Origin of the sequence: Mixta sp. BE291 (assembly GCF_031457955.1) — a bacterium.
Taxonomy (GTDB): Bacteria; Pseudomonadota; Gammaproteobacteria; order Enterobacterales; family Enterobacteriaceae; genus Mixta.
This window is the reverse complement of the sequence record NZ_JAVDXN010000003.1, coordinates 115,344-230,686: the sequence shown is the minus strand read 5'-3', so window position 1 is coordinate 230,686 and position 115,343 is coordinate 115,344. Positions and strand designations below refer to the sequence as shown.

At 54.9% G+C, this 115,343-nt stretch carries 98 protein-coding genes, 1 riboswitch and 1 other annotated feature (2 of these 100 cut by a window edge); of the genes, 62 read left to right on the top strand and 36 right to left on the bottom strand.

Annotated features, from left to right (window positions below):
- Positions 1–420, bottom strand: the 5' portion of a protein-coding gene (locus tag J2X14_RS08625; protein WP_352410811.1) for a YtjB family periplasmic protein. It extends 246 nt beyond the left edge of the window; 420 of the gene's 666 nt are visible here — the first part of the coding sequence; the start codon lies at positions 418–420; the stop codon falls past the left edge of the window.
- 180 nt (positions 421–600) lie between these two features.
- On the opposite strand from J2X14_RS08625, the gene serB reads away from it, so the two are divergent.
- The 4 genes from serB (at position 601) to J2X14_RS08605 (ending at position 5,794) form a co-directional block, all read left to right on the top strand.
- Entirely contained in the window at positions 601–1,578 is a 978-nt protein-coding gene (gene serB / locus J2X14_RS08620) for a phosphoserine phosphatase (protein ID WP_352410810.1), read from the top strand.
- 13 nt (positions 1,579–1,591) lie between these two features.
- A complete protein-coding gene (gene radA, locus J2X14_RS08615; protein WP_352410809.1) occupies positions 1,592–2,974 on the top strand; it encodes a DNA repair protein RadA in 1,383 nt (460 codons plus the stop codon).
- Between the two features lie 64 nt (positions 2,975–3,038).
- Entirely contained in the window at positions 3,039–4,271 is a 1,233-nt protein-coding gene (gene nadR, locus J2X14_RS08610; protein WP_352410808.1) for a multifunctional transcriptional regulator/nicotinamide-nucleotide adenylyltransferase/ribosylnicotinamide kinase NadR, read from the top strand.
- Positions 4,272–4,885: 614 nt separating this feature from the next.
- Complete coding sequence (locus J2X14_RS08605; RefSeq protein ID WP_352410807.1) at positions 4,886–5,794, top strand: LysR family transcriptional regulator; 909 nt, start codon at positions 4,886–4,888, stop codon at positions 5,792–5,794.
- A 297-nt stretch (positions 5,795–6,091) separates the two neighbouring features.
- Here the strand turns inward: J2X14_RS08605 and J2X14_RS08600 are convergent, their stop codons facing one another.
- Positions 6,092–7,093 (bottom strand): zinc-binding alcohol dehydrogenase family protein, encoded by a 1,002-nt coding sequence (locus tag J2X14_RS08600; RefSeq protein ID WP_352410806.1) that lies wholly within the window; start codon positions 7,091–7,093, stop codon positions 6,092–6,094.
- Between the two features lie 95 nt (positions 7,094–7,188).
- Here J2X14_RS08600 and J2X14_RS08595 point away from each other — a divergent pair, with 95 nt between their 5' ends.
- Entirely contained in the window at positions 7,189–8,085 is an 897-nt protein-coding gene (locus tag J2X14_RS08595; RefSeq protein ID WP_352410805.1) for a LysR family transcriptional regulator, read from the top strand.
- 32 nt (positions 8,086–8,117) lie between these two features.
- On the opposite strand, the gene ettA is transcribed toward J2X14_RS08595, so the two are convergent.
- Together ettA and deoR are read right to left on the bottom strand one after the other, a co-directional pair.
- Positions 8,118–9,785, bottom strand: coding sequence for an energy-dependent translational throttle protein EttA (gene ettA / locus J2X14_RS08590; protein ID WP_352410804.1), 1,668 nt, complete (start codon positions 9,783–9,785; stop codon positions 8,118–8,120).
- A gap of 135 nt (positions 9,786–9,920) precedes the next feature.
- Positions 9,921–10,685 carry a DNA-binding transcriptional repressor DeoR gene (gene deoR / locus J2X14_RS08585; RefSeq protein ID WP_352411079.1) on the bottom strand — a complete coding sequence of 255 codons (765 nt, stop codon included), beginning with the start codon at positions 10,683–10,685 and terminating at the stop codon, positions 9,921–9,923.
- A 201-nt stretch (positions 10,686–10,886) separates the two neighbouring features.
- On the opposite strand from deoR, the gene sltY reads away from it, so the two are divergent.
- Together sltY and trpR are read left to right on the top strand one after the other, a co-directional pair.
- Positions 10,887–12,818 (top strand): murein transglycosylase, encoded by a 1,932-nt coding sequence (gene sltY, locus J2X14_RS08580; RefSeq protein ID WP_352410803.1) that lies wholly within the window; start codon positions 10,887–10,889, stop codon positions 12,816–12,818.
- A gap of 44 nt (positions 12,819–12,862) precedes the next feature.
- Positions 12,863–13,183: a trp operon repressor gene (gene trpR / locus J2X14_RS08575; protein ID WP_352410802.1), complete on the top strand. Its 321-nt coding sequence runs from the start codon at positions 12,863–12,865 to the stop codon at positions 13,181–13,183.
- 6 nt (positions 13,184–13,189) lie between these two features.
- Here trpR and yjjX read toward each other — a convergent pair whose 3' ends face one another.
- The gene (yjjX, locus tag J2X14_RS08570; protein WP_352410801.1) at positions 13,190–13,723 is read right to left on the bottom strand and encodes an inosine/xanthosine triphosphatase; all 534 of its coding nucleotides are present in this window, start codon (positions 13,721–13,723) and stop codon (positions 13,190–13,192) included.
- A 51-nt stretch (positions 13,724–13,774) separates the two neighbouring features.
- Between yjjX and gpmB the strand changes: the two genes are divergently transcribed.
- On the top strand, positions 13,775–14,422 hold the full coding sequence (gene gpmB, locus J2X14_RS08565; protein ID WP_352410800.1) for a 2,3-diphosphoglycerate-dependent phosphoglycerate mutase GpmB: 648 nt from the start codon (positions 13,775–13,777) through the stop codon (positions 14,420–14,422).
- 33 nt (positions 14,423–14,455) lie between these two features.
- Here the strand turns inward: gpmB and robA are convergent, their stop codons facing one another.
- Entirely contained in the window at positions 14,456–15,334 is an 879-nt protein-coding gene (robA, locus tag J2X14_RS08560) for an MDR efflux pump AcrAB transcriptional activator RobA (RefSeq protein WP_352410799.1), read from the bottom strand.
- A gap of 198 nt (positions 15,335–15,532) precedes the next feature.
- Between robA and creA the strand changes: the two genes are divergently transcribed.
- A complete protein-coding gene (gene creA / locus J2X14_RS08555; RefSeq protein ID WP_352411078.1) occupies positions 15,533–16,006 on the top strand; it encodes a protein CreA in 474 nt (157 codons plus the stop codon).
- Positions 16,007–16,043: 37 nt separating this feature from the next.
- Here creA and arcA read toward each other — a convergent pair whose 3' ends face one another.
- Positions 16,044–16,760 (bottom strand): two-component system response regulator ArcA, encoded by a 717-nt coding sequence (arcA, locus tag J2X14_RS08550; RefSeq protein ID WP_352410798.1) that lies wholly within the window; start codon positions 16,758–16,760, stop codon positions 16,044–16,046.
- A 614-nt stretch (positions 16,761–17,374) separates the two neighbouring features.
- On the opposite strand from arcA, the gene J2X14_RS08545 reads away from it, so the two are divergent.
- From J2X14_RS08545 to thrC, 5 genes are all read left to right on the top strand, one after another.
- Complete coding sequence (locus tag J2X14_RS08545) at positions 17,375–18,055, top strand: tRNA/rRNA methyltransferase (RefSeq protein ID WP_352410797.1); 681 nt, start codon at positions 17,375–17,377, stop codon at positions 18,053–18,055.
- A gap of 207 nt (positions 18,056–18,262) precedes the next feature.
- Complete coding sequence (gene thrL, locus J2X14_RS08540; RefSeq protein WP_103059984.1) at positions 18,263–18,331, top strand: thr operon leader peptide; 69 nt, start codon at positions 18,263–18,265, stop codon at positions 18,329–18,331.
- Positions 18,270–18,386: a sequence feature (Thr leader region), on the top strand. (Overlaps the previous gene by 62 nt.)
- A gap of 26 nt (positions 18,387–18,412) precedes the next feature.
- Positions 18,413–20,875, top strand: a complete 2,463-nt coding sequence (gene thrA / locus J2X14_RS08535; protein WP_352410796.1) for a bifunctional aspartate kinase/homoserine dehydrogenase I — start codon at positions 18,413–18,415, stop codon at positions 20,873–20,875.
- A 2-nt stretch (positions 20,876–20,877) separates the two neighbouring features.
- On the top strand, positions 20,878–21,807 hold the full coding sequence (thrB, locus tag J2X14_RS08530; RefSeq protein WP_352410795.1) for a homoserine kinase: 930 nt from the start codon (positions 20,878–20,880) through the stop codon (positions 21,805–21,807).
- A 3-nt stretch (positions 21,808–21,810) separates the two neighbouring features.
- Complete coding sequence (thrC, locus tag J2X14_RS08525; protein ID WP_352410794.1) at positions 21,811–23,097, top strand: threonine synthase; 1,287 nt, start codon at positions 21,811–21,813, stop codon at positions 23,095–23,097.
- Positions 23,098–23,202: 105 nt separating this feature from the next.
- On the opposite strand, the gene yaaA is transcribed toward thrC, so the two are convergent.
- Positions 23,203–23,979: a peroxide stress protein YaaA gene (yaaA, locus tag J2X14_RS08520; protein WP_352410793.1), complete on the bottom strand. Its 777-nt coding sequence runs from the start codon at positions 23,977–23,979 to the stop codon at positions 23,203–23,205.
- Positions 23,980–24,187: 208 nt separating this feature from the next.
- On the opposite strand from yaaA, the gene tal reads away from it, so the two are divergent.
- From tal to J2X14_RS08480, 8 genes are all read left to right on the top strand, one after another.
- Entirely contained in the window at positions 24,188–25,141 is a 954-nt protein-coding gene (gene tal / locus J2X14_RS08515; protein WP_352410792.1) for a transaldolase, read from the top strand.
- Between the two features lie 135 nt (positions 25,142–25,276).
- Positions 25,277–25,864, top strand: coding sequence for a molybdopterin adenylyltransferase (mog, locus tag J2X14_RS08510; RefSeq protein ID WP_352410791.1), 588 nt, complete (start codon positions 25,277–25,279; stop codon positions 25,862–25,864).
- 125 nt (positions 25,865–25,989) lie between these two features.
- Positions 25,990–27,291: an MFS transporter gene (locus J2X14_RS08505; RefSeq protein WP_352410790.1), complete on the top strand. Its 1,302-nt coding sequence runs from the start codon at positions 25,990–25,992 to the stop codon at positions 27,289–27,291.
- 208 nt (positions 27,292–27,499) lie between these two features.
- Entirely contained in the window at positions 27,500–29,404 is a 1,905-nt protein-coding gene (gene dnaK, locus J2X14_RS08500) for a molecular chaperone DnaK (RefSeq protein ID WP_352410789.1), read from the top strand.
- 107 nt (positions 29,405–29,511) lie between these two features.
- The gene (gene dnaJ, locus J2X14_RS08495) at positions 29,512–30,654 is read left to right on the top strand and encodes a molecular chaperone DnaJ (RefSeq protein ID WP_352410788.1); all 1,143 of its coding nucleotides are present in this window, start codon (positions 29,512–29,514) and stop codon (positions 30,652–30,654) included.
- Between the two features lie 304 nt (positions 30,655–30,958).
- A complete protein-coding gene (gene nhaA, locus J2X14_RS08490; protein WP_352410787.1) occupies positions 30,959–32,134 on the top strand; it encodes a Na+/H+ antiporter NhaA in 1,176 nt (391 codons plus the stop codon).
- Positions 32,135–32,136: 2 nt separating this feature from the next.
- Positions 32,137–33,027, top strand: a complete 891-nt coding sequence (gene nhaR, locus J2X14_RS08485) for a transcriptional activator NhaR (protein WP_352410786.1) — start codon at positions 32,137–32,139, stop codon at positions 33,025–33,027.
- Positions 33,028–33,344: 317 nt separating this feature from the next.
- Entirely contained in the window at positions 33,345–34,685 is a 1,341-nt protein-coding gene (locus J2X14_RS08480; protein ID WP_352410785.1) for an FNR domain-containing protein, read from the top strand.
- Between the two features lie 62 nt (positions 34,686–34,747).
- Here the strand turns inward: J2X14_RS08480 and rpsT are convergent, their stop codons facing one another.
- Complete coding sequence (gene rpsT, locus J2X14_RS08475; protein ID WP_352410784.1) at positions 34,748–35,011, bottom strand: 30S ribosomal protein S20; 264 nt, start codon at positions 35,009–35,011, stop codon at positions 34,748–34,750.
- 50 nt (positions 35,012–35,061) lie between these two features.
- On the opposite strand from rpsT, the gene J2X14_RS08470 reads away from it, so the two are divergent.
- From J2X14_RS08470 to dapB, 8 genes are all read left to right on the top strand, one after another.
- Positions 35,062–35,274 (top strand): hypothetical protein, encoded by a 213-nt coding sequence (locus tag J2X14_RS08470; RefSeq protein WP_352410783.1) that lies wholly within the window; start codon positions 35,062–35,064, stop codon positions 35,272–35,274.
- Between the two features lie 54 nt (positions 35,275–35,328).
- Entirely contained in the window at positions 35,329–36,267 is a 939-nt protein-coding gene (gene ribF / locus J2X14_RS08465; protein WP_352410782.1) for a bifunctional riboflavin kinase/FAD synthetase, read from the top strand.
- A 27-nt stretch (positions 36,268–36,294) separates the two neighbouring features.
- Positions 36,295–39,111, top strand: coding sequence for an isoleucine--tRNA ligase (gene ileS / locus J2X14_RS08460; protein ID WP_352410781.1), 2,817 nt, complete (start codon positions 36,295–36,297; stop codon positions 39,109–39,111).
- Positions 39,111–39,623, top strand: coding sequence for a signal peptidase II (gene lspA / locus J2X14_RS08455; RefSeq protein ID WP_352410780.1), 513 nt, complete (start codon positions 39,111–39,113; stop codon positions 39,621–39,623). The genes ileS and lspA overlap by 1 nt, the downstream gene beginning before the upstream one ends.
- Positions 39,620–40,075, top strand: a complete 456-nt coding sequence (gene fkpB, locus J2X14_RS08450; RefSeq protein ID WP_352410779.1) for an FKBP-type peptidyl-prolyl cis-trans isomerase — start codon at positions 39,620–39,622, stop codon at positions 40,073–40,075. The genes lspA and fkpB overlap by 4 nt, the downstream gene beginning before the upstream one ends.
- The gene (gene ispH, locus J2X14_RS08445) at positions 40,072–41,025 is read left to right on the top strand and encodes a 4-hydroxy-3-methylbut-2-enyl diphosphate reductase (protein ID WP_352410778.1); all 954 of its coding nucleotides are present in this window, start codon (positions 40,072–40,074) and stop codon (positions 41,023–41,025) included. Before fkpB ends, ispH begins: the two co-directional genes overlap by 4 nt.
- 242 nt (positions 41,026–41,267) lie before the next feature.
- Complete coding sequence (locus tag J2X14_RS08440; protein ID WP_352410777.1) at positions 41,268–41,528, top strand: hypothetical protein; 261 nt, start codon at positions 41,268–41,270, stop codon at positions 41,526–41,528.
- Positions 41,529–41,753: 225 nt separating this feature from the next.
- Entirely contained in the window at positions 41,754–42,572 is an 819-nt protein-coding gene (dapB, locus tag J2X14_RS08435) for a 4-hydroxy-tetrahydrodipicolinate reductase (RefSeq protein WP_352410776.1), read from the top strand.
- A gap of 132 nt (positions 42,573–42,704) precedes the next feature.
- Here dapB and J2X14_RS08430 read toward each other — a convergent pair whose 3' ends face one another.
- The gene (locus tag J2X14_RS08430; RefSeq protein WP_352410775.1) at positions 42,705–42,878 is read right to left on the bottom strand and encodes a hypothetical protein; all 174 of its coding nucleotides are present in this window, start codon (positions 42,876–42,878) and stop codon (positions 42,705–42,707) included.
- 156 nt (positions 42,879–43,034) lie between these two features.
- Between J2X14_RS08430 and carA the strand changes: the two genes are divergently transcribed.
- Both carA and carB read left to right on the top strand, forming a co-directional pair.
- Positions 43,035–44,183 (top strand): glutamine-hydrolyzing carbamoyl-phosphate synthase small subunit, encoded by a 1,149-nt coding sequence (gene carA / locus J2X14_RS08425; RefSeq protein ID WP_352410774.1) that lies wholly within the window; start codon positions 43,035–43,037, stop codon positions 44,181–44,183.
- Positions 44,184–44,206: 23 nt separating this feature from the next.
- Positions 44,207–47,434 (top strand): carbamoyl-phosphate synthase large subunit, encoded by a 3,228-nt coding sequence (carB, locus tag J2X14_RS08420; protein WP_352410773.1) that lies wholly within the window; start codon positions 44,207–44,209, stop codon positions 47,432–47,434.
- Positions 47,435–47,517: 83 nt separating this feature from the next.
- Here the strand turns inward: carB and J2X14_RS08415 are convergent, their stop codons facing one another.
- A complete protein-coding gene (locus J2X14_RS08415) occupies positions 47,518–48,054 on the bottom strand; it encodes a bactofilin family protein (RefSeq protein ID WP_352410772.1) in 537 nt (178 codons plus the stop codon).
- Between the two features lie 775 nt (positions 48,055–48,829).
- Between J2X14_RS08415 and folA the strand changes: the two genes are divergently transcribed.
- Together folA and J2X14_RS08405 are read left to right on the top strand one after the other, a co-directional pair.
- A complete protein-coding gene (folA, locus tag J2X14_RS08410; RefSeq protein WP_352411077.1) occupies positions 48,830–49,315 on the top strand; it encodes a type 3 dihydrofolate reductase in 486 nt (161 codons plus the stop codon).
- 102 nt (positions 49,316–49,417) lie between these two features.
- Positions 49,418–51,301 carry a PhoX family protein gene (locus tag J2X14_RS08405; RefSeq protein ID WP_352410771.1) on the top strand — a complete coding sequence of 628 codons (1,884 nt, stop codon included), beginning with the start codon at positions 49,418–49,420 and terminating at the stop codon, positions 51,299–51,301.
- A gap of 30 nt (positions 51,302–51,331) precedes the next feature.
- Here the strand turns inward: J2X14_RS08405 and apaH are convergent, their stop codons facing one another.
- Genes apaH through lptD form a run of 6 tightly spaced genes read right to left on the bottom strand, consistent with a single transcriptional unit; the run spans position 51,332 to position 58,136 of the window.
- The gene (apaH, locus tag J2X14_RS08400) at positions 51,332–52,195 is read right to left on the bottom strand and encodes a bis(5'-nucleosyl)-tetraphosphatase (symmetrical) ApaH (protein WP_352410770.1); all 864 of its coding nucleotides are present in this window, start codon (positions 52,193–52,195) and stop codon (positions 51,332–51,334) included.
- 53 nt (positions 52,196–52,248) lie between these two features.
- Complete coding sequence (apaG, locus tag J2X14_RS08395) at positions 52,249–52,626, bottom strand: Co2+/Mg2+ efflux facilitator ApaG/CorD (protein WP_352410769.1); 378 nt, start codon at positions 52,624–52,626, stop codon at positions 52,249–52,251.
- Positions 52,627–52,630: 4 nt separating this feature from the next.
- Positions 52,631–53,452, bottom strand: coding sequence for a 16S rRNA (adenine(1518)-N(6)/adenine(1519)-N(6))-dimethyltransferase RsmA (gene rsmA, locus J2X14_RS08390; protein ID WP_352410768.1), 822 nt, complete (start codon positions 53,450–53,452; stop codon positions 52,631–52,633).
- Positions 53,445–54,437 carry a 4-hydroxythreonine-4-phosphate dehydrogenase PdxA gene (gene pdxA, locus J2X14_RS08385; RefSeq protein WP_352410767.1) on the bottom strand — a complete coding sequence of 331 codons (993 nt, stop codon included), beginning with the start codon at positions 54,435–54,437 and terminating at the stop codon, positions 53,445–53,447. Before pdxA ends, rsmA begins: the two co-directional genes overlap by 8 nt.
- Positions 54,427–55,722, bottom strand: a complete 1,296-nt coding sequence (gene surA / locus J2X14_RS08380) for a peptidylprolyl isomerase SurA (protein WP_352410766.1) — start codon at positions 55,720–55,722, stop codon at positions 54,427–54,429. The genes pdxA and surA overlap by 11 nt, the downstream gene beginning before the upstream one ends.
- Positions 55,723–55,775: 53 nt before the next feature.
- The gene (gene lptD, locus J2X14_RS08375; protein WP_352410765.1) at positions 55,776–58,136 is read right to left on the bottom strand and encodes an LPS assembly protein LptD; all 2,361 of its coding nucleotides are present in this window, start codon (positions 58,134–58,136) and stop codon (positions 55,776–55,778) included.
- A gap of 182 nt (positions 58,137–58,318) precedes the next feature.
- On the opposite strand from lptD, the gene djlA reads away from it, so the two are divergent.
- On the top strand, positions 58,319–59,146 hold the full coding sequence (gene djlA / locus J2X14_RS08370; protein WP_352410764.1) for a co-chaperone DjlA: 828 nt from the start codon (positions 58,319–58,321) through the stop codon (positions 59,144–59,146).
- An 820-nt stretch (positions 59,147–59,966) separates the two neighbouring features.
- On the opposite strand, the gene rluA is transcribed toward djlA, so the two are convergent.
- The 3 genes from rluA to polB form a co-directional block, all read right to left on the bottom strand.
- Positions 59,967–60,620 (bottom strand): bifunctional tRNA pseudouridine(32) synthase/23S rRNA pseudouridine(746) synthase RluA, encoded by a 654-nt coding sequence (gene rluA / locus J2X14_RS08365; protein ID WP_352411076.1) that lies wholly within the window; start codon positions 60,618–60,620, stop codon positions 59,967–59,969.
- A 23-nt stretch (positions 60,621–60,643) separates the two neighbouring features.
- Positions 60,644–63,547 carry an RNA polymerase-associated protein RapA gene (gene rapA / locus J2X14_RS08360; protein ID WP_352410763.1) on the bottom strand — a complete coding sequence of 968 codons (2,904 nt, stop codon included), beginning with the start codon at positions 63,545–63,547 and terminating at the stop codon, positions 60,644–60,646.
- A gap of 153 nt (positions 63,548–63,700) precedes the next feature.
- Positions 63,701–66,061, bottom strand: a complete 2,361-nt coding sequence (gene polB, locus J2X14_RS08355; RefSeq protein ID WP_352410762.1) for a DNA polymerase II — start codon at positions 66,059–66,061, stop codon at positions 63,701–63,703.
- A 200-nt stretch (positions 66,062–66,261) separates the two neighbouring features.
- On the opposite strand from polB, the gene J2X14_RS08350 reads away from it, so the two are divergent.
- The 3 genes from J2X14_RS08350 to J2X14_RS08340 all read left to right on the top strand — a co-directional run bounded on the left by J2X14_RS08350 (position 66,262) and on the right by J2X14_RS08340 (position 68,522).
- On the top strand, positions 66,262–67,104 hold the full coding sequence (locus tag J2X14_RS08350; protein ID WP_352410761.1) for a DUF3289 family protein: 843 nt from the start codon (positions 66,262–66,264) through the stop codon (positions 67,102–67,104).
- Positions 67,101–67,565: a DUF943 family protein gene (locus J2X14_RS08345; protein WP_352410760.1), complete on the top strand. Its 465-nt coding sequence runs from the start codon at positions 67,101–67,103 to the stop codon at positions 67,563–67,565. The genes J2X14_RS08350 and J2X14_RS08345 overlap by 4 nt, the downstream gene beginning before the upstream one ends.
- Before the next feature lie 192 nt (positions 67,566–67,757).
- Positions 67,758–68,522: a DedA family protein gene (locus J2X14_RS08340; protein WP_352410759.1), complete on the top strand. Its 765-nt coding sequence runs from the start codon at positions 67,758–67,760 to the stop codon at positions 68,520–68,522.
- Between the two features lie 76 nt (positions 68,523–68,598).
- Here the strand turns inward: J2X14_RS08340 and thiQ are convergent, their stop codons facing one another.
- From thiQ to sgrR, 4 genes are all read right to left on the bottom strand, one after another.
- Positions 68,599–69,306 (bottom strand): thiamine ABC transporter ATP-binding protein ThiQ, encoded by a 708-nt coding sequence (gene thiQ / locus J2X14_RS08335; protein WP_352410758.1) that lies wholly within the window; start codon positions 69,304–69,306, stop codon positions 68,599–68,601.
- A complete protein-coding gene (thiP, locus tag J2X14_RS08330; RefSeq protein ID WP_352410757.1) occupies positions 69,290–70,900 on the bottom strand; it encodes a thiamine/thiamine pyrophosphate ABC transporter permease ThiP in 1,611 nt (536 codons plus the stop codon). Before thiP ends, thiQ begins: the two co-directional genes overlap by 17 nt.
- Entirely contained in the window at positions 70,876–71,862 is a 987-nt protein-coding gene (gene thiB, locus J2X14_RS08325; protein WP_352410756.1) for a thiamine ABC transporter substrate binding subunit, read from the bottom strand. The genes thiP and thiB overlap by 25 nt, the downstream gene beginning before the upstream one ends.
- A gap of 46 nt (positions 71,863–71,908) precedes the next feature.
- A riboswitch (TPP riboswitch) is annotated at positions 71,909–72,013 on the bottom strand.
- A 37-nt stretch (positions 72,014–72,050) separates the two neighbouring features.
- Positions 72,051–73,712 carry an HTH-type transcriptional regulator SgrR gene (gene sgrR / locus J2X14_RS08320; RefSeq protein ID WP_352410755.1) on the bottom strand — a complete coding sequence of 554 codons (1,662 nt, stop codon included), beginning with the start codon at positions 73,710–73,712 and terminating at the stop codon, positions 72,051–72,053.
- 331 nt (positions 73,713–74,043) lie between these two features.
- Between sgrR and J2X14_RS08315 the strand changes: the two genes are divergently transcribed.
- Positions 74,044–75,222 carry a sugar efflux transporter gene (locus J2X14_RS08315; protein ID WP_352410754.1) on the top strand — a complete coding sequence of 393 codons (1,179 nt, stop codon included), beginning with the start codon at positions 74,044–74,046 and terminating at the stop codon, positions 75,220–75,222.
- A 51-nt stretch (positions 75,223–75,273) separates the two neighbouring features.
- Here the strand turns inward: J2X14_RS08315 and leuD are convergent, their stop codons facing one another.
- From leuD to leuA, 4 genes are read right to left on the bottom strand one after another with little or no spacing between them, the layout of a single operon-like run.
- Entirely contained in the window at positions 75,274–75,879 is a 606-nt protein-coding gene (gene leuD, locus J2X14_RS08310; protein ID WP_352410753.1) for a 3-isopropylmalate dehydratase small subunit, read from the bottom strand.
- Positions 75,880–75,889: 10 nt separating this feature from the next.
- A complete protein-coding gene (gene leuC, locus J2X14_RS08305; protein WP_352410752.1) occupies positions 75,890–77,290 on the bottom strand; it encodes a 3-isopropylmalate dehydratase large subunit in 1,401 nt (466 codons plus the stop codon).
- A 4-nt stretch (positions 77,291–77,294) separates the two neighbouring features.
- Positions 77,295–78,386, bottom strand: coding sequence for a 3-isopropylmalate dehydrogenase (gene leuB / locus J2X14_RS08300; RefSeq protein ID WP_352410751.1), 1,092 nt, complete (start codon positions 78,384–78,386; stop codon positions 77,295–77,297).
- 2 nt (positions 78,387–78,388) lie between these two features.
- Positions 78,389–79,951 carry a 2-isopropylmalate synthase gene (gene leuA / locus J2X14_RS08295; RefSeq protein WP_352410750.1) on the bottom strand — a complete coding sequence of 521 codons (1,563 nt, stop codon included), beginning with the start codon at positions 79,949–79,951 and terminating at the stop codon, positions 78,389–78,391.
- A gap of 936 nt (positions 79,952–80,887) precedes the next feature.
- On the opposite strand from leuA, the gene ilvI reads away from it, so the two are divergent.
- From ilvI to mutT, 22 genes are all read left to right on the top strand, one after another.
- Positions 80,888–82,612, top strand: a complete 1,725-nt coding sequence (gene ilvI, locus J2X14_RS08290; protein WP_352410749.1) for an acetolactate synthase 3 large subunit — start codon at positions 80,888–80,890, stop codon at positions 82,610–82,612.
- Positions 82,613–82,614: 2 nt separating this feature from the next.
- Positions 82,615–83,106, top strand: coding sequence for an acetolactate synthase small subunit (ilvN, locus tag J2X14_RS08285; protein ID WP_352410748.1), 492 nt, complete (start codon positions 82,615–82,617; stop codon positions 83,104–83,106).
- A gap of 194 nt (positions 83,107–83,300) precedes the next feature.
- Positions 83,301–84,305 (top strand): catabolite repressor/activator, encoded by a 1,005-nt coding sequence (gene cra, locus J2X14_RS08280; protein ID WP_352410747.1) that lies wholly within the window; start codon positions 83,301–83,303, stop codon positions 84,303–84,305.
- 547 nt (positions 84,306–84,852) lie between these two features.
- Positions 84,853–85,311, top strand: a complete 459-nt coding sequence (mraZ, locus tag J2X14_RS08275; protein ID WP_352410746.1) for a division/cell wall cluster transcriptional repressor MraZ — start codon at positions 84,853–84,855, stop codon at positions 85,309–85,311.
- Between the two features lie 2 nt (positions 85,312–85,313).
- On the top strand, positions 85,314–86,252 hold the full coding sequence (gene rsmH / locus J2X14_RS08270) for a 16S rRNA (cytosine(1402)-N(4))-methyltransferase RsmH (RefSeq protein ID WP_352410745.1): 939 nt from the start codon (positions 85,314–85,316) through the stop codon (positions 86,250–86,252).
- Positions 86,249–86,569: a cell division protein FtsL gene (ftsL, locus tag J2X14_RS08265; RefSeq protein ID WP_352410744.1), complete on the top strand. Its 321-nt coding sequence runs from the start codon at positions 86,249–86,251 to the stop codon at positions 86,567–86,569. The genes rsmH and ftsL overlap by 4 nt, the downstream gene beginning before the upstream one ends.
- Positions 86,570–86,584: 15 nt before the next feature.
- On the top strand, positions 86,585–88,351 hold the full coding sequence (gene ftsI, locus J2X14_RS08260) for a peptidoglycan DD-transpeptidase PBP3 (protein WP_352410743.1): 1,767 nt from the start codon (positions 86,585–86,587) through the stop codon (positions 88,349–88,351).
- Complete coding sequence (gene murE, locus J2X14_RS08255; protein ID WP_352410742.1) at positions 88,338–89,825, top strand: UDP-N-acetylmuramoyl-L-alanyl-D-glutamate--2,6-diaminopimelate ligase; 1,488 nt, start codon at positions 88,338–88,340, stop codon at positions 89,823–89,825. The genes ftsI and murE overlap by 14 nt, the downstream gene beginning before the upstream one ends.
- Entirely contained in the window at positions 89,822–91,183 is a 1,362-nt protein-coding gene (murF, locus tag J2X14_RS08250) for a UDP-N-acetylmuramoyl-tripeptide--D-alanyl-D-alanine ligase (RefSeq protein ID WP_352410741.1), read from the top strand. Before murE ends, murF begins: the two co-directional genes overlap by 4 nt.
- Complete coding sequence (mraY, locus tag J2X14_RS08245) at positions 91,177–92,259, top strand: phospho-N-acetylmuramoyl-pentapeptide-transferase (protein ID WP_352410740.1); 1,083 nt, start codon at positions 91,177–91,179, stop codon at positions 92,257–92,259. Before murF ends, mraY begins: the two co-directional genes overlap by 7 nt.
- Positions 92,260–92,261: 2 nt before the next feature.
- Positions 92,262–93,578, top strand: a complete 1,317-nt coding sequence (gene murD, locus J2X14_RS08240; RefSeq protein ID WP_352410739.1) for a UDP-N-acetylmuramoyl-L-alanine--D-glutamate ligase — start codon at positions 92,262–92,264, stop codon at positions 93,576–93,578.
- On the top strand, positions 93,578–94,795 hold the full coding sequence (gene ftsW / locus J2X14_RS08235) for a cell division protein FtsW (RefSeq protein WP_352410738.1): 1,218 nt from the start codon (positions 93,578–93,580) through the stop codon (positions 94,793–94,795). Before murD ends, ftsW begins: the two co-directional genes overlap by 1 nt.
- On the top strand, positions 94,792–95,853 hold the full coding sequence (gene murG / locus J2X14_RS08230) for an undecaprenyldiphospho-muramoylpentapeptide beta-N-acetylglucosaminyltransferase (RefSeq protein WP_352410737.1): 1,062 nt from the start codon (positions 94,792–94,794) through the stop codon (positions 95,851–95,853). Before ftsW ends, murG begins: the two co-directional genes overlap by 4 nt.
- 44 nt (positions 95,854–95,897) lie before the next feature.
- Entirely contained in the window at positions 95,898–97,373 is a 1,476-nt protein-coding gene (murC, locus tag J2X14_RS08225) for a UDP-N-acetylmuramate--L-alanine ligase (protein ID WP_352410736.1), read from the top strand.
- A complete protein-coding gene (locus J2X14_RS08220) occupies positions 97,366–98,286 on the top strand; it encodes a D-alanine--D-alanine ligase (RefSeq protein WP_352410735.1) in 921 nt (306 codons plus the stop codon). Before murC ends, J2X14_RS08220 begins: the two co-directional genes overlap by 8 nt.
- Before the next feature lies 1 nt (position 98,287).
- Positions 98,288–99,130, top strand: coding sequence for a cell division protein FtsQ (ftsQ, locus tag J2X14_RS08215; RefSeq protein WP_352410734.1), 843 nt, complete (start codon positions 98,288–98,290; stop codon positions 99,128–99,130).
- A complete protein-coding gene (gene ftsA, locus J2X14_RS08210) occupies positions 99,127–100,383 on the top strand; it encodes a cell division protein FtsA (protein WP_352410733.1) in 1,257 nt (418 codons plus the stop codon). Before ftsQ ends, ftsA begins: the two co-directional genes overlap by 4 nt.
- A gap of 72 nt (positions 100,384–100,455) precedes the next feature.
- On the top strand, positions 100,456–101,613 hold the full coding sequence (gene ftsZ, locus J2X14_RS08205; protein ID WP_352410732.1) for a cell division protein FtsZ: 1,158 nt from the start codon (positions 100,456–100,458) through the stop codon (positions 101,611–101,613).
- 99 nt (positions 101,614–101,712) lie between these two features.
- The gene (lpxC, locus tag J2X14_RS08200) at positions 101,713–102,630 is read left to right on the top strand and encodes a UDP-3-O-acyl-N-acetylglucosamine deacetylase (protein ID WP_249893451.1); all 918 of its coding nucleotides are present in this window, start codon (positions 101,713–101,715) and stop codon (positions 102,628–102,630) included.
- Positions 102,631–102,915: 285 nt separating this feature from the next.
- Positions 102,916–103,422, top strand: a complete 507-nt coding sequence (secM, locus tag J2X14_RS08195) for a secA translation cis-regulator SecM (RefSeq protein ID WP_352410731.1) — start codon at positions 102,916–102,918, stop codon at positions 103,420–103,422.
- Between the two features lie 77 nt (positions 103,423–103,499).
- Entirely contained in the window at positions 103,500–106,205 is a 2,706-nt protein-coding gene (secA, locus tag J2X14_RS08190; RefSeq protein WP_352410730.1) for a preprotein translocase subunit SecA, read from the top strand.
- A 137-nt stretch (positions 106,206–106,342) separates the two neighbouring features.
- Positions 106,343–106,738, top strand: coding sequence for an 8-oxo-dGTP diphosphatase MutT (mutT, locus tag J2X14_RS08185; protein ID WP_352410729.1), 396 nt, complete (start codon positions 106,343–106,345; stop codon positions 106,736–106,738).
- 84 nt (positions 106,739–106,822) lie between these two features.
- Here the strand turns inward: mutT and J2X14_RS08180 are convergent, their stop codons facing one another.
- From J2X14_RS08180 to coaE, 4 genes are all read right to left on the bottom strand, one after another.
- On the bottom strand, positions 106,823–108,595 hold the full coding sequence (locus tag J2X14_RS08180) for a metallophosphoesterase (protein WP_352411075.1): 1,773 nt from the start codon (positions 108,593–108,595) through the stop codon (positions 106,823–106,825).
- Between the two features lie 307 nt (positions 108,596–108,902).
- On the bottom strand, positions 108,903–109,100 hold the full coding sequence (gene yacG / locus J2X14_RS08175) for a DNA gyrase inhibitor YacG (RefSeq protein WP_352410728.1): 198 nt from the start codon (positions 109,098–109,100) through the stop codon (positions 108,903–108,905).
- 10 nt (positions 109,101–109,110) lie between these two features.
- Positions 109,111–109,854 (bottom strand): cell division protein ZapD, encoded by a 744-nt coding sequence (gene zapD / locus J2X14_RS08170; RefSeq protein ID WP_352410727.1) that lies wholly within the window; start codon positions 109,852–109,854, stop codon positions 109,111–109,113.
- A gap of 4 nt (positions 109,855–109,858) precedes the next feature.
- Positions 109,859–110,470: a dephospho-CoA kinase gene (coaE, locus tag J2X14_RS08165; protein ID WP_352410726.1), complete on the bottom strand. Its 612-nt coding sequence runs from the start codon at positions 110,468–110,470 to the stop codon at positions 109,859–109,861.
- Positions 110,471–110,710: 240 nt separating this feature from the next.
- Here coaE and J2X14_RS08160 point away from each other — a divergent pair, with 240 nt between their 5' ends.
- Entirely contained in the window at positions 110,711–111,751 is a 1,041-nt protein-coding gene (locus J2X14_RS08160; protein ID WP_352410725.1) for a GMP reductase, read from the top strand.
- Between the two features lie 37 nt (positions 111,752–111,788).
- On the opposite strand, the gene hofC is transcribed toward J2X14_RS08160, so the two are convergent.
- The 4 genes from hofC to nadC form a co-directional block, all read right to left on the bottom strand.
- Entirely contained in the window at positions 111,789–112,988 is a 1,200-nt protein-coding gene (hofC, locus tag J2X14_RS08155) for a protein transport protein HofC (RefSeq protein ID WP_352410724.1), read from the bottom strand.
- Positions 112,981–114,357 carry a type II secretion system protein GspE gene (gene gspE, locus J2X14_RS08150; RefSeq protein WP_352411074.1) on the bottom strand — a complete coding sequence of 459 codons (1,377 nt, stop codon included), beginning with the start codon at positions 114,355–114,357 and terminating at the stop codon, positions 112,981–112,983. Before gspE ends, hofC begins: the two co-directional genes overlap by 8 nt.
- A gap of 2 nt (positions 114,358–114,359) precedes the next feature.
- Positions 114,360–114,797, bottom strand: a complete 438-nt coding sequence (ppdD, locus tag J2X14_RS08145) for a prepilin peptidase-dependent pilin (protein ID WP_352410723.1) — start codon at positions 114,795–114,797, stop codon at positions 114,360–114,362.
- A 199-nt stretch (positions 114,798–114,996) separates the two neighbouring features.
- On the bottom strand, positions 114,997–115,343 hold the end of the coding sequence (gene nadC / locus J2X14_RS08140) for a carboxylating nicotinate-nucleotide diphosphorylase (RefSeq protein ID WP_352410722.1). It continues 544 nt past the right edge of the window; 347 of the gene's 891 nt are visible here — the last part of the coding sequence; the start codon falls outside the window, past its right edge; the stop codon is at positions 114,997–114,999.

Below are 115,343 nucleotides of genomic sequence, written 5' to 3'. Positions count from 1 at the left end.
CCCCTGCGGACCATCGCTGTTTTCCAGCGGCTGCACCAGCTGATGATTAAAATAGCTGCCTGCGCGTTTGCCATCCAACGCCAGACGATCGCGCACGCTGATGCCTTCGCCGCTGCGTGCAACCAGCGACCCTTCGCTGTCGTAAACCGAGGCGTCAAGGATACGGCTGTTAGCGGTCATCTGTTGCAGAACGGCGGTGATTTGCGTGCGGTTATCGTCCTGGCGGTCCATCAGCGGCGTAAGGGTAAAAGCGACCTGACGCGTCAGCGTGCGCGCCAGCTCTTCAACCTGTTCGGAGCGAGCCATCTGATGGCCCAGACTGAACCATGACGCGCCCTGCATCAGCACCACCAGCAGCGTCAGACAGATCAGCACAATCACCGTGCGGTGCAGACGAAATTTGAGTCTGGATTTAGCCATGAGCAACCTTCAAACGTAATCAACAAACGGTTGTCTGTTTTTGCGACTTTATGTTGCCAGAAGCGCGGCTGACAGGGTAGCCTCTTGCGAGGTTTTCTCTACAGGCTGTGGCCCGGCACGGATGTCAAACAGAACGTCCTTTGATGGTAACAGCCGATCATCTTTCCGACAGGAGCTGTAATGCCTAATCGTTTGACCTGGTGCGACCTGCCTTCCGATGTTTCTCTCTGGCCAGGCTTGCCTCTTTCCCTCAGCGGTGATGAAGTCATGCCGCTGGATTACCGTGCCGGGCGCACCGGCTGGCTGCTGTACGGGCACCAGTTAAATAAAGATTCGCTGACGGCGTATCAGCATCAGTTGGGCGCGGCGATGGTGATCGTCAGCGCCTGGAGCGTGGATGATTATCAGGTGGTGCGCCTGGCGGGCTCGCTGACGCCGCGTGCGACGCGCCTGGCGCACGATCTGGGTCTGGATGTGGCGCCGCTGGGGAAAATCCCCTATCTGAAAGCGCCGGGCCTGCTGGTGATGGATATGGATTCCACCGCGATTCAGATTGAGTGTATTGATGAGATCGCACGCCTGGCGGGCTGCGGCGAGCAGGTGGCTGAAGTGACCGAGCGGGCGATGCGCGGCGAGCTGGATTTTACCGCCAGCCTGCGTCAGCGCGTCGCAACGTTGAAAGGCGCCGACGCCAATATTTTGAAACAGGTGCGCGATACGCTGCCGCTGATGCCGGGTTTAAGCACCCTGGTGCATAAGCTACAGGCGCTAGGCTGGCAGGTGGCTATCGCCTCCGGCGGCTTTACTTACTTTGCGGAATACCTGCGTGACCAGCTGCACCTGGCCGCGGTGGCCGCCAACGAGCTGGAAATCCGTGACGGTAAGTTTACCGGCGAAGTGATCGGCCCGGTGGTGGACGCGCGCTACAAGGCGGATATGCTGCTGAAGCTGGCGCAGCGTTTCGATATTCCTGCTGAACAAACGGTAGCGATTGGCGATGGCGCTAACGACCTGTTAATGATTAAGGCTTCCGGTTTAGGCATCGCTTACCATGCCAAGCCGAAAGTAAATGAAAAATCTGAAGTGACGATTCGGCATGCCGATCTGATGGGCGTATTTTGCATCCTCAGCGGCAGCCTGCATCACGAGACGCGATAATTGAGGAATTGAGTTGGCCAAAGCGGTAAAACGTGCCTTTGTCTGCAACGAATGTGGCGCAGACTATCCGCGTTGGCAGGGGCAATGCAGCGCCTGTCACGCCTGGAATACCATCACTGAAGTGCGTCTGGCGGCTTCACCGGCGGCGGCGCGCAATGAGCGCCTCTCCGGCTACTCCGGCACCGCCGGTGCCAGCCGCGTCCAGAAGCTATCGGAAATCAGTCTGGAAGCGTTGCCGCGCTTCTCAACCGGCTTTAAAGAGTTCGATCGCGTACTGGGCGGCGGCGTGGTTCCCGGCAGCGCCATTCTGATCGGCGGCAATCCCGGCGCCGGGAAGAGTACGCTGCTGCTGCAAACGCTCTGTAAGCTGTCCGTTGAAATGAAAACGCTCTATGTCACCGGCGAAGAATCGCTACAACAGGTGGCCATGCGCGCGCATCGTCTTGGTTTGCCCACCGAGAATCTGAATATGCTGTCGGAAACCAGCATCGAGCAGATCTGCATGATTGCCGAGCAGGAAGAGCCGAAGCTCATGGTGATCGACTCCATTCAGGTGATGCATATGGCGGATATTCAATCTTCGCCGGGCAGCGTATCGCAGGTGCGTGAAACCGCCGCTTATTTAACGCGCTTTGCCAAAATGCGCGGCGTGGCGATTGTCATGGTTGGCCATGTCACCAAAGATGGCTCGCTGGCCGGGCCGAAAGTGCTGGAGCACTGCATCGACTGTTCGGTGTTGTTGGACGGCGACGCCGATTCCCGTTTCCGCACGCTGCGCAGCCACAAAAACCGCTTTGGCGCGGTGAATGAGCTGGGCGTGTTTGCCATGACCGAGCAGGGAATGCGCGAAGTCAGCAACCCGTCGGCAATTTTCCTGTCGCGCGGCGATGAAGTTACCGCAGGCAGCTCGGTGATGGTGGTATGGGAAGGCACGCGCCCGCTGCTGGTGGAGATTCAGGCGCTGGTTGATCATTCGATGATGTCTAACCCGCGCCGCGTTGCGGTGGGGCTGGAGCAGAATCGCCTGGCGATCTTGCTGGCGGTGCTGCACCGTCATGGCGGCTTACAAATGGCGGATCAGGATGTGTTCGTTAACGTGGTAGGAGGGGTAAAAGTCACCGAAACCAGCGCCGATTTGGCGTTAATGCTGGCGATGGTCTCCAGCCTGCGCGACCGCCCGTTGCCCAACGACCTGGTGATTTTCGGCGAGGTTGGGCTGGCGGGAGAGATTCGTCCGGTGCCAAGCGGCCAGGAGCGTATTTCCGAAGCGGCCAAACATGGTTTTCAGCGCGCCATTGTACCGGCGGCTAACGCACCGAAAAAACCGTTGGCGAATATGAAAGTTTACCCGGTGAAAAAGCTGGCTGACGCGCTGGCGATTCTGGATGAGTTATAATTTTAACGCAGGTTAACCTGTCGTTGGGGTGGGCCAGTGCCCACCCCTTTTTGCAGGAGGCATTATGTCATCATTTGAATATCTGAAAACCGCCATTCGTCAGCAGGGACATACGCTGCAGCAGGTTGCGGACGCCAGCGGCATGACAAAAGGTTATTTGAGCCAGCTGCTCAATGCCAAAATTAAAAGCCCCAGCGCGCAAAAGCTGGAGGCGCTGCATCATTTTCTGAAGCTCGATTTCCCTCGTCGTGAGAAAACCATCGGCGTGGTATTCGGCAAGTTCTATCCTCTGCATACCGGCCATATTTATCTGATTCAGCGCGCCTGCAGCCAGGTGGATGAACTGCATATTATTATGGGCCATGATGAGCCGCGCGATCGCCAACTGTTTGAAAACAGTGCGATGTCACAGCAGCCCACCGTGAGCGATCGCCTGCGCTGGCTGCTGCAGACGTTTAAATATCAAAAAAATATTCGCATCCATGCTTTTAATGAAGAAGGCATGGAACCTTACCCGCACGGCTGGGATGTCTGGAGCCGCGGTATCACTGCCTTTATGGCGGAGAAGGGTATTGAGCCTGGCTGTGTCTACACCAGCGAAGAACTGGATGCGCCGCAGTATCGGGAGCATCTGGGCATTGAAACCATCGTTATCGATCCGCAGCGCTCCTTCATGAATATCAGCGGCGCGCAGATTCGCCAAAATCCCTTTCGCTACTGGGAATATATCCCTACCGAAGTGAAACCGTTTTTTGTGCGTACCGTCGCGGTACTGGGCGGCGAATCGAGCGGCAAATCAGTATTAGTTAATAAGCTGGCTAATATTTTCAACACCTCCAGCGCCTGGGAATATGGGCGGGACTATGTCTTTTCGCATCTCGGCGGAGATGAGATGGCACTGCAATATTCTGATTATGACAAAATCGCATTGGGTCAGGCACAATACATTGATTTTGCAGTGAAATATGCTAACAAAGTCGCCTTTATCGATACCGATTTCGTCACCACGCAGGCTTTTTGCAAAAAGTATGAGGGCCGTGAACATCCATTTGTGCAGGCGCTCATTGATGAGTACCGCTTCGACTTAGTGATTCTGCTGGAAAACAATGTGCCCTGGGTTGCTGACGGCCTGCGCAGCCTGGGGAGTTCTGTGGATCGACGTGAGTTTCAGACGTTATTAATAACCATGCTCAATGAAAACCAGATCAAATATGAGCATGTGACTGAAGACAGCTACGATCAACGGTTTCTGCGCTGCGTTGAGCTGGTAAGAAACATGTTGGAGAACGGAAAGTAAAGCAGGCTTACTGGCTGATAGGCATATGATGCTATCAGCCTTTTATTCGGAATGTTCTCATTGTGATTTAATCTACGCTCTTTCAGTCTAGTTGTTTAATAAGATTGCCTAACGTCTGGGTTTTTATTAACTGCGGTTAAAAGAAGCCTTGATTATCATGCTCCCTATAAACCCTTTATTTTTATTGTTTTAAATCATTTGCTTAGTAAATTAGTTTTTTTGGGATAGCCTCAGTGATTTTATTTATGATATTAACTAACATGAAACTTTCCCTGGCGCAGGCGATAAGGATTTATGCGGTTAACTTGAGACATAACTTATATATTGTCAGGGTTCCATTAACTATGGTTGCCTGTATATATTAATTTTCCTTTTTGCTTACATGAAACTGTAGTCAATATATTGTTAACTAAGCATTCGATTTCTCTGCTTTTTAAAAAAAATTATTTCGCTTGTTTTAATGGGAGTGGTTAATAACGTTATAATTTCATGTTTTTTCTGAAGTCCTTTTATGCGAGATGGCATCATGTACATTATCTTCAAGGCAGAATTAGCCTGCAATATTTTGTATTGTAGCGCAGAAATAACCAGGAAGAATCAAGGGAGTGTAAAATATGCATAAAGACATTAATCATTTGGTAAGAATGGATTTAAACCTGCTGCCCATCCTGGATACTTTGCTTAATGAAAAAAGTGTAAGTAAAACGGCGGATAAACTCAATGTGACCCCGCCCGCAATCAGTAAATCATTAAATAAAATCAGGGACACATTTCACGACCAGCTTTTGGTTCGCTCCGGTATGAGTCTGGAGTTAACGCCCTTAGCGGTGCGCCTTAAACCTCAGCTCAGAGAGCTGCTGGATAATATTCAGAACGTCCTGCACCAGAATATCGAGCTTAACGGCAAAGAGTTACCGCGTTCTTTTAACATCGTCACTAACGATATCCTGATGTCTAAGCTGAGCTATAAGCTGATGAAGAAAAGCATCCAGGAAAACACTAACCATATCTTTAATTTCAACTACGATAATGCCGCTTCCTGCGTGTTACGCAGTGAAGATATCGATCTCTATATCGGCGAGGACAAAAGCCTTAGCCCGGAGGTGAAAATACGTACGATCGGCTATAGCGAATGCGTGTTTATCGCCAATCAAGACCATCCGGTGTTTCAGATGGAAAAGTCCTTGAAAAATCTCAAAGAGTTTATTCTTATCGTGCCCAAGAACAAGCTCAAGGAAGAGATGGAAAGTCTTTACCGCGAGCGCGGCTATAAACGTAAAATTCATGGTGTCAGCGCGGGTTATCTACCTATTATTGAAAACATTATTCAGACGCATAGCCTGGGCATTGTCCCCATGTATGTTGTTGATGTTTTACAAAGAATGAATATTGAAGTGGAATTTTTTAAGCCAGATTTTGAGCTGCCTAAGGTGCGCGTTATCCAGGCCTGGCATCCACGTTATCATAATTGTTCTTCTCATAAATGGCTGCGTGATATCTCGAAAGAACTGCTGGATTTTTAAACTGAATTGTTAGAGTAAATTTTATAAGAAAATAAACATACAGAATGGCGCCTTTATTTTTAGCGAAAATTATCTACGTGCGTAACGTTAAGTGAAAATATTAGCGGTTATCTTTAACTAATATTCATTAAGCGATGGGTGAACAACCCTATTAAACTACTGGTCAGGGTAATATGAGCATAATGGATTGAAAACTAATAAGGTGAGGAAAAAAATTTACGGTGCTGCTTAAAAACAAACAATATTTAACAACAGGTAAACGCCCCGATTGCGGGGCGTTTTTATTCTGCTGGCTAATCAGTAAACAATCACAACTTTGCCGCGCATATGGCCTTCCAGCACGCGTGCATGCGCCTGGCTCAGCGTTTCTACACTCAGTCCGTTTAGCGTTTCGTTTAGCGTGCTGTGTATTTGGCCCGCGTCCAGTAGCCCGGCGACGTCGTTAAGGATCTCGCCCTGACGCGCCATATCTGGCGTTTGATACATGCTGCGCGTAAACATAAATTCCCAGTGCAGCGCGGCGCTTTTCAGTTTTAGCTGCTCCATATCCAGCGGATGAGCATTCTCAACGATGGTGCAGATTTGCCCCTGCGGCGCAATCAGCTTGCCGATGGTCTCCCAGTGGCCATCGGTATCGTTGAGACAGAAAATATAATCCACCTGTTTGATACCGTGCTGCTCCAGCTCTTCTGGCATATTTTTATAGTTAATCACGACATCCGCACCGCGATCTTTACACCACTGCACTGAATCAGGACGTGAGGCGGTCGCGATCACCCGTACTTTGCTGTGCAATTTGGTGAAAGGAATCGCCAGCGAGCCGACGCCGCCTGCGCCACCGATTATGAGCAGCGTTTGCTCTTCCGTCGCTTCCTGAATACGCAGACGTTCGAACAGACCTTCCCACGCGGTTAACGCCGTCAGCGGAATCGCTGCCGCCGCGCCCCAGTCAAGGCTGCGTGGTTTGCGGCCAACAATGCGCGCATCCACCAGCTGACAGGTGCTGTTGCTGCCCGGACGCGTGATATCGCCCGCGTAGTAAACTTCATCACCAGGAGCAAATTGCGTAACCTTACTTCCCGCTTCAATCACCACGGCACTGGCGTCCCAGCCCAGTATCCGCGGCTGTTGCAGGCCGCTTTTTTGTACGCCTTTATGTACTTTGGTATCCACCGGGTTAATCGACACGGCTTTCACTTCCACCAATAGATCGTATTCGCCAGGCGTCGGTTTCTCCGGCTGGATTTCAATAAACTGTTGCGGATTTTGTGGGTTAACGGCAATAGCACGCATATTCATCTGTTTCCTCCTCGGTTAGTGGAGTAAGTGTAGTGCGCTGAGCAGGCAGTGATAAGATGGACAATAACTCATACAGTGTTCGTCACAGGTGAACAATGGCCTTGAAACGTTTGCAGGATATGGCGCTGTTTGCGCTGGTTGCCGAAAGCGGCAGCTTTACCGCCGCCGCCCAGCGCGCCGGTCTGCCAAAATCAAGCGTAAGCCAGCGCATTAGCCAGCTGGAACAGGCGGTAGGTCTGCGTCTGCTTAATCGCACCACGCGTCAGCTCAATCTAACCTTTGCTGGCGAGCGTTATTTAATCCACTGTCAGGAGATGATGCAGGCCAGCGAGCGGGCGGATCTGGCGATTGAGCGGCTGCGCGACAAACCCGGCGGTCGCCTGCGCATCACCAGCCCTGCCGGTATCGGCGCGACGCTGCTGGCGCGCTGTAACGCCGAATTCCAGCTGCGTTATCCGGACGTCACGCTGGAGGTGTCGGTATCGGATGATATGCGCGATCTGGTGCAGGAGGGTTTTGATGTGGCGCTGCGCACCGGCAAGCCGCAGGATTCGTCACTCATCGGCCGACGCGTTGGCCTGTGTCAGCGCTTGCTGGTGGCCTCTGCAAGCTATCTGGCGCAGAATCCTGCCATTACCCATCCGCAGCAGCTGGCAACCCATCGCTGCATCGCCCATCGCGCCTGGAAAGAGTGGCTGCTGCGCCGGGGAGAGGAATATCATCGCTGGCTGCTGCCTTCGGTACACTTAACGGATAATCTGCTGTATGCGCGCGAATGCGCCTTAAGCGATGCCGGTATTACGCTGCTGCCGCGTTTTTTAACCGAAGCGCCGATGGCAAAGGGCGAGCTGGTACAGGTTTTGCCGGAGTGGGAAGCGGAAGGGAATGAGCTGTGGCTGGTCTATCCAGGACGCAAACTCAATTCGCCTGCGCTGGCGCGCTTTATCGATTTTGCCCAGCACAGCGCGGTATTTCGTGCGTTTTATCGCTGATAAAAAAAGCGGCCCGGAGGCCGCTTTCAGGGTTACTTCGCCATACGCTTGTATTTGATGCGTTTCGGCTCCAGCGCTTCCGCGCCGAGGGTACGCTTCTTGTACTCTTCGTATTCGGTAAAGTTACCTTCAAAGAACTCCACCTTGCCTTCACCCTGATAATCAAGGATGTGGGTGGCGATACGGTCAAGGAACCAACGGTCATGCGAGATCACCATCGCGCAGCCAGGGAACTCCAGCAGGGCGTTTTCCAGCGCGCGCAGGGTTTCGATATCCAGGTCGTTGGTGGGTTCATCGAGCAGCAGCATGTTGCCGCCAACCTGCAACAGCTTCGCCAGATGCAGACGGCCGCGCTCACCACCGGAAAGTTCGCCAACGCGTTTGCCCTGATCGACGCCTTTAAAGTTAAAGCGGCCTACGTAGGCGCGGCTTGGCATTTCGGTGTTGCCGATCTTCATGATATCCAGCCCGCCGGATACTTCTTCCCAGACGGTTTTTGAATTATCCATGCTGTCACGGAACTGATCGACGGAGGCCAGTTTCACCGTATCGCCGAGCGTGATGCTGCCGCTATCCGGCTGCTCCTGGCCGGACATCATCCGGAACAGCGTGGATTTACCCGCGCCGTTCGGACCGATAATCCCGACAATCGCGCCCTTCGGCACCGAGAAGGAGAGATCGTCAATCAGCAGACGATCGCCGTACGATTTACGCAGACTGTTAACTTCCACCACTTTATCGCCCAGGCGCGGACCCGGTGGAATAAAGAGTTCGTTGGTTTCGTTACGTTTCTGATATTCGGTGCTGTTCAGCTCTTCAAAGCGTGCCAGACGCGCCTTGCCTTTCGACTGACGGCCTTTCGCGCCCTGACGCACCCACTCCAGCTCTTTCTCAATGGATTTACGGCGCGCCGCTTCCTGAGAGGCTTCCTGCGCCAGACGCTGATCTTTCTGCTCCAGCCAGGAAGAGTAGTTGCCTTCCCACGGGATGCCTTCGCCACGGTCCAGCTCCAGAATCCAACCCGCTACGTTATCAAGGAAGTAACGGTCGTGGGTAATCGCCACCACGGTGCCTTCGAAATCGTGCAGGAAGCGTTCCAGCCAGGCGACAGATTCGGCATCCAGGTGGTTGGTTGGTTCGTCGAGCAGCAGCATGTCTGGTTTTTCCAGCAGCAGACGGCACAGCGCGACGCGGCGGCGTTCACCACCGGAAAGCGTAGCGACTTTTGCTTCCCAGTCCGGCAGACGCAGCGCATCAGCGGCGCGCTCCAGCTGCACGTTCAGGTTGTGACCATCATGCGCCTGGATGATCTCTTCCAGCTTGCCCTGTTCCGCAGCCAGCTTGTCGAAATCGGCTTCCGGCTCGGCATAGAGCGCGTAAACTTCATCCAGACGCTTCAGCGCGCCAACCACTTCAGCGACCGCTTCTTCTACCGATTCACGTACGGTATGTTCCGGGTTAAGCTGCGGCTCCTGCGGCAGGTAGCCGATTTTGATGCCAGGCTGCGGACGCGCCTCGCCTTCGATATCTTTATCGATGCCCGCCATGATGCGCAGCAGCGTAGATTTACCCGCGCCGTTTAAACCCAGCACGCCGATTTTTGCGCCCGGGAAAAAGCTCAGGGAGATGTTCTTAAGAATGTGACGCTTCGGCGGAACAACTTTTCCGACGCGATGCATACTGTAGACGAATTGAGCCACGTGAAATGAGCCTCTTATGGTCTGTGTGGTAATCGGGACAGGTTGCCCGCTCAGAACTGCAAGTTTAGCGGTTTTCCCTGCTTAATCACAGCCATCATCCAGGCCAATATAAGCCTGGCGGACGGCAAACATTTTTCAGGGCAGCAGCAGCGTCACGTCCTGTTGCGCTAAGTGCTGAGCCAGCGGCTCCGGTGGCCGGCTGTCGCTTACCAGCAGATCAAAGCGTTCCAGTTCACCAATGCGGGCGGGCAGGACTTTATTAAACTTGCTGCTGTCAGCCAGCAGGACTTTGCGTTGCGCCCGCGCCATAGCGCGCTGCTTCATCGGCAGTTCATTGAAGTTATAGCAGGTAGCGCCCTGGTTTACGTCGATGCCAGCGGCGGAAATAAAGGCCAGCCCAGGGCAAATCTCATCCAGAAGAGAGAGGCTGCCGTGCGGGGAAAATACAGCGTTATCAGGATGAAACTCACCGCCGCTGAGAATAACGCGACAGGCGCTTTTTTCTTTCAGCGCCAGAAACGTATTGATGGCGCAGCAGACGGCGGTAAAGGGCAGGTTCTCATCAATTGCGTCGATCACCCACGGCATGGTGGTACCGCAGTCAAAAAATACCGTATCGTTCGGGGCAATCAGGCCTGCGGCCAACTGCGCCAGCTGGCGTTTTTTATTGACGTTATGCGACTGCTGATCCGAAACAAAATAGTGTCCGTGCGCGCTTTTGGGATCGTTGACGATATAGCCGCCGAGTAAAACCAGGCTGGAGGGCTGTTCGTTAAGATCGCGACGAATGGTCATTTCTGACACGCTCAACAGCCGCGCCGCCTCTTTCAGATGAATTTTATCGATGCGCTTGATCGCCTGCGCCAGTTTATTAATCCGCTCGTCGCGCCGGGTTTCCATCATCGCGTTCCCTGTTTGCCTGTTTTGTCCTTATGTTAACGCTAAAAAAGTGCAGCGTCAGCCGCCGCCGGGCAGCGTCTGTGATCCCTGACCCGAAAGTAAATTTTGTGAAGAACGTGGCACGACGCCGATCGCCTGGTTAGCATGAAGAGAGCCAGGCCATCCGGCCGGATCGGATAAAGAGTAAGAGGAGAGCTTGTGGTGACTCACAGGAAGGAGAGGGGACGTTACTGGTTGGCTGGTTTCTGTCTGCTTGCCGTTAGCGGCAGCGTATTGGCTGATTCGCTGGATGAGCAGCGTAGCCGTTATCAGCAAATTAAACAGGCATGGGATAATAACCAGATGGAAGTCGTGGCGCAGCTGATGCCCACGCTGCAAGATTATCCGCTTTATCCTTATCTGGAATATCGCCAGCTGTCGCAGCATCTCGATCAGGAGACCAGCCTGGCGGTTAACAACTTCATTAAACGCTATCCCACTTTGCCGCCGGTGCGTACGCTCTCTTCACGCTTTGTTAATGAGCTGGCGCGACGCGAAGACTGGCGCGGCCTGTTGACGTTTAGCCCGCAGGAGCCGCAGCCGGTGGCTGCCCGCTGTAACTGGTATTACGCCAAATGGGCAACCGGTGAGCAGCAGGTCGCCTGGGAGGGGGCGAAGTCAATCTGGCTGCGCGGTAGCTCGCTGCCGAGCGGTTGCGACAAGCTCTTTTCGATCTGGCAGGCGGCAGGGGAGCAAACGCCGATCACTACGCTGGAGCGTATTCGCCTGGCGATGGTCGCGGGCAATACCAGCCTGGTTAATTTCCTCGCTAAGCAGTTGCCCGCCAATTATCAAACCATGGCCGATGCCATTGTCGCGCTGCAAAACGATCCCGCTACGGTGGAAACTTTTGCGCGCGGCGTAGGGCCAACCAACTTTACCCGCCAGGCGACCTCGCTAGCGCTGGCGCGTCTGGCGCGTGAAAATACGGAAAATGCGCGCGCGATGATCCCCACGCTGGCACGCTTACAGCAAATGAGCGAGCAAGAAACGCAGGAGATGAAAGAGGCCGTGGCCTGGCAATTGATGAGCGGCGACCTCACCAGCGAACAGGCGCGCTGGCGTGATAGCGTGGTGATGAGCAGCGCCTCGACTTCGCTGCTTGAGCGGCGTATCCGTCTCGCCTTAAGCAATAACCATCGGCGTGGATTAAATACCTGGATTGCGCGGCTGGATCCCGACGCGAAGCAGAAAGATGAGTGGCAGTACTGGCAGGCGGATCTGCTGCTGGAGCGCGGACGCAAAGAGGAAGCGGAAGAGATTCTGCGCAAGCTTATGCAGGAGCGTGGCTTCTATCCGATGGTCGCTGCGCAGCGTCTGGGCGTGGAATATCCGCTGCGGGTGGATAGCGCGCCGCGGCCAGATAGCAGCGTCGATAACGGACCGGAAATTGCTCGCGTGCGTGAGCTAATGTACTGGGGCATGGATAACCTGGCGCGCACCGAGTGGAGCCGACTGGTCGCCAGTAAAACCGCTGCGCAGCAGCAAATGCTGGCGCGTTATGCGTTGAACCATGGCTGGTGGGATCTGAGCGTGCAGGCCACGATAACCGGCAAGCTGTGGAACCATCTTACCGAACGTTTTCCGCTGGCGTGGCAGGAGCAATTTACCCAATACACGCGTGATAAAACTATCCCGTCAAGCTATGCCATGGCGATTGCTCGTCAGGAGAGCGCCTGGAATCCTAAAGCGCGTTCACCCGTGGGCGCGGCCGGATTAATGCAGGTGATGCCCGCTACCGCCAGCCATACGGTGAAGATGTACAGCATACCGGGCTACGTAAACAGCAGCCAGCTGCTGGATCCGCAGACCAATATTCAGATCGGCACGCAGTATCTGGATCATGTTTACCAGCAGTTTGATCAGAACCGGATCTTCTCGTCTGCGGCTTACAATGCCGGGCCGGGGAGGGTACGCACCTGGCAACGCATCAGTAATGGCCAGCTGGATGCGGTGGCCTTCATCGAAACCATTCCTTTTTCAGAAACGCGCGGCTACGTGAAAAACGTGCTGGCTTATGATGCTTATTATCGCCATTTCCTCGGCCAGCCTGAACAGCTGCTGTCTGATGCCGAGTGGCAGCGTCGCTACTGAATATGCTACTCTTCCGTACTCGCCAATGAGTACGGAAGAATTTCATGAATCCACATTCCCCGATCCCGGTAACTGAAGATCCGCAGGATGAAAACTGGCTGCGCTTTGTTAATCTGCTGGAAGAGGCGTTCCGTCAGGGTTTACAACTGCCGCTACTGCAATTGATGATGACCCCGGACGAGCGCGAGGCGTTCGGCACGCGGCTGCGCATTATTGAGGAGTTGCAGCGCGGGGAGATTAGCCAGCGCGAACTGAAAAACGAGCTTGGCGTCGGCATTGCGACGATTACGCGCGGTTCCAACAGCCTGCGCGCCGCGCCGCCAGCGTTAAAGACGTGGCTGGACGCGCAGTTGTCGGTTAAGTGATGCGGATTATTGCGGCGTGGCTGGCTGCTGATAAATAGCGTTATGGAAAGGGCAAAGCGCCAGCACCAACGCCTGATAGTAGACGCTGCTACGCGTGAGCAAACCCTGCGTAAAGACGCCAATCGCGCCGCCTTTGTGTTTGATATTTTCAATGCCGGTAAGGCGCGCCATCTCTTCACCCAGTTCGTGACCGGCATGGAGGCTCGCCATAATGGACGCCGGTAAGGTGAAACTGGCCGAGCGCGATTCGCCGCGCTGTTTGTGATCTTCCACCACCATCCATGCAAAAGCATCATTACCTTCAATGCCCGCTTCAATCGCTACCCAAAAATCAGCTTCAGGCCGAACCTGCCGTGCGTTCATTACCCGATGGCGTGCGCCAGTTCGCGTTTCTGCATTGGTTAGCGGCTGAGCGGCAACGCCGCTGTCGACCGCAACGCCCTCAATGTGGCAGGATCCTTCGCCGAAAACATCATGAAACGCCTGAGAAATAGCACTAATTTTGGCCGGATTGGTGGTAGCAGCGACAACATGGTACATAATTATCTGAACCTTCTACGCAATTTTGACGCAGTATAACGGAAAAAAAGCATGTTACAGGTCTATCTTGTTCGCCACGGAGAAACGGTTTGGAACGCGGCCAGGCGCATTCAGGGACAGTCGGATAGCGCGCTGACTGAAAAAGGAGAACAGCAGGCTCGGCAGGTTGGCGAGCGGGTGAAGTCTCTGGGCATTACGCACGTTATCAGCAGTGATTTAGGACGCACGCGTCGTACCGCTGAAATTATCGCGGACGCCTGCGGCTGTAGCGTGACGCTCGACGCACGGTTACGTGAATTGAATATGGGCGTACTGGAACAGCGTCCGATCGATACGCTGAGCGAAGAGGAAGAAGGCTGGCGACGTACATTAGTCAACGGTACGGAAAACGGTCGTATTCCACAAGGCGAAAGCATGGCGCAGCTGGCGGAACGTATGCATCAGGCGCTGAATGCCTGTCTTGATCTGCCGGCTGGCAGCCGTCCGCTATTGGTCAGTCATGGTATGGCGTTGGGCGTGCTGATTAGCACGTTGCTCGGGCTGCCCGCTCATGCGGAGCGCCGGTTACGGCTGCGTAACTGTTCGCTTTCGCGCGTCGATCATCAGCAAAGCGCCTGGCTGGCGACCGGCTGGGTAGTGGAAACCGCAGGCGATGTTTCGCATCTTGATCTGCCCGCGCTGGATGAACTGCAGCGCTAATTAAACGGGCCCGCGATGCGGGCCCGGTGATCATCAGGTTTCGGTACGGCGGATAGGAATCAAATATTCGCAGCGGATCTCTTTCGGCGGCTCGGGGCGCTTCTTGCCGCCGTGCGTATAGAAACGCTCAATATCTTGTCCCTGACGGCGCGTCAGCTGTAACGTTGGCATGCAGGTACCGTAAAGCAACAGGATAAATTCCTGTAGCTGGTTGCGCGGGCCTTCATAATTAAACTGGACGTAATCGCCGCCTTCCAGCAAAACGGTCTGCGCGGACTGCATGGTTTTGGCCAGCTGATCGGAGGGCACGGCGGTGGTATACAGGATCTCCTGCTCGTCGTCCTTTTCCTGGCTGGCGCGCACCTGATGCAGGCCATACAGCACCGGCGGTACCGTATCCGTTTCCAGCAGGAACTGCTGCCAAAAATGGACGCGCATCTCATCGCGATAGCGCGAAATCTGTTCCAGTGCACAGGTATAGCTTTGCGTTTGTCCTACCAGCAGGGTTTCCGGCAGGGTGACAAAATGCGCTTGCGGCAACGTGGCGTTATCCAGACGAATCGGCGGGCGCAGGCCATAAGCGTTCCACTCTGAGGAGCGACGATAGTATGCTGGCGTTTGGTTAAACTGTTTTTTAAAGGCGCGGGTAAAGGTCTGCTGGGAATCAAAACGGTACTGCAGCGCGATATCCAGAATCGGACGGCTGGTAAGACGCAATGCCACTGCCGCTTTTGACAGACGACGGGCACGAATATAGGCACCAATCGCATGACTGGTGACTTCTTTAAACATTCTTTGCAGATGCCATTTGGAGTAACCTGCTTTTGCCGCCACATTATCCAGTGACAGGGGCTGATCGAGATGGCTCTCCAGCCAAACAAGCAAATCGCGAATGATACCAGCTTGGTCCATAAAACATCCTCTTGTACTTAGATTGGCGCAGGCAACGCAAAGTCGCGGGATCATAGCACTAAATGCGCAAAAAACGCTGAGGCTTTTACCTGGTGGATTGTGCTATCTGCCCGGCAAATAGCGCACAATAAATTAGTCTGGCTTATCCTTAGCGGAAAGCATGAGCAAATAAACTTAATAATAGATGACGGTAATAATATGATAGTAAAGAAATTTTTAATAATAACGATGGCAACTTTGTTCTCTGCTGGCGTGGCCGCGGAAGAGATCGGTTCGGTTGATACGGTGTTCAAAATGTTTGGGCCTGACCATAAAATCGTGGTGGAGGCTTTTGACGATCCTGATGTAACAAATGTGACCTGCTACGTAAGCCGCGCGAAAACCGGAGGGATTAAGGGTGGGCTGGGACTGGCGGAAGATACCTCTGATTCAGCGATTTCCTGTCAGCAGGTAGGGCCGATAACCCTGAACGAACGTATTGCTCAAGGGAAAGCGCAGGGCGAAACGGTTTTCCGCAAGCGCACTTCATTCCTGTTTAAAAAGTTACAGGTCGTGCGCTTCTTTGATCAGAAGCGGAACACGCTTATCTATCTTTCTTATTCAGATAAAGTCGTAGAGGGATCGCCTAAAAATGCGCTAAGCGCCGTCCCCATTATGCCGTGGCAGCGCTAGAGGAAGCAACGGCGAGTGGCCTCGCCGTTTTGCCGAACTATTCCTGCAGTTCGCCGCAGAAACGATAGCCTTCGCCGTGGATAGTCGCGATGATTTCCGGCGTATCCGGCGTTGATTCAAAATGTTTACGGATGCGGCGAATGGTGACATCAACCGTACGGTCGTGCGGTTTTAACTCACGCCCGGTCATTTTTTTCAACAGATCGCCACGGGTTTGAATTTTTCCTGGGTTCTCGCAGAAGTGCAGCATGGCGCGGAATTCACTGCGCGGCAGCTTATACTGTTCGCCATTCGGGCTGATCAGCGAGCGGCTATTGATATCCAGTTCCCAGCCATTGAATTTATAGCTTTCTACCTGCTTACGCTCTTCGCTGGTTGCGGCGAGATTCATCGTACGTGAAAGCAGATTGCGTGCGCGGATAGTTAATTCGCGCGGATTAAACGGCTTGGTGATGTAATCATCAGCGCCAATTTCCAGACCCAGAATTTTATCAACTTCGTTGTCGCGCCCGGTTAAAAACATCAGCGCAACGTTTGCCTGTTCGCGCAGTTCACGCGCCAGTAACAGACCGTTTTTACCCGGTAAGTTGATGTCCATAATCACCAGATTAATATCGTTATCGGTCAGTACCTGATGCATCTCTGCGCCATCCGTCGCTTCAAACACTTCGTAGCCTTCGGCTTCAAAAATGCTTTTTAGCGTGTTACGTGTGACTAGTTCATCTTCAACGATAAGAATATGCGGGATCTGCATGAGTTCGCTACCTAAAATTTGCCAACAAAATCGGAAACAGGATGTACTGCCGTTAGCATGGCAAAGCAAATTGTGTTTGCCTGAATAGCGGAAGTACAGAATTATGTTCTTGATGCACCATCCATCAACGTCAACAACATTGTTAGCGCAGCCACAAGGATGAATCCTGCATGCCCCGGCAGTGCCAAATGGCCGTTATCCTAGCTACATTAACAGCAACATAACAGCAGAGACTACAACCAATAAGCATTAAAACAACGCTTCGTTGACTTATATCAAATCAAGTGTAGCACGTTAACACTTTTGTGAAAAATGCTCACCAGAATGCAAGCTTAGCTCACAATAATTGGGCTTTAAGCTATGTCTTAGCCAACTGATAGTGCGCAAAAGTTTACTCAGTTAATTATTAAAATACAATTTTGATTTATAAGCTCTTATTCATGATCTTTCTTTGTTATTTATGTTTTGATTAATTAAACAGTTTAAACCCGTTAAATCTGAAATTTTACCATGCCAATTTGATTGGTTAGTTATTTGTTATGTAATTGATACTATTATTTAACATATTGTCGTGCCACAGTATGTTTGTTCATAAATTTATCTTTAGGATTTATATGCGTTTCCCGATTGTTCTGGTTTCTCCTGCCCGTCCGGAAAATATTGGCGCGGCCGCTCGCGCTATGAAAACCATGGGTTTTTCCGAGCTGCGTATCGTGCAAAGCGAAGCCTGGCGCGATCCGGCGACGCGCATCGTGGCGCACGGCGCAGGGGATATCATTGATAATATTCAACACTACCCTTCGCTTACCGCTGCGCTGGCGGATATCGATTTTTCCGTCGCGACCACCGCACGCAGCCGGGCGAAATTCCGCTATTACGCGACGCCGCAACAAGTAGAAACGATTTTACGTGAGAAGCAGCAGTGGGTCAGCGGGATGGCGCTGGTTTTCGGCCGTGAAGATAGCGGCTTAACCAATGAAGAATTAGAACAGGTGGATCTGTTGACCGGCATCCCAATGGCTAATGATTATCCTTCGCTGAATTTAGGTCAGGCGGTAATGGTCTATTGCTATCAGTTAGCGTCGTTAAGGGAAGTGGTAGCGCCGACGGCCGTTACGGCAGACGATCGGCAGCTTGATGCGCTGCGTCAGCGCCTGGCTGCGCTACTGGATCGCCTGCATGTCGCCGATGACGAAAAGCTGGCGGACTGGATACAACAGCGGATTGGCCTGCTGGAGCAGCGTGATAGCGCGATGCTGCATCGGCTGTTGCATGACATTGAAAAAAACCTCTAGCGAAAAATTTGGCTTACAGGCGTGAAACTGGTTAATCATTCCAGCTTGCCGGGGAAGGCGTAACAGATTTCGCCAGACATGATGAGGTTTAGCGTTTCCGCTGTGGTGATGGCAGATTGCCAGCGGCGATAAATCCATTGACTTCATCAGGCGATTGCTTTACTTCTGAAAAGCAGACGAACACGGAAACAGACAGATAAAATCAACATGCGTACAAACAGCCTGAACACCACCATTATTACAACCACCATTACCACAGGTAACGGTGCGGGCTGACGCATACAGGAAAAAGAAAAAAAGCCCGCACCTGATAAGTGCGGGCTTTTTTTTCGGCTTAAATTCAGGAGATGCTTAACCATGCGAGTGCTGAAATTCGGCGGGACATCAGTGGCAAATGCAGAACGTTTTCTGCGGGTTGCCGACATACTTGAAAGCAACGCAAAGCAGGGACAGGTTGCAACCGTGCTTTCCGCCCCGGCTAAAATCACTAACCATCTGGTGGCGATGATCGAAAAAACCATCAGCGGTCAGGATGCTTTGCCAAATATCAGCGACGCAGAACAGATTTTTGCTGCGCTGCTACAGGGATTGCAGGCGGCCCAGCCAGGCTTTGCCTGGGATCGACTACAGGCGCTGGTGGATAAAGAGTTTGCTCAGCTGAAGCAGATGCTGCACGGCATCAACCTGCTGGGGCAGTGCCCGGACAGCGTTAACGCCGCCATTATCTGCCGGGGCGAGAAACTTTCTATCGCCATTATGGAGGCGCTATTGCAGGCGCGCGGCCATCGCGTCAGCGTTATCGATCCGGTCAACATGCTGTTAGCGCATGGTCATTACCTTGAGTCCACGGTGGATATTGCCGAGTCCACGCGCCGTATTGCCGCCAGCCATATTCCCGCCGACAGCATGATTTTAATGGCCGGTTTTACCGCCGGAAATGAGCGCGGCGAACTGGTGGTGCTGGGGCGTAACGGTTCCGACTATTCTGCGGCGGTGCTGGCCGCCTGCCTGCGCGCCGACTGCTGTGAGATCTGGACCGATGTCGATGGTGTGTATACCTGCGACCCACGTCAGGTGCCGGATGCCCGCTTGTTGAAATCGATGTCTTATCAGGAAGCGATGGAGCTTTCCTACTTTGGCGCCAAGGTGCTGCATCCACGCACCATCGCCCCTATCGCCCAGTTCCAGATTCCTTGTCTGATTAAAAATACCGCCAATCCTCAGGCTCCCGGCACCTTGATCGGCGGCGACGCCAATGATGACGCCAATCCGGTGAAGGGCATCACCAACCTGAATAATATGGCCATGTTTAACGTCTCCGGGCCAGGCATGAAAGGCATGGTCGGGATGGCGGCGCGCGTGTTTGCTGCCATGTCGCGCGCGGGGATCTCTGTGGTACTGATTACCCAGTCCTCTTCCGAATACAGCATCAGCTTCTGCGTGCCGCAGAACGAGCAGGCACGCGCCCGCCGGGTGCTGCAAGATGAGTTCTATCTGGAATTAAAAGATGGCCTGTTGGAGCCGCTGGATGTGATGGAGCAGCTGGCGATTGTCTCGGTGGTAGGCGATAAGATGCGTACCCAGCGCGGCATTTCAGCAAAATTTTTCGCCGCGCTGGCGCGGGCCAATATCAATATCGTGGCGATTGCTCAGGGCTCGTCAGAGCGCTCCATCTCCGTGGTGGTGAATAATGATGAAGTGACTACCGCGGTGCGCGTGGTTCATCAGATGCTGTTCAACACCGATCAGGTGATTGAAGTGTTTGTGGTGGGCGTCGGCGGCGTCGGCAGCGCGCTGCTGGAGCAGCTACATCGCCAGCAGACCTGGCTGAAGAACAAACACATCGACCTGCGCGTTTGCGGCATCGCTAACTCCAAAGCGTTGTTAACCAATGTGCACGGCATCGATCTCAGCAACTGGAAAAGCGCGCTGGCTGAGGCCAGCGAGCCGTTTAAGCTGGATCGCCTGCTGCGCCTGGTCAAAGAGTATCATCTGCTGAATCCGGTGATTGTTGACTGTACCTCAAGCCAGGCGGTTGCCGATCAGTATGCTGACTTCCTCGCGGACGGCTTCCATGTGGTGACGCCAAACAAAAAGGCCAACACCTCTTCCTGGAACTACTATCAGCAGCTGCGCGCGGCGGCGGCCAAATCGCGCCGCAAATTCCTTTACGATACCAACGTCGGCGCTGGCCTGCCGGTGATTGAAAACCTGCAAAACCTGCTGAACGCGGGCGATGAGCTCATCAGCTTCTCCGGCATTCTTTCCGGGTCGCTCTCCTTTATTTTCGGCAAGCTGGATGAGGGGATGTCGCTTTCCGAAGCCACCAGGCTGGCGCGTGAAATGGGCTTTACCGAGCCGGATCCGCGCGACGATCTTTCCGGTATGGATGTGGCGCGTAAGCTGCTGATCCTGGCGCGTGAGGCGGGCTATCAGCTGGAGCTAAGCGACATTGAGATTGAGGCGGTGCTGCCTGAGGAATTTACGGCGATTGCCGACGTTGAAAACTTTATGCAGCGGCTGCCGGAGCTGGATAAGGCATTTGCCGAGCGGGTTGCCCTGGCGCGTGAGGCGGGCAAGGTGCTGCGCTTTGTCGGCGCGATTGAAGAGGGCGGGCGCTGCCGCGTGAAGATCGACGCGGTAGACGGCAACGATCCGCTGTATAAAGTGAAAAACGGTGAAAATGCGCTGGCGTTCTACAGCCGTTACTACCAGCCGATTCCGCTGGTGCTGCGCGGTTACGGTGCCGGTAATGATGTTACCGCCGCTGGCGTCTTTGCTGATTTGTTGCGCACCCTGTCATGGAAGTTAGGAGTTTAAACATGGTAAAAATTTATGCGCCAGCCTCAATTGGCAACGTCAGCGTTGGCTTTGACGTGCTGGGCGCGGCGGTAACGCCGGTGGACGGTTCGCTATTGGGCGACTGCGTTACCGTTGAGGCAGCTGACAGTTTCAGTCTGGTTAATCAGGGACGCTTTGTCAGCAAACTGCCCGCCGATCCGCAGGAGAATATTGTTTATCAATGCTGGCAACGCTTTTGCGAAGCAATCGGGAAAACCGTGCCGGTGCGCATGACGCTGGAAAAAAACATGCCGATCGGCTCCGGTCTGGGCTCCAGCGCCTGTTCCGTGGTAGCGGGGCTGATGGCGATGAATGAATTCTGCGGCAGGCCGCTGGATGATACGCAGCTGCTGGCCCTGATGGGCGAGCTGGAAGGGCGCATCTCCGGCAGCGTGCATTACGATAATGTCGCGCCCTGTTTTCTGGGCGGCCTGCAGCTGATGCTGGAAGAGAACGGCATTATCAGTCAGGCGGTGCCCTGCTTTGATGAGTGGCTGTGGGTCATGGCCTATCCGGGCATTAAGGTTTCTACCGCCGAAGCGCGGGCGATTTTGCCAGCGCAGTACCGTAAAGAGGATTGCATTAAGCACGGGCGTTATTTGGCGGGCTTTATTCACGCCTGTCATACCGCTCAGCCGCAGCTGGCGGCGAAGCTGATGCGCGATGTTATCGCCGAACCTTACCGTACGAAACTGCTGCCCGGCTTTGCCGCGGCGCGTCAGGCCGCGCAGGATATCGGCGCGCTGGCCTGCGGGATTTCCGGCTCTGGCCCGACGCTGTTTGCCGTTTGTGATAACCAGGAAACGGCGCAGCGCATGGCGGACTGGCTGCAGCAAAACTATCTGCAAAATGATGAAGGCTTCGTCCATATTTGCCGTGCCGACACGGCGGGCGCACGAAAACTGGGATAACGCATGAAACTCTACAATCTTAAGGATCACAACGAACAGGTCAGCTTTGCACAGGCGGTAAAGCAGGGGCTGGGTTCGCAGCAGGGGCTGTTTTTCCCCCTGGAACTGCCCGAATTTGAGCTGACCGATATTGATGCCATGCTGGAGATGGATTTCGTCACCCGCAGCAGCAAAATTCTCTCTGCCTATATTGGCGATGAGATCGAACCGCATCAGCTGGCGGAACGCGTGAAGGCGGCCTTCGCCTTTCCTGCGCCGGTCGCGCCGGTCACGGAAGATATCGCCTGCCTGGAACTGTTTCATGGCCCGACGTTAGCCTTTAAAGACTTCGGCGGTCGCTTTATGGCGCAGATGCTCGCTTATATCAGCGGCGCGGACGAAGAGATCACCATCCTTACCGCCACCTCTGGCGATACCGGCGCGGCGGTGGCTCATGCCTTTTACGGCATGGAAAATGTGCGCGTGGTTATCCTCTATCCGCAGGGCAAAATCAGCCCGTTGCAGGAAAAGCTGTTCTGTACGCTGGGCGGCAATATCCACACCATCGCCATTGATGGCGATTTCGATGCCTGCCAGTCGCTGGTGAAACAGGCGTTTGATGATGAAGCGCTGAAAAAAGCCATTGGCCTTAACTCGGCGAACTCGATCAATATCAGCCGCCTGCTGGCGCAGATCTGTTATTACTTCGAGGCGGTGGCGCAGCTGCCGCAGGAAAAACGCAACCAGCTGGTGATCTCGGTGCCCAGCGGTAACTTCGGTGACCTGACGGCAGGCCTGCTGGCGAAATCGTTGGGGCTGCCGGTAAAACGCTTTATCGCCGCCACTAACCAGAACGATACCGTGCCGCGTTTTCTCTCTAACGGCGCCTGGCAGCCGAACGCGACTGTCGCCACGCTCTCCAATGCGATGGATGTCAGCCAGCCGAATAACTGGCCGCGCGTAGAAGAACTGTTCCGTCGTAAAACCTGGCGTTTAAACGAGCTGGGCTTTGGCGCAGTGGATGATGAAACTACCCGCAGCACGATGCGCGAGCTGGCGCAGCTGGGCTATATCTCTGAGCCGCATGCCGCTATCGCTTACCGTATGCTGCGCGATCAGCTGCAGCCGGGCGAGTTTGGCCTGTTCCTCGGCACCGCGCATCCGGCAAAATTCAAAGAGAGCGTGGAAGAGATTCTGCAACAGACGCTGCCGCTGCCGGACGAGCTGGCGGAACGCGCCGACTTGCCTTTGCTGTCGCATCAGATGAAGCCGGACTTCGCTGAGCTGCGGGTATTCCTGACCCAGTTTTAACCGTTGAGCGATAAAAAAGCCGCCTGGCAGCGAAGAGGCCAATCCCAGTCTGAACGCGTTGATGGGATACGCTTCGCCGCCAGGCGGCTTTTTATCGCCTGTAAATCAGGCCTGTTCGTGGCGTTTAAACACCAGTTCGCTGCCGCGGCTGCTTGCTTCATCAAAGAAATAGCCGTCGAGGTTAAACTGCTTTAGCTGCTCCGCCTCCTGCAAACGGTTTTCAATGATATAGCGGCACATCAGGCCGCGCGCCTTTTTGGCATAGAAGCTGATGATTTTGAATTTGCCGTTTTTCTCATCCAGGAAGACCGGCTTGATCAGGCGCCCGTTCAGCTTTTTCGGCTGTACCGCTTTGAAGTACTCATCCGACGCCAGATTAATCAGCAGGTCGTCGCCCTGCGCCGCCAGCGCCTGATTTAACGCCTCGGTAAGGGTTTCGCCCCAGAAACTGTAGAGATCTTTGCCCGCCGGATTAGCGAGCCGGGTGCCCATTTCCAGACGGTAAGGCTGCATGAGATCCAGCGGCCGTAACAGGCCATACAGGCCAGAAAGCATCCGTAAATGCTGCTGAGCAAAATCGAAATCCGCTTCGCTGAAGGTTTCCGCCTGCAGACCGGTGTAAACATCACCCTTAAACGCCAGGATCGCCTGACGCGCGTTGTCCGGCGTAAAATCGGGCTGCCAGTCGTTAAAGCGCTGGGCGTTCAGCAGCGCCAGCTTATCGCTAATGCTCATCAACGAAGCGATTTGCGCGGGCGAGAGATCGCGCGCCACGTTAATCAGCTGTTGTGATTTTTCCAACAGTGCGGGTTGCGTATAGCGAGTCGTCGCCAGCGGCGTGGTGTAATCCAGCGTTTTGGCTGGCGAGATAACCATTAACATCGATATTTCCTTAGCGTAACCCGCAGGTTTTTCATCTTTTTTTGCTTCTGGCCGCCGATTTTAGCAAAAAAAAGCACGGCTCAGGCAAATCATTACTATTGGCCTGGCCTCTGCTGATTCGCACCATCAGCGCATTGCGTGTCAGAGCGTGCATGATATTATCGCAACAGATTTTACCCCTGAAAGTTACCTATCAAGAGAACCCATCATGACGGACAAACTTACTTCTTTACGTCAGCTGACTACCGTGGTTGCTGATACCGGTGATATCGCCGCGATGAAGCTGTACCAGCCGCAGGACGCTACCACTAACCCTTCTCTGATTCTGAACGCCGCGCAGATCCCTGAATATCGCAAACTGATCGATGAAGCTATCGTTTGGGCGCGTCAGCAGAGCAGCAATAAAGAAGAACAAATCCAGTACGCTTCTGACAAGCTGGCGGTCAATATCGGTCTGGAAATTCTGCAGCTGATCCCAGGCCGCATCTCTACCGAAGTAGACGCACGCCTCTCTTACGATACCGAAGCCAGCATCGCGAAAGCGCGCAGCCTGATTAAGCTGTATAACGATGCCGGTATCAGCAACGATCGTATCCTGATCAAACTCGCTTCCACCTGGCAGGGCATCCGCGCGGCGGAACAGCTGGAAAAAGAGGGCATCAACTGTAACCTGACGCTGCTGTTCTCCTTTGCCCAGGCGCGTGCCTGTGCGGAAGCGGGCGTTTACCTGATTTCTCCGTTTGTTGGCCGTATCCTCGACTGGTACAAAGCCAATACCGATAAGAAGGAGTACGCGCCGCACGAAGATCCGGGCGTGGTTTCCGTTAGCGAAATCTATGAGTACTACAAGCAGCACGGTTACGAAACCGTGGTGATGGGCGCCAGCTTCCGTAACCTGGGCGAGATTCTGGAACTGGCAGGCTGCGACCGTCTGACCATCTCCCCGTCGCTGCTGAAAGAGCTGGCGGAAAGCGAAGGCGCGGTTGAGCGTAAGCTCTCCTTCAGCGGTGAAGTCAAAGCGCGTCCGGCTAAAATGACCGAAGCGGAATTCCTCTGGCAGCATAACCAGGATCCGATGGCGGTAGATAAGCTGGCGCAGGGCATCCGTAACTTTGCGGTTGACCAGGGCAAGCTGGAAAAAATGATTGCCGAACTGCTGTAATCGCCCCACTGCCGCAGCCGAAAATTGGGCTGCGGCAGCTCACGTTAGGCATCTTTTCCCGCCCTGTAGTATTCTTGCCGCTCATCCCAAACCTCAACTGCTCGCGTTGCGACAGTCTCTGCTATGAATATCACTATGAATACGTTACGCATTGGACTCATTTCAGTTTCAGATCGTGCCGCCAACGGCATTTATCAGGATCAGGGCATTCCGGCGCTGGAAGCCTGGCTTTCCTCCGCGCTGGCTACCCCTTTTATTATTGAAACGCGGCTGGTGCCGGACGAGCAGGCGCTGATTGAAGAGACGCTTTGTGAACTGGTCGATGAGCGTTTTTGCCATCTGGTGTTAACCACCGGCGGCACCGGCCCGGCCCGGCGCGACGTCACCCCGGACGCCACGCTGGCGGTGGCCGATCGCGTGATGCCAGGTTTTGGCGAGCAGATGCGTCAAATCAGCCTGCAATTCGTACCAACGGCGATCCTGTCGCGTCAGGTCGGCGTTATTCGCAAGCAATCCTTGATCCTTAATCTGCCGGGCCAGCCGAAATCGATTAAAGAGACGCTGGAAGGGCTAAAAGATGAAAACGGTAAGGTCAGCGTTGCGGGTATTTTCGCCAGCGTACCCTATTGTATTCAACTGCTGGAAGGCCCCTACGTTGAAACGCATACAGAAGTGGTAGCAGCATTTCGGCCAAAAAGCGCACGGCGTGATACAAACGCCTGAAAATCGTCTTTTTCAGGCATAAAATCCAGCGCCGCTGGTATGGCGAGAAAAGTTGACGCTATAGTAACGTGAATTTTACAGCATCACGTGAATAACTTTTTTCACCCTCCGGAAGCGCAAACAAAATGGATCAACCACAGGCTCGCCGACTCAATCGGCAGGATTACAAGACGCTGTCGCTGGCGGCGCTCGGCGGCGCGCTCGAATTCTACGATTTTATTATTTTTGTTTTTTTCGCTGCGGTCATCGGCGAGCTCTTTTTCCCGCCTGATATTCCCGACTGGCTGCGCCAGCTACAAACGTTTGCCATTTTTGCCGCCGGTTATCTGGCGCGTCCGCTGGGCGGCATTGTGATGGCGCATTTCGGCGATCGGGTCGGCCGTAAAAAAATGTTTAGTCTGAGCATTCTGCTGATGGCTTTGCCGACGCTGGCGATGGGCGCGTTACCCGACTACCACGCTATTGGCCTGACCGCGCCGCTGCTGTTGCTGCTGTTACGTATTTTGCAGGGCGCGGCGATTGGCGGCGAAGTACCGGGCGCCTGGGTATTTGTCGCGGAGCATGTGCCGGAAAAACGCGTGGGCTTCGCCTGCGGCACCTTAACCGCGGGCCTGACCGCCGGTATCCTGCTGGGTTCGCTGGTGGCGACGCTGATCAACAGTCTGCTTGCGCCCGCGGCGATCGCCGCAGGCGGCTGGCGCATTCCTTTCTTCCTGGGCGGCGCGTTCGGCCTGCTGGCGATGTATCTGCGGCGCTGGCTGCATGAAACGCCTGTTTTCCAGCAGATGCAGGCACGCAAAACATTGGCAGAGGGCTTGCCGCTGCGTAACGTGCTGCAAAACCACAAGCGCGCGGTAATGGTTTCTATGCTGCTGACCTGGCTGCTCTCCGCCTGCATCGTGGTGGTGATCCTGATGGCGCCGACGCTGCTGCAAAAACAGTATGCGCTTCCGGCTGCGCTCACGTTGCAGGCCAATAGCGTGGCGACTGTGATGCTGCTGGCGGGCTGTATTATTGTCGGACTGCTGGCGGATCGCCTGGGCGCGGCGAAGGTTTTAACCGTTGGCTGCGTGTTGCTGGCCGTTTGCAGCTGGGTTTTCTTTACCCAGGCTGCCGGTTCGGTCAGCGCGCTGTTTATTACCTATGCCCTGGCGGGGCTTTGCGTCGGCGTGGTCGGCGTCGTGCCGTTTGTGATGGTACGCGCTTTTCCGGCGGCGATCCGCTTTACCGGCATCTCTTTCTCCTACAACGTCGCCTACGCCATTTTTGGCGGACTGACGCCAATCTGCGTCACGCTGTTAATGCGCTTTTCACCGCTGGCGCCCGCCTGGTATGTGCTGGCGCTGGCGCTGATCGGCATGCTGACCGGGCTGTGGCTGGGCTGGGCCGAACGGCGTAACGCGATTTTGCAGCGGGTGAATGCCTGATATGGCGAGGAAAAATTGCCGCCGCCGAGGCTGGGCGAAAAATTTTTTTTTACTTAACCCTTGATGCGCTGCGAAGCGGCCCCATTTTGAAGTCATCCAGCGTTGTGAAGCGCAAAGCGCGCAGGCGGACAGTTGAAAATAAACAAATCGTCCGCATTATCTGATTCACAACCCTTATTGAGACCGTTTTTAAGTGGGAGACGTTTAGATGGGTAAGATTATTGGTATTGACCTCGGTACAACCAACTCATGTGTTGCGATTATGGATGGCACCAAAGCACGCGTGCTGGAAAATGCCGAAGGCGATCGCACCACACCGTCAATTATTGCATATACCCAGGATGGTGAAACGCTGGTCGGTCAGCCTGCTAAGCGTCAGGCCGTGACGAACCCGCAGAACACCCTGTTTGCAATCAAACGCCTGATTGGTCGTCGTTTCCAGGACGAAGAAGTACAGCGTGATATCAAAATCATGCCTTACAAAATCACCCAGTCCGACAACGGCGATGCATGGCTGGACGTAAAAGGCCAGAAAATGGCGCCGCCGCAGATCTCTGCGGAAGTGCTGAAAAAAATGAAGAAAACCGCTGAAGATTACCTGGGTGAACCGGTAACTGAAGCTGTTATCACCGTACCGGCCTACTTTAACGATGCGCAGCGTCAGGCAACCAAAGACGCCGGCCGTATCGCAGGTCTGGAAGTAAAACGTATCATCAACGAACCGACCGCAGCCGCGCTGGCTTATGGTCTGGATAAAGGACAGGGCAACCGTACTATCGCGGTTTATGACCTGGGTGGCGGTACGTTCGATATCTCTATCATCGAAATCGATGAAGTTGACGGCGAAAAAACCTTTGAAGTGCTGGCGACCAACGGTGATACCCACCTGGGTGGTGAAGACTTCGATAGCCGCCTGATTAACTATCTGGTTGCTGAATTCAAGAAAGATCAGGGCATCGATCTGCACAACGATCCGCTGGCGATGCAGCGTCTGAAAGAAGCCGCTGAGAAAGCAAAAATTGAGCTTTCTTCCGCTCAGCAGACCGACGTTAACCTGCCGTACATCACGGCTGACGCCACCGGTCCTAAGCACCTGAACATCAAAGTGACCCGTGCGAAACTGGAATCGCTGGTTGAAGACCTGGTTGCCCGCTCTATTGAGCCGCTGAAAGTCGCGCTGCAGGATGCGGGCCTGTCTGTAACCGACATCAATGACGTGATCCTGGTTGGCGGTCAAACGCGTATGCCAATGGTGCAGGCGAAAGTCGCCGAGTTCTTTGGCAAAGAGCCGCGTAAAGACGTGAACCCTGATGAAGCGGTGGCTGTGGGTGCTGCGGTACAGGGCGGCGTGCTGGCCGGTGATGTGAAAGACGTGCTGCTGCTGGACGTAACGCCGCTGTCGCTGGGTATCGAAACCATGGGCGGCGTGATGACGGCGCTGATCAGCAAAAACACCACCATCCCAACCAAGCACAGCCAGGTGTTCTCGACTGCGGAAGACAACCAGTCCGCGGTAACCATTCATGTGCTGCAGGGTGAGCGTAAACGCTCAGCGGACAACAAATCGCTGGGTCAGTTTAACCTGGATGGTATCCAGGCCGCGCCGCGCGGTATGCCGCAGATCGAAGTGACCTTCGATATCGATGCTGACGGTATCCTGCACGTATCGGCGAAAGACAAGAACTCCGGTAAAGAGCAGAAAATCACCATCAAGGCCTCTTCTGGTCTGAATGAAGACGAGATCGCGAAGATGGTACGCGATGCGGAAGCGAACGCAGAAGCTGACCGTAAATTCGAAGAGCTGGTACAGGCGCGTAACCAGGGCGACCAAATTGCCCACAGCACCCGTAAACAGCTGGACGAAGCGGGCGATAAGCTCTCTGCTGATGACAAAGCACCGATCGAATCAGCGCTGAACGATCTGAACACCGCGCTGAAAGGCGAAGACAAAGCTGAGATCGAAGCGAAAATCCAGGCGCTGGCCGAAGTATCCGGCAAGCTGATGGAGTTCGCTCAGCAGCAGGGTCAGCCAGCTGACGCCGCTGATGCTTCTGCGAAGAAAGAAGACGACGTCGTCGACGCTGAGTTCGAAGAAGTTAAAGACAAAAAATAATTGCCCCTGACCGGGCGCGGCGGTTGCCCTGACAACCGCTGGTAACCAGCACGGGCGTAGGAGTTTCTCCACGCCCGTGCACGCATGTTTGGGCAGGAAAGATAACAATGGCGAAAACAGACTATTACGAGATTTTAGGCGTCCCAAAGTCTGCGGATGAGCGTGAAATCAAAAAGGCCTATAAACGCCTGGCAATGAAATACCATCCTGACCGCAATCCGGGCGACCAGGAAGCCGAAGCCAAATTCAAAGAAGTGAAAGAGGCTTACGAAATTTTGACCGATGCGCAGAAGCGCGCTGCTTACGATCAGTACGGACACGCAGCCTTTGAACAGGGCGGCATGGGCGGTGGTTACGGCGGCGGCGGTTTTGGCGGCGGCGGCGCAGACTTCAGCGATATCTTTGGCGACGTGTTCGGCGACATTTTTGGCGGCGGCCGTCGGCAGCGCGCAGCCCGTGGTGCCGATTTACGCTACAACATGGAGCTGACGCTGGAAGAAGCGGTGCGCGGCGTGACCAAAGAGATCCGTATTCCTACGCTGCAGGAATGTGATATCTGCCACGGCAGCGGCGCGAAATCGGGTTCACAACCGCAGACCTGTCCAACCTGTCATGGTGCAGGCCAGGTGCAGATGCGCCAGGGCTTCTTCACCGTACAGCAGGCGTGTCCGACCTGTCACGGTCGCGGCTCGATTATTAAAGATCCCTGCAATGCCTGTCACGGACATGGCCGCGTAGAAAAATCGAAAACGCTGTCGGTGAAAATTCCGGCGGGCGTGGATACCGGCGATCGCATTCGCCTCAGCGGTGAAGGCGAAGCGGGTGAGCATGGCGCACCGGCGGGCGATCTCTACGTTCAGGTTGCGGTGAAAAAACACCCGATCTTTGAGCGTGAAGATAATAACCTTTACTGCGAAGTGCCGATTAACTTTGCGATGGCGGCGCTGGGCGGCGAAATCGAAGTGCCGACGCTGGATGGTCGCGTGAAGCTGAAAGTTCCGGCGGAAACGCAAACCGGCAAGCTGTTCCGTATGCGCGGCAAAGGCGTGAAATCGGTCCGCGGCGGCGTACAGGGCGACCTGCTATGTCGTGTGGTGGTTGAAACGCCGGTAAGCCTGAGCGAAAAGCAAAAATCGCTGCTGCGTGAACTGGAAGAGAGTTTCGGCGGCCCCAGCGGAGAGAAAAACAGCCCGCGCTCGAAAAGCTTCTTCGACGGCGTGAAGAAATTTTTTGATGATCTGACGCGTTAATCGTGCCCCTCCAGACGCCCCTTCCGGGGCGTTTTTTTTATCTTTTTTGCGCTTGCCGCCCTGATCGCCTCATTTCTATCCTTAATGCGCGCTTCGGCTTGTTTTATCAGCTTATTGTTTCGCCTTTCGTTTTTGATTTTAACCCTATAATTAATAAGAAATTTCTTGTTGTGAGTTTAACCGCCTTTGATAATAGCTCGGTTTTTACGAATTATTATTGCCAAATAACCTGCTTTTACCGAAACATCAAAGTCACTATGCTTGGGTTTACGCGCTGTGTTTTGGCAAGAAAGAGGAGGGAAAAATGATTAAACGCTTATTGGCCAATGAGGCGACGGGCGGCATTGTGCTTATCGTGGCGGCAATGATGGCCATGCTGTTAGCGAATATTGATGCGACCCAGCCTGTTTACGCTTCGCTGCTGGCGATGCCGGTCGAGTTCCGTTTTGGCGACCTGCATATCAATAAAAACATGCTGCTGTGGATTAACGATGCGCTGATGGCGGTATTCTTTTTAGCTATCGGTCTGGAAGTAAAGCGCGAGTTAATCGAAGGATCGCTGGCCAGCCGTGATAAAGCCATATTCCCGCTGATTGCCGCTCTGGGCGGCATGCTGGCTCCGGCGCTGATCTTTCTGGTATTTAACGGTGCCGATGACGTCACCCGTAACGGTTGGGCGGTACCGACCGCGACCGACATTGCCTTTGCGCTCGGCGTGCTGGCGCTGCTGGGCAACCGGGTGCCGCCAGCGCTGAAGATATTTCTTATGGCGTTGGCGATCATTGACGATCTGGGTGCGATTGTCATTATTGCACTGTTTTATACCCATGGACTGTCGCTGCTTTCTCTCAGCGTGGCCGCCGGTGCGATTGTCGTGCTGGCGCTGTTAAACCTGTTTAATGTGCGCCGTACCTCGCTTTATATTGTGGTTGGCGTGGTGCTGTGGGTGGCGGTATTAAAATCGGGCGTGCATGCCACGCTGGCAGGTGTAGTGATTGGCTTTATGGTGCCGTTAGCGGAACAAAAGGGAAAATCCCCTGCCAGAGCGCTGGAGCATGGCCTGCATCCCTGGGTCACCTGGCTTATTTTGCCGCTGTTCGCTTTCGCTAACGCAGGCGTGGCGCTGGATGGTGTTTCCGTTAATGCCATGTTCTCGCTGCTGCCGCTGGGTATTGTGCTGGGGCTGTTTGTTGGCAAGCCGTTGGGCATTACGCTGTTTTGCTGGCTCAGCATCAAACTGGGCGTGGCGAAACTGCCGCAGGGCGCCAGCCTGAACAGTATCGCCGCGGTGGGCGTACTGTGTGGGATCGGTTTTACCATGTCGATTTTCATCGCCTCGCTGGCCTACGGCGATTTAAGCCCTGAGCTGATGGTGTTGGCTAAGCTGGCGATTCTAATTGGTTCGCTGCTGTCGGCTGTGGTGGGTTATACGCTGCTGCGCATTAAGCTAAACCCGCAGCCCAGCCTGGAAAAGGCGTGAGCATGAGCCACCTTAACTACAATCATCTCTACTATTTCTGGCACGTCTGTAAACAGGGATCGATAGTTAACGCGGCGGAGAAACTTTTCTTAACGCCGCAAACCATCACCGGGCAGATCAAAGCGCTGGAGGAGCGCCTGCAGGGCAAGCTTTTCCGGCGGCAGGGAAGGGGCCTGGTGCCTACGGAGTTGGGGCAGCTGGTTTTCCGCTATGCCGATCGCATGTTTACGCTCAGCCAGGAGATGATGGATATCGTTAACTACCGCAAGGAGTCGCACCTGCTGTTTGATGTCGGCGTGGCGGATGCTTTATCGAAGCGGCTGGTGAGTAAGGTACTGGAAACGGCAGTGCAGGATGATGAGCGTATCCATCTGCGCTGTTTTGAATCCACGCACGAGATGCTGCTGGAGCAGCTGAGTCAGCACCAGTTGGATATGATTTTATCCGATTGCCCGGTTGATTCTACGCAGCAAGAGGGGCTGTTTTCAGTGAAGCTGGGTGAATGCGGCATCAGCTTCTGGTGTACGCCACCGCTGCCGCAAAAGCCTTTTCCCACTTGTCTGGAGGAGCGGCGTCTGCTTATTCCTGGTCGTCGCTCCATGCTGGGACGTCATTTGCAGCGCTGGCTTAGCAGCCAGGAGCTACAGGTCGAAATCCTCGGCGAATTTGATGACGCCGCGTTGATGAAAGCGTTCGGTGCCGCCAATCACGCTATTTTTGTCGCACCGACGCTTTACGGGCAGGAAATGTATCACGACGGGGCGATTCAGGAGGTGGGGCGGCTGGAAGAGGTGAAAGAAGAGTATTACGTTATCTTTGCGGAACGAATGATTCAGCATCCTGCCGTGCAACGTATCTGTAATCACGATTTTACCGCATTATTTGACGCGTAATAAAAAAGTATAAATAAGCGGATCTGTTTTCAGACGCCGTTTATTTCCTGAGGCCCGCTATTCGTGCGGGTCGAAATAACCGATGTGGTGATTCGAGCCAATAATAATCAGAGCAATTAAGGATTTACTCTGATTATTCCCGGCGCAGCCATTAGGCAAAAGTCTCATTTTTTCATTTCCCATTTACTGGCATTTTACCTTTCTTTACGCTACGCGCTGTTAACTCACCACCTTGAGGACCATATTGCCCCGGCGCGCTGACGGTGGAATATGACGTCCATCCATCGGACGGAATAAGGTCATCTCAGGAGCGAAGTATGCAAAACGAAAAAAATAAAACGGCGTCGGTATTACCTGTTCCCCACCAGGAATTAACACAGCAATTTTCCTCCCCCGTTCTGACGCATTATCAAATGCTGTTCATTACCGTCAGCATGATTAATCTGTCCATCATGAGTTGGGCTTTAGTCGGCGGCAGCTGGTGGGATGAAAGCCATATTGCTTTAGGCAACTTCGGCAATATGGTGATTGCGAATCTCGCGGTGACGGTACTTATCCGTCAGCAATATTTGATCAACGGGCTGTTTCAGCTGGCATGGCGGGTGCCGGTACGCTGGCCGCTGCGGCTACGGCGTCATCTGGCTAACGTCTACCAGTTCGGTGGGCTGCATTCCGGCTGCGCCACGTTTAGCTGTCTGTGGCTGCTGCTTTTCACCCTGGCCGCGTTTTACCAACAGCGGGCGCAAGGCGGGTTATCCAGCCAGCTGCTGACCGTAAACACGCTGCTGGTGCTGATGCTGTGCGCTATCTCTCTGACGGCGCTGCCGCAGGTAAGGCGGCGCTACCATAATCTGTTTGAGCATATGCATCGCTATGTTGGCTGGAGCTCGCTTGCGCTGTCGTGGCTACAGGTTTTATGGTTTATACGCGACAGCCATCACGGCGAATGGCGCTGGCATCATGTTAGCCACGCGTTTGCCTTTTGGGGGCTATTTGCTATTACCTGTAGCGTTATCCTTCCCTGGCTGCGTTTACGGCGCGTTCCCGTGGAGGTTATCCGGCCTTCTTCCCATGCGGTAATTATTCAGTTTGCTTTGCCAAAGGATCCTTTTCCCGGTTCCACGTTGGCTATCAGTCTCGATCCGCTTTCGGAGTGGCACGCTTTCGCCAATATTCCGCTGGTGGGGCAATCGGGTTGTCGCATGCTGATTTCACGTGCTGGCGACTGGACTTCCCGCTTTATCGATAATCCGCCTTCGCATGTCTGGTTTAAGGGCATCCCTACGCCGGGCGTAGGCAGCATGAATAAGATATTTAACTCTGTGGTATACGTGGCGACCGGAAGCGGCATTGGCCCGCTGCTGCCGCATCTGGTGAACAATCCACGGCCCTGTAAACTGATTTGGTCGACGCGTAATCCGCTGGTGACCTATGGCGAGGCGTTTGTTAATGAAATCATTGCGGCGCATCCAGGCGTATTGATTTGGGATACCGACGCGCACGGCAAACCGGATCTGCTGCTGCTGGCCTGTCAAAAAGTCAAAGAGATTGATGCGGAAGCGGTGATCTGTATCGCCAATCGTGCGTTGACCGATTATGTGGTGGAAGGATGTGAAGCGCAGGGTATCGCTGCCTACGGCGCGATTTGGGATTCATAAAACAGAGACGAAAAAAAACCGGCCAATGGCCGGTTCTTCCAAAGCTGATTAACAAGTGGCGATTAAGCCAGTTTGTTGATCTGTGCAGTCAGGTTAGCTTTATGACGTGCAGCTTTGTTTTTGTGGATCAGACCTTTAGCAGCCTGACGGTCCACGATCGGTTGCATTTCATTAAATGCTTTCTGTGCAGCTTCTTTATCGCCAGCTTCAACTGCTGCGTATACTTTCTTGATGAAAGTACGCATCATGGAACGATTGCTAGCGTTATGCTTGCGACGTTTCTCAGATGTTACGGCGCGTTTCTTAGCTGATTTGATATTAGCCAAGGTCCAACTCCCAAATATGTTCTATACGGACAAATCAAAGGCCGAGGACTATGCCTTTTACGCCTTATTTTGTCAATGGATTTGTGCAAATAAGCGCCGTTTTACAAACAACGCTCGGTTACGTAATTGATGGCGCAAGATTCTACCAGTTTCCCCGTGCTGAATACAGTATTTCGCAAGAAAAAAAGCATTCGCCCCGGCGTCTGGCTGTTGCAGCAGGGAAATCGCCATCAGAAAGCGGGAAAGGCGTCCTGACGGGTTAACCTTGGCGGTTGTACAAGGTATAATCCGCCGATTTCCACCAAACTGAGTCAGCCATGAAGTTTATACGCGGCATTCATAATATCCGGACGCAGCCACGCGGTTGTGTGCTGACTATTGGCAATTTCGATGGCGTACATCGAGGCCATCAGGCGCTGCTGGCTCGCCTGTGTGAAGAGGGACGGCAGCGCAACCTGCCGGTCGTGGTCATGCTGTTTGAGCCGCAGCCGCTTGAGCTGTTTGCGGCCGATAAAGCCCCGGCGCGCCTGACGCGTCTGCGGGAAAAACTGAAATATCTGGCGCAGGCGGGCGTTGACGCGGTGCTCTGTGTGCGCTTCGACCGCCGTTTCGCCGCCGTCAGCGCGCAGAGCTTCGTTAACGATCTGTTGGTTGATAAGCTGGGCGTGCGCTTTCTCGCCGTCGGCGATGATTTCCGCTTCGGCGCTGGTCGCGAAGGGGATTTCCTGTTATTACAGAAAGCGGGTGTGGAATATGGCTTCGACGTCATCAGCACCCAAACGTTCAGCGAAGGCGGTAAACGGATCAGCAGCACGGCGATCCGTCAGGCGCTGGCGAATGACGATTTGGCGCTGGCGCAGTCGCTGCTGGGCCGTCCGTTTGCCCTTTCCGGCCGCGTGGTGCATGGTGACGCGCTGGGCCGCACCATCGGTTTTCCCACCGCTAACGTTCTGCTCCGGCGTATGGTCTCGCCGGTGAAAGGCGTTTACGCTGTAGAGGTTTACGGGCTGAGCGAGCAACCGCTGCCGGGCGTGGCTAATATTGGCACGCGCCCCACGGTGGCTGGCCTGCGCCAGCAGCTGGAAGTACATCTGCTGGATATATCCATGAATATGTACGGACGTCATATTGACGTCGTGCTGCGCCAAAAAATACGTAACGAGCAGCGTTTTCCCTCGCTGGATGCGCTTAAAGAGCAAATTGCTAAAGATGTGGTGACTGCCCGCGAATGCTTTGGGCTTAAAACACCGGTGTAACAACCGAAACACGGAATCGAGAATCTGATGAGTGACTATAAATCTACCCTGAATTTGCCGGAAACGGGGTTCCCGATGCGTGGCGATCTCGCCAAACGCGAACCGGGTATGCTGCAACGCTGGACTGATGACAACCTGTACGGCATCATCCGCACCGCCAAAAAAGGGAAAAAAACCTTTATCCTGCACGATGGCCCTCCGTATGCGAACGGCAGCATCCACATTGGTCACTCAGTTAATAAGATTCTGAAAGATATTATTATTAAGTCCAAAGGTCTGTCGGGCTTCGACTCGCCGTATGTGCCGGGCTGGGACTGCCACGGTCTGCCGATTGAACATAAAGTTGAGCAGATGATCGGCAAGCCGGGCGAGAAAGTCAGCGCCGCTGAGTTCCGCGCCGCCTGCCGTAAATATGCGGCGGAGCAGGTTGCCGGTCAGAAAACCGACTTTATCCGTCTCGGCGTGCTGGGCGACTGGGATCGTCCTTATCTGACGATGGATTTCAACACCGAAGCCAATATTATCCGTGCGCTGGGCAAAATCATCGGCAACGGCCACCTGCATAAAGGCGCCAAGCCGGTGCACTGGTGTCTGGATTGCCGCTCTGCGCTGGCGGAAGCGGAAGTGGAATACTATGACAAAACGTCGCCTTCCATCGACGTGATGTTTAACGCCACCGACGCGGCGGCAGTAGCGGCGAAATTTGGCGCCGCTCAGGTCGAAGGGCCGATTGCGCTGGTTATCTGGACCACCACGCCGTGGACCATGCCGGCCAACCGGGCGATCTCTTTGCATCCTGAATTTGAATATCAGCTGGTGCAGATTGAAGGTCGCGCGCTGATTCTGGCAAAAGATCTGGTGGAAAGCGTGATGCAGCGCGCGGGCGTCAGCGCCTGGACCGTGCTGGGCAGCACCACCGGCGCCACGCTGGAGCTGATGCGTTTCCAGCATCCGTTCCTCGGCTTTGATGTGCCGGTGGTGCTGGGCGAGCACGTCACCCTGGATGCCGGTACCGGTGCGGTGCATACTGCGCCAGGCCACGGCCCGGATGACTATGTCATCGGTCAGAAATATGGCCTGGAGACCGCTAATCCGGTCGGCCCGGACGGCTGTTATCTGCCAGGCACTTACCCTGGACTGGACGGCGTTAACGTTTTCAAAGCCAACGATATGATCGTTGAGCTGCTGCGTGAAAAGGGCGCGCTGCTGCATATGGAAAAAATGCATCACAGCTACCCGCACTGCTGGCGTCATAAAACGCCGATCATCTTCCGCGCCACGCCGCAGTGGTTTATCAGCATGGATCAGAAAGGGCTGCGCGCGCAGTCGCTGAAAGAGATCAAAGGCGTGCAGTGGATCCCGGACTGGGGCCAGGCGCGTATTGAATCAATGGTCGCCAACCGCCCTGACTGGTGCATTTCCCGTCAGCGCACCTGGGGCGTGCCGATGGCGCTGTTCGTCCATAAAGAGACCGAGCAGCTGCACCCGGATACCCTGGCGCTGATGGAAAAAGTGGCGCAGCGCGTTGAGCAGGATGGCATTCAGGCGTGGTGGGATCTCGATCCGCGCGATCTGATGGGCGACGACGCCGACAACTATATGAAAGTGCCGGATACGCTGGACGTCTGGTTCGATTCCGGTTCAACGCATGCCTCCGTGGTTGATGTGCGTCCGGAATTCCACGGCCACAGCGCCGATATGTATCTGGAAGGGTCGGATCAGCATCGCGGCTGGTTTATGTCTTCGCTGATGATCTCCACGGCGATGAAAGGCAAAGCGCCTTATCGTCAGGTGCTGACGCACGGCTTCACCGTTGACGGCCAGGGCCGTAAGATGTCCAAATCGTTGGGCAATACCGTTAGCCCGCAGGATGTGATGAACAAGCTGGGCGCTGATATTCTGCGTCTGTGGGTCGCCTCGACCGATTATTCAGGCGAGATGGCGGTGTCCGATGAGATCCTGAAGCGTTCCGCCGATGCCTATCGTCGTATCCGTAACACCGCGCGCTTCCTGTTGGCGAACCTGAACGGCTTCAATCCTGAAACCGATTTAGTAAAACCCGAAGAGATGGTGGTGCTGGATCGCTGGGCGGTAGGACGTGCGCAGGCCGCGCAGGCGGACATCATCGCCTCCTACGATAATTACGACTTCCATGAAGTTGTGCAGCGTCTGATGCAGTTCTGTTCGGTCGAGATGGGCTCGTTCTATCTGGATATCATTAAAGATCGCCAGTACACCACAAAAAGCGACAGCGTGGCGCGTCGCAGTTGCCAGAGCGCGCTCTGGTATATCGTCGAAGCGCTGGTGCGCTGGATGGCACCGATCATGTCTTTCACCGCTGATGAAATCTGGGGCTATCTGCCGGGCAAACGCGCGCAGTATGTCTTTACCGAAGAGTGGTATGACGGCCTGTTCGGTCTGCACGAGGGCGAAGCGCTGAACGACACCTACTGGGCTGAGCTGCTGAAAGTGCGTAGCGAAGTGAACAAGGTGATCGAGCAGGCGCGTAGCGACAAGCGTATCGGCGGTTCGCTGGAAGCCACGGTTACGCTGTACGCCGATGCGGCATTAGCGGAGAAACTCACCGTACTGGGGAATGAGCTGCGTTTTGCGCTGCTGACCTCAGGCGCGCAGGTAGCGGATTATGCGCTGGCACCGGAAGAAGCGCAGCAGAGCGAGATGCTAAAAGGTCTGAAGATCGCGCTGCATAAAGCGGAAGGCGAGAAGTGCCCGCGCTGCTGGCACTACACCACCGATATCGGCCTGGATGCGGCGCACCCGGATATCTGTGGACGCTGTGTGACTAACGTTGCCGGTAACGGCGAAGAGCGTAAGTTTGTCTGATGCGTAAATCTCTTTTTGCAACCGGATTGCGCTGGCTCTGGCTAGTGGTGGTGGTGATCGGTATCGATTTGGCCAGTAAGCTGTGGGTAATGAACAACATGGCGCTGCACGAAACGATACCGGTTATGCCGTATCTTAACCTGTTCTATGCCCACAACTACGGGGCGGCGTTTAGCTTCCTCGCGGATAAAGGCGGCTGGCAGCGCTGGTTCTTTGCGGGTATCGCCATTGCGATTGCGGTGGCGCTACTGGTAATGATGTACCGTACCGCCGCCAGCCAAAAAATTAACAATATTGCCTACGCGCTGATCATTGGCGGCGCGCTGGGCAACCTGTTTGATCGCGCCTGGCACGGCTTTGTGGTCGATTTTATCGACTTCTATATTGGCGGGTGGCATTTTGCCACCTTCAATATTGCCGACTGCGGTATCTGCGTCGGCGCCGCGCTGATCGTGCTGGAAGGCTTTATCACGCCATCCGGCAAACAGGCGAAGCAAAAGGGCAAGGCATGACCGATTCTGTACAGCGCGACAGCGCGGTGCTGCTGCACTTCACCTTAAAACTGGAAGATGGCTCCACGGCGGAGTCAACCCGCGCCAATGGCAAACCGGCGCTGTTTCGTCTCGGCGACGGCAGCCTCTCGGCGCCGCTGGAAGCGGAGCTGCTGGCGCTGCGGACCGGTGATAAGAAAGCATTCACGCTGGAGCCGGAAGCAGCGTTTGGCAACGTGATCCCCGACCTCATTCAATACTTTTCCCGCCGTGATTTTATCCAGACGGGCGAGCCGGAAATCGGGGCCATTATGCTGTTTACCGGCATGGACGGCAGCGAGATGCCGGGCGTGATTCGCGAGATCGCCGGGGATTCGATTACCGTCGATTTCAATCATCCGTTGGCGGGCCATAAGGTTCACTTCGATATTGAAGTACTGGAGATTGATCCGGTTCTGGAGAGCGACGCATGAAAATCCTGTTAGCGAATCCGCGCGGTTTCTGCGCGGGCGTCGATCGTGCTATCAGCATTGTTGAACGCGCGCTGGAAATGTATGGCGCGCCGATCTACGTGCGTCACGAAGTGGTGCATAACCGCTACGTAGTTAACAGCCTGCGTGAGCGCGGCGCGATTTTTATTGAAGAGATCACCGAAGTGCCGGATGGCGCCATCCTGATTTTTTCCGCGCACGGCGTTTCGCAGGCGGTACGCGCCGAAGCGAAAGCGCGTCAGCTTACCATGCTGTTTGATGCCACCTGTCCGCTGGTCACCAAGGTGCATATGGAAGTCGCACGCGCCAGCCGGAAAGGAACCGAAGCGATTTTGATCGGCCATGCGGGTCACCCGGAAGTGGAAGGCACCATGGGGCAATACAGCAATGCGCAGGGCGGCATGTATCTGGTGGAATCACCGGAAGATGTGTTTACGCTGCAGGTGAAGAATGAAAATAACCTGTGTTTTATGACGCAAACCACGCTGTCGGTTGATGATACGTCGGCGGTCATTGATGCGTTGCGTCAGCGTTTTCCGAATATTATTGGCCCGCGTAAAGATGATATTTGCTACGCCACCACCAACCGTCAGGAAGCTGTACGCAGTCTGGCGGCTGAGGCTGATGTAGTGCTGGTCGTGGGTTCGAAAAACTCATCCAACTCAAACCGGTTGGCCGAGCTGGCTCAGCGTGCCGGTAAACGCGCACAGCTGATCGACTCTGCCGCCGATATTCAGGAAAGCTGGCTGCAGGGTATTGGCTGCGTTGGCGTTACCGCAGGGGCTTCCGCGCCGGATATTCTGGTGCAGGAAGTGATTCAGCGGCTGCGCGAGTTTGGTGGCGATGAAGTCACCGAGCTGAGTGGACGTGAAGAAAATATCGTTTTTGAAGTGCCGAAAGAGCTACGCCTCGAAGCCCGCCAGATTAGTTAATCTGCTACGCCCGGAATCACCTCTGTTCCGGGCGTTTTTCTCTCTGCTTTTCCCGCCAAAAATCGGTAACCGTAAGATTTTACACATGTCCTTTCGCTGCATTGAGTTGCTGAGAGCCTTCCAGTAGCATTTTCGCTTATGTGGCTTTCAGTTACGATCCTGACGTTCTCCACCGCTGAGTGAACCAGAACAGTGATTTTCACGCGTCACATCTTAATCATAAATTTAAAAGGAGTTAAAAAATGAGAGAGTTAGCTATTAACGAGATTCAGGCGGTTAGCGGCGGCTTGATGCCTTCCGATGCGATGCTCGGCATGGGCTATATTGGTCTGGGACTTAACATTCCGGTTATCGTTGCTGGCGCGGTTTTGGGTATTCCCACGCTGGGGTTGGGTTTCCTTGTTATGACCGCAGGGATTGTCGGAACAGCCATATCCGGCGGGATGACCATCATGGGGATTATTGCCTCTGCGCGTGAAAGAAAAGAAGCTACCCCAACCTGATAGCTGAATAGCCTTGCCGCCAATCCTCTGGCGTTGGTTTTGGCGCGTCGTAAATCTTTTACGGCGCGTTGCCTGCCTCGCAAAGTCCTGTAAGTTACTTTTCTGATAACAGCCCGTCGCCAGCCTAAAATTCTTATTATCTAATTTAATAGTGGCGTGCTTCTTACCCGCTGTTTAACCTGAATGCGTTTTGTATGCATAGACTTAAGGCAGGAATGAATAAATATGAGTAATGATATCCGCATAGCGATTGTTGGCGCGCCAGGACGCATGGGACGACAGTTGATTCAGGCGATCCAGCAGGCTGACGGGGTTGCGCTTGGAGCGGCACTGGCACGCGAGGGTTCATCGCTGGTGGGCAGTGATGCGGGCGAGCTGGCTGGCATCGGCGCGCTTGGCGTGCAGGTAAGCGACAGTCTTAACGCGGTCGCGAATGATTTCGATATCCTAATCGATTTTACCCGTCCGGAAGCAACGCTGGATTATCTGGCGTTTTGCCGTCGTCATAAAAAGGGCATGGTGATCGGCACCACCGGCTTTGATGAGGCAGGAAAGGCAGCGATTAAACAGGCTGCGCAGGATATCGGCATCGTCTTCGCTGCGAACTTCAGCATTGGGGTAAATTTGATGCTGAAGCTGCTGGAGAAAACGGCGAAGGTGATGGGCGAATACGCGGATATCGAAATTATCGAAGCGCATCATCGCCACAAAGTGGACGCGCCATCCGGCACAGCGTTGGCGATGGGAGAAGCGATCGCTGATGCGATGGCGTGGTCGCTTGATGAGCATGCGGTTTACGCGCGAGAAGGTTTTACCGGCGAGCGTGCTGCGCAAACCATCGGATTCGCTACGGTTCGTGCAGGCGATATCGTTGGCGAGCATACCGCTATGTTTGCGGATATTGGCGAACGTCTGGAGATAACCCACAAGGCTTCCAGCCGAATGACTTTCGCAAAAGGCGCGGTAAAGGCAGCGGGTTGGATTAGCGCGCAAAAAACCGGGCTTTATGATATGAAAAGCGTGCTAAATCTCGATGAATTATAATTTTATTTAGCGATTATAATTTTATTCGATGTTAACTCCTTGTTTATAAGGGCCATTAATCTGGCTCTTTTTATTTATGTAAAAACAGGTTTTTTTGCGCTATTTTTTAACAAGATAGATTTTTTTCTACGTTTAGTCATTTTTTAATGCGCTATTTAAACCAAATTTGACCATTTGGTCCACTTTTTCCTGCATCGGCATCCTCTTTTGCAACTCATTGCGCAGGCAATCGGTTTTCCTGCCATGAAATGGACTGTTTTTAAGGGTAATCTTATCTTTTTGTCCTGGAGTGGCTGAAATAAACATAAAAAACCGCGTTTAGGGTAGACATTCTATAAGTCGATCATTAGAATGCGCGCAATTTGCCAAAAATCGACTCTGGCAGCGGTTTTTGCATTGATTCATCGATGCGTTATGAATTAATATGCAAATATTATGACTGTTTATTCCCTGGAGGACGTTTTGAATAAGTCAGCGATTTTGGTTCTGGAAGACGGAACCCAATTCCACGGTCGGGCCATTGGGGCGACAGGATCGGCGGTGGGAGAGGTAGTTTTCAATACTTCAATGACCGGTTATCAAGAAATCCTCACAGATCCTTCCTATTCCCGCCAGATTGTCACTCTCACTTATCCCCATATCGGTAATGTCGGCACCAATGTCGCTGATGAAGAATCTTCTCAGGTACATGCGCAGGGTCTGGTTATCCGTGATTTGCCGTTAATCGCCAGCAACTATCGTAATGAAGAAGGGCTGTCGGCCTACCTGAAGCGCAACAACATTGTCGCTATCGCCGATATTGATACGCGCAAACTCACGCGTTTGCTGCGGGAAAAGGGTGCGCAAAATGGTTGCATCGTGGCAGGGGATGCGCCGGATGCGCAACTGGCGCTGCAAAAGGCGCAGGCGTTTCCCGGTCTGAAAGGCATGGATTTGGCAAAAGAAGTCTGTACCCGCGAAACCTACAGCTGGACGCAGGGGAGCTGGACACTAACAGACGAGCTGCCCGCCGCGAAAAGCGCGGAAGCGCTGCCTTACCATGTGGTGGCTTACGATTTTGGCGTGAAGCGTAACATCTTACGCATGCTGGTGGATCGCGGTTGTCGCCTGACAGTGGTTCCGGCGCAAACGTCGGCAGAAGAGGTGCTGGCGCTCAATCCGGACGGCATTTTCCTGGCGAATGGCCCGGGCGATCCGGAGCCGTGCGACTATGCCATCCGCGCTATTCAGCGTTTCCTGGAAACCGAAATTCCAGTATTCGGCATCTGTCTCGGTCATCAGCTGCTGGCGCTGGCCAGCGGAGCTAAGACGGTAAAAATGAAGCTGGGTCATCACGGCGGCAACCATCCGGTAAAAGATCTCGATAACGATATCGTCATGATTACCGCGCAAAACCACGGCTTTGCGGTTGATGAAAACGATATGCCTGCCAATCTGCGCGTTACGCATGTTTCCCTGTTTGACCAAACCGTTCAGGGCATTCACCGCACGGATAAGCCCGCGTTTAGTTTCCAGGGACATCCGGAAGCCAGCCCAGGCCCGCACGACGCGGCACCGTTGTTCGATCACTTTATCGAACTGATTGAAGCGGCCCGTGCCGGCCAGAAATAACTTGCAGGAAAGGAACAGAGATAATGCCAAAACGTACTGACTTAAAATCCATCCTGATTCTGGGCGCTGGCCCGATTGTTATCGGCCAGGCGTGCGAGTTCGACTATTCCGGTGCGCAGGCCTGCAAAGCGTTACGCGAGGAAGGCTACCGCGTGATTTTGGTTAACTCCAATCCGGCGACGATCATGACCGATCCGGAAATGGCAGATGCCACCTATATTGAGCCGATCCACTGGGAAGTGGTACGTAAAATCATCGAAAAAGAGCGCCCGGATGCGGTGCTGCCGACGATGGGCGGCCAGACGGCGCTGAACTGCGCGCTGGAGCTGGAGCGTCAGGGCGTGCTGGAAGAGTTTGGCGTCACCATGATTGGCGCTACCGCCGATGCGATTGATAAAGCGGAAGACCGCCAGCGTTTCGATAAGGCGATGAAGAAAATCGGCCTGGAAACGGCGCGTTCCGGCATTGCGCACACCATGGAAGAAGCGTTGCAGGTGGCCGCGGATGTCGGCTTCCCCTGCATTATCCGTCCTTCCTTTACGATGGGCGGCAGCGGCGGCGGCATCGCCTATAACCGCGAAGAGTTTGAAGAGATTTGCGAACGCGGTCTGGATCTTTCCCCTACCAACGAGCTGCTGATTGATGAGTCGCTGATTGGCTGGAAAGAGTATGAGATGGAGGTGGTGCGCGATAAGAATGATAACTGCATCATCGTCTGTTCTATCGAAAACTTCGATCCGATGGGTATCCACACCGGCGATTCCATCACCGTGGCACCGGCGCAAACGCTGACCGATAAAGAGTATCAAATCATGCGTAACGCCTCGATGGCGGTGCTGCGTGAAATCGGCGTGGAAACCGGCGGTTCTAACGTGCAGTTTGCGGTCAACCCCAAGAACGGCCGTCTGATTATTATTGAAATGAATCCGCGCGTATCGCGTTCATCGGCGCTGGCCTCTAAAGCGACCGGCTTCCCGATTGCGAAAGTCGCGGCGAAGCTGGCGGTAGGCTACACGCTGGATGAGCTGATGAACGACATCACCGGCGGTCGTACGCCAGCCTCGTTCGAGCCTTCCATCGACTATGTCGTCACCAAAATCCCGCGCTTTAACTTTGAAAAATTTGCCGGTGCCAACGATCGTCTGACCACGCAGATGAAATCGGTCGGTGAAGTGATGGCCATTGGCCGCACGTTACAGGAATCAATGCAGAAGGCGCTGCGCGGGCTGGAAGTTGGCGTTAACGGCTTCGACCCGAAAGTCCATCTGGACGATGCTGATGCGTTGACGCGTATTCGCCGCGAGCTGAAAGATGCCGGTGCCGATCGTATCTGGTACGTGGCCGACGCCTTCCGCGCTGGGCTGTCAGTGGATGGCGTATTTAATCTGACCAATATCGATCGCTGGTTCCTGGTACAAATTGAAGAGCTGGTACGCCTGGAAGAGCAGGTGGCTCAGGAAGGCATTAACGGCCTGACTGCGGATTTCCTGCGTACCCTGAAGCGCAAGGGCTTTGCCGATGCGCGCCTGGCGGATCTGGCTGGCGTCAGCGAGTCAGAAGTGCGCAAGCTGCGCCAGCAGTACAATCTGCATCCGGTTTATAAACGCGTTGATACCTGCGCCGCCGAGTTTGCGACCGATACCGCTTATATGTACTCCACCTATGAGGAAGAGTGCGAAGCGAACCCGAACCAGGATCGTGAAAAAATCATGGTGCTGGGCGGCGGGCCGAACCGTATCGGCCAGGGCATTGAGTTCGACTACTGCTGTGTCCATGCGGCGCTGGCGCTGCGTGAAGATGGTTATGAAACCATCATGGTCAACTGTAACCCGGAAACCGTATCAACCGATTACGACACCTCTGACCGCCTCTATTTCGAGCCGGTAACGCTGGAAGATGTGCTGGAAATCGTACGTCTGGAGCAGCCAAAAGGCGTTATCGTACAGTATGGCGGTCAGACGCCGCTGAAGCTGGCGCGTGCGCTGGAAGCCGCTGGCGTACCGGTTATCGGCACCAGCCCGGACGCTATCGACCGTGCGGAAGACCGCGAGCGCTTCCAGCAGGCGGTGGATCGCTTGGGCCTGAAGCAGCCCGCGAATGCCACGGTAACCGCGCTGGAGCAGGCGGTGCAGAAAGCGGTCCAGATTGGTTATCCGCTGGTGGTGCGTCCTTCCTACGTGCTGGGCGGACGGGCGATGGAAATTGTCTACGACGAGCAGGATCTAAAACGCTACTTCCAGACCGCTGTTTCCGTCTCTAACGATGCGCCGGTGCTGCTGGATCGCTTCCTGGATGATGCGGTAGAAGTGGACGTTGACGCGATTTGCGACGGCGAACGCGTGCTGATCGGCGGCATTATGGAACATATTGAGCAGGCCGGGGTGCACTCTGGTGACTCCGCCTGTTCGTTACCGGCCTATACGCTGAACAGCGAAATCCAAAACGTGATGCGTCAGCAGGTTGAGAAGCTGGCGTTTGAACTCTGCGTACGCGGCCTGATGAACGTGCAGTTTGCGGTAAAAGATAACGAAGTTTATCTGATTGAGGTGAACCCACGCGCCGCACGTACCGTGCCTTTTGTTTCCAAGGCGACCGGGGTGCCGCTGGCGAAAGTCGCTGCACGCGTGATGGCAGGCAAAACGCTGACGGAGCAGGGCGTCACGGAAGAAGTTATTCCGCCTTACTACTCCGTGAAAGAAGTGGTGCTGCCGTTTAACAAGTTCCAGGGCGTTGATCCCATCCTTGGCCCGGAGATGCGCTCTACGGGTGAAGTGATGGGCGTTGGCCGCACTTTCGCCGAGGCGTTCTCCAAAGCGATGCTGGGCGCGCAGTCCAATATGAAAAAGCAGGGCCGTGCGCTGCTGTCGGTACGCGAAGGCGATAAAAAACGTGTGGTTGACCTGGCTGCCAAGCTGTTGAAGTTTGGTTTCGAGCTGGACGCGACGCATGGTACGGCAGTCGTTCTGGGCGAAGCGGGCATTAACCCACGTCTGGTAAACAAAGTGCATGAAGGCCGTCCGCATATTCAGGACCGCCTGAAGAACGGTGAATACAGCTATATCGTCAATACCACTGCCGGACGCCAGGCGATTGAAGATTCTCGCGTTATTCGCCGCAGCGCGCTGCAGTATAAAGTGCATTATGACACCACGCTGAACGGCGGCTTTGCTACCGCGATGGCGCTGAATGCCGATCCAACGGAAAAAGTCACCTCCGTACAGGAAATGCACGCACAGATTAAGGCTAAATAAACCCTGCCTGATAACGGGTGGTGCAAGCGACGGCTCCTGCGGGAGCCGTTTTTATTGTTGTGCGTTAGCGGTCCGTCTCGTGCTCAAAGACGTTTTTTGTTAGGCGTAACATCGATCTTTTCTACGCTGGACGCATTTTCAGCAGGCAGAGCGGCTGAAGCGGCTGCCAGCCCGATAATGTTGGTTTGCGGGACAACCTCTGGTTTTCTGGAGGTTTCCACGCTGCCGACAAACATGGCGCCTTTTTTCACCGAAAGCGTGACATAATCGAGCGCGCCGTTAATATTGGCATGTTCACCGATATCCATCGATTCCGCTTTGCATTCGCCTTTAACGGTGCCGTTGATAATCAGTTCCTGGCTGGTAATATTGCCGTTGACCAGTCCGCTGCGCATTACCTTTACCACGCCGTCGGCGGCGATAATATTTCCCTGCACTTCGCCGTAAATATAAACCAGCCCCACCGCTTTGAGATTACCTTCAAAACAAACATCGCGGGCGATAACCGTATTGTTTGTCTGCTCGTCTACATTGGGTACGCTTTTATCCATCGAGACCGTTGGCATAATAGCCTCTTTTTTTGACGCTATTTCCGTGGATTTATTTTGTTTTTTAAACATAGTAAGTATCTTCCGTTGTAATACATGAAGTAAAAAGAACCCGACAGCAAGGGAACCGAAGGTTCCTGCCCAGGTAAAGGAGAAGAAGCTGAAGACCAGCGCCAGCAACCAGCAGAAAAGCCCGCTATTAAAGAAAATGTATTGCCTGTCCATATTGGCTTTTAAAAGCTCCCTGTGTCCGCGAGGATGTATTAACAATCGAACTGGATAGTTAGCAGGTCAAACGTGCCGTTCTTTGTTTGTTCTGTTTCCTGCCGCTGCGCTACCCGGGTTTACGGAGGGTTTTAAAATGTCTGTTGTATTATTGTTGCTAAATAATTTGTATCGATAAATTAATTATTAACTTCATCATTAAATGCAAAAATAAGCATTATTTTGGCGTCTATTCTGGCAATGATCGGTTAATTATAAAAAGCGTTATTTTTCTGCTGTTGAAATTATCTTTCTTTAAAGAAAGTTTCAAGCGGAGTTATGCCACTTCCTGGCGTGACGCACAAAAATAAGCATTCAGGATATAAGGCGCAACTGGCCAGGCTTACCCTGCACAGACAGGCAAAGCCACGCTCCATTAGGGTCGCTGGCAAGCAACATCTGGCGTTTTTGCACCTTCACTATTTCCCTGGAAAAATCCCACAGACGGCGGTGCCGATGCCGCTTTTGTCATCCACCGTCACGGTTTAAAAACCTTTACGTAAATCCACTAACGAGGCTATCGACGAAAGTTTCGCCTTTACGTATGATGGCGCCAATTTTACACCCTGTTGAGTAACTTATGATGATAAGCCTGATAGCGGCTTTGGCAGCCGATCGCGTTATTGGGATGGAAAACGCTATGCCATGGGATCTGCCTGCGGACTTAGCGTGGTTTAAGCGTAATACGTTGAATAAGCCGGTGATTATGGGCCGTCTTACCTGGGAATCGATTGGTCGCCCGTTGCCGGGTCGCCATAACATTGTGGTCAGCAGCCAGCCGGCAAAAAACAGCGATAATGTCACCTGGGTGACATCGCTGGAAGCGGCTTTAGCAGCGGCTGGCGACGTTGAAGAGATCATGGTGATTGGCGGCGGCCGCATTTATGAGCAGATGTTAGATCGTGCCGATCGTATCTATCTGACGCATATTGATGCCGAAGTGGAAGGCGATACCCATTTCCCGGACTATGAGCCGGACGAATGGCAATCGGTATTCAGTGAGTTTCACGATGCCGATGAGAAAAACTCGCACAGCTACTGCTTTGAAATCCTCGAACGTCGCGCATAACGTCGGTTAAAAGCCATTTATCTGCCCGCTGTAACATGGCTGTCATTTATCCTCACTAGCATTGCTTTCACTCTGGGAAACTACAACGGGAAGCAATGCAAAATGAGCGATAAAATCCTTGAATTAAATATGGAATCACTGCCAAGCCCGGCGCGTCGTAAGCTGTTAGCCGGCACCGGCGCATTAGGGCTGGCAGGCTTTCTTGGCGGCGGCATCAGCTTTTCCGCCGTTGCGAAAATGCAGACATCGCCCAAAGGCAGCCCGCTGTTGGGCTTTACCGCTATCCCTGCCTCTACCGCCGATGAGATGGCTATTGCGCCTGGCTATCGGGCCGAAGTGCTGATCTCCTGGGGCGAGCCGCTGGTAGACGGCGCGCCTGCATTCGATCCTCAGGGAAACAACAGCGCCGCCGACCAGGAAAAACAGTTCGGTGATAATAATGATGGCATGAGTTTTTTCGCCCTGGATGAAAACCGTGGCGTGATGGCGATTAATAATGAATATGTGAACGAACAGTATCTGTTTGCTCATGGCGGCAGCAAGGCGGTTAACGCTGAAGATGTAAAAAAATCGCAGGCGGCGCATGGCGTATCGATCGTTGAAGTCGCGCGTAGTGAAGATAACCGCTGGCGAGTGGTACGTCCTTCGCAGTATAACCGCCGTATTACGGCTAACACCGTGATGCATTTTTCCGGCCCGGCGGCAGGCCACGCGGCGCTGCAAACCACCGCCGATCCTCAGGGTAAAACGGTGCTGGGCACCTTCGGCAACTGCGCCAACGGAAAAACCCCCTGGGGAACCTATCTGACCTGCGAAGAGAACTTTGACACCTATTTCGGCACCAAAGCCGCTGATTTTAGCCCAACCGCCCAGCAAAAACGTTACACCCTGAAAGCCAACGAGCCGGAGCGTAACTGGTCCGATTTTGACGAGCGTTTCGACGTAGCGAAAAATCCCAACGAATTTAACCGTCACGGCTGGATTGTCGAGATCGATCCACTCGATCCGCAGTCGGTGCCGGTAAAGCGTACCGCGCTGGGACGTTTCAAGCATGAAAACGCAGCGGTCACGGTGGCAAAAAGCGGCGAGCTGGTGGTCTATATGGGCGACGACGAGCGCGGAGAATATATCTATAAATTCGTCTCCTCGGGTAAAGTCGACCACGGCAATCCCTCAGCGAATAAAGCGCTGCTGGACGAAGGAACGCTTTATGTCGCGATATTTGAAGGGGACAAGAGCGGTACGCCGCTGAAAGGAACCGGACGCTGGCTGGCGCTGGTGCAGGGTGAAAACGGACTAACGGCGGAAAATGGCTTTGCGCATCAGGCGGATATTTTAATCAACGCGCGGGCGGCGGCGGACGTGGTTAAAGCCACGCGGATGGATCGCCCGGAGTGGATCGCGGTGAACCCGCACGATGGCCGCGCCTATTGCACGCTGACCAATAATAACAAGCGCGGCAACGAGAAGATGCCGATTGATGCGGCTAACCCGCGTCCTGACAACATCTACGGACAGATTATTCGCTGGGATGAGCAGGGCGACGCTACGGCGCAGCAGTTCGGCTGGGATATCTTTGCGCTGTGCGGAAACCCGATTGCGCACCCGCAGGGCGTACAGCGTGGTACGCCAAATATTACCGCTGATAATACCTTTAACAGCCCGGACGGGCTGGGCTTTGATAGCGCCGGACGGTTGTGGATCCTGACCGATGGGAAATACAGCAATGAGGGGGATTATCAGGGGCAGGGGAATAATCAGATGTTGGTCGGCGATCCCAATAGCGGCGAAATCCGCCGTTTTATGGTGGGGCCGAAATCCTGCGAGCTAACCGGCATTACCTTTACGCCGGATTACCGCACGATGTTTGTTAACGTGCAGCATCCGGGCGAAGAGGGCGACTCTCACTTCCCCAACAACAGCCCACGACCACGTTCGTCGGTGATGATGATCACCCGCGAAGATGGCGGCGTCATCGGCGCCTGAACATAACGACCGGGCCGTCTGGCCCGGTTATTAATCAGCGCGCAGCGCGGCCGAAGCGGTGTCACCGCCTTCGCTGGCCTGCAGGCGATTTGACGGCTGGATAAACAGCTGGCGATCCTCCCAGCGCAGCATCGTCAACGTACCGCCCCAGCAGCAGCCGGTATCAAGGCCGATAATGCCTTCCGGGGTGCCTTTACCTTCCAGCGAAGCCCAGTGACCAAAAATAATCGTATAGTCGCGCGCAACCGGACCGCCGATGGTAAACCAGGGCTTGAGCGGCGGCGGCGCGGAATTGGGCGTATCTTTGCAGATCATATCCAGCTGCCCGTTCGGAAAGCAGAAGCGCATCCGCGTTAAGGCATTGGTGCTGAAGCGCAGGCGCGCCAGCCCGGTCAGCTCAGGCGTCCAGTTGTTTGGCATATCGCCATACATCGCATTCAGAAACAGCGGATAGCTGTCGCTGGCGAGCACCGACTCGACCTCACGCGCGCACATTTTCGCGGTTTCGATATCCCACTGCGGCGTAATACCGGCGTGCGCCATCACCAGCTTTTTCTCTTCATCCACCTGCAACAGCGGCTGACGACGTAGCCAGTTGATCAGCTCGTCCGCGTCTGGCGCTTCCAGCAGCGGCGTAATGCGATCTTTGGGTTTATTACGGCTGATGCCAGCGAAAACCGCCAGCAGATGCAGATCGTGGTTGCCCAGCACCATCCGCACCGCGCTGCCAAGCGAGCGCACATAGCGCAGTACTTCCAGCGAGCCGGGGCCGCGTGCGACCAGATCGCCGGTTAACCACAGCGTATCTTTTTCAGCATCAAAGGCGACCTGTTGCAGCAGCGAGTGCAGTTCATCGTAACAGCCATGAACATCGCCAATCAGATATGTACTCATGAAATAATTATCCGGAGAAGAAACGGCAAACCCGGCCGCAGCCGGGTTTCTCATCAGTGAATGCGCGAAGGCACGGCGAGGCGGAAAACGGGGATATCGACATGGAACTGTTCGCCGCGTTCATCAATCATCACGTAGTGCCCCTGCATGGTGCCCATCGGCGTTTCCAGTACGGCACCGCTGGTATATTGAAATTCATCGCCTGGCGCAATATAAGGCTGTTCGCCGATAACGCCATCGCCCTGAACTTCCGTTTCACGCCCGTTGCCGTTGGTGATTAACCAGTAGCGGCTACGCAGCTGCACTTTTTCGTGCCCCAAATTGCGGATGGTAATGGTATAAGCGAACACGTAGCGATCTTCATCCGGGGCAGATTGCGATTCGACGTAAAAACTCTGTACCTGAACACAAACTCGGGACGACTCAATCATGCGTTTAACTCTCCTGCGGCTCGGGATGCGCAGATAACCAGTTTGCTAACTGACAATATTGCGCAACGGTAACATTTTCCGCACGCAGGCTGCCATCAACACCCAAACTTTCCATTACCTCAGCGCTGAACAGATGGCCAAGGCTATTGCGCAGCGTTTTGCGGCGCTTGCCGAAGGCTTCGGTGGTGATGCGGCTCAGCACGCGCACATCCTTAACCGGATTTGGCTGCACCGCGTGCGGAACCAAACGTACCACGGCGGAATCCACTTTTGGTGCGGGCGTAAAGGATTCCGGCGGCACTTCCAGTACCGGAATGACCTGACAATAATATTGCGCCATGACGGTTAAGCGTCCATAGGCTTTACTGTCCGGGCCAGCAACCAGGCGGTTGACCACCTCTTTTTGCAGCATAAAGTGCATATCTTTGATCGCACTAGTATAGCTGAAAAGGTGGAACATCAACGGCGTGGAGATGTTGTAGGGCAGGTTGCCGAAGACGCGCAGCGGCTGACCGCGATCGGCCGCCAGTTGAGCGAAATCGAAGGTCATGGCATCCTGCTGAAAAATAGTCAGCTTAGGCCCAAGGAAAGGATGGGTCTGCAGACGTGCAGCCAGATCGCGATCCAGTTCGATAACGGTTAACGCATCAAGGCGTTCGCCGACGGGTTCGGTCAGGGCGCCAAGGCCGGGACCAATCTCCACCATCGCTTCGCCACGCTGCGGATGGATAGCGGCAACGATGCTTTCGATAATGTAAGAGTCGTTAAGGAAGTTTTGCCCAAAACGTTTGCGGGCGAAATGACCCTGGTGGACGCGATTATTCATTGACTTCTTTGATCATATTGATGGCGAGATTAAGCGCCGTGATGAAGCTTCCCGCATCGGCGTTGCCCTGACCGGCCAGTTCCAGCGCGGTGCCGTGGTCAACGGAGGTACGGATAAATGGCAGGCCGAGGGTGATATTCACCGCGCGGCCAAAGCCCTGATATTTTAACACCGGCAGGCCCTGATCGTGATACATCGCCAGAACCGCATCGGCATGCTGAAGATATTTGGGCTGAAATAGCGTATCCGCTGGCAGCGGGCCAGTGAGCTGCATGCCTTGTTGACGCAATTTATCCAGCGCCGGAATAATGGTGTCGATCTCTTCGCGGCCCATATGTCCGCCTTCACCCGCGTGTGGATTCAGGCCGCAAACCAGAATATGCGGCTGAGGAATGCCAAATTTACGCTGTAGATCCTGATGCAGGATGGTGATCACTTCATGCAGGCTGGCTTCGGTAATGGCGTCGGCCACCGCTTTCAACGGCAGATGGGTGGTTGCCAGCGCCACGCGCAACTCTTCGGTCGCCAGCATCATCACCACGCGCTCGCAGGCGGCGCGGTCGGCAAAAAACTCCGTATGGCCACTAAAGGCGATACCGGCATCGTTAATCACGCCTTTATGCACCGGGCCGGTAATCAAGGCAGAGAATTCACCGCTAAGGCAGCCGTCGCAGGCGCGTGCCAGCGTTTCCAACACATAGTGGCTGTTCGCCACCGCCAGCTCGCCGGCGTTGACCGGCGCCGCCAGCTCAACCGGCAGCACGGTCAACGTGCCCGCGCGCTGTGGCTGGGCAGCGGTGCCCGGCTGGTATGGCCGCAGCGTCAGCGGCAGGCCTAACTGTTGCGCGCGCGCGGTCAGCAGCTGAGGTGAGGCGCAAACCACCAGCTCAACCGGCCAGTCGCGCTGCGCCAGCGCCAGCGTAACGTCGGGACCAATCCCGGCGGGTTCGCCGGGAGTGATAACTACGCGAGCATTATTGAGCATGGCTACCCAGGATTTTCACGTAGGCGCTGGCGCGCTGTTCCTGCATCCAGGTTTGCGCTTCTTCAGCGAACTTACGGTTAAACAGCAGGCGGTAAGCACGCTCTTTTTGCGCCGCATCGGTTTTATCAACCTGACGCGTGTCCAGCAGCTGAATCAGATGCCAGCCAAAAGAGGAGTGAACCGGCTGACTGGTTTCGCCTTTATGCAGACGCAACAGCGCATCACGGAAGGCCGGATCAAAGATTTCCGGTGAGCTCCAGCCGAGATCGCCGCCCTGGTTAGCCGAGCCCGGATCGTCAGAGAACTGCTTAGCGGCGGCCGCAAAGTTAGTTTTGCCGCTCTTGATGTCGCTGGCGATCTGCGTCAGTTTCTGGCGCGCCTGGTCATCGGTCATAATCGGTGACGGCTTCAGCAGAATATGACGCGCATGTACCTCAGTTACCGAGATATTCTGCTGCTCGCCACGCAGATCGTTGACTTTCAGGATATGGAAGCCGACGCCGGAGCGAATCGGGCCGACGATGTCGCCTTTTTTCGCCGTGCTCAGCGCGCGCGCAAACAGGGTAGGCAGCTCTTCGATCTTGCCCCAGCCCATGTTGCCGCCCTGTAACGCCTGCGGATCGGCGGAGTAGGTCACCGCCAGCTTACCGAAGTCAGCGCCGCTGTTGAGCTCGCCCATCAGCTGCTTCGCCAGCGTTTCCTGCTCGTCCACCTGTTGCTGCGTCGGGTTTTCCGGCAGCGGCAGCAGGATGTGGCTGACATTCAGTTCGGTGCCCTGCGAGTTTTGCGCGGAAACCTGTTTTGCCAGCGTATCCACTTCCTGCGGCAGAATGGTCACGCGACGACGCACTTCATTGTTACGTACTTCCGCAATCTGCATCTCCTTGCGGATCTGCTCACGGTAGGCGCTATAGTTCACGCCGTCATAGGCCAGACGGCTGCGCATCTGATCCAATGACATATGGTTCTGCGCCGCGATATTGGTAATCGCCTGGTCCAGCTGTTGATCGGAGATCTGTACGCCCATCTGCTTGCCCATCTGCAGGATAATGTTATCCATCACCAGACGTTCGACAATTTGATGGCGCAGCGTGCGGTCATCAGGCAGCTGCTGTCCAGCCTGCTGCGCCTGCGCTTTCACCGAATGCATCATGCCATCAACATCACTTTCCAGAACGACGCCGTTATTGACCACGGCGGCGACTTTATCGACTACCTGCGGGGCTGCGATCGCGGTGTTAGCGGCCAGCGCCACACCCAGTATCAGCATTCTCCAGTTCTTCATACTTTTTCCATTTTCTTTCCGCACAGCGGGTTTGCCTGTCAAACATTACAACATCAGAAAGCGCGCTGGTAAGGCAAAATGCCCTGACGTAGCATTTGGTTGGAACCCAGGCCGTAGTTCGGGCTCAGGCCACGCAACTCAATGTTGAATGAGATTTGGTTTTCGTACTTACTGTCGTCTTTTTCCCAGCCGTTGATTTTACGCTGGTAACCCACGCGGACGGCATAACAGCAGGAGCTATACTGCAAGCCCACCAGTTGCTCAGCCGCCTTTTTCTCCTTGGTATCATAGTAGTATGCGCCTACTACTGCCCAGGAGTCGGCAATTGGCCAACTGGCCGTCATCCCAACCTGCGAAATACCGTTTTCGTAAATCGGGTTGTTGGTAATGTTGCGGTTCAGCGCGCTGGCCACATATTCCGGGCTGCTGTAACGGTAGTTCAGCTGCACCATGCGGTCAGCGTCACGACGGTATTCCACCACCGCGTTGCCCTGCGCAACATTATCCAGACGCGTATCATACTGAACGCCACCACGTACGCCCCAACGGTCGCTGACGCGCCACCAGGTGTCACCGGCCCAGATCAGGCTGCCGGTGTCATCTTCCTCGCTGGTAGCGTTCAGCCCCGTGCGCGACGGGGTAAACGAGTAGATTTGACCTACAGACAGGTTAAAACGTTCAACCAGATCGGTATCATAAATACGCGTGGTCAGGCCGCTGGCAACCTGGTTGGCTGAAGCGATACGATCCAGACCGCTGTAAGTGCGATCGCGGAACAGGCCGGTGTAGTCCGTTTGCAGCAGCGTGGAGTCATACGCCTGGATATGGCTCTGGTCGCGATAAGGGACATAAAGATACTGCATGCGCGGCTCAAGCGTCTGGGTATAGCCTTCCGCCCAGTTCATATTGCGCTCAAACACCATGCGGCCATCCACTTTGAACTGCGGCATGACGCGGTTAACGTCTTCTTTTAGCTGGTTATTCGCGTTGCCCGGTCGGGAATTATAGTAATCAACGTTGCTCTGCTGGTAGTGGGTCGCCAGCAGCTTCGCCTCGGTGTTCAGGCTGCCCCAGTCGTTAGCCAGCGGCAGGTTGATGGTGGGTTCCAGGTGCAGACGTACCGCATCCGGCAGATCGTCGTTTACGTTGGTGAACTGCACCGCCTGCGCATAGAGATGGGTATCAAACGGTCCGATATCATTTTTGTAATAGTTAAAGTCGAACTGCGGCTGCGCACGATAAATGTTTCTGGTGCGGTTGGTATCAAAGATCTGGAAATCTTTGCTGGAAAGGGTGGCATCCCAGTTGGTGTCCGCATAGCCAACGCTGAATTTCTGCGTGGCATAACCGTCGGTGGTGGAGTAGTACTCCGAGTCAAGATCGTTGAAGTAATAAGGATCGCTGACTTTGGTGTAGTTGGCGTTAAAGCGCCAGTGCTGCTGATAAACGCCGGAATGGCGCCAGAAGAACAGCCAACGGTTGGAATCGCCGTCGTCACTGCCGCGCGCCGCTTCGTCACGCTTGTATTCGTCATCGCTTGGCAGATAGTCAAACTCAATCAGGCCCGCGCCTGCGGTGGTCAGATAGCGGAATTCGTTCTGCCACTGCAGGCCGCGCTTGCTCTGATAGTTTGGCGTGATGGTGGCATCCATCTGCGGCGCGATGTTCCAGTAATAGGGCAGTGCAAACTGAAAGCCATCATTGTCGCTGTATTTCGCGTTCGGGATCAGGAAGCCCGAGCGGCGGCGATCGCCGATCGGCAGCTGCAAATAGGGGCTGTAAAACACCGGCACCGCGCCGATTTTAAAGCGTGCGTTCCAGATTTCCGCAACCTGCTCTTCACGATCCTGAATCACCTGCGAGCCAACCACGCTCCAGCTATTGCTGCCGGGCAGGCATGAGGTAAAGGTGCCGTTTTCCAGGATGGTATAGCGGTTGTCGCCACGCAGCTTCATCTGATCGGCAGTACCGCGTCCCTGGCGGCCAACCATTTGATAATCGCCGTTCCAGACGTTGGTATCTTTGGTATTCAGGTTAGACCAGGCTTTTGGCCCTTTCAGGATCACCTGGTTGTCATCATAGTGAACATTACCCAGTGCATCGACGGTGCGCAGCGGGGCAGTCTGGCCTGGCTGTTGGCGCTGATGCAGCTGAACTTCATCAGACTGCAGGCGGCTGTTGCCCTGCTGGATATCTACGTTGCCGGTAAATACCGCATCGTCGGGATAGTTACCCTTCGCATCATCAGAATGTATCGTTACCGGCAGTTGATTGGCGTCACCCTGAACCACGGGACGAGTATAGTTGGGTACGCCCAGCATGCACTGCGACATTAAATCGTCGGCGAGAGCATGCTGACTATAAAGCGCTGCGCCAATCATTGTGGCCAGCAGTGTGGGTATACGTTTTTTCATACGCGGTATCGAGAATTCCGTAATTACTGGCATCATGCCGACAAAACGGTCAGAGACTAACGTACTGAACTGCGTTGCGCCAGTGTTAATCCTTGTCTGTCCGCGTTGCCGTTAGGCAGTGGGATAAATGACAGGTATGATAATGCAATTTTTAGCCTTCGGCATGGCGAATTGAGGAGTATATGCGCTATTGGGGAAAAGTAATTGGTCTGCTGCTGGGATTGTTATCTGGCGCGGGCTTTTGGGGGCTGCTGATAGGGCTGGTGCTGGGTCACTTAGTCGATAAAGTCCGTGCAGCGCAGGGAAAGGCCTGGTTCTCGAATAATCAGACCCGGCAATCTATTTTTTTCCGCACCACCTTTCAGGTGATGGGGCATCTTACCAAGTCAAAAGGGCGGGTAACCGAAGCCGATATCCAGATCGCTTCGCAGCAGATGGATCGGATGCAGCTGCACGGCGCGGCGCGTACGCAGGCGCAGCAGGCGTTTCGTGAAGGTAAGCAGAGTCATTATCCGTTGCGCAATAAGCTGCGCGAGCTGCGTAGCGCCTGTTTTGGCCGTTTTGATCTGATTCGTATGTTTTTAGAGATTCAGATTCAGGCTGCATTCGCAGATGGTTCGCTGCATCCCAATGAGCGTCAGGTGTTATATGTGATCGCGGAGGAGTTAGGCATTTCGCGCACGCAGTTCGATCAGTTTCTGCGCATGATGGAGGGCGGTCAGCAGTTTGGCGGCGGCTATCATTCATGGGGCGGAGCCGGGCAGGGCGGGCCGAGTTATGGCGCGCAGCAGGGCCCGACGCTGGAAGCGGCCTGTAAGGTGTTAGGGGTGAAACCCAGCGATGATTATATGACGATTAAGCGCGCCTGGCGTAAGCAGATGGCGGAGCATCATCCCGATAAGCTGGTGGCGAAGGGGCTGCCGCCGGAGATGATGGAGATGGCGAAGCAGAAGGCGCAGGAGATTCAGGCCGCCTGGGATTTGATTCGCCGGGAGCGCAATTTTAAATAGCTGCGCAGGCGGGCGTTAGTCTGCTGTCTGGTCCGTGCTGGTGGTGAAACTTTGGCGCTGGTCTGCGGCAGGTTCGTGCTGGTTGCGGGGGCGGGCGCTAGTTTGCAGCCTGGTTCGTGCTGGTTGCGAGGTTTATACGTTAGTTTGTGACAGGTTCGTGCTGGTCGCGGGAGGGCCGGGGCCATCGGCGGCACGGCATGCACCCATCCCTGGGGCCTCCGCCCGCGCCTTCCCTGGCGCGGGAGGTCCGCCTCACGGCCCCGGCCCTCCCACTCCCTCAATCCCGTACTGCGATACTTAACCAACAAAAACCACATCGCTGTTAGATCAGCGGCGAACAGATAACTCAGTGGTCTGAAAAGCGATAAACAGGCGACTCGATAGTATGAGAAGCGGCGAACAGATGACTCAGTGATCTGAAAAGCGGCAAGCAGACAACGCAATAGTGTGGGAAGCGGCGAACAGGCGACTCAGAAGTATGGGATGCGGCGGGCGGGTCGTGTAGTAAAGCGTCCCGCGCCATGGACGGCGCGGGCCGAGCTGTCATGGATGACGTCTTTTGCGTCTTTACGGAACGACCCGCCCGCCGCTGACGCCCCACAAACATCCAGCCAACACAACCCCGCCGCGCGATCACCTAACCTTCAGCAACGCAACCTCGCCGCGCGATCACCTAACCTTCAGCAACACAACCCCGCCGCGCGATCACCTAACCTTCAGCAACGCAACCCCGCCGCGCGATCACCTAACCTTCAGCGACACAACCCCGCCGCGCAATCACCCGAACCACCAGTCGATGCAATCCGCGCCCGCAAACCCGTCAAAAATCCGCAGGCTGGCGGAACGTCATCTTATTGCCAAACGCGGGATGCGTAATCGTTAACCACTCCGCGTGCAGCTGCAAACGCGAGGCCATCGCCAGCGCCTCATCATGCGCATAAAAACGATCGCCTAAAATCGGATGCCCTAACGCCTGCATATGCACACGCAGCTGATGCGAACGCCCGGTAATCGGCTTCAGCTGAATACGGGCGCTATTATCCGCCGCCCGCTCCAGCACCAGATACTCCGTCTGCGCCGACTTACCGGTCTCAAAACAGACCTTCTGCTTCGGACGATTCGGCCAGTCGCAAATTAGCGGCAAATCCACCAAACCCTCATCCTTCGGCGGATGCCCCCAAATACGCGCAACATAACTCTTCTCCGGCTCACGCTCGCGAAACTGACGCTTCAGCTCACGCTCTGCGGCTTTCGTCAGCGCCACCACCAGCACGCCGCTGGTCGCCATATCCAGACGATGCACCGACTCCGCCTGCGGAAAATCGCGCTGAATGCGCGTCATCACGCTATCCTTATGCTCCTCAAGACGCCCAGGCACAGACAATAACCCGCTCGGCTTATTGACCACCATAATGTGATCGTCCTGATACAAAATATGCAGCCAGGGTTCCAGCGGCGGATTATACGGTTCCATCACCTGTGCGTTCTCCGGTTAGCTTATTGATGAGAAACAACAATCAGACGCAGCGCATCCAGACGCCAACCGGCATCGTTCAGGCTGGCTAACACCTCGCTGCGATTGCTCTCCAGCGCGGCGATCTCATCTTCACGGATATTCGGGTTAACCGCTTTCAGCGCCTGCAAACGCTCCAGCTCGGCACTCAGCTTCTCATCGGCCTCAGCGCGCGCCGCGTCAATCACCTTACGCGCCGCTTCCGCTGCCTGCGGCTCCGCCAGCTGAAGAATCGCATGCACATCCTGCTGCACCGCGTTCACCAGCTTACTGCCATTATGACGATTCACCGCGTTCAGCTGACGGTTAAAGCTCTCAAACTCCACCTTATCGGCCAGATTGGTACCCTTGCGATCCACCAGCAAACGCATCGGCGTCGGCGGCAGGAAACGGGTCAGCTGCAGATGTTTCGGCGCCTGCGCCTCAACCACATAAACCAGCTCAATCAACAGTGTACCCACCGGCAACGCCTTATTCTTCAGCAGCGACAGCGCGCAGCTGCCGGTATCGCCCGACAGAATAAGATCGAGGCCGTTACGAATAATCGGATGCTCCCAGGTCACATACTGCGCATCTTCACGCGACAGCGCCTGCTCACGATCGAACGTAATGGTACAGCCTTCCTCCGGCAGACCCGGAAAATCAGGCACCAGCATATGATCGGACGGCGTCAGCACAATCAGATTATCGCTGCGGTCTTCCTGATTAATGCCGACAATATCAAACAGATTCAGGGCGAAATTCACCAGCTCAATATGATTATCCTGCAGGCGGATCTCATCGGCCAGCGCCTCAGCTTTCGCGCCGCCGTTGGAGTTCAGCTCCAGCAAACGGTCACGACCCTGTTCCAGCTGGGAACGCAGCGCATCATGCTGCTTACGGCATGACTGAATAAATTCATCCAGCCCTTCATTGTCTTCCGGCGCGGCCAGATAGCTAATCAACCGATCGTGGACGCTATCGTACACGGTGCGGCCGGTCGGGCAGGTCTGTTCAAACGCATTTAGCCCCTCGTGATACCAACGCACCAGCACCGACTGCGCGGTCTTCTCCAGATAAGGCACCATGATTTCAATGTCGCGCGCCTGACCAATACGATCGAGACGACCGATACGCTGCTCCAACAAATCAGGGTTAAACGGCAGATCAAACATCACCAGTCGATTGGCGAACTGGAAATTACGGCCTTCAGAACCGATTTCCGAGCAGAGCAGCACCTGCGCGCCATCTTCTTCCGAGGCGAACCAGGCAGCGGCGCGGTCGCGGTCGATCAGCGAAAGTCCTTCATGGAACACGGCGGCACGAATACCTTCACGCTCGCGCAGCACCTGCTCCAGCTGCAAGGCGGTCGCCGCCTTGGCGCAGATCACCAGCACCTTCTCATCACGATTGCTGGTCAGATAGCCCATCAGCCATTCGACGCGCGGATCAAAATTCCACCAGGTGCCGCTGTCGCCTTCAAACTCCTGATAAATCTGCTCCGGGTAAAGCATATCGTAGGCGCGCTCTTCAGCGGATTTACGCGCCGCCATAATGCCGGACACCTTAATGGCTGTCTGATACTGCGTCGGCAACGGCAGACGGATCTGATGCAGCGTACGATGCGGGAAACCTTTCACGCCGTTACGGGTATTACGGAACAGCACGCGGCTGGTGCCGTGGCGATCCATCAGCATACGGATCAGCTCTTCGCGCGCGGCCTGCTTGCCGTCGCCCTTGCCGTTAGCCGTCTGCAATAGCGGCTCGATATCCTGCTCGCCGATCAGATCGCTAATGGCGTTCATGCCTTCGTTGTCGATCGCCTTATCTTCCAGCAGCGTAGCAACCGCATCGGCCACCGGACGGTAATTCTGTTGTTCTGCGACAAACTGCTCAAAATCGTGGAAACGATCGGGATCCAGCAGGCGCAGACGCGCAAAGTGGCTCTCCATGCCGAGCTGCTCAGGCGTTGCCGTCAACAGCAGCACGCCGGGGATCTGCTCCGCCAGCTGCTCGATCACCTGATATTCACGGCTCGGCTCGCCTTCGCTCCACGCCAGATGGTGCGCTTCATCCACCACCAGCAGATCCCATTCGGCCTCCGCCAGCAGCTCCAGACGCTGCTTATTACGGCGCACAAAATCAAGCGAACAGATCACCAGCTGTTCGGTATCGAACGGGTTATCGCTGTCGTGCTGGGCTTCGGCATAGCGCGCGTCGTCAAACAGCGAAAAGCGCAGGTTAAAGCGACGCAGCATCTCCACCAGCCATTGATGCTGCAACGTTTCCGGCACCACAATCAGCACGCGATCGGCGCGTCCCGCCAGCAGCTGCTGATGAATAATCATCCCGGCTTCGATGGTTTTACCCAGGCCCACTTCATCCGCCAGCAGAACGCGCGGCGCATGACGACGGCCCACATCATGGGCGATATGCAGCTGATGCGGGATCAGGTTGGTGCGCATACCGCGCAGGCCACTGATGGACAAACGGTACTGCTCGCTCTGATAGCGACGAGCGCGAAAACGCAGCGCAAAACGATCCATGCGGTCAAGCTGACCCGCGAACAGACGATCCTGCGGCTTGCTGAATACCAGCTTGCTATCAAGCAGGACTTCGCGCAGCTCTACAGGCTCCTGAGTATCCAGACGGGTACCGATATAGGTTACCAGACCATTATCATTGCGCACTTCAGCCACTTCCAGCTGCCAGCTTTCATGGCTGGTAATGGTGTCGCCGGGATTGAAGATCACACGGGTAATGGGAGAATCATTTCGGGCATAGAGACGGTTTTCACCGGTAGCAGGGAAAAGCAGGGTAACCATACGGGTATCCAGTGCAACCACAGTTCCCAGTCCCAGTTCGCTTTCCGTGTCGCTGATCCAGCGTTGACCAAGTGTAAAAGGCATAGATATTTAGCTCGATTCTCGTAATAACAGATGTCATGCTCCCGCTCGGACAATAGCGTTGCGGCCAGGCAAAAAGGTGTCTGGCAGGTGCTCAGGAGCGGTGAAGTTCAGGAAGGGCGCTATGGTACTGGAAGGCAATGGATTCGTCACCTGTCAAAAAAGCCCCAGCTGCCCGGTAATCAGTGTAGCAAAGTCAGCCTGGACAAAAGGTAATATCCCATCAGCGACCGGCTGAAGCTGCTTAATTAAGTAATGATCGTAGTCCAGCGGCGAGGTGCGCGCTTCCAGCGGCTCCGGGCCGGAAGTGGCGATGACATAGCGAATCGCGCCGCCTTTTTGATACTGCAACGGACGTCCCAGCTTTTTATTTTGCTCATCCGCCAGACGCGCGGCGCGCACGTGCGGCGGCACATTACGCTCATACTCATGCAGCGGACGCCGCAGGCGCTTTTTATACACCAGCTGCGCATCCAGCTCGCCGTCCAGCAGCTGCCGCACCGTGCTGCGAACATAATCCTGCCACGGCTGACCACGAAAAATGCGGCCATACAGCTCTTGCTGAAACTGCTGCGCCAGCGGCGTCCAGTCGGTGCGTACTGTTTCCAGGCCCTTAAACACCATGCGTTCGCGATCGCCTTCGCGAATCAAACCGGCGTAGCGTTTTTTGCTGCCTTGTTCCGCGCCGCGAATGGTGGGCATGAGAAAGCGCACAAAATGCGTTTCATATTCCAGCTCCAGCGCGCTTTCCAGCTGGTATTCCGTCTGTAGATGGCTGTGCCACCACTGATTGATATGGTTGACCAGCCGCCGTCCGATGGCGTCTGCGCTGGCGCTGTCATGGGATGACTTCAGCCAGACAAAGGTGGAATCGGTATCGCCATAGATAACGTCAAACCCTTCGGCTTCTATCAGCTGGCGCGTCTGCTGCATGATTTCATGGCCGCGCAGCGTAATCGACGAGGCGAGACGGGGATCGAAGAACCGGCAGGCGCTGGTGCCCAGCACGCCATAGAAGGCGTTCATAATGATTTTCAGCGCCTGCGATAAGGGCTGGTTGCCCTGGCGTTTCGCCTCTTCGCGTCCTTGCCATATCTGGTTAACCATCGCGGGCAAACAGTGATTATGACGCGAAAAGCGCGCGTGCCGAAAACCGGGCACCGAAGCCTCATCCTGTGGATGCGCCAGCCCTTCGATCAGCCCCACCGGGTCAATCAGAAAAGTGCGGATAATCGAGGGATAGAGGCTTTTATAATCCAGCACCAGCACCGAATCATACAGGCCGGGACGCGAATCCATCACATAGCCGCCGGGGCTGGCTTCCGGCGCTATTTCGCCGAGATTGGGCGCGACAAAGCCAGCGCGGTGCATACGGGGAAAATAGAGCTGACTGAAAGCGGCCACCGAGCCGCCGTGACGATCCGCCGGCAGGCCGTTGACGCTGGCGCGCTCCAGTAAAAAGGGCATCAGCTCGGTTTTCTGGAAGATGCGCGTCACCAGCTCGCAATCCTTCAGGTTATAGCGCGCCAGCGCGGGTTTATCGTTGGCGAAGCGCTGATTGATCTCTTCCATCCGCTGCCACGGATTATTAATCGCCTTGCCTTCGCCCAGCAGCTGCTGCGAAACCGATTCCAGACTAAACGAGTCGAAGTTCCAGAAAGCGGATTTCAACGCCTCGATGCCGTCGATAATCAGGCGGCCTGCCGCCTGCGCAAAATAGATGCCGGGCTTAAAGCCATGCTCGCGCCACTCCAGCGGCTGCTGATTGCGCCCCAGCCGTAGCGGAATGCCATAACGGTCGGCGTGTTTTTGCAACACGCGCAGATCGAACTGCACCACGTTCCAGCCGATTAAGACGTCAGGATCGTGCGCGGCAAACCAGGCGTTTAGCTTTTCCAGTAGCAGCGGGCGGCTGGCGACATAGTGCAACTCAAAATCGAGCTGGCTGGCATCGCCGTTTTCCGGCCCCAGCATCCAGACGATGCGCTGACCGCAGCCTTCCACGCCGATACAATAAAGCTCGCCATGCTGGGTGGTTTCAATATCAAGCGAAGCCCACTTCAGCGGCGGGCAATAGTCGGGATGCGGTTTAAGGCGGGCATTAATCAGATCGTTGCCTGCGGGTTCGCCGCTGAACCAGACCGGCGCGGTGATAAAGCGCTCCATCAGGAAGCGGTCGGGCGGACGCACATCCGCCTCATACAGCGGAATTTGGTTATCGCGCAGCAGCCTTTCCAGCCGCTGGAGCTGGCGATACTGAGAACAATAGAGGCCCAGCACCGGACGCTGACGAAAATCTTTCAGCGCAAGCGGCGTTAACCGCCAGTGACGTTCATCAGTCAGCAGCCGCTGCGCCTGCTGCTGGTATTCGGCGGGCAAAAAGGCAACAGATTCCTGGGGCGGCAGCACCAGACGCTGCGGACCCTGATCCGTTGCCAGCCATAGCACGATTTCGGTGCCGTTGGGCGTATCGCGCCAGTGGCGCGTTAGCAAAAAGCCAGCGCGAATAGTGCTCACCAGAACCCCTCTTTTCTGAAACGAGGCGCATTATATCATGGTTATTTATCCAGTGCCTGAGGCGTATTAAGCCACTGAAGGAAAGCTTATTTCAGGACAGGTCTTGCATCCTGTTTCTGTTTTCAGCGGTATCAGTGAGTCATTAACCATACCGCACCCGATGCGGCGGTATAAAAGCAACATTGCAAGGAGTGCGATGAATGACGGCTTTAACCTTTCCCTGTACTATTTTCTCTACCCAACGAAAAATGAATGACAGAGCGGCGGCGGATATGCGATATGGCGACCTGACGGCTGACCAGTTGCAAAAGCGCTACTTCCTTACCGATGTATCAGAGAAAGTTAACCCTTACACCGGCGTACGGCTTTCGCCGTTTAATTTGCCGCAGTCGCGCTTTTACACACCCCATTCCATTAGAAATGCGGGGGCCTGTTCATATCAAGCCTGCGCGCAGCTGTTGTTTGATGAAATGCGCAGCCTGAGCTGGCCTTTTTCTATTTATAGTCCTTATCGTCAGCTGATTAATAAGATGATTGATCATATGCAGTATGCTAACGGCGCGCCTTTTAGTGATGCAGCGCTGGATATGGCGCTAAGAAATCAGCTACTGGAGGATAATTCGGGTAAATCTTCTCTTGATGTAATCGAAACCGTTGTTAATAGTAATATAAATTATAAACAGAAAGAATTTCCTAAACCAAAGTTTCAAAGTTTTGATACTGCTATTCAAACAACCATACTTCCAAAATTTGCCAGGAAAGAGGATAGCATTAATGGGCTGGGAATAACCGTGCATGATATCTACTCTATAGAGATTAAAATGTTATCATTGCAGGTGCATAACCATTCATGGGAAGCTAAAGTTCAATATGTGGCTCAGGATCATTTCGGACTCGATGATAACGATATTATGAAAGATAAGTTTCGGCAATTTAAGTTTTTTAAAATATGGTTTGTTCTTCAACGTTATGAAAAATATGGATATAAGCCTTTTTTCACGAACATGAATGCAGTGATCAACCTGAGTGGTGGAAAGAAATGAACTGCCGAAAAAAATGCTTTTTTATATTTTCATTCTCGATTTTTATTGCCGCTATTGTTGTTGCGTTATTTTTCTCATGGCAGCCAGTTAAAATTATTGCTATTCATCAATACCATAACAGAAGCGATATTTTAGTTGATCGTTATCCATGGAGTGACAAAGGAAAAATAGAATGGTGGCGAAGTAATAGGTTTTTTTTACAGGAAAAATATGGTATCCCTAAACCTGATGATACCGGTGACTATAGTATCGCTATCTGGCGCTTCGGTGACGGTTACAAAGCGTTAGAGAAATATGATCGCCTTTGCTTTGATGATATGCCCCCGCCGAATAACTGTATCGAAAAAGACCGGTTAATGTACATCACCCTGACGCGCGATGGAGAAGTCAGCTACTGGCTCAATAATACCCGCTATATACAAAAAGCGCATGGCGAATTGGTTGAGGTGGGCTTTAACTAATCCGGCAAGGCGGAGCCGCCAGCCTGTTATTATTTCGACCAGCGCGCGTTTCTGTAGCAGAATAGCGTGCTACGCCTCTTTGACAGCGGTAAAGTCGTTGTCAATTCATGTCAATATCCCCATACAAATCATTGCTTGACGCTCTGACATCCGCTCAGGACAATCCAGCCGAAGATTATTCTGAGGATACTTATGGAAGCCTGGCTGGAACACCTGATTACCCAATCGCTGGAGTGGGCGCTGTTTGCCGTGGCGCTGGTGACCTTTCTGGAGTCGCTGGCGCTGGTCGGGCTGCTGTTGCCCGGTACGGTGATGATGGCCAGTCTGGGCGCGCTGGTCGGCGGCGGTCAGCTGGGGCTCTATCCCGCCTGGGCGGCGGGGCTGGTCGGTTGCCTGCTGGGCGACTGGATCTCCTATGGCATCGGCTGGAAATTTCAGGGGCCGTTGCATCGCTGGCACTATCTGAAGAAGCATCAAAAGATGCTGGATAAAACCGAGCATGCCCTGCATCAGCACAGCATGATCACCATTCTGGTCGGGCGTTTTGTCGGGCCAACGCGGCCGCTTATTCCGATGGCGGCGGGCATGCTGGAACTGCCGGTGCGTAAGTTTCTGCCGCCGAGCCTGATCGGCTGTCTCTTCTGGCCGCCGCTCTATCTGCTGCCGGGTATCCTGGCTGGAGTAGCGATCGATGTGCCGAAAGACGCGCAAAGCGGCGGCTTTACCTGGCTATTGCTGGCGGTCGCATTGCTGGTATGGCTTGGCGCATGGCTATGCTGGCGCTGGTGGCGTGCCGATAAGCAGCGTGACTGGGCGACGCGCTGGCTCCCGGTGCAGCGGCTGCGCTGGCTGGCGCCGCTGGGCTTTATGCTTGGCGCGGGCAGCCTGATCGCTATCCAGTTTCATCCCATGATGCCGATTTTCCGCCAGCTGTTATGGAAGGTGTTCGTGGGTTAAGGTTCCCCGCGAACGCGGGAATCGGCCTGAACGGGAGACGGCAGCGTTTTTGACCTGCCGTCCCGGTTAATCAGGCTTATCTATTCTTAACGCTGATGCCCAACACTTCCGCCGCCTCGGTTTCGCCGCGCAGCAGCATGTTGGTTGCGCCGTCCCAGTAAATCCGTCCGTCCACCACCAGCACGCTGCGTGCGGCAATTTGTGCGGCGTCTTCCAGGCTGTGCGACACCATCAGCAAAGTAAGCTGACGTTCGCGACACACTTCATCCACCAGCGCCAGCATCTCTTGACGCAGCGCCGGATCGAGTGCGGAAAAGGGCTCATCCAGCAGCAGCAGCGGTTTTTCCCGCACCAGGCAGCGTGCCAGCGCTGCCCGCTGGCGCTGTCCGCCGGAAAGCGCGCCCGGTAAACGATCGAGACAGGCTTCCAGCCCGACCCGCTCGGCAATCGCCTTAACCTGCTGCTGCTGTGTCGCATTCAGTTTTAAGCCGGGATGCAGCCCCAGCCCAATGTTTTGCGCCACGGTCAGGTGCGCAAAAAGATTATTGTCCTGAAACAGCATCGAAACAGGACGCTGGGCGGGCGCGCTGTGGGTGTGATCCGTGCTGTTCAGCGTAATGCTGCCGCTGTGCGGCGTCAGAAAACCGGCCACCAGGGCAAGCAGGGTGCTTTTGCCCGCGCCGCTTGGTCCCAGCACCGCGACGCGTTCGCCCGGCTGCAGCGACAGCGTGAAACGCATCGGCAAATGGTGATACATCCAGGTGAGATTAGTCAGCGTTAGCATGGCGCCCCGGTAGCTTTTCAATAAGGGTGAACAGAACAAAGCAGAGCAGCAGCAGCAGCAGCGCCGTTACCGCGCCGTCGGCGCTGCGATAGGCGCCAATCTGCTGATAAAGATAGAAGGGCAGCGTGCGGAAATCGGCGTTGCCAAACAGCGCCACCACGCCAAAGTCACCGATGGAGAGCACGCAGGCAAAAGCCAGCGCCTGAGCCAGCGGCCGCTTCAGCGCCTTTAGCTCAACGATTCGCACGCGCTGCCAGCCATGAATATCCAGCGACAAACAGAGGCGTTGATAGCGTGCGGCAACGTCATACATAGGGTTTTCCAGCACCTTCATCGCGTAGGGGATCGCCATCAGCGCGTTGGTGAAAATCACGATGCCGTCAGCCTGCTGCGGCAGCCCGATCGAGTTGTTAAGCAGTAAAAAGAAGCCGGTCGCCAGCACAATGCCCGGCATGGCGAGGATCAGCATTCCGCTCATTTCCAGCGTTTGTCCGGCCAGCAGACGCTGACGCTGACGTAGCTCGCGGCTGCTCCACAGCAGCAGCATGGTCAACAGCACGGTCAGCAGACCCGCGGCCAGCGCGATGCGCAGCGAGGTCCAGGTTGCCTGCCAGAGCGCAGGCTGATGCAACAGGCCGCTTATGCCCTGATGCACGCCATCAACCATCACCGCCAGCAGCGGCGGCAGTAAAAGCAGCAGCGCCAGCACAATGCATAGCGTATCGCGCAGCCGCGCGCCTGCGTGGCGATTGGCCGCGCGCCAGCCGTTCAGCGAGACATTGCCGGTGGGCAGCGCTTTGCTCAAACGCTGGCTCAGCATCACTAAACCCAGGCAGCAGACCATTTGCAGCAGCGCGAGCAGCGCGGCGCGGGCGGGATCATAGTCGTAGCTGAGCGCCTGGAAAATCGCCAGTTCGATAGTGGTGGCCTGGGGGCCGCCGCCCAGCGACAGCACAGTGGCAAAGCTGGCGAAGCAGAGCATAAAGATCAGCGCCGCCGCCGGTAAAATCTGGCGGCGCAGCCAGGGCCACTCTACCAGCCGGAAAAAGTGCAAGCCTTCAATACCGAGCTGGGCCGCCAGCTGGCGCTGCTCGCCGGGAATATTTTCCAGCGCCTGCAACAGCAACCGCGTCGCCAGCGGCAGGTTGAAAAACACATGCGCCAGCAAAATGCCCTGTAGCCCATAGGGGGAAAAGTCATACTGAATGCCGATCAACGCGCAGAGCTGCGCCAGCCAGCCTTCACGGCCATATACGCTCAGCAGGCCGAACACCGCCACCAGCACCGGCAGCACCAGCGTCATTGCGCACAGGCGCAGCAGCAGCTGGCGGCCGGGAAAGCGCCGTCGCCAGAGCGCACGGGCCAGCGGAATCGCCGGTAATACCGACAACAGGGCGGAGAGCAGCGCCTGCAAAAATGAAAACGCCACAACATGATGCAAATAGCTATCCTGCAGCAGGCTGCGCCAGTCGCTTTCCGGCGCGCTAAACCACAGCGCGCCAAAGGCCAGCAGCGCCACGCCGACCAGCAGCATGGCGGTCAGCAGGCCAGGCCACAGCCAGCCGGGAATCAGCGGCTGACGGCGCGTTGCCATGAATTAATCCATTCAGCGCGCTGCTGCGCAACCTGTTGCGGGGTAAATTCCAGGGCGGTTTTCGGCACCGTTAAAGTTTTGAAACCCTCTGGCAGAGCGGTGTGGGTGACCGGATACATCCAGTTGCCGGTGGGGATGGTCTGCTGGAACGGCTCACTGACGATAAATTGCATAAACTGCTGCGCCAGCTGTGGCTGACGGCTATTTTTCAGCTGGGCTGCCACTTCAACCTGTAAATAATGCCCTTCGGCAAAATTCGCCGCCGCATAGCGATCTTTCTTCTCCGCAATCAAATGATAAGCCGGGGAGGTGGTGTAGCTCAGTACCAGATCGCCTTCGCCCTTCAGAAACAGGCCGTAGGCTTCGCTCCAGCCTTTGGTTACGGTAACGGTTTTTTGCGCCAGCTTCTGCCAAGCCTGCGGCGCGTCGTCGCCGAACACTTTTTGCATCCACAGCAGCAGGCCGAGGCCCGGCGTGCTGGTACGCGGATCCTGATAAATAACGCGCCATTTTTGATCGCTTTCAACCAGCTCTTTCAGGCTTTGCGGCGGGTTTTTCAGCTTGCTTTTATCGTAAACGAAGGCGAAATAGCCGTAGTCATAGGGAATGAAGGTACTGTTGTGCCAGCCGCCCGGCAGCGTCAGGCTGGCGGTATCCACCTTGCCGGACGCGAACAGGCCGGTCTGTTCTGCCGCCTGGATCAGGTTGTTATCCAGCCCCAGCACCACGTCAGCTTTGCTGTTTTTGCCTTCCATGCGCAGACGATTCAGCAACGATACGCCATCTTCCAGCGCGACGAACTTCAGTTCGCAGCCGCATTGCGCTTCAAACGCTTTCTTTACCGCCGGGCCGGGGCCCCATTCAGCCGCGAAAGAGTCATAGGTATAAACGGTTAAGGCAGGTTTGGCAGCAAAAGCCGGGGCAGACAGCAACAGCAGAACGGGCAAAACTTTTTTCAACACGTTGCGCTCCTTGAGGAGGAAAAGTAACAGGGCGCATGATCTGAGGGGAGTACCGCATCTCAAATCCCTACGCCGGTATCAACCGGATCAGGTTCGACGGGTTTCTCTCAGTGAAAAACCGGATGGTTTTGCCACACCCCGTTGAGAACGGCTGTTAGTGTAGTGTTTTCGTTGGGTTAACGAAAGCGTCAGGTTTCCGGCGGGGCGAACCAGGCGGATTTAAAATCAAACCAGCCCAGCGTATTCATGCGCACGCCGCGCATGCTGCGCTGTCCTTCCAGCAGCAGCCAATGATGAAACAGCGGATGCAGATAGTGGTTATCCATTAGTTTTTTACACCACTCCGCTAAGGGCAACGCCTGCTGACGCCAGCGCCCGGCATCGCTCTCCCAGTCAATGTCGATGCAGTGATGCAACAGCGGCAGCTCATACAGCAGCGCGAACACGGAAAACTCAAGCGGCAGGGTGAAATTCACGCTGCCCAACCAAAGATCGCTTTTCGCCGCGCCGTGATACCAGCTGTCATAATCCACTTCCTGGGTAATCAGGCGTACGCCCTGCGCCGCCAGCAGCGGCTCCAGCAGCTGAGCGATGCCCCGATGTTCAATATGATCGCTGTACCAGGTCAGCGTCAGCTCGCTAAGCCCTTGTGGTTTGATGGTGAGGGGGTGTTCCGGCCGATGTTGCCAGTGTGGCAGCAACCCCCAGGCAGGAAACCAGTAGCGTTGATAACCGGCGCTGGCGTTACTCAGCAACGTTATCGGATTAAGTAAGGTATTGACCCAGCGGCGTATGTGACCATCGCGCCCTTTTTCCGAACGCTGATCAAATAGCAGAAAGTAGCAGCCTTCTTCCAGTCGACTCTCTTGCGACTTCTCCTCTTCGCTGCCGCCCTGTAACTTCACACCGGCGTAAACCAGCTCTTCGCTGATTTCAGGCAACACCCAGATATTCACCTCGTCAATGAGCGCGCGATAGCCGAAATAGTCATCAAACGCCTGAATCTTCAGCTGCGACCGCTGGTTTTTGATCACCGCATAGGGGCCGGTGCCGATCGGCTGGCGGCTGTAGTCCGGCAACTGCCGCCATTCCTGCGGCAGGATCATGGCGCTGGCGCTGCCCAGCAGCCACGGCAGCCAGCGATCGGGCTGGCTAAGGTGAATATCCAGCGTCCAGGCGGTTGGCGACTCAATCAACGTCAGATGTGAGAAGAGCGGCTGCGCGGTTAAACGCTGCAGGCTATGGATCACATCCGTCATATCCAGCTCGCGGCCATGATGGAACTGAATCGCCGGACGCAGGTAAAAGCGCCAGTGCTGCGGCGCAAGGCATTGCCAGTGGTGAGCGATATCGGGCTCCAGTTCCCCGTTTTCCTCATTTATGCGTACCAGGCTGCTAAAAATCTGCCGCGCCAGATGAGTTTCCGAACGGCGCAGCGGCGAGCCGGGCAGCAGGTTAAGCAGCGGACGATAATAGAGAATGCGCAGGATATGTTTGCCCTGACGAAAGCTGCGCCCCAGCCGCGAGGTGATCATCTGGCGCGCCTGGTTTTTATCACCCACCAGCTGCACCAGCTGTTCAATACTATCCTGTTCCAGCAGCTCTTCGGCTCGCTGCTGCTGTAGCGCCAGTCCGGTGGCATAAAAGCGTAGCTGAGAGCGTTTACCGCGCCCTGGCTCCGCCTGCCACTCCAGCCAGCCCTCTGCCTGCATCGCATTTAACAGATTACGCATATGACGACGCGAGCAGTGCATCTGTTGTGCCAGCTGTTGCAGCGTGGTTTCCTGCGGCTGACCGTTACAGCTTTGCCACAGGCGAATAAAGTGGTGTTGCAGGCGCGATGAAGGCATAAAAGGGGAAGCTCGTTACAGGATTGGGTAGTTTTTCTGTTCCCTTATTATGGCGATAATTAGCGCAGATAAAAGTGCGGGAGGCAGCCTTTCGGGCTGGCGCATTTTTATCCTGGCAGGACGTGCTTGATATTGTGGCACCGCCGTCCCGCTATTTCATCTGAGTAGAGTGCAATTACACCGCCAGCAGGCATTGACGCTGCTGGCTTTTTTCGTTTTCCTGTGCTTTCTTCTACAACGATCACCGTCGGCCATAGATCCGTTACGTCTGCCTGCGGCGTCTCTTTTGCGGGTAATTGCCGTTCTCTTTTTTCCAGGTACAGGAAACGTTATGAAATTTCTGCTGACGCGCCGCCGCCGTCTCAATCCGGTTTATCTCGCTTTTATGGCCGTCTCTTTTATGGTGGGCATTGCGGGCGCTTTGCAGGCGCCGACGCTGAGCCTGTTCCTGTCGCATGAAGTTGGCGTGCGGCCTTTCTGGGTGGGGCTGTTTTATACCGTTAACGCCGTAGCCGGGATTGTGGTCAGTCTGCTGCTGGCGAAGCGTTCGGATAACCGGGGCGACCGCCGTAAGCTGATTCTGTTTTGTTGCGCGATGGCGTTGCTTAATGCGCTGCTGTTCGCTTTTAACCGCCATTACCTGACGCTGATAACGCTTGGCGTGTTGCTCTCTTCGCTGGCCAGCGTCTCCATGCCGCAGATCTTTGCGCTGGCGCGTGAGTATGCCGACCGCTCGGCGCGTGAAGTGGTGATGTTCAGCTCGGTGATGCGTGCGCAGCTATCGCTGGCGTGGGTCATTGGGCCGCCGCTCTCTTTTGCGCTGGCGTTGAACTATGGCTTCACCACCATGTTTGTAGTGGCGGCGATCCTGTTTCTGATTTGTCTGGCGCTGGTGGCGTTTGCGCTGCCTTCGGTGCCGCGCGTCGAACAATCGCCGGAAGTGCTGCTGACGCAAATCAGCGCCTGGCGTAATAAAGATGTGCGTTTGCTGTTTGTGGCATCGATGATGATGTGGACCTGCAACACCATGTATATCATTGATATGCCGCTTTATATCAGCACCGTGCTGGGGTTGCCCGAACGGCTGGCGGGGCTGCTGATGGGCACTGCCGCCGGGCTGGAGATCCCGATTATGCTGTTAGCCGGACATTACGTAAAACGCACCGGCAAGCGGCGCATTATGCTGATCGCCGTCGCCTCCGGCGTGCTGTTTTATCTGGGGCTGGTGCTGTTCCAGTCGCGCACCGCGCTGATGGCGCTGCAAATTTTTAACGCGCTGTTTATCGGTATCATCGCCGGCATCGGCATGCTCTGGTTTCAGGATTTAATGCCGGGGCGGCCTGGCGCGGCGACCACCTTATTCACCAACAGCATTTCAACCGGCACCATTTTGGCCGGGCTGTTACAGGGAACGCTGGCGGAGTCGTTTGGCCACTATACGGTTTACTGGCTGGCGTTGGGGCTGGCGATGGTGTCGTTTGCGCTGGCGACGCGGGTGCGCGATATCTAAAGCGGCAAGCAGCGGCCTTCCGGGCAACGGCACCGGAAGGCCTGTAAGTGATTACTGCAGGAAGGCGGGCTGTTTCTGCTCGTAATCGGCGATAGCGGCATCGTGTTGCAGCGTCAGGCCAATGCTGTCGAGGCCGTTAATCATGCAGTGACGACGAAAGCTGTCGATTTCAAAGGCGTAAGTTTTATCACCGGCGTTCACGGTCTGGCTGGTTAAATCAACGGTAAACTGAATGCCAGGCTGCGCCGCCACCAGACCAAACAGCTCATCCACTTCCTCTTCGCTTAAACGCACCGGCAGCAGCTGGTTATTAAAGCTGTTGCCATAAAAAATATCGGCGAAGCTGGGGGCAATCACCACCTGAAACCCAAAGTCGGTTAATGCCCAGGGCGCATGTTCGCGCGACGAGCCGCAGCCGAAGTTTTCCCGCGCCAGTAAGATGCTGGCACCGTGGAACTGCGGCCTGTTCAGCACAAAGTTCGGGTTTGGCTGCGTGCCCGCGTCATCTTCAAAACGCCAGTCGTGAAACAGGTGCTGACCAAAGCCGGTACGCGTTACCTTTTGCAGAAACTGCTTGGGAATAATCGCATCGGTATCCACGTTCGCCGCATCCAGCGGGGCGACAATGCCGGTATGTTGAGTAAATTTTTTCGCCACGATCGATTCCTCAGTTCAGTTCACGGATATCAGCAAAGCGGCCAGCAATGGCAGCGGCGGCGGCCATCGCCGGGCTAACCAGATGCGTGCGGCCGCCACGGCCCTGACGGCCTTCAAAGTTACGGTTGCTGGTGGAGGCGCAGCGCTCGCCGGGATTCAGGCGATCGTTGTTCATCGCCAGGCACATGGAGCAGCCCGGCAAACGCCACTCAAAGCCCGCCTCCAGGAAGATTTTATCCAAACCTTCCGCTTCCGCCTGCGCTTTGACCGGCCCTGAGCCTGGCACCACCATCGCTACCACGCCCGGCGCAACCTTGCGTCCTTTGGCGATCTCGGCTGCGGCCCGCAAATCTTCAATACGTGAGTTAGTGCAGGAGCCGATAAAAACTTTATCGATATTTACCTCGGTCAATTTAATGCCCGGCTGCAGGTTCATATAGGCCAGCGCTTTTTCCGCTGAGGCGCGCTCTACCGGATCGGCGAAGGAGGCGGGATCGGGGATCTGCTGATTCACCGCGATCACCTGGCCGGGGTTGGTGCCCCAGGTTACCTGCGGCGCGATGTCAGCGGCATCCAGCGTTACCACGGCATCGAAATGCGCATCGCTGTCCGATTTCAGGCTGCGCCAGTAGTCAACGGCCTGCGCCCAGCGCTCGCCCTGCGGCGCAAACTGACGGCCCTGCAAGTAGTTAAACGTCGTATCGTCAGGCGCGACCAGACCCGCTTTCGCGCCCATCTCAATGGCCATATTACATAACGTCATGCGGCCTTCCATGCTCAGCGCGCTAATCGCCGGGCCGCAGAATTCCACTACGTAGCCGGTGCCGCCAGCGCTGCCGGTTTTACCGATAATCGCCAGCACGATATCTTTCGCCGTGATGCCTGGCGCAGCCTGACCGGTCACTTCAATCTTCATGGTTTTGGCGCGGCCCTGCTTCAGCGTCTGCGTCGCCAACACATGCTCTACTTCCGAGGTGCCGATACCAAACGCCAGCGAACCGAATGCGCCGTGGGTGGCCGTATGGGAATCGCCGCAGACGATGGTCATGCCCGGCAGCGTCATGCCCTGTTCCGGGCCGATAACATGCACGATGCCCTGGAAAGGGTGGTTCAGGTCATACAGCTGGACGCCGAACTCGGCGCAGTTTTTCATCAGCTCCTGCATCTGGATGCGCGCCATCTCGCCGGAGGCGTTGATATCTTTGGTCTGCGTCGAGACGTTATGATCCATGGTGGCGAAGGTTTTCGACGGCTGGCGTACTTTGCGGCCGTGGGCGCGCAGGCCGTCAAAGGCTTGCGGTGACGTCACTTCATGAACCAGGTGACGATCGATATACAGCAGTGGCGTCTCGTTGGGCGCTTCATACACGACATGGGCATCAAACAGCTTCTGGTATAAGGTTTTGCTCATTTTTTTAGACTTCCTCGGCGATAAAGCGGGCAATCATTGCGCCCATTTCGTCGGTACTGACAGACGGGCCGTCACCGGCCAAATCACTGGTGCGATAACCCTCTTCCAGCGCGCGGTTAATGGCGCTTTCAATCGCGTTAGCGGCATCATCCGCATCCAGGCTATAGCGCAGCAGCAGCGCCAGCGACAGGATTTGCGCAATCGGGTTAGCGATATTTTTTCCGGCGATATCGGGCGCCGAGCCGCCAGCGGGTTCATACAGGCCAAAGCCCTGCTCGTTCAAACTGGCCGAAGGCAGCATCCCCATGGAGCCGGTGATCATTGCGCATTCGTCAGACAAAATATCGCCAAACAGATTGGAGCAGAGCAGCACGTCAAACTGCGCCGGATCTTTGATTAACTGCATGGTGGCGTTATCGATATACATATGGCTCAGCGCGACATCGGGATAATCTTTTGCCACTTCGCTGACGATTTCCCGCCACATCACTGAGGTTTGCAGCACGTTCGCTTTATCGATTGAGGTGACTTTGCTGCGGCGCTTGCGTGCTGATTCAAAGGCGATACGGGCGATGCGCTCGATTTCAAAGCGGTGATACACTTCGGTATCAAACGCTTTCTCATGCATACCGCTGCCTTCGCGGCCTTTCGGCTGGCCGAAATAGATGCCGCCGGTCAGCTCGCGTACGCAGAGGATATCGAAGCCGCGCGCGGCGATATCGCTGCGCAGCGGGCAGAACGCTTCCAGCCCTTTATATAAACTGGCGGGACGCAAATTGCTGAACAGTTTGAAATGCTTGCGCAGCGGCAGCAGGGCGCCGCGTTCCGGCTGCTGGGCAGGCGGCAGATGTTCCCACTTCGGCCCGCCGACCGATCCAAACAGAATGGCATCCGCCTGCTCGCAGCCAGCGACGGTTGCCGCAGGCAGCGGTTCGCCATGACGATCGATGGCGATGCCGCCGACGTCATATTCGCTGGTGGTAATGCGCATGGCGAAACGTTGACGAATCGCCTCCAGCACTTTAACCGCCTGCGCCATGACTTCAGGGCCAATGCCGTCGCCCGGTAAGATTGCGATATGATGAGTTTGCGTCATGGTTATACCGTTTCCTTCTGTTCAATCGATTTACGTTGCAGTTCCTGCTCAACCTGTTTGGCGCGCCAGATGTTATTTAACGCATTCACCATCGCCTTCACCGAAGATTCAACAATATCGGTCGCCAGACCGACGCCGTGGAATTTCCGACCGTTGTAATCGACCACGATATCGACCTGGCCCAGCGCGTTTTCGCCGTGGCCTTTCGCGGTGAGTTGGTATTTCACCAGTTCGATATCAAAGGTGGTGATACGGTTAATCGCCTGATAAACGGCATCTACCGGGCCGTTGCCGGTAGCGGCTTCTGACTGCAGCGCGTCGCCGCAGATCATATGCACCGACGCGGTGGCAGTAATGGCGGAACCGGACTGGACATTAAAATCTTTCAGCTGAAAATATTCCGGCTCTTCGTTTTGTTTATCAATAAAGGCCAACGCCTCCAGATCATAGTCAAAGACCTGGCCTTTTTTATCCGCCAGTTTCAGGAAAGCGTCATACAGCGAATCGAGGTTATAGTCGCTTTCCTGATAACCCATCTCTTCCATGCGATGTTTGACCGCCGCGCGGCCAGAGCGCGAAGTCAGGTTCAGCTGAATTTGATTCAGGCCGATCGACTCCGGCGTCATGATTTCGTAGTTTTCACGGTTTTTCAGCACGCCATCCTGATGAATTCCGGAAGAGTGAGCAAAGGCGTTGGAACCAATCACCGCTTTATTCGCCGGGATCGGCATATTGCAAATCTGGCTGACGGTCTGGCAGGTGCGCCAGATTTCCTGGTGATGAATATTGGTGTGAACATTCATCATGGCGGCACGGGTTTTGATGGTCATGATCACTTCTTCTAACGCGCAGTTACCGGCACGTTCACCCAGTCCGTTCAGCGTACCTTCTACCTGACGCGCGCCCGCCATCACTGCGGCAATCGAGTTGCCGACCGCCATGCCTAAATCATCATGGGTATGCACCGACAAAATCGCTTTATCGATATTCGGCACGCGCTCGCGCAGTGACGCGATAATGTGGGCATATTCGTGCGGCAGGGTATAGCCAACGGTATCAGGAATATTAATGGTGGTGGCGCCTGCGTTAATCGCCGCTTCCACGACGCGGCACAGGTCATCAATCGGCGTACGGCCACCGTCTTCACAGGAAAATTCAACGTCGCTGGTGTAATTACGGGCGCGCTTGATCATATGGACCGCACGCTCAATCACTTCCGGCAGGGTGCTGCGTAACTTGGTGGCGATATGCATCGGCGAGGTAGCGATGAAGGTATGAATACGGAACGCTTCCGCTACGCGCAGCGCTTCATATGCGGCATCGATATCTTTCTCCACGCAGCGCGCCAGGGCGCAGACGCGGCTGTTTTTAATGGTGCGGGCAATGGTCTGCACCGATTCAAAGTCACCAGGGGATGAAACCGGGAAGCCAACTTCCATAACGTCAACGCCCATACGTTCCAGCGCCAGGGCAATTTGCAGTTTTTCTTTAACGCTCAAACTGGCCTGCAATGCCTGCTCACCGTCACGCAGCGTGGTATCGAAAATAATGACTTCTTGGCTCATCGTATTTTTCCTTTCAGTTTGGCTTTTACCGGTTCGCCTGTGTCACGAGCATAAAAAAACCCGCGCATCGGCGCGGGTTTTTTCGTTTTGTTAGCCTGAATCAGTGATTGATTCCGCCCACAAGACTACCGCGCAAGTGATATGCGTTTAGTAGTAGTCCAAGTAGACGAGAGGAATGAATCATTGAATCAGGCTCCATAAATGTTTGTGCTGTTTTTATTGGTACTTGATCGCATCAGGGATGTCAACCCTGACCGCCGTTACGATTTGCATAAAAAGCGCTGATGAAACAGAGATAAATGCCACAGCAGGGAATATCAGCAGAATATATGATATTTCTACGGTTTTGCTTGAAATCTTTATTTTAAAATCAATCACTTAATTATTTATAAGCTGCGGGGCGCTTGAATGATAAGGCGTTATTAATACCAGGGAAGAAATTTTTATGCCGAAGCGTTGCCGCATTCGCCAGATAAAATAGCAAATCAACCGAATGCAGCAGAATATCCCGCCAGTGTTATTTTCTGGCTTTTTTCTTTAGCGGAAAGGGCAACAAGAAAAAAACTAACAATGATAAGTTTTCGCTATGGATAAACCGATGCGCAGCATAATGCGCTGATATTAAGCGGCAGCTTCAGCGTTTTTTCTGCCGAATGGCGCGGTTAACAGCGGAATAAAGAAAACCAACTTAACGTTGCCGACAAGTTTGGGGTTTACCCAACAAGATTTCTGCGGTTATGGTAATTATCCAAAATTAAGATAAAAATCTGCAAGGGCTTTATTCCCCCTGTACCTGCCCCTGAAAATGCATTTCAGGGTTTGAGCATTAACACACTGTTTAACTCTGCGTAGAGCCATCGCCAGGCGCTGGTCCGTTGCGCGGTGATGGTCGGTAACGGCCTGAGTAGAGAGCAAACTGAAAGCCGGGAGGCAAAAATGGAGATGTTATCAGGAGCTGAGATGGTGGTCCGATCGTTAATCGATCAGGGCGTAAAGCATGTTTTTGGTTACCCCGGCGGGGCAGTGCTGGATATCTATGACGCGCTACAAACCGTGGGCGGTATTGACCATGTCCTGGTGCGTCATGAGCAGGGCGCGGTGCATATGGCTGATGGCTACGCGCGCGCCACGGGCGATGTCGGCGTGGTGCTGGTCACTTCCGGCCCCGGCGCAACCAACGCCATTACCGGCATCGCCACCGCTTATATGGATTCGATTCCGATGGTGGTGCTGTCCGGCCAGGTTCCTTCTTCGCTTATCGGCTACGATGCCTTTCAGGAGTGCGATATGGTGGGCATTTCCCGTCCCATCGTGAAGCACAGCTTTCTGGTAAAGCAGACGGAAGAGATTCCGACCATCATCAAAAAGGCATTCTGGCTGGCTGCCAGCGGTCGCCCTGGCCCGGTGGTGATCGATCTGCCAAAAGATATTCTTAGTCCTGCCAATAAGCTGCCCTATGTCTGGCCGGAAAGCGTCAGCATGCGCTCTTATAACCCGACCACCCAGGGGCATAAAGGGCAGATTAAACGCGCGGTTCAGGCATTGCTGGGCGCGAAAAAGCCGGTGATGTATGTGGGCGGCGGCGCAATTCTTTCCGGCTGTGATGAAGAGCTGCAAACCCTGGCGGAAAAACTGAATTTACCGGTCACCAATTCGTTAATGGGGCTGGGCGCGTTTCCGGGCACGCATCGTCAAAATCTGGGGATGCTGGGCATGCACGGCACCTATGAAGCCAATATGACCATGCATAATGCCGACCTGATTTTTGCCGTTGGCGTCCGTTTTGACGATCGCACCACCAACAATCTGGCGAAGTATTGCCCGAACGCCACCGTGCTGCATATTGATGTCGATCCGGCAACCATTTCCAAAACCGTGGCGGCGGATATTCCGGTGGTGGGCGATGCGCGTCAGGTGCTGCAACAGATGCTGGAGCTGCTGCCGCAGGGCGAGACGCCGCAGGATTTCGATAGCCTGCGCGACTGGTGGCAGAGCATCGAAGGCTGGCGGGCGCGTAAATGTCTGGAGTTTGACCGCAACAGCGACAAGATCAAACCGCAGGCGGCGATCGAAACGCTCTGGCGTTTAACCAAAGGCGGAGCGTATGTGACCTCCGATGTCGGCCAGCACCAGATGTTCGCGGCGCTCTACTATCCCTTTGAGCGACCGCGCCGCTGGATTAATTCAGGCGGGCTCGGCACCATGGGCTTCGGTCTGCCTGCGGCGATCGGCGTGAAGCTGGCCCTGCCGCAGGAAACGGTGGTGTGCGTGACTGGCGACGGCAGTATCCAGATGAATATTCAGGAACTCTCCACCGCGCTGCAATATAACTTGCCGGTGCTGGTGCTGAATCTCAACAACCGCTATCTGGGGATGGTGAAGCAGTGGCAGGATATGATCTACTCAGGTCGTCACTCCCATTCCTATATGGAATCGCTGCCCGATTTTGTCCGTCTGGCTGAGGCTTACGGCCACGTCGGCATCTCGGTTTCTCATCCCGCAGAGCTGGAAGAGAAAATGGCGCTGGCGCTGGAAACGGTAGCGCAGGGGCGGCTGGTGTTTATGGATGTTAACGTGGACGGCAGCGAGCACGTTTACCCGATGCAGATTCGCGGCGGCAGTATGGACGAAATGTGGTTAAGCAAAACGGAGAGGACTTAATTATGCGTCGTATTTTATCGGTTCTGCTGGAAAACGAATCTGGCGCATTGTCCCGCGTGGTCGGGCTGTTTTCGCAGCGCGGCTACAATATTGAAAGCCTGACGGTTGCGCCGACTGAAGATCCTACGCTGTCGCGCATGACTATCCAGACCGTTGGCGATGCAAAAGCGCTGGAGCAGATTGAAAAACAGCTCCACAAGCTGGTGGATGTGCTGCGCGTCACTGAGCTGGGGCAGGGCGCACATATTGAACGGGAAATCATGCTGGTGAAAATTCAGGCCAGCGGCTATGGACGTGAAGAGGTAAAGCGTAGCGCGGAGATCTTCCGTGGGCAGATTGTTGACGTCACGCCCACGCTTTATACGGTTCAGCTTGCCGGCACCAGCGATAAGCTGGATGCGTTTCTGCACACGCTGCGCGACGTCGCGGAGATTGTCGAAGTGGCGCGTTCCGGCGTGGTAGGCGTTTCACGCGGCGACCGCATTATGCGTTAACGCTTGCTCCTGGTAATCCATTCTGTTGCTAACCCAGCGTTCTGCTGGGTTTTTTTATTTTCTGATTCGCCTCATTTTTGCCGTTAAAAGCGGTTGCCCGCTGGCGTTTTCTGCGGTTAGATGTAAAAAAAACTTATCCTTAGCCATGCTGCGGCTATTAAGCGACGGCATGACATTACCGATGTGGAGTGATTGTGAAACTGGATGAAATAGCGCGTCTTGCCGGCGTGTCGCGCACCACTGCCAGCTATGTCATCAATGGCAAGGCCCGGCAGTATCGTGTCAGCGACAAAACCGTTGAGAAAGTCATGGCCGTGGTGCGTGAGCATAATTACCATCCAAATGCCGTCGCAGCCGGACTGCGAGCCGGTCGAACGCGCTCGATCGGGCTGGTGATTCCTGACCTGGAAAACACCAGCTATACGCGCATTGCCAACTATCTGGAGCGCCAGGCGCGGCAGCGTGGCTATCAGCTGTTGATCGCCTGTTCGGAAGATCAGCCGGACAATGAAATGCGCTGCATCGAACATCTGTTACAGCGTCAGGTCGATGCCATTATCGTCTCCACCTCTTTGCCGCCGGAGCATCCCTTCTACCAGCGCTGGGCAAATAACGCCCTGCCGATTATTGCGCTGGACCGCGCGCTGGATCGTGAACACTTTACCAGCGTGGTAGGTGCCGATCAGGAAGATGCGCAGGCGCTGGCGGCTGAATTGCGTCAGCTGCCGGTAAATAACGTGCTCTATCTCGGCGCGCTGCCGGAGCTGTCGGTAAGCTTCCTGCGTGAAATGGGCTTCCGGGAAGCCTGGCGTGACGACCCGCGTCCTATCGATTTTATCTATGCCAACAGCTTTGAACGCGTGGCGGCTGCGGCGCTATTTGAAAAGTATCTGGACGATCATCCGATGCCTGATGCGCTGTTCACTACCTCTTTCGGCCTGTTGCAGGGCGTGATGGATGTGACGCTACAGCGTGAGGGGCGTTTGCCGACCGATTTGGCTATCGCCACTTTTGGCGATCACGAGCTGCTCGATTTCCTTGAATGCCCAGTGTTAGCGGTAGCGCAGCGTCATCGCGATGTGGCGGAGCGCGTACTGGAATTAGTGCTGGCAAGTCTGGATGAACCACGCAGGCCAAAACCGGGCTTAACCCGCATTAGGCGCAATCTGGTTCGCCGCGGGAAATTAAGCCGTACATAACCTGAAGCGTTAATTGTAAAGGCAGCACCGCTGCCTTTTTTACATATTTAAATACTTTTGCTTTTAAAATCGCCAATAATAAAGCAAGTGCTTATTTCCAGGCGTTCTGAAGCCATATTAAGTAAATTAAAGTAAAGCAGCCGCGCACTTTTATCGCGCAGAATGGCGTTTAATTCTTTTTCTCCACATCGACTTCATCGCCATGCCAGCCGCTGTGCGCACTTACACCGCGCGGGGCTTATCAGAATGCCCCGAAAATGTCGCCTGTGTCGCAAAGCGTTGCCCTGCCTGAAAGCAAATGAAAAGTGTATTATTTTTGCCCGTTTTTATTTCCGTTCTGATTTTTTTACCACTATTCATTAGTTTATTTTTTCACGAGCCCGCCGAATAAGTTCATTCTTAACTTTTAGCCTTTTTATTGCTTAAGAAATAATTCCGCTTCGCCCATTGCGTGGCTTGACAATGATTTCCTCCGCTCCGTAAACTCCTTTCGTGGGAAATTGTGGGATAAAGTGGCAAAAAAGGGTAACTGAGGGCATTAGCTGACATGTTTCGTGGCGCCACCTTAGTCAACCTCGATAGCAAAGGGCGGCTGGCCGTGCCTACGCGTTATCGCGAAACGCTGATTGAGGAGTCGCAAGGCCAAATGGTATGCACCATTGACCTTCATCAGCCTTGCCTGCTGCTCTATACCTTACCCCAGTGGGAAATCATTGAACAAAAATTATCTCGCTTATCCAGCATGAATCCTGCTGAGCGCCGCGTGCAGCGGCTGCTGTTAGGACATGCAAGCGAATGTCAGATGGATAGCGCAGGGCGCTTGTTGCTGGCCGGTACGCTACGCCAGCACGCCAGTCTGACAAAAGAAGTGATGCTGGTTGGACAGTTTAATAAGTTTGAACTGTGGGATGAACAGACCTGGTATCAACAGGTCAGGGAAGATATTGACGCTGAGCAATCCGCTCAGGAGCCGCTTTCAGAGCGGTTGCAGGACTTGTCGTTATAACTATGGATAATTTTAAACATACCACGGTGCTGTTGGATGAAGCTGTCAACGCGCTCAATATTAAAGAAGATGGCATTTACATCGATGGCACATTCGGTCGAGGTGGGCACTCACGTCTGATCCTTTCTCAACTGGGAGAGCAGGGCAAACTGTTTGCCATCGATCGCGATCCGCAGGCGATTGCCGCCGCCGCTGCCATTGACGATCCGCGCTTCAACATTATTCACGGCCCGTTTTCCGCGCTGGCGGATTACGTTGAGGCTCGTGATTTAACCGGCAAGATCGACGGTATCTTACTGGATTTAGGGGTTTCTTCGCCGCAGTTGGATGATGCCGAACGCGGCTTTTCTTTTATGCGCGACGGGCCGCTGGATATGCGTATGGATCCAACGCGCGGGCTGTCAGCCGCTGAATGGCTGTTACAGGCGGAAGAAAGCGATATCGCGTTTGTGTTGAAAACCTATGGCGAAGAGCGTTTCGCCAAACGTATCGCGCGCGCGATTGTGGAACGAAATCGTCTGCAGCCGATGACCCGCACCAAAGAGCTGGCGGAAGTGATTGCCGCCGCGACGCCGATAAAGGACAAGTTCAAGCACCCGGCGACGCGCAGCTTTCAGGCGATTCGTATTTGGGTTAACAGCGAGCTGGAAGAGATCGAGCAGGCATTAAAAGGCGCGCTGGTTGCGCTGGCGCCCGGCGGACGTTTGTCGATCATCAGCTTCCACTCGTTGGAAGATCGCCTGGTGAAACGTTTCATGCGCGAGCAAAGCCGGGGACCGCAGGTGCCGGCCGGACTGCCGATGACCGAAGCGCAGCTACAAAAGCTGGGCGGTCGTCAACTGAAAGCGCTGGGTAAAATGATGCCGGGTGAAGCGGAAGTGGCCGAAAACCCACGGGCGCGTAGCTCTGTGCTGCGTATCGCGGAACGTAACGCATCATGATCGGCAATGAGCGGCACAGTCTGCCAGGCGTTATCGGCGGCGATCTGCTGCGGCACGGTAAAATCCCGCTGCTGTTGCTGATTGCCGTGCTGATTTCAGCCGTGCTGGTGGTCACGACCGCGCATAAAACGCGTCTGCTGACGGCACAGCGTGAACAGCTGGTTCTGGAACGTGACGCGTTGGATATTGAGTGGCGCAACCTGATCCTGGAAGAGAACGCGCTGGGCGACCACAGCCGCGTAGAGCGCACGGCAACGGAAAAATTGCAGATGCAGCATGTCGACCCGGCACAGGAAAATATCGTGGTACAGCAATAAGGAATCCCGGACTCCATGAGATCCGCTACCAAAGCGCTTAAGTTGAAAAAACAGGAAGATCAGGCCAGCTTTGTCAGCTGGCGTTTTGCGTTGCTGTGCGGCGGCATCTTCCTTGCGTTAACCGGATTACTGTTGCGTGTGGCTTATTTGCAGGTCATTAATCCCGACCGGCTGGTGCGTGAAGGCGATATGCGTTCTCTGCGCGTTCAGTCGATTCCTACCGCGCGCGGTATGATCACCGATCGTGCCGGCAGGCCGCTAGCGGTTAGCGTACCGGTTAACGCCATCTGGGCCGATCCTAAAGAGCTGCACGATCACGGCGGCATCACGCTCGACAGCCGCTGGAAAGCGCTTGCCGATGCCCTCTCTGTTCCGCTCGATCAGCTGGCTAATCGCGTTAACGCCAATCCTAAAGGCCGCTTTGTCTATCTGGCGCGCCAGGTGAATCCGGCGATTGGCGACTACATCAAAAAGCTTAAGCTGCCAGGCATTCACTTAAGGGAAGAATCCCGCCGTTACTATCCCGCGGGACAGGTGACCTCTCATCTTATCGGTTTTACCAATATCGATGGGCAGGGCATTGAAGGGGTGGAAAAAAGCTTTGATCGTTGGCTCACTGGTCAGCCGGGCGAAAGAACGGTACGTAAAGATCGTTTTGGCCGCGTGATTGAAGATATCTCTTCGGTGGATAGTCGGGCAGCGCATAACCTGGCGCTGAGTATCGATGAGCGTTTGCAGGCGCTGGTTTATCGCGAGCTGAATAACGCCGTGGCCTTTAACAAGGCGGAGTCGGGCACCGCGGTACTGGTTGATGTGAATACCGGCGAAGTGCTGGCGATGGCTAACAGCCCGGCCTATAACCCAAACAATCTCGGCAATACGCCGAAAGATGTGATGCGTAACCGCGCCATCACCGACATTTTTGAACCCGGTTCAACGGTCAAACCGATGGTGGTGATGACGGCGCTGCAGCGTGGCGTAGTGCGGGAAAACAGCGTGCTGAATACGCTGCCTTATCGCGTCAACGGCCATGAAATTAAAGATGTGGCGCGCTACAACGAATTGACCCTCACCGGGGTTCTACAGAAATCGAGTAACGTCGGCGTTTCCAAGCTGGCGTTAGCGATGCCCTCCTCAGCACTAGTGGAAACATATTCACGCTTTGGACTGGGCAAACCAACCAATTTGGGGTTGGTTGGGGAAAGCAGTGGCCTGTATCCCCATAAACAAAGGTGGTCCGATATTGAAAGGGCCACCTTCTCATTTGGCTATGGGCTGATGGTTACGCCGCTACAGCTGGCGCGCGTGTACGCCACCATCGGCAGCTATGGCATCGTACGTCCGCTCTCGATCACGAAAGTCGATCCGCCGGTGCCGGGCGAGCGCGCCTTCCCTGAAGCGCTGGTGAAAACCGTGGTTCATATGATGGAAAGCGTTGCGCTGCCGGGTGGCGGTGGCGTCAAAGCCGCAATCAAAGGTTATCGTATCGCCATCAAAACCGGGACCGCGAAAAAAGTCGGTCCTGATGGCCGCTACGTAAATAAATATATCGCCTATACCGCTGGCGTCGCGCCTGCCAGCCATCCGCGTTTCGCGCTGGTGGTGGTGATTAACGATCCGCAGGCGGGTAAATATTATGGCGGTGCGGTGTCGGCACCGGTATTTGGCGCCATCATGGGCGGCGTTCTGCGCACCATGAATATTGAACCAGATGCCTTGCCGACCGTTGAAAAGAATGACCTGGTCAACAACAAGAAAGAGGAATCAAGTGACAGATCGTAACTTGCGCGACTTACTGGCTCCGTGGGTGCCTGGCGCGCCGGAGCGTCCGCTTCGGGAAATGACACTGGATAGCCGCGTCGCGGCGTCCGGCGATCTGTTTGTGGCCGTCGCGGGCCATAACGTTGATGGGCGACGTTTTATTCCTCAGGCCATCGCGCAAGGCGTTGCGGCAGTGATTGCCGAAGCGGCAGGCGAGGCGGAGGATGGTGAAGTTCGTACCCTGCATGGCGTACCGGTTATCTATCTGTCGCAGCTGCCGCAGCGGCTCTCGGCGCTCGCAGGGCGCTTTTATCAGCAGCCTGGCGAAAAGCTGCGCTTAATCGGCGTCACCGGCACCAACGGTAAAACCACCACCACCCAGCTGCTGGCGCAGTGGGCGAATCTTCTCGGCGAAACCGGCGCGGTGATGGGAACGGTAGGGAATGGGCTGTATGGTCACCTGATCCCCACGGAAAACACCACCGGCTCCGCAGTTGATGTGCAGCATGAGCTGAACGCGCTGGTGGAGCAGGGCGCGACGCTGGCGGCGATGGAGGTCTCCTCTCACGGCCTGGTGCAGCATCGCGTGGCGGCGCTGCCTTTTGCCGCCGCGGTGTTTACTAACCTGAGCCGCGATCATCTTGATTATCATGGCGATATGACGCGCTATGAATCTGCTAAATGGCTGCTGTTCTCTGAGCATCAGGTTGGCGCAGCGATCGTGAATGCCGACGACGAAGTCGGGCTGCGCTGGCTGGAAAAGCTGCCTGATGCGGTCGCCGTCACTATGGCCGATAACGTGCTGCCCACCCAACATGGTCGCTGGCTGAAAGCCACCGACATTCACTATCACGATAATGGCGCAACCATTCGTTTCGCCTCCAGCTGGGGCGACGGCGAGCTGGAAAGCCGCCTGATGGGCGCTTTCAACGTCAGCAATCTGCTGCTGGCGTTAGCCACGCTGCTGACGCTTGATTATCCGCTGGATCAACTGATTGCCAGCGCTCGTCAGCTGCAGCCGGTTTGTGGTCGGATGGAAGTATTTAGCGCGCCGCATAAGCCGACGGTGGTGGTGGATTATGCCCATACGCCGGACGCGCTGGAAAAAGCGCTGGAAGCGGCACGGCTGCATTGCAAAGGCCAGCTCTGGTGCGTCTTTGGCTGCGGTGGCGATCGCGACAAAGGCAAGCGTCCATTAATGGGCGCCATTGCCGAACAGTTCGCCGATATTGTGGTGATCACCGACGACAACCCCCGTAGCGAAGATCCCGGCGCGATTGTTGAAGACATTCTTACCGGCTTACTCGATCCGGGCCGCGCCCGCGTCATGTCGGGACGTGCGCAAGCGGTCACCAACACCATTATGCAGGCCGGGCCGCAGGATATCGTGCTGGTAGCGGGTAAAGGGCATGAGGATTATCAAATCGTTGGTAATCGCCGCCTGGACTATTCCGATCGGGTGACCGTCGCGCGTTTACTGGGGGTAATGGCATGATCCCTGTTTCCCTGGAAACCCTGGCGCAGATTACGCATGGCACGCTCATCGGCCGTGATTTAACCATCGCGGATGTCACCACGGATACGCGTAAGGTCAGTGCGGGCTGTTTGTTTATCGCCCTGAAAGGCGAACGTTTCGATGCCCATGATTTTGCCCGTGACGCCGTTGCCAACGGCGCGGCAGCATTATTAGTAAGTAAGCGCTTGCAAATTGATGTGCCGCAGGTGGTGGTAAGCGATACGCGTATCGCTCTGGGCGAGCTGGCCGCCTGGGTGCGTCAGCAGGTTGCTACCCGCGTGGTCGCGCTCACCGGCTCGTCCGGTAAAACCTCAGTCAAAGAGATGACCGCCGCGATTCTGCGTCAGTGCGGCGAAACGCTTTATACCGCCGGTAACCTGAACAATGATATCGGCGTGCCGCTGACGCTGCTGCGGCTGACCACTGCGCATCAGTATGCAGTGATTGAGCTGGGCGCGAACCATCAGGGCGAAATCGCCTGGACCACCAGCTTAACGCGCCCAGAAAGCGCGCTGGTCAACAACCTCGCCGCCGCGCATCTGGAAGGGTTCGGCTCGCTGGCTGGCGTCGCGAAAGCCAAGGGTGAAATCTTCCTCGGCCTGCCCGCACAGGGTACGGCCATTATCAATGCCGACAGCAACGATTTGCCACGCTGGCAGACCCCGTTAAGCCAGCAGCGCGTCTGGCAATTTTCCGCCGCCGAAGGGGCCACCACGGACTTTCACGCCAGCGATGTGACGATAACGTCGCAGGGCACGGCTTTTACGCTCCATACGCCACAGGGTGCAGTCGCGGTGCTGCTGCCGCTGCCGGGACGTCACAATATCGCCAATGCGCTGGCCGCCAGCGCATTGGCGCTGTCGGTGGGCGCGCCGCTTACGGCGATTGCGCAAGGGTTAGCCACGTTGCAGGCGGTGCCGGGACGTCTGTTCCCGATTACGCTCGGTGCGCAAAAGCTGCTGCTGGACGACAGCTACAACGCTAACGTTGGGTCAATGACCGCCGCCGCACAGGTGCTGGCGGATATGCCAGGCTACCGCGTGATGGTGACAGGAGATATGGCGGAGCTGGGCGCGGAAGAGGTGGCATGCCACCGTCAGGTTGGCGAGGCTGCCCGCCAGGCCGGTATCGATAAGGTGCTAAGCGTCGGTTCGTTAAGCCAGCATATCAGCGATGCCAGCGGCGTTGGCGAACACTTCAGCGATAAAGCGTCGCTGAGCGCCCGTTTATGCGCGCTGATTGCTGAGCATCAGGTGATTACCGTTTTAGTTAAGGGTTCTCGTAGTGCCGCCATGGAGCAGGTAATACAAACCTTACAGGAGAAAGGAACATGTTAGTTTGGCTGGCCGAACATTTGGTCGCTTTTTATTCCGGCTTTAACGTCTTCTTGTATTTGACGTTTCGCGCCATTGTCAGCCTGCTGACCGCGCTGTTTATCTCATTGTGGATGGGCCCGCGTCTGATCGCCTGGCTGCAAAAATTACAGATTGGTCAGGTAGTGCGTAGCGAAGGGCCGGAGTCGCACTTCAGCAAGCGCGGCACGCCCACCATGGGCGGCATCATGATCCTGACCTCGATTACCATTTCGGTATTGATGTGGGCTTACCCGTCGAACCCATACGTCTGGTGCGTGCTGACGGTGCTGATTGGTTATGGCATCGTGGGCTTTGTGGATGATTACCGCAAAGTGGTGCGTAAGGATACGAAAGGGCTGATCGCCCGCTGGAAATATTTCTGGCAGTCGCTGATCGCGCTGGCGGTAGCTTTCGCCATGTACGCTATCGGCAAAGACACGCCAGCGACGCAGCTGGTGGTGCCGTTTTTCAAAGACATCATGCCGCAGCTGGGGCTGCTTTATATTCTGCTTTCCTACTTTGTGATTGTCGGCACCAGCAACGCGGTTAACCTGACCGACGGGCTGGACGGCCTGGCAATTATGCCCACGGTGTTTGTTGCCGCCGGTTTTGCGCTGGTCGCCTGGGCTACCGGCAACATGAACTTCGCCGGTTACCTGCATATCCCTTATCTGCGCCACGCCGGTGAGCTGGTAATTGTCTGCACCGCCATCGTAGGGGCCGGGCTGGGCTTCTTATGGTTTAACACCTATCCCGCGCAGGTCTTTATGGGCGATGTCGGTTCGCTGGCTTTAGGCGGCGCGCTCGGCACCATTGCCGTGCTGCTGCGTCAGGAGTTCCTGCTGGTGATTATGGGCGGTGTGTTTGTGGTTGAAACGCTGTCGGTGATTCTGCAGGTTGGCTCGTTTAAGCTGCGTGGCCAGCGCATTTTCCGTATGGCACCCATCCATCACCACTATGAACTGAAAGGCTGGCCGGAGCCGCGCGTCATCGTACGTTTCTGGATCATTTCGCTGATGCTGGTGCTGATTGGCCTGGCAACCCTTAAGGTGCGTTAACTATGGCTGACTATCAGGGTAGAAAAGTTGTCATTATCGGGCTGGGGCTCACCGGGCTCTCCTGTGTTGATTTCTTTTTAGCGCAGGGCGTAACGCCGCGCGTGATGGATACCCGTGTGTCACCGCCCGGCCTGGATAAGCTGCCTGAGAGCGTCGAGCGTCATCTGGGCGCGCTTAACGGCGACTGGCTGCTGGCGGCGGATTTGATTGTCGCCAGTCCGGGCATGGCCCTGGCGCATCCGCTGCTGATGGAAGCGGCGGAGGCGGGCGTGGAAATTGTTGGCGACATCGAACTGTTTTGCCGCGAAGCGCAGGCACCGATCGTGGCGATTACCGGCTCTAACGGCAAAAGCACCGTCACCACCCTGGTGGGCGAGATGGCGCGCGCCGCGGGCTGGTCGGTGGGCGTGGGCGGCAATATCGGCCTGCCTGCGCTGAGCCTGCTGCAACAGCCAGCGCAGCTGTATGTGCTGGAGCTCTCCAGTTTTCAGCTGGAAACCACGCACAGCCTGAAGGCGGCCGCGGCGACCATTCTGAACGTCAGCGAAGATCATATGGATCGCTATCCGCTGGGTTTGCAGCAATATCGCGCCGCCAAGCTGCGTATTTATGAAAACGCGACGGTCTGCGTGGTCAATGCTGATGATGCGCTGACGATGCCGGTGCGCGGAGCCGATAAGCGCTGCGTCAGCTTTGGCGTTGACGTAGGTGATTACCACCTTAATCGTCAGCAGGGCAGCATCTGGCTGCGCGTGCATGGCGAAAAGGTGCTGAACACCGATGAGATGACGCTGGTTGGGCTGCACAACTATACCAATGCGCTGGCGGCGCTGGCGCTGGCGGATGCGGTCAACATTCCACGCGCCAGCAGTCTGAAAGCCTTAACCACTTTTCGTGGCCTGGCGCATCGTTTCCAGCTGGTGCATGAACGTAACGGCGTGCGCTGGATCAACGATTCCAAAGCCACCAACGTCGGCAGCACCGAAGCGGCGCTGAGCGGCTTAAAGGCGCAGGGCACGTTATGGCTGTTGTTAGGCGGCGACGGCAAATCGGCTGATTTCTCCTCGCTGACGCGGTATTTGCAGGGCGACGCGATTCGCGTCTGGTGCTATGGCCGTGACGGTGCGGCGCTGGCGGCGCTGCGCCCGGAAATCGCCAGCCAGACAGAGACCATGGAGCAGGCGATGCGGGCTATCGCGCCGCAGGTGCAGTCAGGAGATATCGTTCTGCTGTCGCCTGCCTGCGCCAGCCTCGATCAGTTCCGTAATTTTGAACAGCGCGGCGATCGCTTCGCCCAGCTGGCGCGGGAGCTGGGCTGATGCGTATTCCAGGCTTAGGGCTGGCGGGCGGCGTGGTAACGCGCTTGCGCGAGTGGGTTATGGGCGGCCGGGAAAGTGGCGATACCGCCACCATGGTGCTCTACGATCGGACTCTGCTGTGGCTGACGTTTGGGCTGGCGATTATCGGTTTTGTCATGGTGACCTCCGCCTCGATGCCGGTGGGGCAGCGGCTGTCGGAAGATCCCTTTTTCTTTGCCAAGCGTGATGCTTTCTATCTGCTGCTGGCATTAGGGATGGCGCTGGTTACGCTACGTATCCCGATGGCGATTTGGCAGCGTTACAGCAATTTTATGCTGCTGGCTTCCGTATTAATGCTGTTGATCGTGCTGGTGGTGGGGAGCTCGGTAAACGGCGCATCGCGCTGGATTGCGCTGGGGCCGCTGCGTATTCAGCCAGCGGAACTTTCCAAGCTGTCACTGTTTTGCTACCTCGCCAGCTATCTGGTGCGCAAAGTCGAAGAGGTGCGTAATAACTTCTGGGGCTTTTGTAAACCCATGGGCGTGATGGTGGTGCTGGCGGTGCTGCTGCTGGCGCAGCCTGACCTGGGCACGGTGGTGGTGCTGTTTGTTACCACGCTGGCGATGCTGTTCCTGGCAGGCGCTAAGCTGTGGCAATTTTTGGCAATTATCGGCTCCGGCATCTTTGCGGTGATTTTGTTGATTATTGCCGAACCCTACCGTATGCGCCGCGTGACCTCGTTCTGGGATCCCTGGGAAGATCCGTTTGGCAGCGGTTACCAGTTAACCCAGTCGCTGATGGCTTTTGGTCGTGGGGAATTCTGGGGGCAGGGATTAGGTAACTCCGTGCAAAAACTGGAGTATTTACCGGAAGCGCATACCGACTTCATTTTCTCCATTATCGGGGAAGAACTCGGTTATATCGGTGTGGTTTTAGCGCTGTTAATGGTATTCTTCGTCGCTTTTCGGGCGATGTCCATTGGCCGACGCGCGCTGGAGCTCGATCAGCGCTTTTCGGGATTTTTGGCCTGCTCAATTGGCGTCTGGTTTAGCTTCCAGGCGCTGGTAAACGTCGGCGCGGCGGCGGGTATGCTGCCGACCAAAGGCCTGACGTTGCCGTTAATTAGCTACGGTGGTTCCAGTTTGATCATTATGTCGACGGCCATCGTTTTGTTGTTACGCATAGATTATGAAACGCGTCTGAGCAAAGCGCAGGCGTTTACCCGAGGTGCGCGATGAGTGGAAAACGGTTGATGGTAATGGCTGGCGGCACCGGCGGACATGTGTTCCCGGGCCTGGCCGTTGCGCATCATCTGATGGCGCAGGGCTGGCAGGTGCGCTGGCTGGGAACCGCCGATCGTATGGAAGCCGATCTGGTGCCGAAACATGGCATCGACATCGATTTTATCCGCATCAGCGGATTACGCGGCAAAGGCATTAAGGCGCTGCTGGCGGCGCCGGTGCGTATTTTTAATGCCTGGCGTCAGGCCCGCAACATTATGAAAGCCTGGAAACCTGATGTGGTGCTCGGTATGGGCGGCTACGTTTCCGGCCCTGGCGGTCTGGCGGCCTGGAGCTGCGGGATTCCCGTGGTGCTGCATGAACAAAACGGCATTGCCGGGTTAACCAATAAATGGCTGGCGAAGCTGGCAACGAAAGTGATGCAGGCTTTTCCTGGCGCGTTTCCGCATGCGGAAGTGGTGGGTAATCCGGTACGTACCGATGTGCTGGCGCTGAGCCGCCCGGAGCAGCGTCTGGCTGGGCGCGAAGGTCCGGTACGCGTGCTGGTCATTGGCGGCAGCCAGGGCGCGCGCGTGCTTAATCAGACGATGCCGCAGGTCGCCGCGCTGATGGGCGATCGCATTACGCTTTGGCATCAAACCGGCAAGGGCGCGCAGAACGACACAGCGGCGGCCTATGCCACAGCGGATAGCGCGCATCAGCACAAAATTAGCGAGTTTATTGACGATATGGCGGCGGCCTATGCGTGGGCCGATGTGGTGGTCTGCCGTTCCGGCGCGTTAACCGTGAGCGAAATCGCCGCGGCGGGTTTACCGGCGATTTTTGTGCCTTTCCAGCATAAAGATCGTCAGCAGTACTGGAATGCGTTGCCGCTGGAAACAGCCGGTGCCGCCAAAATTTTCGAGCAGCCGCAGTTTACCGCGCAAGCGGTGGCGGAAACGTTACAGCAGTGGGATCGACCCACGCTATTGCTGATGGCGCAAAAAGCGCGTCAGGTAGCGATTCCCGACGCCACCGAACGGGTAGCGGCAGAAGTCAGCGCGGTTGCGCGCTAACAGAATAAGAGAAGGTACTGCGGTACCAGCAGGCAAAAGAAACGATGAATACTCAACAACTGGCGAAACTGCGTTCTATCGTGCCCGAGATGCGTCGCGTCCGGCACATTCACTTTGTCGGCATCGGCGGTGCTGGCATGGGCGGTATCGCCGAAGTGTTGGCCAATGAAGGTTATCAGATTAGCGGTTCCGATTTAGCGCCTAACGCCGTCACGCAGCATCTGACCGCGCTGGGCGCCACGATCTATTTTCACCATCGCCCGGAAAACGTCAGCGATGCCAGCGTTGTGGTGGTTTCCAGCGCCATTACGCAGGATAACCCGGAAATTATCGCCGCACGCGAAGCGCGTATTCCGGTGATCCGCCGTGCGGAAATGCTGGCCGAGCTGATGCGATTCCGCCACGGTATTGCGGTGGCCGGCACGCATGGCAAAACCACCACCACGGCGATGGTTACCAGCATCTATGCTGAAGGCGGACTCGATCCCACCTTTGTGAACGGCGGTTTGGTTAAGGCGGCGGGAACCCATGCGCGCCTCGGCAGCAGCCGTTACCTGATTGCGGAAGCGGATGAGAGCGATGCCTCCTTCCTGCATTTGCAGCCGATGGTAGCGATCGTGACCAATATCGAAGCTGACCATATGGATACCTATCAGGGCGACTTCGAGAATTTGAAGCAGACATTTATTAATTTTCTGCACAACCTGCCGTTTTATGGCCGCGCCGTGCTTTGCGTGGATGATGCGGTGATCCGCGATCTGATCCCGCGCGTGGGCCGTCAGATCACCACTTACGGCTTCAGCGAAGATGCTGATGTGCGCATTGAAAATTACGAGCAGCACGGCGCGCAGGGGCACTTTACGCTGGTGCGTCATGACAAGCCGTTGATGCGCGTGACGCTTAACGCGCCGGGACGCCATAACGCCCTAAACGCGGCGGCGGCGGTTGCGGTTGCAACGGAAGAGGGGATCGATGATGAAGAGATCCTTAGCGCGCTGGAAAGTTTCCAGGGCACGGGACGTCGCTTCGATTTCCTCGGCGAGTTCCCGCTGCAGCAGGTAAACAACACCGTGGGTTCCGCGATGCTGGTGGATGATTATGGCCATCATCCCACCGAAGTCGACGCCACCATTAAAGCGGCGCGGGCGGGCTGGCCGGATAAAAAGCTGGTGATGATCTTTCAGCCGCATCGTTATACGCGTACGCGCGATCTTTACGATGATTTCGCTAATGTGTTGTCGCAGGTCGATGTGCTGCTGATGCTGGATGTCTATTCTGCGGGCGAAACGCCGATTCCCGGTGCCGACAGCCGTTCGCTGTGCCGGACGATCCGTGGACGCGGCAAGGTGGATCCGATCCTCGTGCCGGATCACGATGCGATCCTCGATTTCCTGGCGCCGACCTTAAGCGGCAACGATCTTATTCTGGTGCAGGGCGCAGGCAATATCGGCAAGATCGCGCGTCGCCTGGCCGATCAAAAACTGAAACCGCAGACCAAAGAAGAGGAACATCATGGCTGATAAAGTAGCGGTACTGCTGGGTGGTACCTCCGCTGAACGCGACGTCTCGTTAATGTCCGGCGAAGCGGTGACGGCAGGTCTGAGAGAAGCGGGTATTGATGCGCATGGCGTCGATGTGCGTGATTTCCCCGTGATGCGGTTGAAAGAAGAAGGCTACACCAAAGTTTTTATCGCGCTGCACGGGCGCGGCGGGGAAGACGGGACGCTACAGGGCGTGCTGGATTTTCTGCAGATCCCTTATACCGGCAGCGGCGTGATGGCCTCAGCCATTACCATGGACAAATGGCGCTCCAAGCTGCTCTGGCAGGGCGCTGAGCTGCCAGTCGCGCCCTATGTTTGGATCAATCGCCAGCAGATGGAAGCGGGCATGGATGAGGCGCTGGTGCAGCGTATCGCCCAGTTGGGTATGCCGCTGTTTGTCAAGCCCAGCAGCGAAGGCTCCAGCGTCGGTATTTCACGCGTTAATCAGCCAGCGGATCTGCCCGCGGCGCTGGAAGAAGCGTTTCGCCATGATGACGACGTGCTGATTGAAAAATTCATTAGCGGTCCTGAATATACGGTCGGCATTCTTGGCGAACAAATTTTGCCCTCGATTCGTATTCAGCCCGCCAGCGACTTCTATGACTATGAAGCAAAATACATTTCTGACGATACTCAATACTTCTGCCCGGCGGGCTTAAGCGCAGAGAAAGAGGCGGAACTGCAAGATTTAGTGCTGAAGGCCTGGCGTAGTCTGGGCTGCAGCGGCTGGGGACGCGTGGATGTCATGATGGACGGTGACGGCACCTTCTATCTGTTGGAGGTGAATACTTCGCCTGGCATGACCAGCCATAGTCTGGTTCCTATGGCGGCAAAGCAGGCGGGAATGAGCTTCTCCCAGCTGGTGGCGCGTATTCTGGAGCTGGCCGACTAACATGTCGCAGGCGGCTCTGAACGTACGTCGGGACGCGCAGGAGAAAGCGAAAGCGCGTACCGGACGCAGCAATGGCTCACGGCTGGCGGGAATTTTGTTTCTGCTGTTGGTGATCGGCACGATGTTGGCGGGTGGCTTTGTGGTGTTGAAGTGGATGAATGACGCTTCACGTCTGCCGCTTTCAAAGCTGGTGGTGACGGGAAAAACGCATTACACCACCCACGATGATATTCGTCAGGCCATCTTGTCGCTGGGCGCGCCCGGCACTTTTATGTCACAAGATGTAAATGTGATTCAGCAGCAGATCGAACGTCTGCCATGGATTCAACAGGTCAGCGTACGCAAGCAATGGCCGGACGAATTAAAGATTCATCTGGTTGAATATGTGCCGGTAGCACGGTGGAATGATTTACATATGGTTGATGCGGAAGGCAAATCTTTTAGCGTACCCGCTAACCATATCGGCAAAGAGACGCTACCGTTGCTGTATGGCCCCGAAGGGAGCGAGCAGGATGTGCTGGCAGGCTATCGTCAAATGAACGCGGCGTTGACGGCCAGCAAGTTTAGCGTAAAAGCTGCATCAATGACCGCGCGTCACTCCTGGCAGCTGGTCACAGGCGACGATGTACGTATTGAGCTGGGCCGTAGCGATAACATGAAGCGTCTTAAGCGGTTTATTGAACTTTGGCCGATGCTCCAGCAGCAGGCCACCGCGGATAGCAAGCGCGTCAGTTATGTCGATTTGCGCTATGACTCCGGCGCTGCCGTTGGCTGGGCTCCGGCATTTATTGAGCCTCAGGACAGTAATCAGCAACAGAATCAGGCACAGGCTAAACAACAATGATCAAGGCGACGGACAGAAAACTGGTAGTAGGACTTGAGATAGGCACCGCCAAGGTCGCCGCTTTGGTAGGGGAAGTTCTGCCCGATGGCATGGTTAATATTATTGGGGTCGGCAGTTGTCCGTCCCGCGGCATGGATAAAGGCGGCGTAAACGATCTGGAATCGGTGGTGAAATGCGTACAGCGCGCCATCGACCAGGCGGAACTGATGGCGGATTGTCAGATCTCCTCGGTTTACCTTGCGTTATCCGGCAAACATATTAGTTGCCAGAACGAAATCGGGATGGTTCCGATTTCTGAAGAGGAAGTGACACAGGAAGATGTCGAGAACGTGGTGCATACCGCTAAATCGGTACGCGTGCGTGATGAGCATCGTATTCTGCATGTGATTCCGCAGGAGTACGCCATCGACTACCAGGAAGGGATTAAAAATCCGGTTGGGCTGTCGGGCGTGCGCATGCAGGCAAAAGTACATTTGATCACCTGTCATAACGATATGGCGAAAAATATCGTTAAGGCCGTTGAACGTTGCGGTCTGAAAGTTGACCAACTGATTTTTGCCGGTCTGGCCTCCAGCTTTGCAGTGCTGACCGAAGATGAGCGCGAGCTGGGCGTCTGCGTGGTCGATATCGGCGGCGGTACCATGGATATCGCGGTTTATACCGGCGGCGCGCTGCGTCATACCAAAGTGATTCCTTATGCGGGGAATGTGGTGACCAGCGATATCGCCTATGCCTTTGGCACGCCGCCAACCGACGCGGAAGCGATTAAAGTCCGCCACGGTTGCGCGCTGGGTTCGATTGTCGGCAAGGATGAGAACGTTGAAGTGCCAAGCGTGGGCGGACGTCCGCCGCGCAGCCTGCAACGTCAAACCCTGGCGGAAGTGATTGAGCCGCGTTATACCGAGCTGCTCAACCTGGTTAACGATGAAATTCTGCAGCTGCAGGAGCAGTTACGCCAGCAGGGCGTTAAGCATCATCTGGCGGCAGGTATTGTGTTAACCGGCGGCGCGGCGCAGATTGAAGGGTTAGCCGCCTGCGCGCAACGCGTGTTTCATACGCAGGTGCGCATCGGCCAGCCGCTGAACATTACCGGATTAACCGATTATGCGCAGGAGCCTTACTACTCAACGGCAGTTGGTCTCCTGCATTACGGAAAAGAGTCTCACCTGAACGGTGAGGCAGAGGTTGAAAAACGTGCGTCAGTTGGCAACTGGTTTAAACGTATCAACAGCTGGCTGAAAAAAGAGTTTTAATTTTTATAAAAGGAGATCATGCTAGCACTATTTTATGATCTCCAGGCGACAGGCACATAACGGAGAGAAATTATGTTTGAACCTATGGAATTAACCAACGACGCGGTGATTAAAGTCATCGGCGTCGGCGGGGGCGGCGGTAACGCTGTCGAGCATATGGTCCGTGAACGTATCGAAGGCGTTGAGTTCTTCGCGGTAAACACGGACGCACAGGCGTTGCGCAAAACTGCAGTTGGCCAGACCATTCAAATCGGCACCAACATTACTAAAGGTCTGGGTGCAGGCGCGAACCCTGAAGTAGGTCGTACTTCTGCAGAAGAAGATCGTGAAGCGTTGCGTTCGGCGCTGGATGGCGCAGACATGGTATTTATCGCAGCCGGTATGGGCGGCGGTACCGGTACCGGTGCAGCGCCGGTTGTCGCGGAAGTGGCAAAAGACTTAGGCATCCTGACCGTTGCGGTGGTAACCAAGCCGTTTAACTTCGAAGGCAAAAAGCGTATGGCGTTTGCCGAGCAGGGCATCGCCGAGCTGTCTAAGCATGTCGATTCACTGATCACTATCCCGAACGACAAGCTGCTGAAAGTGCTGGGCCGTGGCATTTCGCTGCTGGATGCGTTTGGCGCGGCTAACGACGTGCTGAAAGGCGCGGTGCAGGGTATTGCCGAACTGATCACCCGTCCGGGTCTGATGAACGTCGACTTCGCCGACGTGCGCACCGTGATGTCCGAAATGGGCTACGCGATGATGGGCTCCGGCGTGGCGTGCGGTGAAGATCGCGCAGAAGAAGCTGCAGAAATGGCGATCTCCAGTCCGCTGTTGGAAGATATCGATCTTTCCGGCGCGCGTGGCGTGCTGGTTAACATCACTGCGGGCTTCGACCTGCGTCTGGATGAGTTTGAGACCGTGGGTAACACCATCCGCGCCTTCGCATCTGATAATGCGACCGTGGTAATCGGTACCTCTCTGGATCCGGAAATGAACGACGAGCTGCGCGTAACCGTGGTGGCGACCGGGATTGGCATGGACAAACGTCCGGAAATCACCCTGGTGACCAACAAGCAGGCAACCAGCCAGCCGATCATGGATCATCGTTACCAGCAGCACGGCATGTCTCCGCTGCCGCAGGAGCAAAAACCGGCTGCGAAAGTGGTTAACGATCAAAGCTCGCAGCCTGGCAAAGAGCCTGATTACCTGGATATTCCTGCCTTCCTGCGCAAACAGGCAGATTAGGAATAACCTGAGAATTGGGATTCTCCGCTCTTTGTGCTAAAATGTTCGTCCGTCAGTGATATAGACTGACGGTCGGATGATATTTTGCGAGATAATACGATGATCAAACAACGGACATTAAAACGTATTGTTCAGGCGACTGGCGTCGGTTTGCATACCGGCAAAAAGGTCTCCCTGACGTTACGCCCTGCGCCGGCTAATACCGGGGTCATCTATCGTCGCACTGACTTGAATCCACCGGTTGATTTCCCGGCTGATGCAAAATTCGTGCGCGACACCATGCTAAGTACCTGCCTGGTGAATGATGAAGGCGTACGTATTTCCACCGTAGAGCACCTGAATGCCGCCCTGGCTGGCCTTGGCATCGACAATATCATTGTCGAAGTGAATGCGCCTGAAGTGCCGATTATGGACGGCAGCGCCGCACCTTTCGTCTACTTGTTGGTGGACGCAGGCGTGGAAGAGCTGAACAGCCCGAAAAAATTCGTGCGTGTTAAACAAGCTGTGCGTGTTGAAGATGGCGATAAGTGGGCTGAGATTAAACCTTACAACGGGTTCTCGCTCGACTTCACCATCGATTTCAAACACCCGGCGATTGATTCCAGCTCGCAGCGCTATCAGCTGAACTTCTCTACGGAAGCGTTCATGCGTCAGATCAGCCGTGCGCGAACCTTCGGCTTTATGCGTGAAATCGAATACCTGCAGTCGAAAGGCCTGTGCCTGGGCGGTAGTTTAGATTGCGCCATAGGTTTAGACGATTTCCGCGTACTGAACGAAGAAGGTTTACGCTTCGAAGATGAATTTGTTCGTCACAAAATGCTGGACGCCATCGGTGACCTGTTTATGTGCGGCCACAATATTGTAGGCGCGTTTTCAGCCTATAAATCGGGCCATGCGCTAAACAATAAACTGTTGCAGGCGGTGCTGGCGAAACAGGAAGCCTGGGAATGGGCGACCTTTGAAGACGAAGCTGAACTGCCGGTGGCATTCAAGGCAACAAATCTGGTTCTGGCGTAATCCGCCACGGCCTTTTAAAACGACTGGTAGCGCTGGCTCACTCTCTCCGGCCAGCAAAACCAGTCGTTTTTGTTTCTGCGTTGCGGTGCGCATTATTTGCGCCGTTGTCGATCGGAATGTCGCTGTTTTCTTCTCCTCCCGCTACGATCTGATGTTTAACGCGCGCAATGATGATAAGATTTGCCCTCGCTAAAGGCGGCAACGGGCGTAATTCGCCAGATGGAACAGCGCCGCTAATTATTCATTGAAGAAGGGCAGGTCGCTACCTGCCAGACGGAAACCGTTGTGATCGCTATTTTTCACCGTTGGCGACAATTAGGCAGGCGTTACTTTTGGCCGCATCTGTTATTTGGCATGGTGGCGGCAAGCCTTGGCCTGCCTGCTGCGCACGCTCAGAATGCAGAACCAAACAATCGTCCTGAAGCCACCGCGAAAAAGCTGATTATCAGCGCCGTACGTGTTGATAACCTCATGCTGCTGCAGGGGAATGTTCGCCGCGCTAACTTCAGCGTGGATTACTGGCATCAGCATGCTATCCGTACCGTCATCCGCCACCTCTCTTTTGCGCTTACGCCGCAAAATCTGCCTGATGCGGAAGAAACTCTGCCGCTCGCCGTACAGAAAATAGCGCTGCTGGATACGCTGAACGCGCTGCTTACCCATGAGCCGCGTCAGCCGGTGATTATCCGCCAAACGCAGCAGCCTGCGGTTTCCATCACGCCCGATTATCATATCGGCATCTGGCTGGCCCAGGTGCAGGGCATCCGCGCGGGCCCTTACATTCTCAGCTGAAGCCTGAGCAGTCCTTAATCCATATACTATAAAAAATGTGCCGCAAACACGGCGGTAAAGATGAGAATGTATTTATTATGCTAACCAAGTTGTTAACCAAAGTTTTTGGCAGTCGTAACGATCGTACGCTGCGCCGTATGCGTAAGACGGTAGAAATCATCAATAAAATGGAGCCTGATTTTGAAAAGCTCTCTGATGACGAACTGAAAGCGAAAACCCAGGAGTTTCGCGCTCGTCTGGAAAAAGGCGAAGAGCTGGATAGCCTGATCCCGGAAGCGTTCGCCACCGTGCGTGAAGCCAGCAAGCGCGTATTTAACATGCGCCACTTTGATGTGCAGCTGATTGGCGGCATGGTGCTGAACGATCGTTGTATTGCTGAGATGCGTACCGGTGAAGGTAAAACCCTGACCGCAACGCTGCCAGCGTATCTGAATGCGTTAAGCGGCAAAGGCGTACACGTTGTTACCGTCAACGACTATCTGGCCCAGCGCGATGCGGAAAATAACCGTCCGCTGTTTGAATTTCTTGGCCTGTCGGTAGGCATCAACCTGCCGGGAATGCCCTCGCCAGCCAAGCGTGAAGCCTATGCGGCCGATATCACTTATGGCACCAATAACGAATATGGCTTCGACTATCTGCGCGATAACATGGCCTTCAGCCCGGAAGAGCGCGTCCAGCGCAAGCTGAACTATGCGCTGGTGGATGAGGTTGACTCCATCCTTATCGATGAAGCGCGTACGCCGTTGATTATTTCCGGACCGGCGGAAGATAGCTCTGAGATGTACATCAAAGTAAACAAAATCATTCCGCACCTGATCCGTCAGGAAAAAGAAGATTCTGATACGTTCCAGGGCGAAGGCCACTTCTCGGTGGATGAAAAAGCGCGTCAGGTACACCTTACCGAACGCGGCCTGGTGACCATTGAAGAGCTGATGGTGCAGGAAGGCATCATGGCGGAAGGTGAGTCACTCTACTCGCCGACCAACATTATGCTGATGCATCACGTTACCGCCGCTCTGCGTGCCCATGTGCTGTTCACGCGTGACGTTGACTACATCGTTAAAGATGGCGAAGTGGTTATCGTTGATGAGCATACCGGGCGTACCATGCAGGGTCGTCGCTGGTCAGATGGTCTGCATCAGGCGATCGAAGCGAAAGAAGGCGTGGAGATCCAGAATGAGAACCAGACGCTGGCTTCCATCACCTTCCAGAACTATTTCCGTCTGTATGAGAAGCTGGCCGGGATGACCGGTACGGCAGATACCGAAGCGTTTGAATTCAGCTCTATCTACAAGCTGGACACGATTGTTATCCCAACCAACCGCCCAATGGTGCGTAAAGATCTGCCCGATCTGGTCTATATGACCGAGAAAGAGAAGATCGACGCGATCATTGAAGATATTCGTGAACGTACCGCCAACGGTCAGCCGATCCTTGTGGGTACCATCTCGATCGAAAAATCTGAGGTGGTCTCTAACGAGCTGACGCGCGCGGGCATCAAGCACAGCGTACTGAACGCGAAGTTCCACGCACGCGAAGCGGATATCGTTGCGCAGGCCGGTCAGCCGGGCGCGGTGACCATCGCCACCAACATGGCCGGTCGCGGTACAGATATTATGCTGGGCGGTAGCTGGCAGGCAGAAGTTGCCGCGCTGGAAAACCCGACCGAAGAGCAGATTGCCGCCATCAAGGCAGAGTGGAAAGAGCGTCACGACGCAGTACTGGCATCGGGCGGCCTGCATATTATCGGGACCGAACGTCACGAATCACGTCGTATCGATAACCAGCTGCGTGGTCGTTCTGGTCGTCAGGGCGACCAGGGCTCATCGCGTTTCTATCTGTCGATGGAAGATGCGCTGATGCGTATTTTCGCCTCCGATCGCGTATCGAACATGATGCGTAAACTGGGCATGAAGCCGGGCGAAGCGATTGAGCATCCGTGGGTTACCAAGGCGATTGCTAACGCACAGCGTAAAGTAGAAAGCCGCAACTTCGACATTCGTAAGCAGCTGCTGGAATATGATGACGTTGCCAACGATCAGCGTCGTGCGATTTACACGCAGCGTAATGAACTGCTGGACGTGGCTGACGTTAGCGAAACCATTAACAGCATTCGTGAAGATGTCTTTAAGGCCACGATTGATAGCTACATTCCGCCGCAGTCGTTGGAGGAGATGTGGGACGTCAACGGGCTGGAAGAGCGTCTGAAAAACGATTTCGATCTGGATATGCCGATCAGCCAGTGGCTGGATAAAGAGCCAGAACTGCATGAAGAGACGCTGCGTGAGCGCATTCTGACGCAGGCGCACGAAGAGTATCAGCGTAAAGAAGAAGTGGTTGGCACCGAGATGATGCGCAACTTTGAAAAAGGCGTGATGCTGCAAACGCTGGACTCACTGTGGAAAGAGCACCTGGCGGCGATGGATTATTTACGTCAGGGTATCCATTTGCGCGGTTATGCGCAGAAAGATCCCAAGCAGGAGTACAAGCGCGAATCCTTCGCTATGTTTGCGGCAATGCTGGAATCGCTGAAGTATGAAGTGATCAGCACCCTGAGCAAAGTACAGGTGCGCATGCCTGAAGAGGTTGAAGCGATGGAAGCGCAGCGTCGTGAAGAGGCTGAGCGCCTGGCGCAGCAGCAGCAGCTAAGCCATGTTGATGATGAAACCGAAGCGGCCGCCGCGCTGGCAGGCGAAACCGGCGAGCGCAAAGTTGGACGTAACGATCCTTGCCCATGTGGCTCCGGTAAAAAATATAAGCAGTGTCATGGTCGCCTGGCCTGATTACGCTGACGTGAAAAGGGAGCCGCAAGGCTCCTTTTTTTATGGTGAAAAAGCCGCAGGCAACGTCCGTCGGTTGCGTATAAAGCGTAACGAAATCAGGCTATACTCCCTCTCATTCCATTAACAAGGATGCGAAAATGAAACATCTTCATGTCGCTGTTGGCATCATCCGTAATGTACAGCAGGAAATTTTTCTGACGCGGCGCCCGGCCAGCTCGCATATGGCGAATATGTGGGAATTTCCGGGTGGAAAAATTGAGCCGGGCGAAACGCCTGAGCAGGCGCTGAAGCGCGAACTGCTGGAAGAGACCGGCATCGCCGTTATCGCCGCAACCGCGTTTGGTCATGCCGATCACACCTATGAAAATCTGCGCGTGACGCTGCACTTTTTCCTTGTTGAGCAATGGCAGGGCGATCCATGGGGACGGGAAGGGCAGCCGCAGCGCTGGGTTCCACAGTGCGAGCTGATAGCTGAGGAGTTTCCGCCCGCAAATCACCAACTGGTAGCGCGCCTGCTCGCTGAAGCGCATTAGTCCGTTAACGTTAAATCGAGTCGGCGTCGGCTAGCCCAACGCCGTCACGGCTCATTAACAAGCCAGAATTAAAATCATCGCTTTTTACCAACCCAGACAAGGTGCCGGGTTGATCAAGGTACGTTTACCTAAATATTGCCAGTGATTTTGAGCAACTTTCCCCTCGTCCCGCTTATTCACTGAAGAGGGCAAATTAACATCCGTATTGGCATGTATAAAAGGGTACAAATACGCTTTATTGTCTTTCGCTTTATAATAATGAATAGCGGTATCTTCGTGCCCGGCTAAGGTCACCAGCCCCCATTTTTGATAACTGTTGTGATATTTAGGTGAATGCGCGCTCCCGTAGACGTTTCCCCGGCTATCTGCATCCAGAATTCTTGAGGTTCCCTGGTTGACCAGGCGTATATAATTATCCTCCGGCTTCAGTAACGTCCATTTTTGATAAGGTCCATTGTTCCATTTTCTGGCGTAAATATTGCCGTCACTGTTGCCCTCCAGTACGGCGTCATATTTATCATGTACTATTTTGTATAGCGTTTCATATTGTGGCTTTTCCGGGTTAAGTGCGTGAAGCTGCCATTTTTGATAAGGGTTTGCCAATTTAAACGGGTTGGTAGCGACCTCATTCGCTTTATTTACGCCCAAAGCCAGTCCAGCTGCCTGCTGTTTCAAAAGGAACGTGCCGCCCACGCTACCATCAGCATGTTTAGCAAAAAGGTTTGAGGCATAAATATCGCCTGTTTTACCTTTTTCTCCCGGTGATTTACACCAAACAGGAGGGGCGTGCCTTTTTTCTTTTCGCCCGTAGCTTGCAATCGGCCGATCGCCAGACAATCTGTAACGAATAACCTGAAAGCCTTTATCATTAACCTGTAGCCGATCAAAATATCCAGCATGTAAAGCGCCAGTAGTATAAACAGGAACGTTGCCATAAAGCGGGTTTCTTCTGTCTACTGCTGGATAGTGGCTATGCCCGGCAAATACAGCATTGACTTTGAACTCCTGCAGAATCGCTTGGAAATAGGCCTTTTCAACAGCGCTGGCTTTTTGCAAGTATTCATCTTTTGCATGTAAATTAACAAAGATATAATCTACGCTGCGTTTTCGGGCATGGTATAAATCCTGACGTAGCCAGGAGAGAGAATCCTTTATCTCATAGCGATCATCGTTAAAAACATTGGCTATCGTAACGTTATATTCTGGTGAAAGATGTAGCTGAACAAAGTGTGACGTTATCGTGCCGCTCGTTGTTTCGGCTTGATGATCCCATGAATAGGCCAGACTGCCCTGATGAGTGACAGCGGTGCGTTTCACTTTATCATACGAAAAATTAAGTAATTCACCCTGGTAACGTTTTATCTTCTGTTCGAGAAATTTCACCATGTTATAAGCACAGGCATCAGGATTCAAAAATAGTTCATCCATTGATCGGCAATTACCTACGTTGCTTTTATAATCATAATTTCCCAGGCCGATGTAATAAGGAAAGGGAAGGTTATCATAAATAAAAGTAAATGCTTGCCGCGTATTTTCACGGCCAAACTCAGTTATATTACCGTTGATAATGCCAAAATAAGGTGTTCCGGACGTTGCTGTTTCCTGGTGATATACCTTTTTAATGGCATTAACGACGTTATGATTGAACGCTTTCCAGGCTTTTTTGCTTTCTTCCGAATTGGGGGGTGTTGCGCTATTTTGTCCTGAGCGCCAGGCCTGTGGATCGGCCATAACAATATAATTTGCGTAGGGGGAAGCGGCAAACACATCTATGCTCCCTACAATAGATAATATCAAAATGCTCAGCCTCGCCAGGTTGTTAATGCTTTTTTGATAGCCTAAATGCTGTTTCCTCATCACAGTTTCCCCCTGCGCTTTAACTATCCCTTAAAAGCAAAAGGAGAATATATAGGATGTGTTGAATTCCTCCCACCTTAATAGTTATTTTTAAGGTTTATAATAAAAATGAAATAATGGTAAAGGCTAAAAGAGGGTTTAAATAGGAAATAAGAATTTAACGAGAGGACGTATAAAAAATGGTTATTAATAGCGCGTTGAAACATCCTTAAATCGAGCAATTATGTTAGCAGGAAAATGAGCCAGGCGTGGATTAGCCTGGCAGGGTGTGATTTAAGTTTAGCGTTTTAGGTGTGCTTAAGATCCTTTAAGGCTCTCTTTCACTCCATTCTTCGCTATCAGACAGATCGTTACTGCTGGCAATCCGCTTTTCTTCAGCCGCCCATTCGCCCAGATCGATCAGCTGACAGCGTTTGCAACAGAATGGACGAAACGGGCTCTGTTCACCCCAAACAACCGGCTTGCCGCAGGTTGGACAGGCGACCGTAGTAATATCACTGCTCATGATTACACCTCTAACAACAGGCCAACTCGAAATCGAGACGTGCCGGAATTTCGCCACGTTCGCTGTCGAGCGGTAAAAAACGAATCGCATAACGGGTTTTATGGCCCGATACTTGCGGATAAAGATTGGCTTCCAGCGCCAGCTGCAGGCGGAGCAAATCAGCGCCTTCGGCATTATCCTGATAAAAGCCGTTCAGGCTGGTTTGATGACGGAAAACACCCGACTGACGAACCAATTCCAGAATCATAAATAACGCCTGGCGTAACGCATCAAGCGTTTCCATCCAACTGGTAACCTGCGCATCCCGCAGTGATTGATCCAGGTGCAGCCAGACATGCAGCGTTGGCAAATCAAAACTGCAGCAGCCGCCAGGAATACTTAAGCGTTGACGTACCAGCGCAACAAGACGATCTTCACGCAGAGCCTGACCAATACGCGGTGCCGCCATCAACTCGCTGGCGCGTGATTTTAGCTGCTGACGCAGCGCTTCTACGCGCTCCATATCCACGCCCGGCACTTCGCTCCACGCCAGCAGTTTTTGCTGCTGGCGTTCCAGCTCTTTCAGGATCTCGGTACGTAGCTCGCCACGTTCAAAGACATCTAACAGCTCACTCAGGTTGCGGAAAAATGTCAGAGCGGTGAGGTGATCGGTGATATGGATACTGGCCTGAAGCTGCTGGAGCAAAAACTCAATTCTTAGCCAGGTACGCATTTTTTCATTTAACGGATGTTCGAAAAGAACGATTTTACTCATGCTGTTAATCCTGTTTTATCGCTCCGGCCAGCGCCAGATAACGCTGATTCAGTTCGGCGACCAGCGGCAAGGTGTCATGGGGCTGTCCGCTGTTTTCAATGATGTCATCTGCTACCGCCAGACGTGCCGCGCGCGTGGCCTGAGCGGCAATGATTTTTTCCGCCTGTTCGCGTGTCATGCCATCGCGGGCCATGGTTCGTTCAATCTGGATTTCAGGATCGACATCCACAACCAGTACCCGATCGGCCTGTTTTTCCAGGTGATTTTCCACCAGCAGCGGCACGACCCATAAACACCAGGGCGAACGTGCCGCTGCCAGCTGCTGCCGCGTCTCGGCATGAATCAGTGGATGCAGTAACTGATTTAACCAGGTTTTATCCGCCGGAGAGTTAAAGATAGTCTGACGCAGCGCAGCACGATTTAGCGTACCGTCTGCATGAAGAATGGCCGAACCAAAGCGCGTTGCAATGTCGTTTAACGCCGGTTGGCCGGGTTCTACTACCTGACGCGCGATGATATCCGCGTCAATGATTTCCACTCCATGCGCGGCAAAGGCGGCGGCAACGGTACTTTTCCCACTGCCGATACCACCGGTCAGCGCAACTGTGTAAGGCATCTGTTTCAGTTCCTGCTTCGTCTGCAAACGCCATGTTGCTGCTGTTAATTTTTAGCGACAGCGACAAATTTTGCAACGGCGATCACATTGACTATCTTCAGGTAAATTTAGCGGATTGTAGCCTATTTAAAGGTGTTTTCGCAGTCTTGTACGCGCGTTTTTAGTGCGTATGATAACGTTACTGGAGCTGGCAGCAGCACCCGATCGTAAGATCGTCGCCAAAAACCCAGGAATGATGTTATGCGTATTGAAGAAGATTTGAAGCTTGGTTTTAAAGATGTACTCATTCGTCCCAAGCGTTCTACGCTGAAAAGCCGCTCGCAGGTGGATCTGAGCCGTCAATTTACTTTTAAACACTCCGGCATCGCCTGGTCTGGCGTTCCGATTATTGCCGCTAATATGGATACCGTGGGCACCTTTCGCATGGCGGAAGTGCTGGCCAGCTTTGAGATTTTAACGGCGGTACATAAACATTACAGCGTTGATGAGTGGCAAGCCTTTGTTCAGCGCGTACCTGAAAAGGTGCTGCAGCATGTCATGGTCTCCACCGGCACCTCAGATGCCGATTTTACCAAACTGCAGGCGATCCTGGCGCTTTCTCCCGCGCTCAAGTTCATCTGTATTGATGTCGCCAACGGCTATTCCGAGCATTTTGTGCAGTTTCTGCAGCGCGCACGCGAAGCCTGCCCGGATAAAACTATTTGCGCGGGCAACGTGGTCACCGGTGAAATGGTTGAAGAGCTGATCCTTTCGGGAGCGGATATTGTGAAAGTCGGGATTGGTCCGGGTTCCGTATGCACCACGCGGATAAAAACCGGCGTGGGCTATCCGCAGCTGTCGGCAGTGATTGAATGCGCTGATGCCGCGCACGGCCTGGGCGGACAAATCGTCAGCGATGGCGGCTGTTCGGCTCCGGGTGATGTGGCGAAGGCTTTCGGCGGCGGCGCAGATTTCGTGATGCTTGGCGGGATGCTGGCGGCGCATGACGAATGTGAAGGTCGCGTGGTTGAAGAAAACGGTGAAAAATTCATGCTGTTTTACGGCATGAGTTCGGAGTCAGCCATGAAGCGCCATGTGGGCGGCGTAGCGGAATATCGTGCAGCTGAAGGCAAGACGGTTAAGCTGCCATTGCGCGGCCCGGTAGAAGCCACGGCGCGCGATATTCTGGGCGGCCTGCGCTCCGCGTGCACCTACGTTGGTGCCGAGCGGTTGAAAGAGCTGACGAAACGCACCACGTTTATTCGTGTCGCGGAGCAGGAAAACCGCGTGTTTAACCGCTAAGCGATAACCGCACTCCGATTAAACAGGGGCGGGTAGATCAACCGATAACCTCGCCCAGATTAAATATCGGCAGGTACATCGCAATCACCAGCGTTCCGACAATGGCACCGGTAACGATCATCATTACCGGTTCCAGCGTCGCCGCCAACGTATCCGCCAGTTCATGCGTCTGGTTTTCATGCCACTGCGCCAGGCGTGCCAGCAAACTGTCCAGCGCCCCGGCTTCTTCCCCTACCTTTATCAGCTGACGGCAAAGCGGCGTAAACAGCGCGCTGTCCGCAATCGCCTGATGTAGCTGCGTGCCACTGGCAATCCTGTCCTGCAGATGCTGCACGGCTTCACGCCACAGCAAGGGCGTAAGGGTTTGCTCAACCGCCTGTAACCCTTGCAACAGCGGCAGCCCGGCCTGCTGCGTTAAGCTAAGGGTGGTAAAAATCTGGCTGAGCAGGCTACCACGCCATAACGTCGCCAGCAGCGGCATCTTTAACAACCAGCGTTGTTCACGGCGCTGCCAGTTAGCACGCTGTTTACGCAGATAGCGCCAGGCGGCAAACAGGCCAACCAGCACGACGATCAGCGGCACAAAAAGTTGCTGCAGCGTCGCCGAAAGGGTTAGCACGGCGGCGGTAAATACAGGCAGCGGCGCGTTAAAGGCTTGATAGATAGCCACGAATTCAGGCAGCACCAGTAACAGCATGCCAATCGCTACCGTGAGCGCCACCAGCAAAATAAACCCTGGATAACGCAGCGCCGTCACCACTTTTTTCTGTAAGCGCAGCTGGCGTTCCTGTTGGCTGGCCAGCTGTGAACAGCAGCGATCAAGCTGGCCGGTCAGCTCGCCAACCTGCATTAAGGCAGAATAGAGCGGCGGGAAAACCATCGGCCATTTTGCCAGTGCGGCTGAAAAAGATGTGCCTCGGGCAACATCCTCCTGCAACGCCAGCAGCAGCGCGCGCCAGCCCGCATGCGTTTCACCCTCGCTTAGCAAATGCAGCCCAACGGAAAGCGTTAATCCCGCGTTTAATAGCGTCGCCAGCTGGTGCATCAGCGCAATTTTTTGCTGGGTTTTCCAGTCGCGCGCGCGGTAATACCTGCCACTTTTACAGGAAAGCGGCAGGAGGTGCTGCTGCGCCATAAGCGTCATAATCTGCTGATCTTCCGACAGCAGCCAGCTTCCCACGACAATCTCACCTTGCTGATTCATCGCCTGCCAGTGCCAGAGCCGACAGTTAGCCATGACTGACGCCTATCACCCGATACACTTCCGCCAAAGAGGTTTCTCCACGGTTAACTGCATTCAGCCCTTCGACAAACAGGCTATTAAGCTGTTGCCGCTGGGCCAGCTGGCTTAAGGCTTCGCTACCGGCGTTGTCGGCAATAGCCGCTTGCAGTTCGCTGTTTATCGGTAGCATTTCAAACAGCGCCAGCCGTCCATAGTAGCCAGAAAAACAGTGATCGCAGCCCACCGCCTGCCAGGTTTGCAGCGCGCCAGTCCAGCTTTGTTCGGGCAGATGGTTAATTTTTTCTGCCGGAGCGCGGCAGCGCGGGCAAAGGCGGCGTACCAGACGCTGAGCAATAACCAGGCGCAGCGCTGAAGCCAGCAGATAGCCTGGAATACCCATCTGCCCAAGTCGGGTTAGCGTTTCTGTGGTGGAGTTAGTATGCAATGTCGATAGCACCAGATGCCCGGTTTGCGCGGCTTTAACCGCCATCTCAGCACTTTCTGCATCACGAATTTCACCCAGCATAATAATGTCTGGATCCTGGCGCAGCAGAGCACGCAGAACGCGCTGGAAATCGAGTCCGGCACGCGGGTTAATCTGGGTTTGATTAACGCCCTGTAGCGGAATTTCTACCGGATCCTCAACGCTGCACACATTACTTCCCGGCTGATTAAGGGCGTTCAGGCCGCTATAGAGCGTAAAGGTTTTCCCGCTGCCGGTTGGGCCGGTCACCAGGATCAACCCCTGCGGCTGAGCCAGTGCGCGGCGATAATGCGCCAACGCATCCGGCGGCATGCCCAGCGCATCCAGCGCCAGATCCTGCGGTTTGCTTTGCAGCAGGCGAATCACTGCTTTTTCGCCGCTGCTAACAGGCAGAGTCGAAAGGCGAAACGCCGCCTGCGCGCCCTGCAGCTGCAATGTAAACTGCCCATCCTGCGGCAATCGCCGCTCGGCGATATCAAGATTGCCAAGAATTTTAAGCCGGGCGATCAGCGCCGCCTGCTGGTTTTCGCTGATGTTTTGCAGCGGCTGTAATACGCCATCAATACGTAAGCGAACCCGCATACCTGCCGCACAGGGTTCAATATGAATGTCAGAGGCACGGCGCTGAAACGCCTGCAGCAGAATATGATCAACCAGTGACGTTATTGGCTCAGGTACGCCTCCAGCAGCGCCGCCCTCCGTCTGTTGATATTGTTCCAGCCGCGCCTGCGGCCAGCGCTCGATCTGCACGCGGCGCTGGCTGGTGAAATGCAGCGCTTCCAGCATTTCAGGCGTGGGTATGCCAGCCAGGGCAACGGTAATGGTTTTCTCGTCTTCGTTTAGCAGCACCGCCTGATATTGACGACAAAGCGCGTGCAGATTGCTTTCTGCCTCTTTCATCATCAGTTCTCGCTATCATCGAAGCGGAAAACCGCACGGCAGTTATCTTTCAGGCTGCTGTTGGTGCTGTCACAGCTGCGCTGCCAGCTCATCTGGCCTTCATTGCTTTGCCATTGTGGCGTCAGCGTGACGGTTAACCCATTCAGGCTCTCCTGGCCGGTAAGCGTAATCGTGCCTGAAGCCACGCTTACTGCCGAGACGTAGCGTGACCCTTTCGCGGTGGGCACGCCGTTACTGCCTGCGCTGCAGCCCGATGTAGCGCCATGCTCAACCGCGCATAGCTCAACGGCGGTTTTATAAGGCAGCATGGTTTGCAGCATATCGGTCAGCGCCGCTTTTTGCAGATAGCTCTGGTAAGCAGGCATGCCGATGGCGCTGAGAATGGCGACAATACCAATCACAATCATCAGTTCAATAAGCGTAAATCCTTGTTGTTGCATCTTTATTCCTCCCTATTGATAACCCGGCCGACATTAATCGACAAAGAAGAGGGGAGCGAGCAGAGGATCAACAAACAGGAAGCGAGCACGAGGAAAAACGGAGGGCGTTACTGCGAATCACATATTGGCTGGAAGCGGGATCGCAAATTTTGTATCCCGCCGGAGAATGTGGCGCGTATAAACGGCGCCACGCAAGGCGTTAATGGAAACGCATCGAAAGATCCAGCGCGCGGAGATGTTTAGTCAGTGCGCCAACCGAAATATAATCAACGCCAGTCTCAGCAAACAGGCGTAACGTCTGGTCGGTGACATTGCCGGAAACTTCCAGCAGCGCGCGGCCCTGATTGGTTTCTACCGCGGCCCGCATCTGTTCGACGGTAAAGTTATCCAGCATCACAATATCGGCACCGGCGGCAAGCGCCTGTTCCAGCTCATCCAGCGTTTCGACTTCAACTTCCACAGGCACATCAGGATGAAGCCAAAGCGCTTTCTCAACCGCCTCACGAATCGATCCGCTGGCGATAATATGGTTCTCTTTAATCAGAA

Coding starts and splice junctions, on each gene's coding strand:
- J2X14_RS08340 (WP_352410759.1), top strand. CDS start 67,758: ATGGAAGCCTGGCTGGAACACCTGATTACCCAATCGCTGGAGTGGGCG.
- nhaA (WP_352410787.1), top strand. CDS start 30,959: ATGATTAAACGCTTATTGGCCAATGAGGCGACGGGCGGCATTGTGCTT.
- serB (WP_352410810.1), top strand. CDS start 601: ATGCCTAATCGTTTGACCTGGTGCGACCTGCCTTCCGATGTTTCTCTC.
- surA (WP_352410766.1), bottom strand. CDS start 55,722: ATGAAGAACTGGAGAATGCTGATACTGGGTGTGGCGCTGGCCGCTAAC.
- nhaR (WP_352410786.1), top strand. CDS start 32,137: ATGAGCCACCTTAACTACAATCATCTCTACTATTTCTGGCACGTCTGT.
- sgrR (WP_352410755.1), bottom strand. CDS start 73,712: ATGCCTTCATCGCGCCTGCAACACCACTTTATTCGCCTGTGGCAAAGC.
- thiP (WP_352410757.1), bottom strand. CDS start 70,900: ATGGCAACGCGCCGTCAGCCGCTGATTCCCGGCTGGCTGTGGCCTGGC.
- dnaK (WP_352410789.1), top strand. CDS start 27,500: ATGGGTAAGATTATTGGTATTGACCTCGGTACAACCAACTCATGTGTT.
- yaaA (WP_352410793.1), bottom strand. CDS start 23,979: ATGTTAATGGTTATCTCGCCAGCCAAAACGCTGGATTACACCACGCCG.
- murF (WP_352410741.1), top strand. CDS start 89,822: ATGATCCCTGTTTCCCTGGAAACCCTGGCGCAGATTACGCATGGCACG.
- ftsL (WP_352410744.1), top strand. CDS start 86,249: ATGATCGGCAATGAGCGGCACAGTCTGCCAGGCGTTATCGGCGGCGAT.
- J2X14_RS08430 (WP_352410775.1), bottom strand. CDS start 42,878: ATGTTTATTTCAGCCACTCCAGGACAAAAAGATAAGATTACCCTTAAA.
- dapB (WP_352410776.1), top strand. CDS start 41,754: ATGAGTAATGATATCCGCATAGCGATTGTTGGCGCGCCAGGACGCATG.
- secA (WP_352410730.1), top strand. CDS start 103,500: ATGCTAACCAAGTTGTTAACCAAAGTTTTTGGCAGTCGTAACGATCGT.
- mutT (WP_352410729.1), top strand. CDS start 106,343: ATGAAACATCTTCATGTCGCTGTTGGCATCATCCGTAATGTACAGCAG.
- lspA (WP_352410780.1), top strand. CDS start 39,111: ATGCGTAAATCTCTTTTTGCAACCGGATTGCGCTGGCTCTGGCTAGTG.
- ilvN (WP_352410748.1), top strand. CDS start 82,615: ATGCGTCGTATTTTATCGGTTCTGCTGGAAAACGAATCTGGCGCATTG.
- J2X14_RS08220 (WP_352410735.1), top strand. CDS start 97,366: ATGGCTGATAAAGTAGCGGTACTGCTGGGTGGTACCTCCGCTGAACGC.
- yacG (WP_352410728.1), bottom strand. CDS start 109,100: ATGAGCAGTGATATTACTACGGTCGCCTGTCCAACCTGCGGCAAGCCG.
- hofC (WP_352410724.1), bottom strand. CDS start 112,988: ATGGCTAACTGTCGGCTCTGGCACTGGCAGGCGATGAATCAGCAAGGT.
- lptD (WP_352410765.1), bottom strand. CDS start 58,136: ATGAAAAAACGTATACCCACACTGCTGGCCACAATGATTGGCGCAGCG.
- apaH (WP_352410770.1), bottom strand. CDS start 52,195: ATGAGTACATATCTGATTGGCGATGTTCATGGCTGTTACGATGAACTG.
- zapD (WP_352410727.1), bottom strand. CDS start 109,854: ATGAGTAAAATCGTTCTTTTCGAACATCCGTTAAATGAAAAAATGCGT.
- mraY (WP_352410740.1), top strand. CDS start 91,177: ATGTTAGTTTGGCTGGCCGAACATTTGGTCGCTTTTTATTCCGGCTTT.
- folA (WP_352411077.1), top strand. CDS start 48,830: ATGATAAGCCTGATAGCGGCTTTGGCAGCCGATCGCGTTATTGGGATG.
- yjjX (WP_352410801.1), bottom strand. CDS start 13,723: ATGTACCATGTTGTCGCTGCTACCACCAATCCGGCCAAAATTAGTGCT.
- J2X14_RS08470 (WP_352410783.1), top strand. CDS start 35,062: ATGCCTTTTACGCCTTATTTTGTCAATGGATTTGTGCAAATAAGCGCC.
- J2X14_RS08605 (WP_352410807.1), top strand. CDS start 4,886: ATGCATAAAGACATTAATCATTTGGTAAGAATGGATTTAAACCTGCTG.
- ileS (WP_352410781.1), top strand. CDS start 36,295: ATGAGTGACTATAAATCTACCCTGAATTTGCCGGAAACGGGGTTCCCG.
- murC (WP_352410736.1), top strand. CDS start 95,898: ATGAATACTCAACAACTGGCGAAACTGCGTTCTATCGTGCCCGAGATG.
- leuB (WP_352410751.1), bottom strand. CDS start 78,386: ATGACGCAAACTCATCATATCGCAATCTTACCGGGCGACGGCATTGGC.
- rsmA (WP_352410768.1), bottom strand. CDS start 53,452: ATGAATAATCGCGTCCACCAGGGTCATTTCGCCCGCAAACGTTTTGGG.
- djlA (WP_352410764.1), top strand. CDS start 58,319: ATGCGCTATTGGGGAAAAGTAATTGGTCTGCTGCTGGGATTGTTATCT.
- mog (WP_352410791.1), top strand. CDS start 25,277: ATGAATACGTTACGCATTGGACTCATTTCAGTTTCAGATCGTGCCGCC.
- J2X14_RS08600 (WP_352410806.1), bottom strand. CDS start 7,093: ATGAATATGCGTGCTATTGCCGTTAACCCACAAAATCCGCAACAGTTT.
- carB (WP_352410773.1), top strand. CDS start 44,207: ATGCCAAAACGTACTGACTTAAAATCCATCCTGATTCTGGGCGCTGGC.
- murG (WP_352410737.1), top strand. CDS start 94,792: ATGAGTGGAAAACGGTTGATGGTAATGGCTGGCGGCACCGGCGGACAT.
- J2X14_RS08440 (WP_352410777.1), top strand. CDS start 41,268: ATGAGAGAGTTAGCTATTAACGAGATTCAGGCGGTTAGCGGCGGCTTG.
- coaE (WP_352410726.1), bottom strand. CDS start 110,470: ATGCCTTACACAGTTGCGCTGACCGGTGGTATCGGCAGTGGGAAAAGT.
- creA (WP_352411078.1), top strand. CDS start 15,533: ATGATAGTAAAGAAATTTTTAATAATAACGATGGCAACTTTGTTCTCT.
- gpmB (WP_352410800.1), top strand. CDS start 13,775: ATGTTACAGGTCTATCTTGTTCGCCACGGAGAAACGGTTTGGAACGCG.
- robA (WP_352410799.1), bottom strand. CDS start 15,334: ATGGACCAAGCTGGTATCATTCGCGATTTGCTTGTTTGGCTGGAGAGC.
- leuA (WP_352410750.1), bottom strand. CDS start 79,951: ATGAGCCAAGAAGTCATTATTTTCGATACCACGCTGCGTGACGGTGAG.
- thrC (WP_352410794.1), top strand. CDS start 21,811: ATGAAACTCTACAATCTTAAGGATCACAACGAACAGGTCAGCTTTGCA.
- ilvI (WP_352410749.1), top strand. CDS start 80,888: ATGGAGATGTTATCAGGAGCTGAGATGGTGGTCCGATCGTTAATCGAT.
- ftsZ (WP_352410732.1), top strand. CDS start 100,456: ATGTTTGAACCTATGGAATTAACCAACGACGCGGTGATTAAAGTCATC.
- mraZ (WP_352410746.1), top strand. CDS start 84,853: ATGTTTCGTGGCGCCACCTTAGTCAACCTCGATAGCAAAGGGCGGCTG.
- fkpB (WP_352410779.1), top strand. CDS start 39,620: ATGACCGATTCTGTACAGCGCGACAGCGCGGTGCTGCTGCACTTCACC.
- gspE (WP_352411074.1), bottom strand. CDS start 114,357: ATGAAAGAGGCAGAAAGCAATCTGCACGCGCTTTGTCGTCAATATCAG.
- thiQ (WP_352410758.1), bottom strand. CDS start 69,306: ATGCTAACGCTGACTAATCTCACCTGGATGTATCACCATTTGCCGATG.
- deoR (WP_352411079.1), bottom strand. CDS start 10,685: ATGGAAACCCGGCGCGACGAGCGGATTAATAAACTGGCGCAGGCGATC.
- J2X14_RS08545 (WP_352410797.1), top strand. CDS start 17,375: ATGCGTTTCCCGATTGTTCTGGTTTCTCCTGCCCGTCCGGAAAATATT.
- ispH (WP_352410778.1), top strand. CDS start 40,072: ATGAAAATCCTGTTAGCGAATCCGCGCGGTTTCTGCGCGGGCGTCGAT.
- J2X14_RS08505 (WP_352410790.1), top strand. CDS start 25,990: ATGGATCAACCACAGGCTCGCCGACTCAATCGGCAGGATTACAAGACG.
- J2X14_RS08350 (WP_352410761.1), top strand. CDS start 66,262: ATGACGGCTTTAACCTTTCCCTGTACTATTTTCTCTACCCAACGAAAA.
- ftsW (WP_352410738.1), top strand. CDS start 93,578: ATGCGTATTCCAGGCTTAGGGCTGGCGGGCGGCGTGGTAACGCGCTTG.
- dnaJ (WP_352410788.1), top strand. CDS start 29,512: ATGGCGAAAACAGACTATTACGAGATTTTAGGCGTCCCAAAGTCTGCG.
- pdxA (WP_352410767.1), bottom strand. CDS start 54,437: ATGCTCAATAATGCTCGCGTAGTTATCACTCCCGGCGAACCCGCCGGG.
- J2X14_RS08415 (WP_352410772.1), bottom strand. CDS start 48,054: ATGTTTAAAAAACAAAATAAATCCACGGAAATAGCGTCAAAAAAAGAG.
- trpR (WP_352410802.1), top strand. CDS start 12,863: ATGAATCCACATTCCCCGATCCCGGTAACTGAAGATCCGCAGGATGAA.
- leuC (WP_352410752.1), bottom strand. CDS start 77,290: ATGAGCAAAACCTTATACCAGAAGCTGTTTGATGCCCATGTCGTGTAT.
- ppdD (WP_352410723.1), bottom strand. CDS start 114,797: ATGCAACAACAAGGATTTACGCTTATTGAACTGATGATTGTGATTGGT.
- rsmH (WP_352410745.1), top strand. CDS start 85,314: ATGGATAATTTTAAACATACCACGGTGCTGTTGGATGAAGCTGTCAAC.
- thrB (WP_352410795.1), top strand. CDS start 20,878: ATGGTAAAAATTTATGCGCCAGCCTCAATTGGCAACGTCAGCGTTGGC.
- ftsA (WP_352410733.1), top strand. CDS start 99,127: ATGATCAAGGCGACGGACAGAAAACTGGTAGTAGGACTTGAGATAGGC.
- J2X14_RS08595 (WP_352410805.1), top strand. CDS start 7,189: ATGGCCTTGAAACGTTTGCAGGATATGGCGCTGTTTGCGCTGGTTGCC.
- J2X14_RS08480 (WP_352410785.1), top strand. CDS start 33,345: ATGCAAAACGAAAAAAATAAAACGGCGTCGGTATTACCTGTTCCCCAC.
- J2X14_RS08160 (WP_352410725.1), top strand. CDS start 110,711: ATGCGTATTGAAGAAGATTTGAAGCTTGGTTTTAAAGATGTACTCATT.
- thrA (WP_352410796.1), top strand. CDS start 18,413: ATGCGAGTGCTGAAATTCGGCGGGACATCAGTGGCAAATGCAGAACGT.
- J2X14_RS08345 (WP_352410760.1), top strand. CDS start 67,101: ATGAACTGCCGAAAAAAATGCTTTTTTATATTTTCATTCTCGATTTTT.
- ftsI (WP_352410743.1), top strand. CDS start 86,585: ATGAGATCCGCTACCAAAGCGCTTAAGTTGAAAAAACAGGAAGATCAG.
- murD (WP_352410739.1), top strand. CDS start 92,262: ATGGCTGACTATCAGGGTAGAAAAGTTGTCATTATCGGGCTGGGGCTC.
- ribF (WP_352410782.1), top strand. CDS start 35,329: ATGAAGTTTATACGCGGCATTCATAATATCCGGACGCAGCCACGCGGT.
- arcA (WP_352410798.1), bottom strand. CDS start 16,760: ATGCAGATCCCGCATATTCTTATCGTTGAAGATGAACTAGTCACACGT.
- nadR (WP_352410808.1), top strand. CDS start 3,039: ATGTCATCATTTGAATATCTGAAAACCGCCATTCGTCAGCAGGGACAT.
- rapA (WP_352410763.1), bottom strand. CDS start 63,547: ATGCCTTTTACACTTGGTCAACGCTGGATCAGCGACACGGAAAGCGAA.
- lpxC (WP_249893451.1), top strand. CDS start 101,713: ATGATCAAACAACGGACATTAAAACGTATTGTTCAGGCGACTGGCGTC.
- ftsQ (WP_352410734.1), top strand. CDS start 98,288: ATGTCGCAGGCGGCTCTGAACGTACGTCGGGACGCGCAGGAGAAAGCG.
- tal (WP_352410792.1), top strand. CDS start 24,188: ATGACGGACAAACTTACTTCTTTACGTCAGCTGACTACCGTGGTTGCT.
- apaG (WP_352410769.1), bottom strand. CDS start 52,626: ATGATTGAGTCGTCCCGAGTTTGTGTTCAGGTACAGAGTTTTTACGTC.
- rluA (WP_352411076.1), bottom strand. CDS start 60,620: ATGGAACCGTATAATCCGCCGCTGGAACCCTGGCTGCATATTTTGTAT.
- J2X14_RS08180 (WP_352411075.1), bottom strand. CDS start 108,595: ATGAGGAAACAGCATTTAGGCTATCAAAAAAGCATTAACAACCTGGCG.
- J2X14_RS08405 (WP_352410771.1), top strand. CDS start 49,418: ATGAGCGATAAAATCCTTGAATTAAATATGGAATCACTGCCAAGCCCG.
- J2X14_RS08315 (WP_352410754.1), top strand. CDS start 74,044: ATGAAATTTCTGCTGACGCGCCGCCGCCGTCTCAATCCGGTTTATCTC.